Below are 114474 nucleotides of genomic sequence, written 5' to 3' on the forward strand. Positions count from 1 at the left end.
CGGCCGAGCCGGTGACGAGTGCCGAGCCCGTGAGCCGGCCGGCCACCGTGACGGACTGGGAGGCGCGCTCGACCGATGTCGCGACGCCCGCGGCCGCGGACGTCGCGCCGACGCTCAGCACGCACCAGATCAGCCAGATCCGGGTGCTGCGGTGGGAGCAGAACCTCAGCCTCGACGAGGTCGCGGAGCGGGTGGGGGTCTCCGTCAGCGCGGTGAACAAGTACGCCCCCAGCACCGACGTGCCGACCACCGAGACCGGTTCGGTGGCGAGGGTCGGGGCTGGTCGTTCCTGAGTGACGGTCGGCCGAGCGGCCGTCGTCGCTCGGGCCGGACCGCTGGTCGAGCCTGTCGAGACCTCGTGAGGGGTCTCGACAGGCTCGACCAGCGGGCGCGGCTCTACCAGCGGCCGGGGCTCGTCAGCCGAAGTTGACACCCTGCGCCAGCGGCAGGTCCGTCGAGTAGTTGACCGTGTTCGTGGCGCGGCGCATGTACTGCTTCCAGGCGTCCGACCCGGACTCGCGCCCGCCGCCGGTCGACTTCTCGCCACCGAACGCACCACCGATCTCCGCACCGGAGGTACCGATGTTGACGTTCACGATGCCGCAGTCCGAGCCGACCTCGGACATGAACGTCTCGGCCTCGCGCACGTCCAGCGTGAAGATCGCCGACGAGAGGCCCTGGGGCACGTCGTTGTGGACGGCGATCGCCTCGGCGAGCTCCGAGTAGGTCAGCACGTACAGGATCGGGGCGAACGTCTCGCGCTTGACGACGTCGGCCTGCACCGGCATCCGCACGATCGCCGGCTGCACGTATGCCGCGTCCTCGGCGCCGGCCACGGTCACCGCCGTGCCGCCCACCACGAGCTCGCCGCCCGCGGCCACCGCCTCGTCGATCGAGGCGAGCATGCGGTCGCGCGCGCCGGCGTCGACCAGGGGCCCGACCAGCGTGCCCTCGGTGCGCGGGTCACCGACCGGGAGCCCGGTGTAGACCTTCTCGAGCCGCGCGACGACGTCGTCCACGATCGACTCGTGCACGATCAAGCGCCGCAGCGACGTGCAGCGCTGCCCCGCCGTGCCCGCCGCGGCGAACACCGCGCCGCGCACCGCGAGGTCCAGGTCCGCCGACGGCGCCACGATCGCCGCGTTGTTGCCGCCCAGCTCCAGCAGGTACCGGCCGCCGCGGGCCGCGACGACAGGGGCGACCTGCTGGCCCATCCGCTCCGAGCCGGTCGCGGAGACGAGCGCCACGCGCGGGTCGGCCACGAGCGCCTCGCCCGCCTCGCGATCGCCGAGGAGAAGCTGCGAGACGCCGGCCGGGAACCCCGCCTCGGCGAGCGCCCGGTCGAGCAGCGCGGAGGCGCCCACAGCCGAGAGCAGCGTCTTCTCGCTGGGCTTCCACACCACGGTGTCGCCGCAGACGAGCGCGACCGCCGTGTTCCACGACCACACGGCCACCGGGAAGTTGAACGCGCTGATCACGCCGACCACGCCCATCGGGTGCCAGGTCTCCATGAGGCGGTGGCCCGGGCGCTCCGACGGCATGGTGCGGCCGCCCACCTGCCGCGACAGCCCGACGGCGAAGTCGCAGATGTCGATCATCTCCTGGACCTCGCCCAGGGCCTCGCTCGTGACCTTGCCCGCCTCGATCGTGACGAGCTCGGCCAGGTCGGCCTTGTGCTCGGTGAGCAGCTCGCCCAGACGCTTGATCACCTGGCCGCGCACGGGAGCGGGCACGGAGCGCCACGTGGTGAAGGCTTCGGCGGCCTCACCGACGGCGGTGGCCGCCTCGGCCGCGCCGTCGCGGCGCAGGCGCAGGAGCGGCTGGCCCGAGAGCGGCGAGACGACGGGGAGGGTCTCCTCGTCGACCGAGGGAGGCTCGACACCGGGGGCGGGCTCGACCACCGGCGTCGTGGCGCCCAGCCGCTCCAGGGCGGCGAGGGCGGCGTCGCGCAGCTCGGTCGTCAGCGGGGTATGGGTGGTGGTGCTGGTCATCGCGGTGCTCCCGTGGTGCGGTCGGTCGTGGTGAGGGTTGCCGGGTCGACGCCGAGGGTCTCGGCGGCGCGGGCGAGCGACCTGTCCACCTGGTCGGCGTACAGGTCGAAGGGGTCGTTGAGCTCGCGGCCAAGGGCGCCCGACATCCAGTCGGCGTCCCGGTCCGTGCCCTGCTGACTGGCGTCCTTCGCGCCGTCGGAGGTCAGGTTGGACTGGAAGATGCCGGCCGCGGAACGCGGCAGGAAGTCCTCGTAGACGACAGGTTCGCGGTGTACACCTGTCCCGTCCCTGTCTGCCTCGTAGGTGAACCAGCCCAGGCCCTGGGCGGCGAGCTCCGCCTCTGTCGTCGGGAAGGTCTTCTGCCAGACGGCGCGGGCGATCTCCTGGCGCTGCGCCTCGGTGAACCCAGGCTCCTCGGCGCGGGCCGCGGCGGCCTTCTCGTCGATCTCGAGCACCGCGGCGTCGTACGCGGCGCGGCCCTCACGGGTCAGCGCGATGCCGCGCGCCTCCACCTCGCCGAACCGCACGCGGAGCGAGTCGCTGATGATCTCGCCGGCGGCGGTGCGGAAGGTCCGCGGCTCCGCGAGCGCGCGGAACGAGGTCTGGCGCAGCAGCACGTCCGGGCCCTCCCAGCGGGGCGGCCCCTGGATCGCGTCGATCATCGTGATGCCGCGGGCCTCCATGCGGGCGTACAGGTCGTCGATGTCGAGCACACGGGGCGTGAGGTGGTTGATGTGCGTCGACGCGATGCCGCCGATGTCGGCGGCGACCGCGCTGACGGCCTCGAGCTCGCGGTACCAGGCCTGGTCGACGGGTTCGCGGGACAGCTCGAACGCCTCGGTCGCCAGGCGCAGGAACTCCGCCGCCTGGTCCTCGGGCAGGCCGCCCTCGGCCTCTGCCCGGTCCGCGAGGGCGAGCAGCTCCGGGCCGAACAGCGTGCGCGCGGCGAGGAAGTTCTCCAGGCGCCGCTCCAGGTCCGCGGTGAAGAACCGGCGGTCCGCGGTGACGAGCATCGAGGTGAAGACCCGGAACGGGTTGCGGGCCAGCTCCTCGCGCTCGATCGGGCGGAACGCCGTCGAGATGACGGGGACCGAGCTGGACGACGCGTCGCGCAGGTCGTAGAACCCGACCGGGTGCATGCCCATCGCGCCGAAGACGCGGGCGACCTGCGACATCTCGGTGGGCGTGCCCACCCGGATCGCGCCGTGCCGCTCCGCCGTGACGCGCGCGATCGAGCCCAGCCGCTCGGCGTCCGCCCCGTGCTTCGCCACGAAGTCGGCGCTGACCTCGTGCGACACGTCCAGCAGCGTGGTGTAGGCAGGCACCTCCTTGCCGTACATGTCCGAGAGGCTGCGTGCGAACGCGGCCCTCAGCTGCCAGGGCTCGAGGAACGTCGCTGCCGACATAGATCTCTCCTGTCCGTCAGATGATGTTCGACTCGGGGCCTCGTCGCCCCGGGCCGGTGGTGGTCGTGTCCGCGGCGCCGTCGGCGAACCGGTCGACGCTGAACCCGGACACATCGGTCGGGGGCGTGCGGCCCGCGTACAGGTCGCGCACCGCTTCGCCGACGGCGGGCGCCTGCAGGAACCCGTGGCCCGAGAAGCCGGCGGCGTACAGCACACGCCCCGGTACGCCGGTGGCCTCGCCGATCAGGGCGTTGTGGTCCGGCGTCATCTCGTAGAGACCCGCCCAGCCACGTGCGACGGGTACGTCGACCAGCTCGGGGGCGCAGGCACCCACCGCACCACGGAGCAGCGGCAGCCAGGCCGGGTCATAGGTGCGCTCGAAGGCGATGGGCGTGGCCGGGTCGGCGATGCCGAGCAGCAGGCCGTCGGGCGCGGCGTTGTGGAAGTAGAAGGTGGTGCCGTAGTCGATGGTGAACGGGATCCGTACCGGCGCCGGGTCCAGCGCGGGGGTGAAGCCGATCTGCCGCCGGTACGGGTCGACGGGCAGGTCGAGCCCCGCCTTCGCGGCCACGTCCCGGGTCCACGCCCCCGCGCACAGCACGACGGCGCCGGTCCGCACCCGGCCCTGGCTGGTCCAGACCGCGACGACCTCGTCGCCCCTCGTCTCGACGTCGGTGGCGGTCACGTGCGTACGGACCGTGCCGCCGTGGCGCTCGACCCCCGCGGCGTACCCCTCGACGACGGCCCGTGGGTAGGCGAACCCGTCGCGCGCGGCGTACGCGGCCCCCTGGTACCGGTCGACGTCGACGTACGGGTTGAGCCGGTGCACGGCGTCGGCGCTGAGCATGCGGCTCGCCACCCCGCGCTCGTTCTGCATCCCCACCGACTCCTCGAACAGCGCGACGTCGTCGGCGTCCGGCAGGAGGAACAGGTAGCCCGGCTGTTGCAGCCCGATGTCCGCGCCGGGGCGGTTCGCGAAGTCCTCGTACAGCTCGAGGCTGCGGTTGCCGAGGTCGACGTTCGCCGGGTCGGAGAACTGCGCCCGCACTCCCCCGATGGGCTTGCCCGAGCTGCCCGAGGCGAGCTCATCAGCCTCCAGGAGCAGCACGTCGACACCGTCCTCGGCGAGGTGGAACGCCACCGACGCGCCGATCGCGCCGCCGCCGACCACCACCACCTCGGCCCGCGCGGGGAGCCTGCCCCGGCGGTCCGCGGCGTGCCGTGCTGAGGTCATGCACGCATCCTGCCACGCCGTCCTGCGAATGCGGACCCCCGCCGGAACTCTTCCTGTCAGAACTCCCCTGCTCCGGGGAAACAGTTAGTCGGCAGGGCATGTTGCGCGACGTAGACATGGTCTACCCACAGCAACACACCCCACCGACGTGGTACTTCTCCGGGCGTCCCGTCGCGCGGGCGCCGAGGTCAGCTCACGGACGCCGCGCGGCAGTCCGCGCAGGTGCCCCAGAGCTCGATCGTGTGCTCGATGTCGTCGAAGCCCTGGGCGGCCGCCACCTTCGAGGCCCAGGCCTCGACGGTGGGGCCGTCGATCTCGACGGTACTGCCGCAGTGCCGGCACACCAGGTGGTGGTGGTGTTCGCGACGGGCGCACCGGCGGTAGAGACTCTCGCCGTCCTCGGCGCGCAGGACGTCGACCTCGCTCGCGTCCGCGAGCGCCTGCAGCGCCCGGTACACGGTCGCGAGGCCCACGGACTCGCCGCGGGCGCGCAGGGTCTCGTGCAGCTGCTGAGCCGAGCGGAAGTCCGCGAGCTCGTCGAGCGCCTCGACGACAGCCGTCCGCTGGCGGGTCATACGTGCGGCCATCAGCGGCACTCCTTCGCGGCGGCGGCCGCACGTTCCGTTGCGGCAGCCGGCAGGTCGACGTCGTCGGGCAGGTCAGGATGTGGGTCGTGCGCGGGACGTCCCCGGGTCAGGAACGGCGCCACCAGCGACACCACCGCGTACACCGCGATGGCGAGGACCACGATAGTCGCGCCGGGCGAGACGTTGTACCAGTAGGTGATGGTGAGACCGGACACGCAGACCACCACGCCGACGACGCACGCGGTGAGCATGGTGCGCCCGAAGGCGTGCGTGACCTGCTGGGCCACGGCGACGGGCACGATCATGAGCGCGCTCACGAGCAGCAGGCCGACGACGCGCATGGCGACCGTCACGGTGAGGGCCGACACGACGGCGACGATCACGTTCAGCGCCCAGACCGGCAGGCCGGACGCGATGGCGAACTCCTCGTCGTGGCTGACCGAGAACAGCGCGTGCCGCAGGCCCACGCCGATGGCGAGCACCACGAGGGAGAGCACCACGGTGAGCCAGAGGTCGGCGTCGGACACCGTCGAGATGGAGCCGAACAGGTACTGCATGAGGTTCCCGGAGGAGCCGCCGGCGATCCCGATGAGCAGGACACCGCCGGCGATGCCGCCGTAGAACATGATCGCGAGCGCGAGGTCGCCGGAGGTGCGGCCGCGGCGTCGGACCACCTCGATGAGGACGGAGCCGATCACCGCGGCGATCACCGCCCCGGGGACGGCGAGGGTGTCGTTGGGGCTGAGCCCCATGCCCGCGCCGACGAGCCAGCCCAGCGCGACGCCGGTGAGGGCGACGTGCCCGATCCCGTCGCCGAGCAGGGACAGCTTGCGCTGCACCAGGTAGGTACCGACGACGGGCGCGGTCACGCCCACGAGGAGCGCGGCGATGAGGGCGCGCTGCATGAACGGGTCGGTCAGCATCATCATCATCATGGGCGCACCTCCAGGTCGAGAGCCCTGGCTTCGGCGGTGTCCCGCGGAATCCGGCTGCCGTTGTCGTCGGCGTGCGGGTGCTGGTGCCGGTGTCCGACGCGGTCGTGGTCGTGCCGGGCCCGCGGCGGGGCGCCGTCGTGCACCACCTTGCCGTGTCGCAGCACGACGGCGCGGGAGACGAGCGGTTCGAGCTCGCCGAGCTCGTGGAGCACGACGAGCACCGTGAGGCCGCCGTCGACCAGCCGCTCCATGGTGGCGGCGAACGCCTCCTGGCTGGCGACGTCCACGCCCGCGACGGGCTCGTCCAGGACGAGGAGGTCGGGCTCACGCACCAGGGCACGCGCGATGAGGATGCGCTGCTGCTGGCCGCCCGACAGGAGGTGCACCGGGTCGCGCACCCGGTCGGCGAGGCCCACCTGGTCGAGGGCTGCGTCGACCTGGTCGCGCCAGCCGCGCGGCAGCCGCAGCCGGCGGCCGTGCAGCAGCCCGGACGCGACGACCTCCTGCGCGGTGGACGGGATGCCGCCGCCGGCGCCGGCGCGCTGCGGGACGTAGCCGATACGGCCCCAGTCGACCGCAGCACTGCGCCGGCCCGCGCCGAGGGGCTCGCCCAGCAGCCGGACGGTGCCCTCCGACGGCGTGTTGATGCCGACCAGCGCCCGCACGAGGGTCGACTTGCCGGAGCCGTTGGCGCCGAGGACCGCGACGACCTCGCCGCGGTCCACCGTCAGGTCGATGCCGCGCAGGATGTGGCTCGCGCCCGCACGAAAGTGCAGGCCGCGGGCCTCGATGACGGGTTCGCTCGTCTCGGTCACCTGCCTAGTGTCCGTCATTCGCAGACCAGGCCCTCCTCCAGCTCGGCCAGGTTGGCCCGCATCACGGAGACATAGTCGTCGCCGGCAGCCGTGGCCTCGTCGGACAGGCCCTCCAGCGGGTCGAGCACCGCCGTCTCGACGCCCAGGTCGGAGGCCAGCGTCTCGGTGACCTTGGGGCTCACCAGGGTCTCCGAGTAGAGCGTCTTGACGCCCCGCTCCTCGACGACGTCGCCGATCTCGCGGAGGCGGGCCGGGGAGGGCTCGACCTCGGGGTCGAGCTCGGAGATGCCCACCTGCTCCAGGGCGTACCGGTCGGCGAGGTAGCCGAACGCCGCGTGGCTCGTCACCAGCGTGGCTCCCTGGCAGGCGGCCAGGCCGTCCGCGAACTCCTGGTCCAGCTCGTCGAGCTGCTGGCCCAGTCGCTGGGCACCGGCGGCGTACTCGTCGGCGTGCTCCGGGTCCATGGCGGCCAGCTCGTCGGCGACGGCCTGCCCGACGGCGGCGAGCCGGCTCGGGTCCAGCCAGAAGTGGGGGTCGGTGGCGCCGTGGTCGTGCTCGTCGGCGTGCTCGGCGTGCTCCTCCTCGGTCTCCCCCGCGTGCTCTTCCTCGTGCTGCTCCTCGGCGTGCTCCACGAGACCGGCCGCGTCGGCGGCGTCGATCACGTGCTCGGGCGCGCGCGCCTCGACACCCTCGTCGACGGCGTTCTGGAAGCCGGACAGGTAGACCACGAGGTCCGCGGTGCCGATCTCGCGAACCTGCGCCGGGGAGAGCTCGAGGTCGTGCGGCTCGGCGGCCGGGGGCGTGAGATTGTCGACGGTGACCAGGTCGCCGCCGATCTGCTGCACCACGTACTGGAGCGGGTAGAACGACGCGAGCACGGTGACGCCGTCGGACTCGTCAGCGGAGCCGCTTGCCCCCGAGGTCGAGCAGCCTGCGAGGGTCGCGGAGGCGACGAGAGCGAGGCCGGCCAGGGCAGCGCCGGAGGTGCGAGTCGATGTCATGAGAACGATTCTCACGCTTGTTGAGAACGGTTGTCAAAGATCGGGGCGGAGAGTTCGGTCACGCCCGTTCGCCGCACCCCACACCACTGGTCGAGCTTGTCGCGACCCGGTCGACCGTGGCGCCCGACACCACGTCTCGACAGGCCTGACCTTCTGGAGCGAACGGTAGGCTGGGCGGACATTGTTTCCCGCCTGTTCCCCTGGAGAGAGCCCTCGTGTCCGACAAGTCAGTGCGCTCTGCGCAGACCGCCAAGCTCGACGCCGTCGTCTCGCTCGCCAAGCGACGAGGTTTCGTCTTCCCGTCGGGTGAGATCTACGGCGGAACGCGCTCGGCGTGGGACTACGGCCCCCTGGGTGTGGAGCTCAAGGAGAACATCAAGCGCCAGTGGTGGCGTGCGACGGTCACGAGCCGCGACGACATCGTCGGCCTCGACTCGTCGGTCATCCTGCCCCGGCAGGTGTGGGTCGCCTCCGGCCACGTCGGCGTGTTCACGGACCCGCTCACCGAGTGCCTCTCGTGCCACAAGCGCTACCGCGTGGACCAGATGCAGGAGGCGCACGCTGAGAAGAAGGGCATCGACGACCCGGACTCCGTGCCGCTGACCGACCTCGTGTGCGTCAACTGCGGCACCCGCGGTCAGTGGACCGAGCCGCGCGACTTCAACATGATGCTGAAGACGCACCTCGGTCCGGTCGAGGACGAGTCCGGGCTGCACTACCTGCGCCCCGAGACCGCGCAGGGCATCTTCGTGAACTTCGCCAACGTCGCCGCCGCCGCGCGCAAGAAGCCGCCGTTCGGCATCGGCCAGATCGGCAAGTCGTTCCGCAACGAGATCACGCCCGGCAACTTCATCTTCCGCACGCGCGAGTTCGAGCAGATGGAGATGGAGTTCTTCGTCAAGCCCGGCGAGGACGAGGAGTGGCACCAGTACTGGATCGACCAGCGCACCGCCTGGTACACGGATCTCGGTATCTCGGCCGACAACCTGCGCCACTACGAGCACCCCAAGGACAAGCTGTCGCACTACTCGACCCGCACGGTGGACATCGAGTACCGCTTCGGCTTCCAGGGCAGCGAGTGGGGCGAGCTCGAGGGCATCGCGAACCGTACGGACTTCGACCTGAAGACCCACACGGAGAGCTCGGGCAAGGACCTGGCGTACCGCGACCCGGTGACGAACGAGAAGTACTACCCCTACGTCATCGAGCCGGCCGCGGGCCTGACCCGGTCCCTCATGGCCTTCCTGGTCGAGGCCTACGCCGAGGACGAGGCGCCGAACACCAAGGGCGGCGTCGACAAGCGCACGGTCCTGCGCCTCGACCCGCGTCTGGCCCCCGTCAAGGCCGCGGTGCTCCCGCTGTCCAAGACGGCGGACCTGCTCCCGGCGTCGGAGGCCCTGGCCACCGAGCTGCGCAAGCACTGGAACGTCGACTACGACGTGACGCAGGCCATCGGCAAGCGCTACCGCCGACAGGACGAGATCGGCACGCCGTTCTGCATCACCGTCGACTTCGACACCCTCGACGACCAGGCGGTCACCATCCGGCACCGCGACTCCATGCAGCAGGAGCGCGTGGCGCTGGACAAGGTGGTCAGCTACCTGGCCGGTCACCTCGTCGGGGCCTGAGGGTCTCGACAGGCTCGACCAACGGCAGCGGCTGGTTCAGGCGCGCGCGTCCTGTGCCTGCTCTCGTAGCAGGCGCAGGACGCGCGCGGCGTCTCTGTCGGTCGTCTCGATCTCGTGCAAGGGCTGGGCGCGGAGCGTCGCGTGCTCGCCGGCGACGAGGACCGCACGCCTCGTGTCCTCCGCCGGCACGAAGCGCACAGCAAACGTACGGAGCCAGATCTCGAGCGAGAACCGTCCGCCCTCGCCGAGCTCGATGAGCCGAGCTACGCCCTCGGCGGTCGTGACACCCTCCAGCGGGTACTTCCTGCCCAGCGGAGTCACCGCCGCCGCGCCCGTCCGCACGAGGCCGGTGAGCCACGCGACGGCCTCGGGGCCGTCGGGCAGCGCGAGCTCGATCGGGTCGGCGACGGCGATCGGCGCACCGAGCAGCGCCGCGGCGGCGATCCCCTCGAACCGGTACTCCAGGTCTGCCAGCCCTTCCATCAGCGTGACGGTCATGCTCAGATCGTCCGCGGCACCCGTGTCACCCGCGTGCGCGGCGACGGTGCGCCGGACGTCGTCGTCGAGCGGCTCCAGCTCGATCCTCATCTGCTTGCCGGCGGCGGCCAGGAGCGACGACAGCATCTCCCAGGACGGCGACCGGGCACCCGTCTCGATCGCCGCGACCGTGCCGCGCGAGACACCGGCCCGCACGGCCAGACCGGCCTGCGTCTGCTTCGCGTCGTACCGAGCGCTCCTCACGAGCCGGGCCACGTTCACCTGCGCGCCTTCGTTCTCCACGCAACTCATCGTGCCCTGTACGGCGCTGCAGTGCCGAGGAGGATGACCGCGCCTGTGGACAACCCGCCCTCGGAGTGACACCACTTCTGGGCGGTGTGTTGCGCTGGGTGGACATTGTCAACGCAGCGCAACGCACTCCCCAGGCGTAGGCACTCCCCGAGGCGCCTCGGGGAGCCGTGCCGGTGCCGGCGACCCGCAACGATCACCCGGGTGAGATCCGCCCGAACCGGGCGAATCCAGCCACCGTCGCCGGTGCCCTGAAGCACAAGAGGACCGGGCAGTGGCGCCCGTTCTCCGCCCGGATCCTCACCATCCATTTCGACCCCGCGGGCCGGGCCGGATCACGCCAGGTCGCTACGGTCCGCACCAACAGGACCTGCAGCTACAGCCGTCAGTTCACCGCGACCCGCTCGGGCACGTGGACGGTGAAGTTCGGGGGCAACAGCGCCTACCAGCCGACCGGGCCGCCGACGCCGGCTGGGGCTGCGACTCCTACTCCTGACGGCCGTATCGGGGCGTACTGACCATCCCGCGCCTTGTGGAACACTTAGGCAATGCTTACCTCACCTGCGGCTGCGCCCGCGGGACGCCGTGAGGGTGCGGAAGCCGTAGCCCACCGTGCCCGACGCAGGACGCTCGCGCTGGCGACGGCGCTCATCGCCCTGCTGCTCGTCGTCCTCGCGAGCCTCGCGCTCGGCGTCCGCGACATCAACCCCGCAGAGGTCTGGCGCGCCCTGACCGCTCCGGTCGCCGGATTCGTGGACCACGACGTGGTGCTGGACCAGCGACTGCCACGCACCATCGTGGGTCTGGCGGCCGGGGTCGCGCTCGGCACGGCGGGCACCCTGATCCAGGGAGTCACGCGTAACCCGATCGCCGACCCCGGCCTGCTGGGGCTGAACTCGGGCGCGTCGCTCGCCGTGGTCTGCGCGGTCTGGCTGTTCGGCATCACCTCGCCGATCGGCTACGTCTGGTTCGCCTTCCTCGGCGCCGCCGGCGCGGCCGCGATCGTCTTCTCCGTGGGGCGCGGGCAGCCCGTGCGCCTGGCCCTGGTCGGCGCCGCCGTGACGGCGCTCATCACGCCGCTCATCACGCTCGTCCTGCTGCAGGACCAGCAGGCGTTCAACCTGTACCGGTTCTGGTCGGTCGGCTCCCTGACGGGCCGTGGCCTGGACACCGTCGCCTGGCTGTGGCCGTTCATCGTGGTCGGTGTCGTCCTCGCGGCAGTGCTCTCGCACCGGCTCAACATGCTGGCCCTCGGCGAGGACGTCGCGACGGCGCTCGGCCAACGCGTGGGCACCACCCGGACCCTGTCCGCGATCGCCATCGTGCTGCTCGCCGGAACGGCGACGTCGCTCGCCGGCCCGATCGCGCTGGTCGGGCTCGTGGTGCCGCACGCGGCACGCCGTCTGATCGGCACGGACTACCGCTGGGTCATGGGGATCGCTGCCCTGCTGGGCCCCGTGATGCTGCTGGCCGCCGACGTCCTCGGCCGGCTCGTCCTGCCCCAGTCGGAGCTCGAGGCCGGCGTGGTCGCCGCGCTCCTCGGCGCGCCGGTGCTGATCGCCGTCGCCCGCAGCAGGAACGTGGTGGGGGCGTGATGACCACCGACGCCGTCGAGACCGCCGTCGCCCGCCTGCGCGCCGCCCGGCGCCGCCGCCATGTCCTCGTCGTGGCCGGCATGATTCTCATCGTGCTCGTGGCCGGGACCGGCGCCCTCCTGGTCGGCGCCGCCGGGCTGACCCCCGGCCAGGCGATCGCGGGCGCCGTCGGCCTCGGCGACAAGGGCGACGTCTTCATCATCCAGAAGCTGCGTCTGCCCCGCATCGAGGCGGCCGTCGTGGTCGGCGGCGCGTTCGGCCTGGCCGGCGCCCTGTTCCAGTCGACCCTGCGCAACCCGCTCGCCTCGCCCGACATCCTCGGCATCTCCAGCGGCGCGAGCCTCGGGGCCGTGACCGGCCTGCTCGCCCTGGGCCTGAGCGGAGTCGTGCTGTCCGCCATGGCTTTCGCGGGCGCCGGTCTCGTCGCGATCGCGATCTGGCTGCTGGCCTGGCGCAAGGGCTTGCACTCGATCCGGTTCGTGCTGGTCGGCGTCGGGTTCGCCTACCTGTGCTCGTCCCTGGTCGCCTGGTCCATGGCCCGGGCGGAGGAGAACGAGGCGGCGGGGGTCCTGATCTGGACCGTCGGCTCCGTGTCCGACATCCGCGGTGACCAGCTCGCGCTCGTCGCCGCCGGCACGCTCGTGCTGTCCGCCGCCGTCACCGTCGTCTCGCGGACCCAGGGTCCGCTCTCGCTCGGGGACGACAACGCGCGTTCCCTGGGTGTGCGCGTAGACGCCGCCCGCATCGGCACGCTGCTGCTCGCCGTGGCGCTCGTCGCGCTCGCGACCAGCGCGGCCGGCCCCATCGCCTTCGTCGCCCTGGTCGCCCCCGCCATCGCCCGCCGCCTGGTGAACGACGGCGGCGCGGCTCTCGCTGCGTCCGCCGCCACCGGTGCCGCCCTGACCCTGGTGGCGGACGTCGTCGGACAGCACGCGCTGCTCGGAGTCGCCGCCCCCGTGGGCATCGTCACGGGGCTCGTGGGCGCCCCCTACCTGCTGTGGCTGCTCGCCACCACCGAGAAGAGGAGCCGATGACCAACCTGCGCGCCGAAGGCGTCAGCCTGGGCTACGACGGACTGCGTGTCATCGAGGGCCTCGACCTGACGCTGCCCGACGGCAAGATCACCGCCGTCGTCGGACCGAACGCCTGCGGCAAGTCCACCCTCCTGCGGGGCCTGGCCCGCCTGCACCCGCTGGACGGCGGCCGGATCACGCTCGACGGCACCGACATCACCGCCATGCCCCGCAAGGAGCTGGCCCGCAAGGTCGGCATGCTGCCGCAGTCGTCCATCGCGCCCGACGGCGTCCGGGTCGCCGAGCTCGTCAGCCGCGGCCGGTACCCGCACCAGGGCTGGTTCGGCAGGCACTCCTCCGACGACGACGCGGTGGTCACCACCGCGCTGAGGTCCACGGGCGTCGAGGAGCTCGCGGACCGTCCGGTCGCCGAGCTGTCGGGCGGCCAGCGGCAGCGCGTCTGGATCGCCATGGTCCTGGCGCAGCAGACGGACATCGTGCTGCTCGACGAGCCGACGACGTTCCTCGACGTGCGCCACCAGCTCGATCTGCTGGACCTGCTCACCGAGCTGAACCGGGACCGCGGCACCACCGTCGCGATGGTGTTGCACGAGCTCAACCTCGCCGCGCGCTATGCCGACCACCTCGTGGTGATGTCGAAGGGGCGGATCGTCGCCGAGGGGGCGCCGTCGGACGTGCTGACCCGAGAGGTGGTGAGCGAGGCGTTCGACCTGCGCGCCCAGGTGGTGCCCGACCCGGTGGCCGGATCGCCGCTCGTGGTGCCGATGGGCCGGTTCCACTCCGGCGCGTAACGCACCTCACCCGGGGCTCCTCAATTCCGCAACATCGTCGTTACCTAATGTGGTTAGGCTTACCTCATATCGACCGGCGCCCGCCGGTCGTTCGACTGAACCCAGGAGTAACCGTGCGCCCTCGCCGTTCCCTCGCGGCGGCCGTCGGCCTTGTCGCCGCGTCCGCCCTCGCCCTGTCGGGCTGTGCGTCCGAGACCCCGGCCGCGGACGGTGCGACGCCGTCGGCCAACGGCTCCGGCGCGACCGACGAGTTCCCCCTGACGATCGAGCACGCCCTCGGCGAGACCACCATCGAGGAAGCGCCCGAGCGCGTCGCCACGTGGGGCTGGGGATCCACCGAGGCCGCGATCGCGGCGGGCGTCCACCCCGTGGCCATCGCCGAGCAGACCTGGACCGTCGGTGCGGGCAACCTCCTGCCGTGGGTCGAGGAGGCCTACGACGAGGCGGGTGTCGACCACCCCACCGTGCTGACCGACGCCGAGGCCGGCGCCTCCGTGCCCTACGAGGAGTTCGCGGCCGCCGAGCCCGACGTCATCGTCGCCACCTACTCCGGCATCACGCAGGAGCAGTACGACCTGCTCAGCGAGATCGCCCCGGTCGTCGCCTACCCGGATGGTCCGTGGCAGACGTCGTGGGAGGACACCATCACGCTGACCGCCGAGGCGCTCGGCCGTAGTGCTGCGGGTGAGCAGGTGCTGGCCGACATCGACGGATACCTCGCCGGACTCGCGGAGGAGCACCCCGAGTTCGAGGGCCAGACCATCGCGGCGATCTGGGACTCGCCGGACCTCGACGCGGTGTACGTGTACAACTCGTCCGACGCACGCGCGGGCTTCCTGGAGCGTCTCGGCTTCACGACCGCCCCGGCCGTCGACGAGCTCGACACCAGCAACGGCAAGGAGTTCACCTACACCCTGTCCTACGAGGAGCTGGACAAGCTCGAGTCGGACGTCGTGGTCAACTACTCGCAGACCGAGGAGCTCGCGGCGGAGGTTCCGGACAAGCCCGAGCTGCAGGCGATCCCGGCCGTCAAGGCGGGCAAGCTCGCCCAGCTCGCCGGCACGATCCCCGTCTCGTCGGTCGGCCCGCCGACCGCGCTGTCGTACGACTACCCGGACGGTGTGCCCGCCCTGGTCGACGCGCTCGCCGACGTCCTGGGTGAATGACCAGCCAACGGACCTCGGTCTGATCGACTCGCTGGCTGCGACGCTCGGCGAGTAACAGCTCCCGGGGTACGCCTACGAATTCGGGGTCGGTTGCCCTGAGTAGACATCATCTACTCAGGGCAACCGACCCCGAATTCGTACGGTCACCCCGGGGCGCTCCCGCCGGCCGAGCCACCCGCTGGTCGAGCTTGTCGAGACCCACCCCTACAACGCGGCGACGCCCGGCTTGTCCAGCGCACCGCCGTAGCGGCGGTCGCGGCGCGCGTACTCCTCGACGGCGCGCCAGAGGTGGCGGCGGTCGACGTCCGGCCACGGCTCGTCGAGGAACACCATCTCGGCGTAGGCCGCCTGCCACAGCATGAAGTTCGACGTGCGCTGCTCTCCGGACGAGCGCAGGAACAGGTCCACGTCGGGCAGGTCGGCCAGGTACAGATACTTCTGCACGGTCTTCTCGTTGACCCGCTTCGGGTCGAGCCTGCCGGAGGCGGCGTCCCGTGCCATGGCGGCGGCGGCGTCGGCCAGCTCGGCCCGGCCGCCGTAGTTGACGCACATCGTCAGGGTGCAGAGGTCGTTGTCCTTGGTGCGTTCCTCGGCCTCTTGGAGCACGTTGATCACGGACTTCCACAGCTTCGGACGGCGACCGGCCCAGCGGATCCGCACGCCCCACGACGCCATGACGTCGCACTGGCGCTGCATGACCTCGTGCGTGAAGTTCATCAGGAAGCGCACCTCCTCGGGCGAACGCTTCCAGTTCTCGGTGCTGAAGGCGTACGCCGAGACGTACTCGACGCCGACGTCGACCGCTCCCGCGACGACGTCGAGCAGCGACTTCTCGCCCGCGCGGTGCCCCTCGATGCGGGGCAGGCCGCGCGCGTTGGCCCACCGCCCGTTGCCGTCCATGACGACGGCGACATGGCGCGGCACGAACTCCTTCGGGATCTGCGGGGCGCGCGCGCCGGACGGGTGCGGAAAGGGCGCCACCAGCTTGCGGCTCGCGGTGCGGGCCATCAGCGCTCCACCATCTTCAACGATCGCAACGTTCTCTCCAGGTAGTACTGGCCATAGGCGGCGACGAGGCCGCTCGCCTCCTTACGGTGCCGCGCGTCGGACGCGTCGGCGGTCACCCAGTCACCCGCGAGCAGCGAGGACAGCAGGGCGAAGGTCTCGGGGGCAGGGGCGGTGGAGCCCGGCGGCCGGCAGCGCGGGCAGACGGCGCCGCCCTGCGCCACGTTGAACGAGTGGTGCGGCCCGGGCTCGCCGCAACGTGCGCAGTCCTCGAACGACGGCGCCCAGCCGGCCACCGCGAGCGCACGCAGCAGGTACGAGTCGAGCACCAGGTTGGCGTCGTGGTGCCGCTCCGAGAGAGCCCGCAGCCCGCCCGCGAGCAGCCAGTACTGCTGCACCGCCGGCTCATGCTCCTGGGAGACCAGCCGGTCGGCGGCCTCCAGCATCACGGTGCCGGCCGTGTACAGGCCGTAGTCCTGGCTGATGGCCCGCGCGTACGCGCCGATGGTCTCGACCTGCGTCACGGTGTCGAGCCCCATGCCGGGCCGGGGGCTGCGGCCGGTGTGGAGCTGCACGTCGACGGCCATGAACGGCTCCAGCCGCGCACCGAACTTGGACGACGTGCGCCGCACACCCTTGCCCACGCCGCGCACCTTGCCGTGCTCGCGCGTCAGGAACGTCACGATCCGGTCCGCCTCACCCAGCTTGTGGGTGCGCAGGACTATCGCATCGTCTCGGTACAGGGGCACGGCACCATCATCCCAGGTACGTCTGACACTCCGCGCCCAGCCCCCAACGTCCGCTGCGCTCCGCGTCAGCGCTCTCCATCTTCTGGTCGCGCTGACGCTGCACTCCGCTACGGCCGGGTGCCTCGTTCCTCGGCCCCCAACCTCCGCTGCGCTCCGCGTCAGCGCTCGACGAACCGCGTACCGTCCGGCGTCAGCTCCGGCTCCCACACGAACCGGTGGATCACGTGCTTCTCGAGCACGCCCCGGACGATGAGCGCGACGGTGCCCCAGATCGCGAAGAGCAGGACCGTCTGCAGGAAGTTGTTGGAGATCTTGTCGAACCCGGTGAGGGCGAGCGTGGGGATCAGGAACATCAGGCCGAGGAACGCGGGCAGCAGATGCACGCCGATCCACTGCACCACCGAGAGCAGCTCGATCCGGCGTTCGGCGATGACACCGTGGTAGTCCATCACGTTGACCACGTGGTCCGCCCGCCACTTGGCGACGTGCCTCGCGACGGTCCACTGCGCGTCCCGGGCGTCGAGGGAGGAGCTGCCGGCCGGCAGCCAGATCCCGAGGATCTTGTGGATCTCGGCGGGCGTGAGGTAGCCCTTGTCGAGGATCGTGAGGCTGTGCACCGGCGGCTGGCGCGTGTTCGTCGGCAGCGCGAGCGCAGCGAGGAACAGCAGCACACCGCTGCTCCCGAGCAGTCCCACGAGCGCGTCCGGGAGCCATGGCAGGAGCAGGGTCGCGGAGGCGAACGCGAGCGCGCCGAGCAGCGCGCAGACGATGCGGTTCTTCATGGTCATGGTGAGCAGGACTTTACCGGCATCTCACCCTGGCAGGCCGCAAAGGTCCGGCTGCCGATCAGAAGAACAGCGTGTCCCGCCTGCCCAGCGGGCGTGCGACGAGCCACCACGCGAGGACCTGGAGCGCGAGGACCGCGGGCAGCACCACGATCGCCACGATCCCGAGCGATGCCATGGCCTCCGGGGATATCCCGCCCTCGACCAGGCGTGGCCAGGCGGCGACGGCGGTGCCGACGACGGGGGCCACGATCATCACCGAGGTGACGATCACCGGCAGCGGCCCGGTGCGGCGCAGCCGCCACGCGACCACGGCGTCGCCGTGCAGGCGCGTCACCACAACCGCCACGATGCCGAGGGCCAGCGCGGCAACGCCGCTCCCCCAGGCCGCTCCGAGGAGCGCGCCCCAGCTCCCCGCGAGGACGATGCTCGCGACCACGAGCACGACGTCCCACACGTCCCGCCAGACGTGACCGGGCCGCCTGCTGCGCAGCCAGATCCCGGCGTCGCGCAGCGCCCACGACGCGAGCAGCGCGATCGCGACGGGATAGCCCGCGTTCAACAGCACCGCCACGGCGTGCGGGAAGACGCCGACCAGCACCCCGAGCGCGGCCACGAGCCACACCTCTCCGGGCAGGAGCAGCGGCCCGACGGCGCCCAGCACCACGCGCCTCTCCGCCGGTTCGCGCCGCCGCGAGCCGCCGTCGTGGTCGCGCTCCTGCAGCAGGGTCGCGCCCGCGCCCTGGACGGCGCCGTCGAGCACCACCCACCCGGTCACCAGGACGGTCAGGAGAACGGCCCAGGCCGCCGCGTTCATCGCGCCACCGCCGGCTCGAGCCTGTCGTCCGCCGGGCCGACCACATCGTCGTCGGACACCCGCGGGCTCGCCGCGCCGAAGCGGAGCAGGACGTCCGGTCCGGCGCCGTCGTCCTTCGCGCGCACCGGGCGAGTGTTGAACAGGGGCAGCACGAACAGGAAATGAACAGCAGCGAGCAGCGCGAACTGCAGACGAGCGAGCTCCGTGGCCTCCACGGTCCCGAGACTACGTAGCCGGACCGGTCACGGCGACAGGATTCGGGCGGAACTGGGGAAAGGTCAGGGATGACCCCGAACACGTGGTGGGGCAGGCCCTACATTCTGCCTGCGGGGCCTGCGGAACCGGCCCGGTCGACGTCGTCCCCGCCGCCCAGGTCCGTGCAGTCGACGGCGACGGCGTCGTGGGCGCGCAGATAAGGACCCGCGCCCGTGTCACCTTGCACCGCGGCGGCCAGTGGCCGCCAGTGCTCGCGGCCCACCAGCACGGGGTGCCCGGGCCGGCCGTCGTAGACGGCACGGCGGAGCAGGTGTCGGGCGGCCTCCGGCTCCTGGAACGCGTCGCGCTCGCCGGACGCACCGAGCACCCGGCGCACGGCGTCGGCCCGCAGGCCGGGCAGATCGACGAGCGAGACGACGGCGGCGTCGGCCTCCGTCTCCCCCGCGGCGGCGAGGCCCGCGCGCAGGGACGCCGCGATCCCGCTCGCCCAGCCGGCCGCGACCACGACCCCGGCGCCGGCAGGCACCAGCGCTCGAGCCTCGTCGGCGCGCGCGCCGAGCACTGCGACGACGTCCGCGCAGCCGCCGTCGCGCAGCGCCCGGCAGGCCAGGTCGAGCCACGGGGTGCCGTCGTCGGCCCGGGCCAGCGCCTTGGGCATCCCGAACCGGGTCCCGGCCCCACCGGCCAGCACCACCCCGACCGCTCTCATCGTCCCGCCCCGGTGGGGTAGCGGGCAGGACAGGAAGGCGTCATGCGTGGTTCTCCTGGTTGTGCCGGCGGATCAGGTCAGTACGGGGTGCGCTGGGTGTGCGCCTGCCACGCCGCGAACGGCTCGCCCGCCCGCGCGATCCGCTGCTCGACGACGGGTTGGGGCCAGGTCGACCGGTCCCGCGCGAGGAGCTCGTAGAACTCGCGGTCGTCGAAACCGGCCCGTTCCGCGTCGTGCCGGTCCGCGGCGAAGACGACGCGGTCCACCCGGGCCCACAACGCGGCCGACAAGCACAACGGGCAGGGCTCGCACGACGCGTAGAGCGTAGCCCCGGCCAGCGAGAACGTGCTCAGGGCCTGGCACGCGGCCCGGATCGCCACCACCTCGGCGTGCGCCGTGGGATCGAGGTCGCGGGTCACCCGGTTCCCGGCTGCCGCCACCTCGACACCGGCGCGCACGACGACGGCCCCGAAGGGGCCACCGCCGTCGGCCACGTTCTGGGTGGCGACCTCGACGGCGCGGACGAGCCACGCCTCGTCATCGCTCGCGGCTGCCCGGGACGGATTGCCGGACGTCTCCATAGGACTGATCACCCTTCGATGCTCGCACCGTGGCGTTTCAACCACATACCCAGCAGGTCACAGTAGCTCCACGTCGAACGTAGGTCTGGTCGCTCCCAGACCGCCCATGGAGCGACCAGACCTACGTTCAGCACCCGAGGTGGAGTCGGTACCGTGACGGGCATGGGTACCGCCGCCGACTTCGCCGGGTTCGCCGAGAGCCAGGCGCTCAACGGCGGCTCCCCCACCTATCAGGACTGGGCGCGCGGGGTCGCCGCCGACCCGGAGCTGTGCGCCCTGCTCGACACGCTGCCCGCGCCCAGGCGGCAGCCCAACCTGCTGTTCGCGGCGGCGCGGCTGGCGGGGGCGCCCACCGGCAGCTGGGCCGAGGTGCGGCCCTGGTTGCTCGCCGCGTGGCCCGAGGTCGAACTGGTGATGCGCACCCACACCACGCAGACCAACGAGCCGCGGCGCTGCGCCACGCTCCTGCCGATCCTCGCGGCGATCGACGGGCCGGTCGCACTGATCGAGGTCGGAGCGTCGGCGGGGCTGTGCCTCTACCCGGACCGGTACTCCTACCTGTACACCTCGCCCGATGGCGGCCGCACCCGCCTCGACCCGCCCGACGGGCCGAGCGAGGTGGTGCTGCCCTGCGCCATCGAGGGTCCGGTCCCCACGCGGGTGCCCGACGTCGTCTGGCGCGCCGGCATCGACCTCAGCCCCCTGGACGTGCGTGCCCCGGCCGACCTCGCCTGGCTGGAGGCGCTGGTCTGGCCGGAGCACACCGACCGGATCGGGACGCTGCGCGCCGCCGCGCACCTCGTGGCCCAGGACCCGCCGCAGCTGGTCACCGGCGATCTGCTGGACGGCCTGCCGGACCTGGTCGCCGCCGCACCCGCCGACGCCACCGTCGTGGTGCAGAACTCCGCGGCGCTCTACTACCTCACGGCCGCCGGCAAGGCGGCATTCGCCGACACGATGGCCGGCCTACGGCGCACACGCGGTGCCGTCTGGCTGAGCAACGAGGGCTGGACGGTGCTGCCCGACGTCGCGGCCCGGCTCCCCGAGGGCCTCGCACCCCAGTTCATCCTGGCCCGCGACGGCGATCCGGTGGCGCTCACCGACCCGCACGGCCGGTCGGTGCGGCTGCTGTGACCGGACCGGTACGCGCGGTCATCTGTCTGACGTCGCTCCCAGCAGCTCCCACAGGCGGTCCCGCTGGATCGGCAGGTCGCGGGGACGCACCCCCGTGGCGTCCGCTATCGCGTTCGCCAGCGCCGGGGCCACCGGGTTGTACGGGGCCTCGCTCATCGACTTCGCGCCACGTGGGCCCAGCCGGTCGACGGTGTCGGCGAACAGCACCTCGGTGACCGGGACGTCGGACAGCTGCGGCATCCGGTAGTGCCGCAGGGTGCGCGTCACGACGACGCCGTCGCGCACCACCATCCGCTCGGTCATCGCCGAGCCGAGCGCCTGCCCCACCCCGCCGTCGATCTGCCCTCGCAGCTGCTCCGGGTTGATCACGACTCCGGCGTCCGCGGCGTGCACCGACCGCAGGATCCGCACCTCACCGGTCCCACGATGCACGGCGACCCGAAACCCGTGCACGTTGAACGCCACAGACCGAGGCGACCCGTCATGAGTGGCCTCGGCCCACACCCCAGCCAGCTGAGTGCTGGCTATTTGCGCGATCGCATCGGTTCGACCCGACAAATGCCCAGCACTCAACGAATCCAGTGTGGTCTTGAGGGACTGTGCCGCTCGTTGGACCGCCAGGCCTGCTACTACCGAGCCCGCCGAGCCGAACGCGCCGGTGTCGTAGCCGGCGGTCGCCGTGTCCGACGAGCGCACCCGCACCCGGTCGACCGGCACCCCGAGCTCCGTGGCCGCGATCTGCGCATGCACCGTGGTGGTGCCGTTGCCGAACTCGGCGGTCCCGACGTCGACCACGAAGTCGCCGTCGGCTCCCACCGTGACCCGGGCATGCGTGAAGTGCCCGCGGGGCGGGATGGTCGCGATCATCGCGAGCGCCACTCCCGTGCCGACCGACCACTCCCCGTGCAGCCAGGTCTCGACAGGCTCGACCGCCGGGGGCGGCTCGACCGGGGACGGCTCCCGGGCCAGGGCCTCCTCGACCAGGTCGAGGCACTGGTCCAGTCCGTAGGACCCGTACTCCAGGTCCCCGTCCACGGGACGTCCGACGACGAACGGGTCGCCCGGCCGGATGACGTTCCGCCGCCGCATCTCCACGGGGTCGATGCCGAGTCGCGCGGCGAGCTCGTCGATGGCGCCCTCGATGGCGAACTGCACCTGCCCCAGCCCGTACCCGCGGAACGCCCCGGACGGCACGTTGTTCGTGTAGACCGACTCTGCGTCGACGCGCTTGTTCGGGGCGCGGTAGACGGCCATGGACTCGTGCACGCCGTGGAACAGGACGCCCGGCGCGTGGTTGCCGTAGGCGCCGGTGTCGGCGAGGACGTCGATGGCGAGCGCCGTCAGGTGTCCGTCGGCGTCGGCGCCCGCGCGGACACCGATCCGCATCGGATGCCGGCACGGCACCATGGTGAACTGCTGCTCGCGGCTGAGCTCCCACTGCACCGGCCGGCCGGTGCGCAGGGCCGCGAGCGCCACGACGTCCTCGACGAGCAGCTCCTGCTTGCCGCCGAACCCGCCGCCGACGCGCCCGGCCACCACCCGCACCCGCTCCTCGGGAAGGTCCAGGAGCCGGGCCAGCTCGTCCCGCACGAGGAACGGCACCTGCGTGGAGGTGCGCACGTGCAGGACGGGCTGCTCCGCACCCGCCGAAGGACCGGGCGAGAGCCAGGCGCGGGCACCGTGCGTCTCCAGGGCCACGTGGTTCACGCGGTCGGTGGTCCAGGTGCCCTCCACGGTGGCGGCCGATGCCGCGAGGGCCGCGTCGACGCCGCCGTGGCCCGGCTCCGCGTACTCCTCGTGCAGCTGCGCGACGACGTTCCGGCTCGCGTCCGCGACGCGGTGCTCGTCCGGCGTCCTGCCGGGGTGGATCAAGGGTGCGCCCGGCTGCCGGGCGGCCTCCGGGTCGAAGACGGCGGGCAGCGTCTCGTACTCGACGTCCACGAGGGCGAGGGCCGCGCGGGCCTGCCGTGGCGTCTCGGCGACGGCGACGGCCACCCGCTGGCCCACGAACCGCAGGACGGGGTCGAGCATGCGGGTGTCGTCAGGGTCGTCGAGTCGGTTCTCGTGCCGGGCCGTCGAGTAGAGGGTGTCGGGGACGTCGTGATGGGTGAGCACGAGGTGCACGCCGGGCGCGCGGCGAGCCGCCGTCGCGTCGATGCGGATGATCCGGGCGTGCGGGTGCGGGCTGCCGAGCACCGCGACGTGCAGCAGGCCGGGCGGGGCGGGCTCGTCCAGCGTGTACGCCTCGCGGCCGCTCACCACCCGGGCGGCGGCCGGCGCGACGACGGCGCGGCCGAACGCCTGGCCGGGCTCCGCCACCTCGGTGTTCACGCGCCCGGCGAGGGCGTCCCGGATCGAGCGGTACCCCGTGCACCGGCAGAGGTTGCCCTTGAGCTCGCCCACTGGTGGGGGCGTGCCGGCGACGGTGCAGACCAGGCCCGCCGTGCAGAAGCCGCACTGGAACGCGGCGGCCTCGACGAACGCACGCTGGACGGGGTGCAGGGCTTCCGGGTCGGCGTCGGGGTCGCCACCCGGGCCGAACCGGCCCAGCCCCGCTGCCGTGACCACCTCGGCGTCGGCCGCGCGGTGCGCGGGAACCAGGCACGACTGCACGGGTGCGCCGTCGAGCAGCACCGTGCACGCGCCGCAGTCGCCCGCATCGCAGCCCTTCTTCACCGCCGTGGCGCCCTGCTCGCGCAGGTAGGTGCGCAGGCATTGTCCGGGGCGCGGCTCTGCCGTGGCCTCGGTACCGTCGATCCTCATACGTCACCCAGCTCGTCGAGCGCCTCGTGCGCGAGCCGTCGTGTCATCGCGGCGCGCCACTCGCGGCTCCCGTGCGTGTCCTCGTACCAGGCTCCGTCGCCAAGACCGGTGATCCACCCGAGACGCCGGTCGAGCCCATCGTGATCGTTCGCCCTGACCAGGAGCACATGCGGCACCGGCACCGATGCTGTCAGCACCAGCGCCACGCCGTCACCCGCACGACACCCGGTCACCATCGCCGCTGTACGGCCGGCCGTGGTCAGCGACACCCGCCGGAACGCGGTGCGCTGCCGGAGCACGGTGGCGGTCACTCGTATCTCGCGGATCACCTCCCCCCGCGCCAGCTCGACGACGCCCGCGCGGGTGACCAGGTCGGACACCGCGACCTCGCGCGAGCCGCCGTCAGGCGTCCAGACGACAGCCCGGGCAGAGAGCGCTGCGAACAGCCCCACCATGGACCCGGCAGGCAGTCCGAGCGCCAGGTTCCCGCCCACGGTCGCGGTCCGGGCGACCTTCGCCGACAGCGTCAGCGCCGCCACGCACTGCCCGACGATGCCGAGCGCGCGATACGGCCCACCGGTGTCCGTACCCAGCGCGCCCGGCCCGGACACCAGCTCCTCCAGCGTGCACGTCCCGGCGACCCGCAGCCCCGACCCGTCCACCGACCACGGCTCCCAGCCCATCCCGGTGAGATCCACCAGACCGGTCACCCCGGCGGGCACCGGCTCGGAGTACAGGAAGGTCCCTCCGCCCAGGAAGACCTCGCCGGGGCGTAGCACGCAGTCGGCCCGGGTTCGCGCGGTCCGCACGGTGTCGATGTCCAGGTCCATGGCCCGGCTACCTCTCGTCGATCTCGCGCAGCAGCGCGTACCGGGCGTCGATCGCCTCGACGCGGTCGGCCGCGCCGTCGAGCACCTCGTGCACCCGGTCGGACAGGACCGCCACGACGCTGACGGGCGCCACCATCGAGTCGAAGGCGCCCTCCGTGGTGATCGGGCACTCGATCCACCAGGTCACGCTCCCGGCGAGGTGGCGGAGGCTGGAGTCGGCGAGCAGGAGCACGCGAACGCCGTCAGCCACCAGGGACTCCACCATCGCGGCCACCTTGAACGCGTGCCGCCGGATCGAGACGACCACCACGACGTCGTCGGCCCCGAGGCCCACGAGGTCGTCGGCGAGCGACTGGCCGGGGCCGGGCGCGAGGTGCACGCGGCCACGTACCTGGATCAGGTTGCGCCGCAGCTGGGTGGCCGGCCCGAGGGAGCCACGGCGTCCGACGACCACGACGTCGCGCGCCGTGGCGAGCGCCTCGGCGACCTCGTCGAGCATGGTCTCGTCGAGTGCCGAGTAGACCTTCTCCAGGTTCCTGACCTCCTGCTCCAGCCGCTCGCGCAGGCCGGGCGACGGGTCGACCGCGATCGGCAGCCCGCGCCCGCGCTGCACCCGCAGGTGCTCACGCAGCCCCTCGAAGTCCTCGTAGCCGAGCTTGCGGAACAGCCGGCTCATCGTCGCCTTCGAGACACCGGCGAGCGCGGCGAGCTCGGTGGCGCGGTACGTCCCGAGGTCGCCGAGGTGGTCCAGCAGGGCGTCTGCGGCGCGCCGCTCCTGCGGCGACAGGTCGCGGTAGCCGGCGGCGATCCGGTCCTCGAGCGGGGTGGCCCGCATCTTCACCGTGCCTCCTCTGCCAGCGCCAGCACCGCCGCGGTGAAGGCGTCGAGCGCGACGGCCACGTCCTCGGGGTCCACGTGCTCGTCGGGGTGATGGCTGATCCCGTCGCGGCAGCGCACGAACAGCATGCCGACGTCGGTCACGGCGTCCATCGCCATCCCGTCGTGCCCGGCGGGGCTCCACAGCCCGAGCACGGCTCCCGAGGGCACCCGCGTCGCCTTCTCGATGCCCGTCACCACCGCGGCCCGCATCCGCCCGGCACAAGCGGTCGACGGCGCCCGGTGGGTCTCGGCGACCTCGAACGTCACGCCCCGCTCCCGCGCGATGTCGTGTCCGGCCGCGGCGATCTGCTCCCACAGCGCATCGCGCCCGGTGTCGGTCCGGCCCCGGAGGTCGAGCGTGAGCTCGGCGCGACCGGGGATCACGTTCACGGCGCCGGGCTCCACGCGGAGGTCGCCGACGGTGGCGAGACAGTCGGTGGCCCTGGCCAGCTCCTCGATCCGGGTGACGAGGTGCGCGGCGGCGACCAGCGCGTCCCGCCGTCGGCTGAAGGGGGTGCCGCCCGCGTGCCGGGCCTCGCCCGTGACGGTGAGCACGAACCGGCGGGCTCCCGCGATGGTCGTGACGTAGCCGAGCGGCAGGTCCGCCGACTCCAGCACCGGTCCCTGCTCGATGTGCGCCTCCAGGTAGCCGACGAGGTCCTCGGGGCGGCGGGCGGCGTCGCTCACCCGCTCCGGGGCCAGGCCGAACCGGGCGAACGCCTCGCGCAGGGTGACGCCCTCGGCGTCGGTCTGTTCCCACCAGCCGGGGTCCCACTGGCCCGACGCCGCGCAGCTGCCCAGCAGCGCCTTGCCGAACCGGGTGCCCTCCTCGTCGGAGAACCCCACGACCTCCAGGGCGAACGGCAGCGGCACGTCCCGCAGCCGGTGCGCGACGGCGATCGCGAGCATCACGCCGAGCATGCCGTCGTACCGCCCGGCGTCGGGCACGGTGTCGAGGTGCGACCCGAGCACGAGCGCCGGCTCGCCCGGTGTGCCGGGCCGCTGGGGCGTGCCGTCGGCGGCGCGACGGCCCCAGATGTTGCCGGCGGCGTCGGTCTCGGTGTCGAGGCCCGCGTCGAGCATCCAGGCCCGGACCGCCGTGTTGGCCTGCGCGTGCTCGGGCGACAGGTAGACGCGTTCCAGCGCGTCGGGCCGTGCCGAGTGGCGCGTCAGGTCGTCGCACCGGGCCATCACCCACTCGGCGGTCCCGATCGTGGTCCCGATCGTGGTCACGGTCCGACTACCGGGTTCGCCTCGTACGACGTGAGGGCCGCGGTCACGCCGCTGCCCGGCGCGGCGTCGAAGCCCGCCCGGCGCAGCTCGTGCTCCAGGGCGGCCAGCGTGGTGAGCACGGCGTCCCGGCGGGCGTTGAAGCCCATGGTCCCGATACGCCAGACGACACCGTGCAGCGGCCCGAAGGACGTGCCGATCTCGATGCCGAAGTCGTCCAGGAGCGCGCCGCGGACGGCGTCCCCGTCGACACGGTCGGGGATGCGTACCGCGACCACGTTGTGCATCTTGTGGCCGACGTCGCCGAAGACCTCCAGGCCGAGGCCGCGCACCCCCGCCAGCATGGCTCCGCCGTGGCGTGCGTGCCGGTCCACGGCCGCACCGATGCCCTCGACCGTCAGCAGCCGGGCGCACTCGCGGGCCGCGTAGAGCATGGACGTGGCCTCGGTGTGGTGGTTGAGGCGGCGTGGGCCCCAGTACTCCATGATCTGCGCCAGGTCGAGGTAGTTGGAGACGATCGGTGCGCCCCGCGGCGCGACGTCGTCCGCCGTGCGGAGGCCGGCCTCGACCTGCTTGCGGCGGTCGATCGCCGCCACGGCCGCGGGCGAGAGCGTCACGGGCGCACTGCCCGACGGTCCGCCCAGGCACTTCTGCAGCCCGGCCGTCGCCGCGTCGATGCCCCACTCGTCGGTGTGGAACGGGTTGCCGCCGAGGGTGGCGGTGGCGTCGACGTACAGCAGGGCGTCGTGCTCGTGCGCGATCCGGCCCAGCTCCGCGAGCGGCTGGGCCATGGTCGTGGAGGTGTCCCCGTGCACGACGGCGACGACGCGCGCCCGGACGCGGCGGACGGCGTCCTCGATCTGGCCCGGGTCGAAGACCGTGCCCCACTCCGTCTCGATCGTGTGCACCTCGGCACCCGCACGGGCGCAGATCTCCGCGAGCAGGTGCCCGAACCTGCCGAACACCGGGACCAGCACCCGGTCACCGGGCTCCAGCAGGGACACGAGGGCTGCCTCGATGCCGGCGCGCGCGGTGCCGTCCACGAGGAAGGTCTGCTCGTTGGCCGTGTCCCAGACCGGGCGCCACAGGCCCATGACCTCGGTCATCGTGTCGGTCATGAACGGGTCGAACTGGCCCACGAGCGGTGCGGCCATGGCGCGCAGGACGCGTGGGTCGGCGTCGATCGGGCCGGGGCCCATGAGCAGGCGGGCGGGGGGATGGATCTGGGTCATGCGGGCCTCCTGTCCTGCTCGGCGGCAGCGCTGCCGGGGCGGGCGATCAGGCGTCCGTCGCCGCGGATGTGCTCGACGTCGTTGGCGGGTCGCCAGGCGCCACCGTCGATGTCGCCGTGCGCCACCGCTTCGCCGAACCACCACATCGCGATCCGCCCGCCCAGGACGGTGTCGGTCACCGCGCCCGTGACCGTCAGGCCGTGATAGGCGCTGACCGGGTTCCGGTGCGCGAGCTGCGCGGCGTCGATGACGGCTATCGCGTCGGGGTCGTAGATCACCAGGTCCGCGGCCGCGCCCTCGGCGATGACGCCCTTCGGGCGGTCGCCCCGGTCCAGGCCTACCAGGGCGGCGGTGTTCGTCGACGTCCAGCGGGACACCTCGGCCAGGGGCACGCCCCGCCAGCGCGCGGCGTCGGCCAGCGCGACGAAGCCCGTCTGGAGGCCCGAGATGCCACCCCAGGCGGCCTGCAGATCGGTCTCGCCGACGCGTCCCCCGCGCACCTTCTCCGCGACCGACGACGGTGAGTGGTCGCTGACCACGCAGTCCAGGATCCCCTCCCGCAGGCCGTCCCACAGGGCGTTCTGGTTGCCGCGGTCACGGATCGGCGGGCAGCACTTGTAGGCGGCGTCCCCGTCGGGCACGTCCTCGGCGGCGAGCACCAGGTAGTGGTGGCACGTCTCGGCGGTGACGGGCAGGCCCTCCGCCTTCGCCTCCGCGAGCAGGTCGAGCACCTTGGCCGAGGACACGTGCAGCACGTGCGTGCGCGCGCCGGTCTCGCGGACGGCGTCGAGCACGGTGCGCACCGCCGCCGTCTCGGCCTCGTCGGGGCGGGACAGCAGGAAGTCCGCGTACGCGCGCGACGGCGTGCGCGGGGCCGCGGCGAGGACCGCCGGGTCCTCGGCGTGCACTGCCAGCAGCCCGTCGAACCGGACGAGGCGGTCCATCACCACCACCAGCTCGTCCGGGTCGAGCGGCGGGAACTCGGGGACACCGGAGTCGGCAAGGAAGCACTTGAAGCCGAGCACGCCCGCGTCCCAGAGCGGCTCCAGCTCGTCGGCGTTGCCGGGCACGGCGCCACCCCAGAAGGCGACGTCGACCGGCAGCCGGCCCCCTTCCCAGTCAGCATCCTCGGGCAGCCGGGCCGACGCCGCCCGCGCCGCCGCCTGCTTGATCCGCAACGCCTCGACGCTGGTCGTAGGCGGGATCGAGTTGAGCGGCATGTCCACGATGGTGGTCACGCCGCCGTACGCCGCAGCACGCGCCGCCGACGTGAACCCCTCCCAGTGCGTGCGGCCCGGCTCGTTGACGTGCACGTGGGTGTCGACGCCTCCGGGCAGGACGATGCGGTCGCCGAGATTCCAGACCGCCGCGGACCGCGCGGGCGGGGCGCCGAGCATCCCGTCGTCGTGCGTCGTGACCTTGTCGGGGTCGGAGGTGCCCCACCAGACCTGGGCGATCCGGTCGTCCTCGGTGCGCACGACCGCCGGACGCAGCTCCCCCTCGACCAGCACCCGCTCGGACCCGATCAGCCGGTCGGTCATACGAATCCTCCGATGGTCGCCCACACGGGATGCTCTCCGGCACGCTCGGACCGCTGGACCGCGGCCTCGATCAGCCCGTAGGGCCGGTCGGCGGCGAAGAACACCTCGCCGGGGTTGTCCAGGCCGAACGGCTCCAGGTCGACGAGGAAGTGGTGGTTGTTCGGGCACGACAGCCGGATCTCGGCGATGTCCGGATACGCCTCCAGCACCGCCCGGCCCATCGCGAACACCGTCTGCTGCAGCGCGAGGGAATGGAGCTCGGCGAAGGTCTCCAGCAGGATCGAGCGGACGGCGGAGAACCGCTCGTCGTACTCGGCGGGGCCGGCCGCCTCGGAGAACGACGGCTCGTACCGCCACCAGGCGCTGACGTCGGTCGCGAGGACCCGGTCGTCGGTCTCGGGCAGCGTCGTGTACCGGTCGCGCAGGAACCCGGAGAACTCCGAGCCGGTCGACTTCAGCACCGTGACGTCGCGCAGCCCAGCGAGCACGGTCAGGCCGGTGTCGTCGGCATGCACCAGCGCGGTGCGCCGTTCGGCGGCGCCCCGCACGAACGCGTGGTCGTGGCCGACGTCGCCGCGCGCCCCCGGGCCCGCGTGCGGGCCGACCGCTATGCGCTCCCAGCCGTACTGCTCCGCCAGCCAGCGTCCGCCGGTGAGCTGCGGCGCGGCCAGGAAGTGTCGCGCCAGCCGCAGCAGGAACGTCTCCGGCGAGCCGACGCCGTCCCGCGCGAACGCGTACATCGTGTTCTTCTGCGTGTCCGTGGCGATGACGCCCGTGTTGTCCCCGGACTCGTGCGTGGCCGTGAAGTCTCCGCGGAGGTGCGAGGTGACGCTGAGGTCGGTGATGCGGTGCCGTGCGGTGTCGCGGTCGATGCGGACCAGCCGCACCTCGGCCTTGCCGTACTGGTTGGGTCCCAGGACTATCGACATTCAGCTCCCCCGGTAGGTCGTGTAGGCGAACGGGCTCAGCAGCAGGGCGACATGCGTGTGGTCGGGCCCGAGCACGACATCGAGCACCACCTGGCCGAAGAACGTCTCCCGGTCCTGCGCGGCGAACCAGTCGCCTGCGGCGAAGGTCAGGACGTGCCGGCCGGGCGTGACCTCGCCCCAGCTGATGCGCCCGTCGGCGTCGGTCATGGCGTGCCGGTCACCGAGCGTGACCGCCAGCCCCGCGGCCGGCAGGCCGCGCGCGGCGTCGAGCACGTGGGTCGACGCGGTGCTCAAGACGTCACGTCCGCGGGCGCCGCCGACTCCTCGACGACCGTCTCCAGGCGCAGGAGCGCGATCTGACGCAGCTGCTCGGCGGTCACCAGAGCCTCGGTGGCCGGGTCGTTGACGAGGCGTTCGGTCAGGTTGGCGAGGATGTCCTCCGCCGTCCGCCCGGCGGCCCGGACCAGGAAGATCCGCCCGAACTTCGCCTCGTAAGCGGCGTTGCCATCGGCGATCCGGGCAGCGGTCGCCTCGGCCGCCGTCGGCTGCTCGGTACGGGACAGCCGCGCCTCGGCGCTGTCACCGGACGCGCGCTCGCCGATGCGGGGATGGTGGGCGAGCGCGGCGTCGACGTCGGCGGCCGTCCAGTCGGCGGCGGCCCGCATGGCCCGCAGCAGGAGCGAGTCGCGGCACCGGTAGGGGCGGCCCGCCACCACGTCGTCGACCCAGTGGCCGATGTCGGCGCACGGGCGGACAGCCGCAGCGGCGGCGGCCGGGGGCAGGGCGTTGAAGGTCGCGAGGTCCACGGAGACAAACCTAGTTTCAAACTCTCGCTCGCGGTGAGACACGCGTTTCAAGCGGGTAAAACTTCGAGGCGTTGTGTTGCCGAGCCACCCTTCGGGCCCTCGGGTGCTGAAATGGCGGCTGCCGCACCGGGGTGCCGCGCGGGTCGACGGCACCGGAGACGATGTCGCCCAGGTTCAGCACGAGGCCGACCTTCTCGGCGCCGATCGCCGCCAGGACCGCCGCGAGCGCCGGGGTGTTGCCCCGGACGTCGGAGAGGACAGCGATGCGCGTCATCCGCGCAGGCTAGCGGCCGGACGGGCGTCGGTGCTGGTGCGCCGGTGCCCGCCCGACCAGGTGTCGCGCGCTCACCGCACGTCGCGCGGCAGGGTCTCGGTGGTGCCGGGCTGCTCCACCACGTGCCTGCGGTAGGGCCATACCGCGATCAGCAGGCCGACCACGGCGCTGCCCAGGTGGAGCCAGTTGTCGGCCTCGTTGATGTTCAGGTAGTTGATGTCCGGGTTGTCGACGGCGAACAGCCCGTAGACGAAGGCGGCACCGTAGCCGAGCAGCAGGAGCCAGCCGAAGGTGCGCGCGCCGCCGGACGTGGGCCAGAGGCAGATACCCAGGATTCCGATCACCAGGTGCACGATGTTGTGCAGCGGGTTGATGGCGAAGCCCACGAGGGTCTGGGTGTGGTCGTGCTCCATGAAGCCGCTGAAGCCGGTGACCGCGAAACCGACCGCACCGACCAAGAGGTAGACGACCCCGACGATGAGGGCGAGCCACTGATGGGGGCCGCGGGCGATCCGAGGTGCTGTGGTGTGGGCCATGATGGTTCTCCCGTCCATCTCATGCCGTGTTTTCCACGGTCACGCCGTTCGGGACCACTCGCACGCTGGTCGCGCAGCCAGGTCCAGCAGCGCCCGGTCCGAACCGGCCGGCCCGACGAGGCACGCGCCCGCCGGTAGCCCCGACGAGGTGGTGACCGGGACCGAGACGGCGGGCAGCCCGCCGATCCCCGCGATGCACGTCAGCAGCATGGTCGCCTCGCGCGCCGCTTCGGCCTCCTCGGGCCGGGGCGCGACGGTCGCCGTCGACGGCAGCACGAGCACCCGCTCCCCCAGCCGCCCTCGGATCTGCTCCCTGGCCTGGCCGACGGCGGCCCGCGCCGCCTCCGCGTCCGCCGCACCGACGGCGCGCGCCCGCTCGAACCGCCCGCGCACCGCCGGTCCGAGCGTGTCCATCCGGCCGGCGAGCCACGCCCCGTGCACCGCCCAGGCCTCGGCGGCCTGGAGCGTCTGGAAGGCCGCGAGCCACGCCGGCTCGGGCGCCCAGTCGACCGGCTGGGCACCGGCATCCCGGCCGAGTCGTCCGACGGCGTCGCGCACGTCGGGCGCGGCCAGGGCGAGCAGGGCGTCGCTCAGCACGAGGGGTGCCGGGGCCGGCAGTGCGGCGGCGTCGGCGGGGAGGAGCACGTCACCCACCCGCGCCAGCGTCGCGGCGTCGCGGGTGAGCCAGCCGACCGTGTCGAACGAGGGCGCGAGCGGCAGCAACCCGCCGGCCGGCACCGCGCCGTGTGTCGGGCGGATGCCCCACAGCCCCTGGTAGGCGGCGGGCACCCGGACCGATCCGCCGGTGTCGGTCCCGAGCGCGATGCCGGCCTGGCCGGCGGCCACCGCCGTCGCCGGGCCCGACGTCGATCCGCCGCTGATGCGCCCGGGGGCCCGCGGGTTGGGCGGCGTGCCGTAGTGGGCGTTCGCCCCGGTCAGTGAGTACGCGAACTCCTCGGTCTGCGCGATCCCGGCGAGCGCGGCTCCGGCGTCGAGCAGCCGTGCGACCGCGGGCGCGTGGATCGCCTCGACGGGGGCCACCGCGAGCCACGCCGGGTTGCCCGCGCCGACCCGCTGTCCGGCGACGGCGAACAGGTCCTTGACGGCCACGGTCTCGCCGTCGAGCACGCCGGAGCCTGTCGGCGCCGTCAGCGGGCCGGGCTCGGGCCGGACACGCCAGACGCTGGGGTCGGAAGTCATCCGCACATGCTGCCAGCCTGCCCGTCCCGGTGCGGCGGACAGGTACGGCTGACCGGTGCGGCAGCCCCGTGCAGCAGCCCCGTGCTGCAGCCCCGTGCTGCAGCCCCGTGCCGCAGCCCAGCGATTGGGCCCGGAAAGCGCCGAGATCTGGACCCAATCGCTGGGCTGCACGTGGGCGGGGCGGGGCCGGACGGGCCGGGCTAGCCGCTCGCGAAGTCCGCCTTGCGGATCCTCGCGTGCACGCCCTTGACCACGTCCACCACCTGCGAGATGTCGAAGTCCGTCGCCGCCGACAGGTACGCGTAGGCGTGCGCCGGCGACATCCCGTACCGGACCCCCAGCAGCGCGATCGCGACCCGCACGCAGTTCTGCACCGCCACGTCGAGATCGCGGTCCAGACCGGTCGGGACCAGGAACTCGGCGGTCTCGGCGAGCGGCCCGACCAGACTCCCGAACGTCGCGACGGCGTCCGACGCCGGGATGACGTCGAACCGCAGCCGCGTCCGGAGCGACGCCTCGAAGGCGGTGAGCGCCACCTCGCCGTCGCCCTGGGCGAAGTGCGGGTCACCGACGTACGCCAGCGCCCCCGCGACCTGCACCGGGAGGTAGAGCGTGGACCCCGCGCCCAGGAGATTGATGTCGATGTTGCCGCCGAACGGCCCGGGCGGCACCGAGTGCGGGCGCTCGTCCCCCGCGGCGGCGACGCCCATGATGCCGAGGAACGGGTGCAGGTCGAAGCCCACCCTCCGGTCCGCGCCCTCGAAGAGCGGCAGGCTGCCGCGCCCTGCGCCGTCGGCCCAGGAGTCCACCTCCGCGAAGACACTGACAGCGCCCGCGCCCCGGGCCGGGTACTCGTCCGGCAGGGCGCCGCGGCCGTGCCGGTTGGAGATCACCCCGTACGGGACGCGGGGTTCGGTCGCCAGCACCCGGATCGCCAGAAGGTCGCCCGGCCGGACGCCGCGGACCTCGATCGGCCCGGTCACGACGTGCCCGCCGTGCGCGCCGATCACACCCGGCAGCCCAGGGATGCGGTCGCCCAGGAGGGAGCGGCGGGCGGTGGCCAGCTCGACGGCGTCGGCCAGGACGGCGTCCTCGGCGACGCCGCTCCGCGCGAAGTACGCGAGCGGGTCGCCGCCCTGGTCCTCGAGGATGCCCTCGTGGGACAGGGTGTCGATCACCACCTCCTGCCCGGGGTCCACCGACAGCACCGCACGGTCCGCCCCGCAGGGCAGACGACCCCAGTAGGCGGTCTCGACGGAGGTCGGCAGGTAGACGGCTCCCTCAGGGAGGCTGCTGCCGGGCTGGAGGATGGTCTGCTGATGCACGGGGTGACTGTATCCACCCGGTCATCCACCCGGTCGTCCACCCGGTCATCCACCCAGTTATCCACCCAGTCACTGCCGCGGGATCATCCCTGCCTGCCCGTAGACCGTGCGCAGGTACTCCAGCAGCTCGTCGGTGTCGGGCGGCTCGGGGCGCAGCAGCCGGTAGACGACCGCCCCGACCGTCATGTCGATGAGGGCCTCGATGTCCGTCTCGGGCGGCAGCACCCCTTCCTCGACGGCGCGCGACAGCGCCAGGTGCGCGGTGCGGCGCCGCGGCAGGATGTGGTTCTGCCAGAAGGCCGCCATGAGTCCCGGGTGCGTGACGCTGGAACCGAAGACCTGGGCCAGCATCGCGCGGTAGCCGGGCTCGGCGAGGGTCCGCGCGCTGACCGGCAGCGCATCGACGATCACCTGCGAGATCTCGGCGTACGACATGCCGTCCAGGTCCGCGGTGCCGGGGCTCGGGATCTGGCCCCTGGCCGACTCGACGGCCGCCGCGATGAGCTCGTCCTTGCTCTCCCAGCGCCGGTAGACGGTGAGCTTGCCGACGCCGGCGCGCCGCGCGATCGCCTCGATGCTGGTCCCCGCGTGCCCGTGCTCGGTGAACAGCTCCAGCGCGGCCCGCAGGATCGCCTCGTCGGTGCGGGGGTCGCGGGGCCGACCCCTGCCGCGGGAGGCCTCCGCCGCGGTCACCGGGCCCGCCCCGTGCGCAGCAGCCCGGCGAGCCACGGTGCGGCCGACGCCGCGTCCGTCCCGCGCCAGGCCAGGTGTCCGTCCGGGCGCACGAGCCAGGCCTCGGCGACGCCGTCGGCCCTGGTGAGCCGTGTCGGCTCGACGGCGACCCCGGCGCCCGCCCCGGCCGGCACCTCGCCTACCGGCCCGGACGGCTCAGCACCCGGCTCGTCGCCCGGCCCGGCCCCCGCAGCGCCGTCCGACGGCGGGACCAGCAGCGCCCAGCGCCCCCCGAGCTCGGAGTGCAGGCAGGTCGGCGTCCCGTCCGTGCGGGTGCAGTCGAGGTTCGGCACCCGGTCGCCGACACAGGTCCGCCGTCCGATCCGGGCGGCCACCCGCTCGGCCGCCCCGACACCCAGCGGCCCGGACCAGTAGCTCACCCAGAGCTGGGAGGTGGTGAACGTGGCCCAGCGCTGGATCCACGGCCGGTTGAACAGCCGGATCAGCACCTGGTCGCGCAGGAACCGGCCGACGGGGCTGGTCGCCACGTTGATCCGCGTCACGTTGGCGGTGCCGCGCAGCACGTCGGTGGCGAGCGGACGCCGCTCGGCCTCGTAGGTGTCCAGCAGCGAGTCGGCGGCGCGCCCGCGCGTCACGAGGGCCAGCTTCCAGGCCAGGTTCTCGGCGTCCCCGAGGCCGGTCAGCATGCCCTGCCCGCCGAACGGGGCGTGCGCGTGTGCGGCGTCGCCGGCGATGAGGACCCGGCCGTGCCGGTACCGGTCGGCCAGCCGGCGATGGATGGTGAACTCGGACAGCCACTCGGTACCCAGGACCCGCACGTCGCGGCCGGTGCGCTCGGGCAGGATCGTGCGGAAGCGATCGAGGATCTGCACCTCGGTCAGGCGGCTGCGCCGGCCGTAGGCGTCCGCGGCGCGCGGCGCCTCGGCGGCCTCCGGGCCGTCCGCGGGCTCCTCCAGCTCAGCGCTCCCGGGGTCGTACGCGATCAGCCGCCACAGGTCGCCCCGGCCCTCGTCGTCGGGCATCGGCATGGCGCCGAGCATCCCCGTCGGGTGCACCCAGCCGGAGGTCCCGGTTCGGTCCAGGTCCCAGTCGAGGCGCAGGTCGGCAAGCAGGAACCGTTCGCTCAGGCGCACTCCGGGGGCGTTGATGCCCACCGCCTTCCGCACGGCACTGCCCGTCCCGTCACAGCCGACGAGCCACCGGGCGCGCACGGTCCGCCCGTCGCCGAGCTCCGCGGTCACGCCGCCGTCGTCCTGCACGAGGCCCGTGAGCGGAGCACCCCACTCGGGCACGACGCCCAGCTCCGCCAGGCGTCGCCGCAGCTCGGCCTCCACGAGGGCCTGCGACACCACCATCGGGGGCGCGGCGGTCCGCAGGCCGGGGTCGCCGAACCGGATGCGCATCATCGGCCGGTCGCCCAGGTAGGTGGTGATCCGCATCGCCCGCACGGAACGCTCCGGCAGGTCGCCGAGCGCGCCGAGCCGGTCGAGCACCTCCGAACCGCGCACGTGCACGAAGTTGGCCCGCGACGTCGTGGCGGGTGCCCGCATGCGGTCGATGACGCGCACCCCGACACCCTGCAGCCGTAGCCCGCACGCCAGAGCCAGCCCCGTAGGACCTGCTCCGACCACGAGCACGTCGGTGACCTCGTCGCCTGCCATGGCTACTCCTTTTATTAACGGATCGGTACCGTTAACAAAATACCCCGGCCGAGCCGCGGCCGGAAGGCCTGATCGCTCAGGCGGGCGGCGCGAGCAGGGCCCGCGCCGCCGCCCGCGCCGTGGCGAACGCACCCGGCTGGGCCCCGGTCGTGTGCGCGACGATCGCACCCTCGTAGAGCAGGTGGAGCTGGGCACCGACCTGCTCCGCGGCAGCGTGCCCGGCGTCGCGCAGCAGGCCGGTGAACACGCCGAGCATGTACAGCTTGTCGGCCAGGATCACGGCGTTGCCGGGGTGCGCGGTCCCGCCGATCTCGGCGTGGGCGTTCACGAACGCACAGCCGCGCTCGTTCTGCGCCGCCCACTCCTCCGCGAGCTCCAGCGCGGCCAGCACCCGGTCGAGACCCGGTCCGGCCCCTGCGGCGCCGCGCGCCGCGAGCCGCTCGCCGAACCACGCCTCCCAGCGCTCGTGCCGGCGCGTCAGGTAGGCAGCGACCAGCGCGTCCTTGGACCCGAACCGGTCGTAGAGCGTCTTCTTGGTGACCCCCGCCTCGTCGGCGATCAGGTCGACGCCGACCCCGCGGATCCCGCGCTCGTAGAACAGCTCGGCCGCCGTGGCGAGGATCTTCTCGCCCGCAGGTGTGTGGGGGTTGGGGCTACGTCGCGGCATGGGGTCCTTCCCGTCCGGCCGTGGACTCGGGTGCACTGCGTCTCAGGTGCACTGCGAGTATACCGACCTGTGTGGTTACCTCACAGACATGCGCACGAACCTTCTCCGCAACCTCGCCCCCGCACTCCTCGTGGTGATGTGGAGCTCGGGCTTCGTCGGCGCCACCTTCGCGGCGCCGGTCGCCCCGGCCGTCACCACACTCCTGTGGCGCTATGTCGTCGCTGCGCCGCTGATGCTCCTGATCGTGCTGGCGCTCCGCCGCCGCTACGGACCGCGCTACCTGCGGCGCGAGGCGGTCCTCGGCGCCCTCGGCCAGGCCGGCTACCTCTACGGCGTGTTCCGCGCGGTCGAGGCGGGCCTGCCGGCCGGGACCGCCGCCCTGCTGGCCTCGCTGCAGCCCGCCCTGGTCGCCGTCGTCCTGTCCGGGTTCGGGCAGCGAGGCGGACGCCGCCAAGCGGTGGGCCTGGCCGTCGGGTTCGCGGGGGTGGCACTCGCCGTCGGTCCCGACGCCGTCGCCGGGACGGGCACCGAGGGGGCGCTCTGGGCGCTGGCGGGCATGCTCTCGCTCTCGGCGGCCGCCGTGCTCGGCGACCTGTGGCCGGCACCCGACGAGGAGCACGACGTGCTGGACTCCCTGACGGTACAGGGCGTGGTCGCGCTGGCGTTCTTCACGGTGGTGGCGTTCGCGGGCGGGCAGGCTGCGCCACCGGCCGACCGGTCGTTCTGGCTGGCGGTCGCGTGGCTGGTGGGGCTGGCGTTCCTGGGTGGCTACGGCATGTACCTGTACGTGCAGCGCACGCGGGGCCCGGTGGCGGTGAGCACGTGGCTGTACCTGACCCCGGCGGTCTCCGCGGCATGGGCCTGGGCGATGTTCGGAGAACAGCTGCCTCTGCTCACCGTGGCCGGGTTCGCGATCAGCCTGGCGGGAGTGCTCGTCGTCCGGCCGGCGCCTGCACGCCCCCGCACCGGTCGCCCCCGCACCGGTCGCCCCCGGCCCGGTCGACGCCACCCGTTGGCGCCCACCCGCTCTTGACACCGCCCTTGACAGATTGGTAACCCGCGGGTTACCAATTGACTCATGGATGCCTTCGCCGCCCTCGCCGACCCGGTACGCCGCGAGCTGCTCCGGCACCTCGCGTCCGGTCCGGCGAGGGTGGTCGACATGGCATCCGCCCACCCCATCAGCCGTCCCGCCATCAGCAAGCACCTGCGCGCCCTGGGCTCGGCGGGACTCGTCGTCGCTGACGACGTCGGCCGGGAGCGGCACTACCGGCTCGACCGGGCGGGCCTCGCCCCGGTGTCCGCGCTCCTCGCCGAGCTCGCGCCCGCGCCGCCGTTCTCCGAGCGGGCGCTCGACGGGTTGGACCTGGAGGTCCGGCGCGCGGTCCGGGACCGGCAGGCGGCCACGAGCACACAGGACATCACCGAGGAGACAGCATGAGCACCGAACTGACAGCGACCGGCCACAAGGAAGAGCGCGCGGACGGCACCTACGTGGTCCTCACCCGCACGTTCCGCGCCCCGATCGAGGACGTGTGGGCGGCGATCACCGAGCCGGACCGACTGGCCCGCTGGATCGGCCGCTGGATCGGTGACCCCGCGCAGGGCAGCGTGCGGTTCGAGATGCTCTTCGAGGGTGAGGACGTGGAGTCCGAGGAGTACGAGATCAACGTGTGCGACGCACCGAACCGCCTCGAGCTCACGTCCCACATGGCCTACGACGAGCACACACCCGCGACCTGGCACCTGAAGCTCGACCTGGCCGAGGCGGACGGCGTCACCACGCTCACCTTCGCCCAGTCAATGGACGACCCTGCCATGGCCGAGAACGTCGGACCCGGCTGGGAGTACTACCTGGACCGCCTGGTGGCCGCCGAGACGGGCGGCGACCCGGCCACCGTCGACTTCGGCGACTACTACCCGGCGCTGTCCGGGTACTACCGCACGCTATAGGCCCGGTCGGCGACCCTGGCCCGGGCACCTCCCCTGTGGACGCCACGGCGCCCCGTCCGTCACCAGGCGTAGCCCCAGCGCGCCACGTGGTGCCAGACCTTCTTCAGGTCCTGTGGGTCGTGCTCACCGGTGAGCACGGCCTCCCCGAGCACCCGCGCGTCCAGCCACCCGTCCTCCGTGTGCCCGACGGCGACCGCGCGCGCCACCTCCACGATCCCCGGCCCGCGGAACTCCGGCCGTGTCGCCAGCTCGTCCACGTGCAGCCGGAACCCGTGGTGCCACTCGACGGCCACAGGTGGGCTCGACGAGGGTCTCGCTCCCGTCGGCGACCAGCCGGTCGGGGTGGAAGTTGATGGTGACCAGCCAGCTCATGACCGGAGGCCGACCCGTGGGCCCTCCACGGCAGACACCCAGGTCACCGGAGTGACCTGGGCGTCTGCCATGCGGGACGTGCTTCGGGTCAGCCCTGGACCTCGAGCATGCGGCGCCGCGCGCGGATCATCGCCGCGCCGGCCGCCGTGAGCGCGAGACCAGCGGCAGCCGCGCCGACGACCTGGCCACCGGTCTGCGCCAGCGCGCCGGGCGCCTGCGCCTCACCGGCGGACTGGATCGGTGCGGTGGAGTCGACGCCGGCACCCGAACCGTCGCCCGGGTAGGCGATCGGGACCGTGCCGCCGTCGCCGGAGCCGTCACCCGAACCGCCGTCACCCCAGCCGCCGTCGGAACCGCCGTCGTCACCCGAGCCACCGTCGCCGGGGCCACCGTCGCCCGGTCCACCGTCACCGGGGTCGCCGGGGTTGCTGGTGTAGGCCGGGCTCTCCAGCAGGTCGTCCACCACGCCGTCCGGGCCGGCGACCGCGCCGATCGTGCCCGGCACATCGCCGCTGCCGACGTTCTCACCGATGGAGCCGATGTCCTCGATGATCTCGGAGGGCAGGTTGTCGAGCACACCCTGCTCGGGCGCGTCGGCGCCCAGGACGTCGTCCACGGCACCGTTCTCGCCGGCCACCGCGTTGACAGCGCCCGACACGCCGTTCAGCACGTCCTCGACGGGACCGCCGGAGTTGGCCGAGGCCGGGGCCGCCTTCGTGGCCACGACCTGCTCGGCCGGGGCCTTGCCGGTCGACGCCGCGGCGCCGCCCGTCACACCCTTCACCACGTCGTCGACGGCACCGTCCTTGCCGGCCACCGAGTCGACGACGCCCGTGACGCCCTTCACGGTGTCGTCGACGGCGCCGTCCTCCTTGGTGACCTGACCGACGGTCTCGGTCACCTGCTTCAGCGTGCTGTCGACCGCGCCGCCCTTGCCGGCGACCGCGTCGACGGTGCCCGTGAGAAGGCCGCCGAGCCCACCCGTGGACTGCTCGGCGTTCGACGCGCCCGCGTCGGCCGCCGTCGCGGATGTCGCACCCGCGATGATCAGGCCACCCGCGACGAGCGCGGACGGGAGCGCGCGGCTCACGAACTTCCTCTTCATGTGTCCCCCTGGAACTGGTAACTCTGGTCTGATAAGTCTGGGTATTGGCGCTCTGTGAACAGACGCGCAATCACCCTACTGATATGTCGGGTGAATTCAAGGACATCGGGTATGTTTCCCCCATGATCGTGCCAGGCTCAGGGGCAGCCCCGCAGATCCACCCGCTTGAGGCGTCCGACCCGCAGGAGCTGGGTGGTTATCAGCTTCTCGGAAGAATCGGCGCGGGCGGCATGGGAGTGGTGTACCTCGCAGAAACCCGCACCGGACGGAAGCTGGCCCTCAAGGCCATCCTGAAGGAGTTCGTCCAGGACCCGGAGTTCCGCACCCGGTTCCGCCGAGAGGCCGCCGCAGCCATGAAGGTCCGCGGCAGATATCTCGCCACCCTGATCGACGCCGACCCGGACGGCGCCCAGCCGTGGCTGGCCGTCGAGTACGTCGAGGGGCCGGCTCTCACCGCCGTCGTGCAGTCCCGGGGCCCGCTGCCGGAGCCGGACGTGCGCCGCGTGCTGGCCGGCGTGGCGGAGGCGCTGCGGGCCGTGCACCAGGTCGGCATCGTGCACCGCGACCTCAAGCCGTCCAACATCCTGATCGGCCAGGACGGGCCGTTCGTCATCGACTTCGGCATCGCGCAGGCCTCCGACTCGACGTCGCTGACCCGCACCGGGCTCAAGGTCGGCACGCCGTCCTTCATGGCGCCGGAGCAGATCCGCGGCAGCGTCGCGACACCCGCCGCCGACATCTGGGCCCTGGGCGCCGTGGCGCTCTACGCGGCGACCGGCCAGCGCGCGTTCGGCGAGGGCGACACCACCGTCGTCTACTACCGCGTGGTCCACGAGGAGCCGGACCTCAGTGCCTGCCCCGCGTGGCTGCTCCCGCTCGTCAGGGCCTGCCTCGACAAGGACCCCGAGGCGCGGCCGGACCTGCAGGAGGTGCTCGACTTCCTGAACGAGGTCCCGGCGGGTCTCCGGACCGCGACCACCAGGATCACACCGGGGCCCGCCGCCGGCGCCCTGGACGACGACCAGACCGCACTGCGGGACGACGACGCCACCGTGCTCAAGGTGGAGCGCGCCGCGTCCCCGGCCGAGCCGGAGGCCGAGCCCGCCGCGGAGCCGGCGAAGCGCCGGAGCGCCCTGTCCCGGCCGATCACCTGGATCGTCGCCGCCGCGAGCGTGCTGGTCATCGGTGCGGTCATCACCGCGGTCACGCTCGGTATGCCGTCCGGCAGCCCCGATGCCGGCGCCGACACCTCGGCGTCACCGTCCGGGGAACCGTCCGCGGAACCGTCGGCGGCGGCCATCGACGAGTGCCTCGTGGGCGAGTGGCGCCTGGACAGCATGACCACCCAGATGCGCATCAACGCGCTCGACGAGACGGTCGAGGCCACCGGCTTCGACGGTCGCGTGACGGAGTTCCTCGCGGACGGGACCCAGCTCGTCCACTACGACGATGCCCAGCCGGCCCGCGCGGAGACCTCGATCGGGGAGCTCACGGAGACCTGGACCGGAACCGCGCGGTACATCGTCTCGACCGAGGAGGAAGGCACCCTCACGACGTCCGGATCGGATTTCCGGGACGTGCAGGTCACCATCGCGCTCGCCGGGGAGAGCGCTGAGCGTCAGCCCAACGCTCCGACCCAGCAGCTGACGTACACCTGCGACGAGACGACCTACACGGAGCAGGGCGACGGTTTCGAGGCGAGCTACACCAAGGTCAGCTGATCACGAGCCCGCGCTGATCAGGTTCGCCCGCGGGTCGAGCTCGTCGAGGGCTGGTCCCGACGAGCTCGACCCGCGAGGGCTGGCTCGGCCCGTCAGGCGGTCGTGCGCTCCGCGCGGTTGACCGCCGAGACGATCGCCTTGAGCGAGGACAGCGTGATCGACGGGTCGATGCCGACACCCCACAGGACGTCGTCACCCACCGCGCACTCCACGTAGGCGGCCGCGCTGGCGTCGCCGCCCTCGGACAGTGCGTGCTCGGTGTAGTCCAGCACGCGTACCTCGACGCCCACCTGCGCGATCGCGTTGACGAACGCGTCGATGGGGCCGTTGCCGGTACCGGTCAGGGTCAGCTCCTGGCCACGGTCCAGCACATCCACCTCGAGGGTGTCCTGCTCGCCCTCCGCCGACACGGCACGGGTGCCGCGCAGGGTGAGCCGCCCCCAGTGCTCCAGGCCCGACGGCGCGCCCTCCTCGACCGGCAGGTACTCGTCGGTGAAGATGCGCCAGATGTCGGCGCCGGTCACCTCGGTGCCCTGGGCGTCGGTCACCTTCTGCACCGCGTGGGAGAACTCGATCTGCAGGCGGCGCGGCAGGTCCAGGTTGTGCTCGCTCTTGAGCAGGTAGGACACGCCACCCTTGCCGGACTGCGAGTTGACCCGGATCACGGCCTCGTACGAGCGGCCGACGTCGCGCGGGTCGATCGGCAGGTAGGGCACGCCCCAGTCGAGGTCGTCGACGGTGACCCCGGCGGCCTCCGCGCGCCCGGCCATGTGCTCGAAGCCCTTCTTGATGGCGTCCTGGTGCGATCCGGAGAACGCCGTGAACACCAGGTCGCCCACGTACGGGTGCCGCTCGTGGACGGGCATCTGGTTGCAGTGCTCCACGGTCCGACGGATCTCGTCGATGTCGTGGAAGTCGATCTGCGGGTCGATTCCCTGGGAGAACAGGTTCAGGCCCAGGGTGACCAGGTCGACGTTGCCGGTGCGCTCACCGTTGCCGAACAGGCAGCCCTCGATGCGGTCGGCTCCGGCCAGGTAGCCCAGCTCGGCGGCGGCGACGGCGGTGCCCCGGTCGTTGTGCGGGTGCAGCGACAGGATGACGTTCTCACGGTGGTTGAGGTGCCGGCTCATCCACTCGATCGAGTCGGCGTAGACGTTGGGCGTGGCCATCTCGACGGTCGCGGGCAGGTTGATGATGACCTTCCGCTCCGGCGTCGGCTCGAAGACCTCGATGACCTCGTTGCAGATGCGCGCGGCGAACTCGAGCTCGGTGCCCGTGTACGACTCGGGCGAGTACTCGTAGTAGATCCGCGTCTCCGGGATGGTCTCCTCGAGCTTGCGGCACAGCTTGGCGCCGTCCAGCGCGATGCCGACGATGCCGTCCTGGTCGGACCGGAACACGACCTCGCGCTGCAGCACCGACGTCGAGTTGTACAGGTGCACGATCGCCTGCTTGGCGCCCGTGATCGCCTCGTACGTGCGCTCGATCAGGTGGGCCCGCGCCTGGGTCAGGACCTGGATCACGACGTCGTCCGGGATCCGGTTCTCGTCGATGAGCTTGCGGACGAAGTCGTAGTCGGTCTGGCTCGCGGAGGGGAACCCGACCTCGATCTCCTTGTAGCCCATCGAGACCAGCAGCTCGAACATGCGGAGCTTGCGCTCCGGGTTCATCGGCTCGATGAGGGCCTGGTTGCCGTCGCGCAGGTCGACCGCGCACCAGCGCGGAGCCTTCTCGATGCGCTTGGTGGGCCAGGTGCGGTCGGGGATGTCCACGGTGATCTGCTCGTGGAACGGGCGGTACTTCTGGATCGGCATGCCCGACGTCTGCTGCGGGTTGTCGTCGATGATCCCGCCTGCTGCGCCGTGCACTGCCACGTCTACGTCGTGAACTCCGCCGGGGGTGGTGGCGGTGATGCTGTTCTCCATCATGTGTCCTTCGCTCGGTGAGGTTGGCCGGCACACCAAGCCTCCGCGACGAGGGACCGACCTGTCTAGGCCTCGTCGCGGCAGGGAAGGAGAAGGATCACCGTCATGCGCACGCTGTCACTGTACCGCGACGGTCGCTCTTGTCGAGCCGCGTCTCGATACCCGGCGACCGACGCGAAGACCGCTGGCCGAGCGCGTCGAGGAGTCTCGACGGGCTCGGCCAGCGGTCGGTTCGACAGCGTGTCCGGTCAGCGGCGGCTGCGCAGCGCCGCGTCGACCTGCGGGTCGCCGAGGGCGCCCAGCCAGTCCAGCAGTGCGGGATAGGTCGACGGGTTGGCGGCGACCTGCGGACGCAGGTGCGGTGCCTCCTGCACGATCTTCGCGAGGTCCGCGAGCGGGGTGGCCGGGTCGAGCGCCACCGCGGGGGTCCACCTGCTGCCCACGGGCGGCATCACAGCGGTGTGGCCCGACTCGGAGCCGTGGTCCGACGACGCGGCAGCGGCGTCGGCCTGGACGGCCTGCTGACCGGTCACCGGCTGGATGCGCGCCGTCTGCTGGCCGGAGGCCACCCGCTGGACGTGAGCCGCCGGCTGAGGCGACACGGGCTGGGGCGAGACAGGCTGGGGCGAGACGGGCTGGGCGGACGCCACCGGCGTCGCGCCCGAACGCACCGGGGGCATCGTGGCCGTCTCGGTCGTGGAGCCGGCGGGCGGGCCCGCCGCCGGCATGTCCTCGACGGTACGCATCGAGCTGAGCGGGACCTCGCCCGACTCCGGCTCGACGGCCTGCACGGGAACCACCCCGCGCTGGGCCGCGGCAGCGCCCGCGACGGTGCGCACGGCACCCGTCGAGCTGACCCGGCGGGGCTCGGCGGGCCGGCGCAGCTCGGGCGCGGAACGCACGGGCTGCTCGGGGAGCGCGGCCGGCGGGGCCTTGTCGCCCTTGGGCCGCGGCGGGGCCCACAGGTAGGCCTGGCTGCGGTCGACGTCGGTGTCGCCACCGATGCCGACGGTCTGGAAGTGCTCGCGCACGGCCTTGGGGACCATCAGCGCGGACGCCGCGACCACCGGCAGGCCCAGGGCCATCAGGAGGTCGCCGAGGTTCACGCCGAGGCTCGCGCCGGACGTCGCGATGACCACGACGATCCCGAGCACGCCCGCGATGCACGCGGCGCCGACCGCGGGCACGTGCCCCGTGCCGGGGTCACGCTTCAGGGAGCGGCGAGCGAACCAGGCGATACCCGCGACGACGACGCCGAGCACGAGGCGCACGACCAGCGTCACGCCGGCGCCGGACCCGATGAAGCCGGGGTCGATGAGCTGCACGAGGGCGGCGAGCGCGCTGCACGCCGCGAGCAGCACGATGACGTCGAACGCGCGCATGGCGACCCGTACCCACACCCCCGCGGCCCGCTCGGTGCTGACGTCCTCCTCGGCCTGCGGGTCGCGGCGTACCGCGGGCGCGCCGGCGATGGCCGCCGCGAGCGGCAGCAGCACCAGGCCGAACCGGCTCGGATCCGTGACGCCGGGGCGCATGGACTCCAGGCCGGTCAGCGAGTCACCGGACGTGAAGATGAAGAGCAGGGCGAGCACGATCCCGGCAGCGACCAGCACGAGCCGCGAGGGGCGGTCGTGCCGCACGGTGCCGCCGACCAGGAGCCATACCAGACCCACGACGAGCGCGAGCCACACGGGCGCCAGCAGGCGGTCGCCGAGCGTCGCGTCGGCGGAGAACACCGCGAGCGCCGTGGAGGTGACGGCGCCGGCCACGATCAGCACGCCGACGCCGGCGAGCCCGAGGCGCCAGCCGCGCACGACGGCGCCGTCCTCGTCGATGGGGCCGAGCTCGCTGTCGCGCGGGGTGGCGGCGAGTGCCGCGCCGGCCAGCGCGAGGCCCAGGCCGGTGCCGACGCCCGCACCGCTGCGGACGTCGAAGATGAGGTGCAGCAGCGCGATCACGGCCAGCGGCAGCCCGGCGAGCAGGCGTGCCCGGCGGGTGGAGTGCACGGTCCACGTCGCGGGCAGCACGCTGAAGCGCGCGAGGTAGGGAAGGCTCAGCGAGGCGAGGGAGAGGGCGACGGCCAGGACGACCTCCACCCGTTCCGACCCACGGTCGGCCAGGTTCCACGGCAGGGCGAGCGACACGAGCAGGGCGAGCGCGGCGATGGCGTCCCGCACGTAGTCGGCTACCGCGATGTTCGCGAAGGGGCTGACGTCGTCGGAGCTCTCGGGCGTGTGCCCGGACCCGATCTCGGCCGGGATCGTGGCGACGTACTCGTGGTCGAGACGTTCGGTCGGCGCGCCGTTGGCGTCCTGCGCGCGGTCGGCCGACTCTCTCTCGTCACGCTCGGAAGCGTGCTGGTCCATCATCCGTTCACTCCTCGATAACGCCGCTGGTCGAGACTGGGGAAGTGTGGCTGGCGGCGCGGTGTCCCCGACGTTTGTACCCGCTGGGGACGGAGCCTGTCAGGCCGAACCACGGCGAGTCCGGTCACACCTGCATTTCTGCGCACGTCCATCACATTCGACGTGGGTAGAACACCACCGTCGGCGGCAGCCGACAGCACGCCGAGGTCACAGGAGAACGCAGTGGACTTAGCTGCCGCACCGGCACCCCGCACCTGCGACGTCTGGCTCGTTCCGGTCCGACGCCGGGAAGCCTGGACGCGCCTGCTGACCGTACCGGATCGTGAGCATCTCGTGGGACTCGACCAGGTGGCCACGGAGGTGCACCTGACGTCACGCGCCGCTCAGCGGCTGATCCTGTCGCGCTACCTCGGCGTCGCTCCCGACGAGATCACCGTGGACCGGACGTGCGAGCGCTGCGGCGACCCACAGCACGGGCGTCCGCAGGTGCCCGGTGCGTCCCTCGACTACTCCGTCTCGCACACGCGGGCCTGGGTGCTGGTCGCCGTGGTCGGTGACGGCCGGGTCGGCGCGGATCTCGACGCGCGCCCGGAGGAGGGCGACCTGGACGACCTGGCCGCCGCGGCGCTCACTCCCGCGGAGCGGCGTTCCTGGCGCCGCCTGCCGGCCCGGGACCGCGCCGACGCGCTGCTGGCGTACTGGACGCGCAAGGAGGCGACGACCAAGCTGACCGGGCACGGCCTGACGATCCCGCTGCGCGACCTCGACGTCACCGGGCCGCGGCCGACGCTCCTGACCCAGGACCCCTCGGTCCGGCTCCCCTACCCCCGGCCCTACCTGACGCACGTGCCGGCGCCGGCGAACCACAGCGCGGCGCTGGCGACGACCACGCACGTGGACCAGGTGCGGCACCTCGTCCTTCCGGACGCGGTGCCCGACGTCGTCCTCCCGCTCCCGGGCGCACGCGGTGCGTTGGAGCTGTCCGGTCAGATCCCGAGCTGGTAGGCGCCCCAGTACGCCAGGGTCACCAGCAGCGCCATGGCCCCGAGCACCGTGAGCCAGAAGCCGGTGGAGACGACGGCGGTCGCGGCGCGGGGGTTCTCGAGGATGGTGATCCGGGAGGACGCGCCGGTTGCGACGGTGACCACCACGCCGCCCCGCAGGTCCCGGACCCGGTTGAGGAGGATCGCCGCCGCGACGACGGTCGCGATGCCCAGCAGCCGGACGCCGATCCAGCCGCCCTGCACCACCAGCGCGTCCTTCTCGTAGTCCAGGGCGAGCCGCGCGACGACCGCGAGATACGCGACCAGCGCGACCGTCGTGACCGCGGCGCCGACGCCCAGCCCGGTCAGCGGCGCACGCAGGCCCAGCCCGAGGCGCGCGCCCGGGCGGCCGGAGCGACGTCCGGCGAGGTGGCCCGCCAGCACCGCACCACCGATGAGCAGCGGGCCCACGACCAGCAGCGCGCCCGCGGCGATCACGACCCCGACCAACCAGTCGCCGTCGCCGTACCAGTGCGGCTGCGGCACCGGTGCGGTGAGGTAGAGCTGCTCGGGCTGGGCGCCCGCGAGCTGGGGCTGGGCGGAGGCTGTCGCGGGGAGCCCGAGCACCCAGTCGGCGACGTCCGTCGCGAAGTCGGGGTGCAGCACCAGCCCCTCGGGCGTCTCGACGTTGATGCCGTGGTTCGCGCGGTCGTAGAACCGCACGGTGACGTCGTCGGCGTCGTCGAGGAGCTCCCGCGTGCCCTGCTCGAGCGGCATCGACGCGTCGTTGGTGCCGTACACCGCGAGGATCGGGTCCTCCTGACGCTCGAGCCACGGGCGGACGTCGAAGTCCGCGTACTCGAACCCGCCGCCCGGCAGCTTCATCCCCACGGCGCGCGGGATCGCGCGGAAGACGCCGGCCGGCACGTCGGTGTTCCGCAGGTAGTTGTCGACGGCGTACGCGGCCTGCTGCCGTGGCGGCACCACGGGGGCGGAGACCAGGATCTGGAACGCGAGCCGAGCGTCGTCGACCATCATCACCGGTGACACCCACGCGCCCTCCGACTCCGCGTACAGCCCGACGTCGTCCGGGTCGACGCCCGGGACGTCGCGGAGGTAGCGCACCGACCAGGAGTAGTCGCGCGCCATCTCCTCGTAGTCCCGGTGCCGCGTGGAGTAGTTGTCCAGCCGCTTGTCCGGCACCAGCGTCGTGATCCCCGCGCTCGCCAGCGCGGTGGCAGCCAGCGTGAACGCGTCCGCGGCCTTGCCGGTGCCCGCGCCGTGCACGAACACGATCCCGGGGCGGTCCTCGCCGGCGTCGGCCGGCTCACGGAGCAGCCCGCCCACCTCGATCCCGCCGGCGAGCGGGATCGTCACCTCGGTCTCGCGCACCTCGTGGTCGCCGGGCGCTCCGCCGTCCGGCAGGGCGCCGCCGATCGCCGTCGACTCCGTGGCGAGGTGCAGGTGCGTGGTCACGGGTTCCGGTTCCCAGACCGGGCCGGCGACTGCGCCGGTCAGGGCCAGGGCGACGAGGATCGCGGCAGACGTGGCGACGGTTCGGAAGAACACCATCGGATGCTACGCCCGGTCAGGGACGTTCCGACGTATCAGCGGTGAGCGATGTGGGCCATGTTCTCCAGGGCCCAGCGGCCGAGCTCCTGCAGCACCGGCTGCAGCTCCTCACCGGAGGCCGTGAGCGCGTAGGCCACAGCGACGGGCGGTCCGGGATCGACGCTCCGGGTGACGAGGCCGGCATCGGCCAGCTCTGAGAGCCGGTCCGACAGCACTGCGTCACTGATACCGGTGACGGCGCGTCGCAGGGCCACGAACGACAGCGGTCCGGAGCCGAGGACGGCCACGATCATGCCGTTCCAGCGCTTGCCGAGGATCGAGAAGGCGAGCGTGATCGCCGCATCGCACTGGTGCACCTGGAGGTCGTCCGCTGCCATCGCGCCAGTCTACTCGTGCTACGGTCGCATTAGTCGCTCTGTTTTTCTTAGCGGCTCTGAAAACATGAACGGAGCTGTCGTGACCCTTTTCCGTCTGGACGCAAGCATCCTCCCCGCTTCCTCCGCCAGTCGCTCCCTCGGCGACCTCGTCGAGGCGGAGTGGACCGCTGCCCACCCCACGTCGACCGTGGTGCGGCGCGACCTCGCCGCCGACCCGGTGCCGACCACCGCATGGCAGGAAGCCGTGCAGGGCGGGTTCACCCCGGAGGAGGAGCGGACCGAGGCACAGCGCGAGGCGACCGCCCTGGCCCGCACCTTCGCCGACGAGCTCATCGACGCCGACGCCCTCCTCTTCACCGTGCCGCTGTACAACTACGGCGTCTCGCAGCACTTCAAGACGTGGTTCGACCTCGCCTACACCGAACCGCGCATCGACCCGCAGGGCACAGCACTGCGCGGCAAGCCCGCCACTCTGGTCACGGTGCTCGGCGGCAACTACGCCGAGGGCTCGCCCAGGGAGGGCTGGGACCACTCCACGGCGTGGCTGCGTCGCGTGCTGGAGGACGTCTGGGGCCTCGACCTGCGCATCGTGCACCGCGCGTTCACCCTCGTCGGCGTCAACCCGGCGCTGGACGCCTTCGCCGAACCTGCGGCCGAGCTCAAGCGCAACGCCGAGACCGCCGCCGTCCGCTACGGGCGCGAACTGGCGGAGGCGCGCAACGCCTAGAAGGCCCGGCCCCTCGGATGCCCGATACGGCGCCTGAGGGGCCGGTCTAAGGTCGGAGCCTGGCCGAGAGTCCGGGCAGGACGGGACCCGTCAGAAGCCCAGCTTGCGCAGCTGCTTCGGGTCGCGCTGCCAGTCCTTGGCCACCTTGACGTGCAGGTCGAGGTAGATCCGCTGGCCGAGCAGCTTCTCGATCCCCTGGCGCGCCTCGGTGCCCACGGCCCGCAGCCGGGAGCCTCCGCGCCCGATGATGATCGCCTTCTGGGAGTCGCGCTCCACGAACAGGTTGACCCGCACGTCGAGGAGCGGCGGCCTGCCCTTCTCGGGATCACCGGTTCCCTCGCGCGGAACCATCTCGTCCACGACGACCGCCAGCGAGTGCGGCAGCTCGTCCCGCACGCCCTCCAGCGCCGCCTCGCGCACGAGCTCGGCCACCATGACGGCCTCCGGCTCGTCGGTCAGCTCGCCGTCCGGGTACAGGTCGGGGCCCTCGGGCAGGTGCGAGATGAGCACCGCCTCGAGCTCCTCGACCTGATACCCGTCCTTCGCGGAGACGGGGACGATGTCGTCCCACTCCCGGTCCACCGCCCGCGCGAGCTGGTCCACGGAGACGAGGTGCTGCATGAGGGCGTCGCGCGAGACGAGGTCGGCCTTCGTCACGACGGCGACGACGGGCACCTTCCGGCGCCCCGCCATCAGCTCGGCCAGCTGCGCCGCGATGTAGCGGTCGCCGGGGCCCACCTTCTGGTCGGCCGGCAGGCAGAACGCGATGACATCCACCTCGGACAGCGTGTCCCGCACCAGGTCGTTGAGGCGCTCCCCCAGCAGGGTCCGCGGCCGGTGCAGGCCGGGCGTGTCCACCAGCACGAGCTGGGCGTCCTCGCGGTGCACGATGCCGCGGATCGTGTGCCGCGTGGTCTGCGGCCGTGCCGACATGATCGCGACCTTCTGCCCGACCAGCGCGTTCGTCAGGGTGGACTTGCCGGCATTGGGTCGGCCCACCAGGCAGGCGAAGCCGCTCCGGTGTTCGGCGGTCTGATGCACTGCGGGCTGGTCGCTCACGAGGTCACTTCCTTCTGGTCACGCTTCTGATCACGGTGGTCGTGCTGTTCGGGACCACCGTTGCTGTCGTCCGGCTCGGCGGCCGGCTCCGTGCGGTGCACGAGTATCGTCGAGATCTGCTTGCGGCGGCCCTCCACGCGCTCCGCCTCGAGGTGGACGCCGCCCACCTCGACGGACGAGCCCGCGAGCGGCACCTTGCCCAGCGCCTTGGCGAGCAGGCCGCCGGCGGTGTCCACGTCGTCATCGTCCAGGCGCAGGTCGAACAGGTCGCCGAGCTCGTCCACCGGGAGGCGGGCCGGGACGCGGAGCACGCCGCCACCGAGATCCTCCACCTCCTGGACGGGCACGGTGTCGTGCTCGTCCGTGAGCTCACCGACCACCTCCTCGAGGAGGTCCTCGATGGTCACCAGCCCGGCGACGCCACCGTACTCGTCGACGACGAGCGCGATGTGGCTGGCCGACGCCTGCATCTCGCGCAGCAGGTCGTCGATCGGCTTCGACTCGGGCACGAACACGGCGTCGCGCGCCACGTCCGAGGCCGGGCGCTGCGACGGTTCCCGCACGCCGCTGTCGGCGTCGTCCACGGGCCAGTGCACCGCGGCCACGACGTCCTTGAGGTAGGCGACGCCGACGACGTCGTCCACCGACTCGCCGACCACGGGCACCCGCGAGAACCCGGAGCGCAGGAACAACCGCAGCACCCGGTCGAGGGAGGTGTCGGCGGTGACGGTCACCATGTCGGTGCGGGGCACCATGACCTCACGGGTGATGGTGCCGCCCAGCTCGATCACCGAGCGGATGAGCTCGCGGTCGGACTCCTCGAACGCACTGCTCTCCGACAGGCTCTCCCCGACCCGGTCGGCGATGTCGCGCAGCTCGGCCTCCGTGGGCGGCGACGGGTCGTAGCGCGGCACCGAGAACCTGGTCAGCCACGCGACCGCGCGGGAGACCGCCGTCAGCGGGCCCACCAGCGCGAGCAGCACGGACACCGGCTTGCGGAAGCCGAGCGCGCGCGGCGACACCCGCACGAAGAGCACGCCAATGACGACGCCCACGACGAGCGCGACGAGCATCACGGGGAGCTCGTCGGGCACGCCCTCGCCCGGGATCGTCTGCTGCACGAGCAGGGTCCCGGCCGCGATGGCGACGACCTCCGACATGACCCGCACGAGCGCGAAGGAGGCGACGATCGCCGTCGGGTCCACGACGAGCGCCTGGGCCCGCCGGATGCGGGAGGCACGGTCCGGGTCGGGCGACTGCCCGAGCTCGGCCTCCGCGAGCGCCTCCGTGAGGGAGGCACGGGTGACCCGCAGGAGGGCGGCCTCGCCGGCCGAGAGCATGCCTGCCAGCGAGAGGCCGACGAGCATGACCAGGGTGAGGAGCAGAGCGATCACGCCGGTCACCGAGTCGCGAGGAAGGTCAGGAGAAGCTTGCGCTGGAGCGTGAACATCTCCTTCTCCTCCTCGGGTTCGGCGTGGTCGTACCCGAGCAGGTGCAGGATGCCGTGCGTCGTCAGGAGCAGGAGCTCCTCGGTGGTGGAGTGGCCGGCGGCCTTGGCCTGGGTGACGGCCACCTCCGGGCACAGCACGATGTCACCGAGCGTCCCGGGCGGGGTGACGTCGCCGTCACGCCCGGGGCGCAGCTCGTCCATCGGGAAGGAGAGGACGTCGGTGGGGCCGGGTTCGTCCATCCACTGCACGTGCAGGTCCGTCATGACGCCTGTGTCGACGAAGATGATCGACAGCTCCGACTGCGGGTGCACCCGCATGGCGTCCAGGACGAAGCGGCCGAGCGCGGCGAACTCCGCCTCGTCGACCTCGAACCCGGACTCGTTGTTGACCTCGATGCTCACCGGCGCTGCCTCTTGCTCCCCTGGTTTCCGCCCTGACGGAAGTCCTGCGGCTGACGGCCCGGACGGCGGTCGTCGGTGAGGACGTCCCACCGTGCGTACGCGTCGATGATGTCGCTCACGAGCCGGTGCCGCACGACGTCGGACGACGTCAGGCGGCAGAACTCGACGTCGTCCACGCCCAGCAGGATGTCCTCGACCACGCGCAGGCCCGACGTCGTGCCGCCGGGCAGGTCGACCTGCGTCGCGTCGCCGGTGATCACCATCTTGGAGCCGAAGCCGAGACGCGTCAGGAACATCTTCATCTGCTCGGTCGAGGTGTTCTGCGCCTCGTCCAGGACGATGAAGGAGTCGTTCAGCGAGCGGCCGCGCATGTACGCGAGGGGCGCGACCTCGATGGTGCCCGCCTCGATCAGCTTGGGCACCTGCTCGGGGTCGACCATGTCGTGCAGCGCGTCGTACAGCGGACGCAGGTACGGGTCGATCTTCTCGGACAGCGTGCCGGGCAGGAACCCGAGCCGCTCCCCCGCCTCGACGGCGGGGCGGGTGAGGATGATGCGGTTGACCTGCTTGGCCTGCAGCGCCTGGACGGCCTTGGCCATGGCGAGGTAGGTCTTGCCGGTGCCGGCCGGTCCGATGCCGAACGTGATCGTGTTGGTGTCGATCGCGTCCACGTAGGCCTTCTGCCCGACAGTCTTGGGCCGGATGGTGCGGCCCCGGCTGGACAGGATGTTGAAGGTGAGGACCTCGGCCGGACGTGACGCCGACGCGGCGCTCAGCATCGCCACCGAGCGCTTCACGACCTCGGGGGTGAGCTGGGTGCCCGCCTCGACGACCTCGATCAGCTCGTCGAGCAGCTGTGTGACCAGGGCCACGTCGCCCGCCGGTCCGTTCACGGCGATCTCGTTGCCACGGGCATGGACGTCGACGCCGGGGAAGCCCTCTTCGACGGCCCGCAGCACCGAGTCCCGGCTCCCGAGGAGCGCGACCGTCGGGATGTGGGCCGGAACGACGATCTTGTGCTCGATCCGGGTCTGGGACTGTGTGCTGGGCGAAGTTGTCATGAGCCGGCCCGCGGGGCCGATCCGCTCCTTTGTGCGGTAGGGATGACGATGGTCCCCATCCTATCGACCGGCGGGGGCGACGCCACGGCCTTTCCCGCGCTTCCTGCGCGCACGTGTCCGACTCGTCAGGCGAAGCCCGGGAGCTCGCCGCCCGCGAGCAGGTGCGCGTGCACGTGGAAGACCGTCTGTCCGGCCTTGGGCCCGGTGTTGAAGATGAGGCGGTACTGGCCGTCGGCGAGCTCGCTCGCGACGCCGTCGGCGAGCCCGATGACGCCCGCCAGGCCCTCGGCGTCCGTCGCCGCGAACGCCGACACGTCCGGGTAGTGCTCCTTCGGCACGACGAGCACGTGCACGGGCGCCTTGGGTGCGATGTCCCGGAACGCGATCGCCGTGTCCGACGACGCCACGACGTCGGCGGGGATGTCCCCCGCCACGATCTTGCAGAAGAGGCAGTCAGGGCTGTCGGTGCTCGTCATGCTCTGCAGGCTACCGGCGGGGGTCGGCCGACGACTCCCGGGGGCCGCGGACGGCGGAGGGAGCGGGACGTCGCGATGATTTTCCGTACCGTTACACGGATGGAAATGCCCAGGTGAAGGGGATGTGGGAGAGTTTGCGGCATTCGATGGAGATTGGCGTGCTGCGACACCTTTTTGTCGCCGCCCTCCTCGCAGGTCCCGTCGTCACCCTCACACCACACACAGCAGTAGTCACCTGGAGGTTCGCGTGGGTTGGTTCATCACCCAATCGCTCGCATTCATCATCATCGCGGCCCTGATCGGCCTCGCGATCGGCATCTGGATCGGCTGGCTCGTCTGGGGCCGCCGCGCCACGGACAAGCTCTCGGCGGAGGCTGCGAGCACGGCTGAGGTCGCCGTTACGGCGACGAGCACCGAGGCCGTGGCCGCGGGCACCGAGGCCACCACCGAGGAGGACAGGGCCGACGCCGAGCCCGTTCCCGCCCTCGCGGTCGCCTCCACCGACGCCGAGGCGACGGCCGGCACCGCGACGCCGGACACCTCGGCGTCCGCCGCCGCCACGGTCCCGTCCGTCGCGGACGGTGCGCCGGATGCCGGCCCGGACGACGAGGCCGGTACCGGAGACGCCGAGGCGGCCACGCCCGACGTCGTCACCACGCCCGACGTCGTGACCGAGGCCGACGTCGTCGCCGAGGCCGAGGCCGTCGCGCGCAAGGCCGCCGAGGGTGCGACCACGCAGCCCGACGACCTGCAGCGGATCGAGGGCATCGGCCCGAAGATCGCCACCGCGCTGGTGGCCGCCGGCTACCCGACGTACGCCTCCATCGCCGCCGCGAGCGAGGACGAGCTGCGTCAGGCCGTCGCGAGCCAGGGCATCAAGTTCGCGCCGGCCGCGGCCAGCTGGGCCGACCAGGCGCAGTACCTGGTGGACAGCGACACGAAGGGCCTGGACGAGTATCAGGACTACCTGGTCGGCGGGCAGGAGCGGCGCGCCAAGTTCAACGACAAGGTGGACTACGCCGACGTCGACGAGATCGCCGACGCCGACGCCCGGGCCGCCGCCATCGCCCAGGACGAGGCGGAGGCCGCAGCCGTGGCCGCCGCTGAGCCGGAACCCGAGCCCGAGCCCGAGCCCGAGCCGCAGGACCTGCAGCGCATCGAGGGCATCGGCCCCAAGATCGAGACCGCGCTCCAGGCCGCCGGGTACACGACGTACGCCAAGGTCGCGGGCGCGTCCGAGGACGAGCTGCGCACGGCGCTGGCCTCGGCGGGCATCAAGTTCGCGCCTGCCGCCAAGAACTGGGCCGACCAGGCCCAGTACCTGGTGGACGGCGACGAGGACGGCCTGCGCGAGTACCAGGACTACCTCGTGGGCGGCCAGGAACGGCGCGCCAAGTTCAGCGAGAAGGTCGACTACGCCGACGTCGACGAGATCGCCGACGCGGACGCCAAGGCCGAGGCGATCGCCCAGGACGAGGCGGAGACCGCGGCGGCCGGAGCCGCTGAGCCTGCTGCCGACCCGGAGCCGGAGCCTGAGCCGGAGCCCGAGCCGCAGGACCTGCGCCGCATCGAGGGCATCGGCCCCAAGATCGAGGCAGCGCTCCAGGCCGCCGGGTACACGACGTACGCCAAGATCGCGGCGGCGACCGAGTCCGAGCTGCGTGCGGCACTCACCACCGGCGGCATCAAGTTCGCGCCCGCCGCCGCCAACTGGGCCCACCAGGCGCAGTACCTCGCGGACGGCGACGAGACAGGCCTTCAGGAGTTCCAGGACTACCTGGTCGGCGGCCAGGACCGCGCGGCGAAGTTCAAGAAGGACGTCGACTACACCGACGTCGACGAGATCGAGGGCACCGACGCCAAGGCCGCGGCCATCGCCGCGGACGAGGCGAGGGCGGCGGCCGGTGGTGACACCGAGGCCACCGGCTCCGAGGCGAAGGCATGAACCTGAGGTCGGTTCTCCCCCCGGTGATCGTCGCGGTCCTCGGTCTGGGCGCGCTGTCGGGCGTCCAGGACACGGGCTTCCGCGAGCGGATCGAGGCGGACCTGACCGTGCGCGCGGAGAGCGCGCTCGCCACGGCCGGCCTCGACGGCGTGACCGTCGAGGTCACCGGCCGGGACGCCGACGTGACCGCACCGACCGACGCGGAGGCCCTGACGGCGTCCGACGTCGTGAGCGGTGTGGAGGGCGTCCGTACCGCGGCGGCGTTCGGGCCGGACGGCCCGGCGTCGGCGGACGCGGGCGGAACGGGGACCGACACCGCCGAGGACGCTGGCTCCGGCGGGGACGACGTCGCGGCGAGCGCCTCGCCGTCGCCATCTCCGTCACCGTCTCCGTCGCCCTCGCCGTCGGATGACGAGGACGCGGACGCGGACGGCCAGGAGGCCGAGGGCGACGGGCCGGTGCGCAACCCGACGCGCGAGGAGCGGGAGAAGGCCCAGGACGACCTGGTCGAGATCCCGAACATCACGTTCGTCACGGACAGCGCGCGCCTGACCAAGGACGGCCGCAAGGTCGTGCGGGAGGCCGCCGAGGTGCTCGGGGAGCACCCGGAGGTCGAGGTCCGCATCGAGGGGCACACCGACTCGCGCGGGACCCGGTCGGACAACCGGCGGCTCAGCGAGCGCCGGGCCGACGTGGTGCTCGACCGGCTGGTGGAGCTCGGCGTCGAGAAGGACCGGCTGACGGCGAAGGGTTACGGCGAGTCGGACCCGCTGGTCGTGCCGAGGACCTTCGCGGACCTGGAGAAGAACCGCCGCGTGGAGTTCATCGTCGAGAACTGACGCCCCCGCGGGTCGACCTCGACCCCGGCTGGTCGAGCTTGTCGAGGCCTCCCGCCGACACCTGTCGGTGCGGGGGTCTCGACAAGCTCTCGGCCGGCGAAGGACTCGGCCAGCGAGAGTCGCGTCAGGTCCAGCGGCCCAGGCGCTCGCTCAGGTGGGCTATCGCGACCGGGCCCGCCGTGGACGTCCGCAGCACGTGCGGCCCGAGCCGGGCGGTGACCGCGCCGGCCTCGGCCAGCAGGGCGACCTCGGCCTCGGAGATCCCGCCCTCCGGTCCGACGACGACGAGCACCTCGCCGGCGTCGGGCAGCGGCACCGTCGCGATCCCTGCCGTCGCCTCCTCGTGGAGCACGGCGACCGTCCCGCCCGCGGCGACCACGTCGCGGGTCCGGGCGGCGAGCTGCTTGGTGCTCAGCGGCACCTCGACGTCGGGCAGGCGGCAGCGGCGGGCCTGCTTCGTCGCTGCCCGCACGGTGCTGACCCAGCGCGCCCGCGACTTCGCGGCCCGGTCCCCGCGCCAGACGACGACGGATCGTTCCGCCTGCCAGGGGATGATCGCGTCCGCGCCGACCTCGGTCGCGGCCTCGATGGCCATCTCGTCGCGGTCGCCCTTGGCGAGGGCCTGGACGAGCGTCACGACGACGGCGGGCACCGGCTCGACGACCACTTCCTCGACCCGGAGGTGCACCTCCGCGCCGTCCACGGACTCGACGACCGTCCGCAGACGCACCCCGGCGCCGTCGACCACGTCCAGGCGTTCGCCCGGACCGCGCCGCTGGACCACGCCGGCGTGCCGGCCCTCCGCGCCGTCGAGCACGTAGACCGAGCCCGTGGCGTACTCCGACAGCGGATGGGCGGTTGACGCCTCCGCGAGAAAGACCGGCGCGCTCATGGGTGGGCGGTCAACGCCCGCTGAGCTTGTCGCGCAAGCGCGAGAACACGCCGCCGTGCACCGAGGCGAGCCGCGACTCGGGGCGCTCCTCGCCGCGCAGGACCGCGAGCTGCTGCAGGAGGGCCGTCTGCTCCTCGTCCAGCGCCGTCGGCACCTGGACCTCGATGTGCACGTTGAGGTCACCGCGCCCGGTCGAGTGCAGGTGCCCCACGCCCAGGCCCTTGAGGGTCATGACCTGGCCGGGCTGCGTGCCGGGGCGCAGGTCGATCTCCTGGAGACCGTCCAGCGTGTCGAGCTCGAGGACGGTGCCGAGGGCGGCCGCCGTCATCGGCACCTGGAGGGTGCAGTGCAGCTCGTCACCGCGCCGCACGAACGTGTCGTGGGCGCGCTCCCGGATCTCGACGTACAGGTCGCCGGCGGGACCACCACCGGGGCCCACCTCGCCCTGTGCGGACAGCTTGATGCGCGTGCCGGTGTCGACACCCGCGGGCACGTTCACCGAGACGGTGCGACGCGAGCGCACGCGGCCCTCGCCGGAGCAGTCGGTGCAGGGCTCGGGGATCACGGTGCCGAAGCCGCCGCAGGCGGAGCACGGCTGGTTCGTCATGACCTGGCCGAGGAACGACCGGGCCACGCGCTGCACGGAGCCGCGCCCGTGGCAGACGTCGCAGGTACGCGCGTGGGTACCCGGCCGCGCGCCGTCGCCACCACAGGTGTTGCAGACCACCGCCGTGTCGACCTGGATCTCACGCTTGGCGCCGAAGACCGCCTCGGCGAGCTCGAGGTCGAGCCGCACGAGCGCGTCGTTGCCGCGCCGGGCGCGAGGCACCGGGCCGGCCGGCTGTCCGCCACCGAAGAAGGTCTCGAAGATGTCCTGGAAGCCGAACCCGGCCCCGAACCCGCCGCCCGCGCCGCCACCCGGCGCGGTCGGGTCCACGCCCATGTCGTACTGCTGGCGCTTGTCCGGGTTGGACAGCACCTCATAGGCGCGCGCGACGTCCTTGAACCGGTCCTCGCCCACGTCGCCGGCCACGTCGGGGTGCAGCTCACGGGCCAGCTTGCGGTATGCCTTCTTGATCTGCTCGGGCGAGGCGTCGCGCGGAACACCGAGAATCTCGTAGTAGTCGGTCACAGGTCTCTCTTTGTGAGGAGGTTTGTGGAAAGTGGGTTGTCAGCTGGGCAGGACTCGCGACAGGTAGCGCGCGACCGCGCGCACCGCGGCGATGGTGCCCGGATAGTCCATACGGGTGGGGCCGATCGAGCTCAGGATCGCGACGGTGTCACCGTCGGACGAGCCGTAGCCGGACGTCACGACGGAGGTCTCCGAGAGGCCTGCCAGCCGGTTCTCGTGGCCGATGCTCACGGCCACCCCGGCGTCGTCGGTCATGTCGGTGAGGAGACCGAGCAGGACCACCTGCTCCTCGAGCGCCTCGAGCACGGGGCGCAGGCCCTGTTCGAACCGCATGCTCGACCGCGCCAGGTTGGCCTGGCCGGTCAGCACGATGCGTTCCTCGCTCTCCTCGGCGAGCGCTGCCGTCACGACCTCGGCGACTGCCGTGGCCAGGGCCCGGTGCTCGTCCGGCATCGCCTCGGTGACCCGCGCGAAGGCGTTGCCGATCTCGGTGAGCCGGTGACCCGCGGCCGCGGCGTTGAAACGGGCGCGCAGCTCGCCCAGCGTCCCGTCGTCCATCCCGACGGGTACGTCGAGGAAGCGCTGCTCCACCCGCCCCGTGTCGGTGATGACGACGACGAGCAGCCGCCCCTCGGCGGTGGGCACGAGCTCCAGGTGCCGCAGCCCGGAACGGCGCAGCGACGGATACTGCACGACGGCGACCTGGCCCGTCAGCTGGGCGATGAGCCGCCCGGCACGGGCGACGACGTCGTCCAGGTCGACCGCCTCGGACAGGAAGGTCTCGATGGCGCGCTTCTGGGGCACGGTCAGTGGCCGCACCTCGGCGAGCTGGTCCACGAACAGGCGGTAACCCTTGTCCGTGGGGATACGTCCGGCGGAGGTGTGCGGCTGGGCGATGAGCCCGGCCTCCTCGAGGGCCGCCATGTCGTTGCGCACCGTCGCCGGTGACACTCCGAGCTTGTGCCTCTCGGTGAGTATGCGGGACCCCACGGGCTCCCGCGTCCGGACATAGTCCTCCACGATCGCTCGCAAGACATCCAGCCTGCGTTCCTCACTCACCGCGCTCACCTCCGTCCCAGGTAGAACGTCCGGGACCTGCACCCGGGTTCCGGCCCGCTCTCCAGCACTCTCGCCATCCGAGTGCCAATCCTACGCGGCACACGCCAGGGACCAAGTCCCCGACCCGCCGCCGGTCCCCACCGAAGGGTCCCTGACCCGTCAGATGCGCAGGTCACGCGGGTGACGGAGGCGTACGCCACGTTCGCGAGCGGCTGACTACGGCAATGCCTTAGGGACCGCCGGGCACCCCAGGAAACCCGGCCCGAAAGATGCGGCGACCGCCCGATCCGCCGGGAACACCTCACGGACGAACCTTGAGTCATCGCAGGCGAGGGGCCGGCGACGACCAGGAGGCAACAACATGTTCGGTTTCACCGACTACGCCGAGTACCGCAGGAACGAGCAGGAGATCGACCGCCGCGCGGAGCAGTCCCGGGTGGCCCGTGAGCAGAAGGACACCGCACGTCGGCAGGCGGCCGAGCGTCGAGGCACCGACCGCGGCACCGAGCGCGCCGGCCGGACCAGGAGCGCCGGCACAGCCCGCCACCGCGTCGCCTGACGCACGGCGCGCACCGGAGCCGGACACCCATGAACAGTGATGATGACCAGCGGATCCGCGACAGAACCGGCATGGGACGATGTGCCCATGCCGGTTCCCCGCGCCCGCCTGGTGGGTCGAGCCTCCGAGCTCGGTGAGCTCAGGACCGCCCTCGACGGCGTCCGCACGGGCGGCAACCGCACCATCGTGATCGCCGGCGAGGCCGGGATCGGCAAGACCCGCCTCCTCGACGAGCTCGTCGCACGCGCCGAGGACACGACGGTCGTCGTCGGGCAGTGTGCCGACTCCGGGTCCGGCCCCGTCCCCCACGCCGCCCTCACCGGCCTGCTGCACGGCATCGTCCAGGCGGTCGGCCGCGACGCCGCCGTCGACGCGGCCGGGCCCGCCGCCGGCGCCCTGTCCGCGGTGGCGCCCCACCTCTTCGCGCCGGAGTCCGACGTCGACGCCGACCGCATCCCCGAGGTCCTCACCGACCTGATCGCCGGGCTCGCGAGCCGGCACCCCCTCGTCGTGGTCATCGAGGACCTGCACTGGTCCGACGACGTCACCCGCGCCGTCGCCCTCCGGCTGGCCCGCACCGCACCCGCCGGCCTGCTCCTCCTGCTCACCTACCGCAGCGACGACGTCGGACGCGCGCACCCCCTCCGCACCGTCATGGCCGAGCTCGACCGGCCCCGGCTCACCACGCGCCTCCACCCGGCCCGCCTCGGCGCCGACGAGGTCCGGCAGATGGCCCAGGACCTGCTCGGCTCGCCCTCCGGCGTCGTCGACGACCACGACCCCGCCGTCGACCCCGGCGCGCTCGCCGACCTGGCGGACCGCAGCGAGGGCGTCCCCTTCTACATCGAGGAGCTCGTCGGCTTCCTCGGCACCGACCTGCCCGACTCCCTGCGCGACATCCTCCTGCTGCGCTACTGGAACCTGAGCCGGCAGGCGCAGGCACTGTGCCGGGTGGTCGCCGCGGCGGGACCGCGCGTCTGGCACGACGTGCTCGACGACGTCCTGGCCGACCCTTCGACAAGCTCAGGACGGCGTGGCACCACCGGCGTCGGCCCCGACCCCGAGGAGACCGCGCGCGAGGCGGTCGAGGCCCAGGTCCTGGTCGCTACCGACGTCGGCTACACGTTCCGGCACGCCCTGGTCCAGGAGGCCGTGTACGCCGAGCTGCTGCCCGGCGAACGCCGCCGCCTGCACGCCGCGCACGCCCGGGCGCTGGAGCAGGCGCTCGTCCGGCGCGGCCGCTCGGTCGCGAAGCTCTCCCGCATCGCCGACCACTGGTGGCGTGCCGGCATGCTCGACGCGGCGCTCGCGGCGGCGGTCGAGGGGCACCAGGCAGCCGTGGAGGGTGCGGCGTCGTCCACCGCGGTCACCCTGGGCGAGCGCGCCCTGGAGCTCTGGGAACAGGTGCCCGACGCCGAGGCCGTCGCCGGCGTGACGCATCACGAGCTGCTCCGCACCGTCGCGGAGTCCCTGCGCGGATCCACCCGGACCACCCGCGCCCTCGCCGTGGCCCACGAGGCGATCGCCGAGTGGCCCGACGACGACCCGGCGGGGCTCGCCGGCATGCTCTCCGACACCGCGCTCACCGCGGGCAAGGCCGGCTCGGCGGAGGGGCCGGAGCTCATCGACCGCGCTCTCGCGCTCGTCGAACCCGGCAGGGACGACGCCGTGCGCGGCCAGCTGCTGATGCTGCGGGCGCGCCACGCCATGCTCGACGGCCGGCCACATGAGGCGATCGGCGCCGCGACGGCCGCCCACGACGTCGGGACCGCGATCGGTGATGCCGAGGTCGTGTCCGTCGCCCTGAACCTGCGGGGCGTGTCCCGCGTCCAGCTCGGCGACGCCGGTGGCTACGCGGAGATCGACACCGCGAGGGAGGCAGCAGGCGAGTCCTGGCAGGGGCTGAGCCGCTACTACATCAACGGGTCGGACGTCCGGCTCCTCGTGGGCGACTGGGCCGGGGCGGCGCAGATTGCCGAGGAGGGGATGGTCGCGGCACGCCGGTACGGCTCGTCCGAGGGGTCTCGGATCATGGTCGAGGGAAACCTTGCGGACGCGTGGGTCGGCCGCGGCGACTGGGCCGAGGCCGCCGCCTGGTACGAGCGGACGGTCCCGCCCATCCACGCCAGCGTGTACTCCGTCTACCTGAGCGAGCGCCGGACGTGGCTCATGCTGTGGCAGGGCAAGGTGGAGCAGGCGCAGGCCGAGGCGCGCCGCAGGGCCGCGGCCTGGGAGCGGTTCGGGCGCCTGGAGGAACAGATCAGGTCACGCACGAGCGTGACCCAGGCGGAGCTCGCGCTGCAGCGCGACGAGCCGGCCGAGGCGCTGGAGCGGATGGCTCCGGTGATCGCCCCCGACCGCCGGCGCCTCCCGGCGTACGACCTGCCGCAGCTCGCCGTGGCCGCCCAGGCGATCGCCCGGCTGCGCGCCGCCGGACAGGACGTCGACGACGCCGCCTACCGCGCGGCGCTGGCCGAGTGCTCCCACTGGCCGACGTTCCCCGTGTGGTCGGCCCTGTTCGAGGCGGAGCTGGGCACGGGCCCGTGGACGGCGGTCGCCGACCAGCCCGGCCCCGGCCCTACTTACCTGCGGCCCTACGCGCTGTACCGCGAGGGCGGGCGGCTGCTGGAGGCGGGTGACCGGGCCGGGGCGAGGTCGACGCTCGGGGCGGCGGTCGCGGAGGCGGAGAAGATCGGGGCAGGGCTGGTGGTGCAGCGGGCTCAGGGGCTCATCGACCGGGCGGGACTGGCCGACGCGCCGGCGCCGTCGGGCAGCGGGCCGGACGCCCTGACCCCGCGCGAGCGGCAGGTGCTCGCGCTCGTCGCCGAGGGCCTGACCAACGGGCAGATCGCCGAGCGGCTGTTCATCTCGGCCAAGACCGCGTCCGTGCACGTCTCGGCGATCCTGCGCAAGCTGGGTGTCTCGACCCGTACGGAGGCGGCCCTGCGCGCCTCCCGCTGACCCCTCCACCGCCTACCGCCCCGTTGAGTGCTGGGTATCTGCGCGTTCAGACACTCCGAAAGCACAGATACCCAGCACTCAACGGGATGGCGGAATAGGCTCACGGCGTGTTCGACGAACGGTATGGACCTGACGTGCTGTCCCCCGCGTTCCCTGGCGCGCAGCGAGGGCGGAGCCGGCCGACGTCGCAACCCATGCCCGCCGAGCCAGGGCTGGTGGTCGAGGAGGTCGAGACCGGCTGGGTCGGTGCCGTCGTGCGGGTCGAGAAGTCGGGCGGCATGCACGTCGTCGTCCTGGAGGACCGCCGCGGTCGCACCCGCACCTTCCCCCTCGGCCCGGGCTTCTGGGTGGAGGGCAAGCCCGTGGTGCTCACCGCGCCCGTCCTGAGCCGCGCGCCCGCCCAGCCGACGCGGACCGCCTCCGGGTCGGTGGCCGTGCACGGTGCCAGGGCCCGCGTGGCGCGGGGCAGCCGCATCTGGGTGGAGGGCAAGCACGACGCCGAGCTCGTCGAGAAGGTCTGGGGCGACGACCTGCGCATCGAGGGTGTGGTGGTCGAGATGCTCGACGGTGTCGATCACCTCGCCGAACGCCTCGCCGAGTTCGGGCCCGACGCCGACCGCCGCGTCGGGGTGCTGGTGGACCACCTGGTCCCCGGCTCGAAGGAGCAGCGGCTGACCGACGAGGCCCTGCGTCACGTCCCGAAGGGCACCGTGCTGGTGCTCGGCCACCCCTACGTCGACGTGTGGCAGGCGGTGCGTGCCGAACGGCTCGGGCTGGACCGCTGGCCGGTCATCGACCGGGGTACCGAGTGGAAGCTCGGCATCCTGCGTTCCCTGGGCTGGCCTGCCGAGACGCAGGCCGACGTCGCCCGTGGCTGGCAGCGGATCCTCCGCTCCGTGCGCGATTTCCGCGACCTTGACCCCACGCTGCTGGGCCGGGTGGAAGAACTTATCGATTTCGTGACCACGTCGTAAGGTCCAGCCTCTACGGTGGGGGCCATGTCCGAGAACCCGCAGCAGCCGCAGTCGCCCCAGCAGCCCGGCCCACCGCCGCAGCAGCCGGAGCAGCCCCCCGTCTACGGCTCGCCCCAGCCTGGCCAGTCGCCCTACCAGGGCCAGCCGGAGCGGCCGCACCCCGGCCAGCCCGGCCAGCCCCAGCCGGGCACCGCGTACGGCGCGCCTTACGGCCCCGGCGCGCCCTACCAGCCCCAGCCGCTCAACCCGTCGGACGAGCGCATGTGGTCGGTCTTCGCCCAGATCGGCCCGGTCCTGCTGTCGTTCATCGCGCCGCTGGCGATCTGGCTGGCGTTCAGGGAACGGAGCCGGTTCGTGGAGCAGGAGGGCAAGGAGGCGCTGAACTTCCAGATCACGCTGATCTTCGTGCACATCGCCTGCGCGATCATCTCCGTCGTCACCTTCGGGCTCGGCACGATCGTGTACGTGGTGTTCATCGCCGCGGTGGTGTTCATGATCCTGGCCGCCGTGGAGAACAGCAAGGGTGCGCCGTACCGCTACCCGGTGAACATCCGCCTCATCAAGTAGTCCGTCCGGCAGGTATTCCGGCTCCTTGTCCCGGCCCCGCCGTCAGGACGACGGCCCAGCAGACACGAAGGGCACCCCGCGCAGGCGGGGTGCCCTTCGTGTCAGCCCGTCGGCCGGCCGGTCCGGATCAGGCCGCGGGCGGTCCGTACACGGACGGGCCGGCGGCGGCCGGTCCGGCGTTCACCGGGCCGCCGGTGATCCGGCGGAACGCGAAGGCGAGCGCGAGCACCGACAGCGGGATCGTGATGAACAGGCCGAGCCCGCACAGCAGCGCACCCACGATGTTGATGCCGAAGAGCGCGAGCTCCAGCAGGAACACCGCACCGAAGTTCTTGCCCACGAGGGAGAACGACGAGGTGAAGGCGGCCCAGGCGTTCAGGCCCTTGTCGACCACGTTGTGGTAGGTGAAGACGCCGAAGATCGCCACGGCGATGAGGCCGATGCCGCACAGCAGCGCGCCCACGAAGCTCGCCACCATGAGCAGGAGGGCGGCCAGGATGACCATCCCGAAGCTGTTCACCTTGAACAGGTTGCCCCAGGTCGCCTTCTCGCCGGACACCTCACGCAGCGCCGCGTTGATCCCGAGCGCCTGGAGCACCGAGACGAGCAAGGAACCGATCAGCTGGAGCAGGCTGCTGCCGGCGGACATCCCCGTCGCGCCCAGGGTGCTCAGCTCGCCGCCTTCCTGGGCGGCGTTGATCTGCTCCTGGACATCGTTGAACGAGTCCGCGTTGAAGATGGCGCCCACGACGAACGTCAGCAGCACGAACAGCACCCAGAACAGCCAGTTCCCCTTGAACCGGTCCCACCCGAAGCTCAGCGCCTCACCGACCCGGAACGGCTTCGACGGCTGCGTGCCGTACGGCACGGCCGGTCCGCCGTAGGCCGGGGGCTGGCTCGCGCCACCGTAGGCGGGCGGCTGCGTCGGGCCCCCGGACGACGGCGGTGTGGCCCCTGCCGGGTACGGAGGCGTCGGCTCGACGGGGTTCGGCGGCGTCGGCCCACCCGGCGGCGGCGTCGCGCCGCCCTGGTTCGGCTCGTACGGGTTCTGCGGCGTGTTCTCGCTCATGTGTTCCCCTTGGCTGGTCAGTGATCCAGCCCTACCTTCACCTCTTCTCCGCATCTACGCATGCGCAATTGCCGAGTTGTGACCAGCCGGTCAGCCCTGCACGGATTCTCCGGTCCAGCGCTGGACGAGATAGGCCCCCACCAGCAACATCGCGGGTGCCACGACGACGAGGCCGATACCGCACGTGAAGAGTGAGGCGAGCGCCAGCGCGGCGAAGATGCCGAAGACAGCGAGGGCGGTCCCGACGTGCGAGAGCACCAGGCCGATGCCGCCGCCCAACGCCTTGCCGAAGCCCACACCCTTGAGCAGCAGGAAGGGCACGGGGAGCAGGAGGAGCGTGAACACCACCTGCACCAGCCAGCCGACCATGGGCACCACGGTGCCGGCGAAGCCGAGCGCCCCGGTGATCACCGCGTACCCCACGAGCCCGGCGAAGCCACGGAGCACGAAGAAGTCGCGGAAGCGCACCTTGCGGGTCCGCGTGGCCGCGATCGCGCCGGCGTACAGGAGGGCCTGCAGCAGGAAGCACACCGCCGTGCCGGCGGCGGCCAGACCGCGGGCCTCGAGCGTCTGCCCGGCGGCCTGGGCGGCGTCGACCGCCGCCGGGTCGGCCGCGTTCACGATGCCGTCCACGATGGACGGGGTGAACAGGAGGACGACGGCGAGCTGGGCCAGGCCGAGCAGCAGGCTCATCAGCACCCAGACGCCCCAGCTGGCGCCGAACGCGCTCCAGCCCCAGCGCCATGCGCTGCCGATCGTCGGGGGCTCGTCCGTGCCTGAGCGGTGTTCCGCCCCGGAGACCGGCGAGTACTGCGGGAGGCCCTGGGCCGGCGGCTCCTGGAATCGCTGAGGAGTGCCGGGCGGGGCCTGCTGCGGCTGCGGGGCCTGCGAGTGGCCCGGGAGCTGGCCCCACACGCCCGGCTGCCCGTCACGCTGTTCCGGCCGCTGCTGGGGCTGGTAGTCCGGCCGGCCGTACGGGTTGGCGGGGCGCCCGTAGGGGTCGCGCGGGCCGTACGGGTCGAACGGCTGGGGCTGCGTGGGCCGGGCCCGGCCCGGCTGCGGGTCCTGCGGCTGCGGGTCCTGACCGTAGGGATCCCTGGCGGCCTGGGCCTGTTGTGCGTGCGGGTTCGCGCCCTGCCCACGCCGGGACTCGGGGTTCTGCCCACGGTAGGGATCCTGTGGGTTCCAGCCGCCGTAGGTGTTGCTCATGCGCGTACCCCTCGTCAGGCGTGCCTGTGCCGCCTTGTCACGGTGTGAATCGGCACAAGGTATCCGCGATTTCGCCCACCACGCAAACAAACCAAGGTGGTTCTCCGGTGCGTCCTGCCGGCCGCCCGACTCAGGACGTGAGCTCGCGCACCACGGTGTCGGCCAGCAGGCGTCCGCGGCGGGTCAGCACCGCCCGCGGCGGCACTCCCCCGGCGCCGACGGCCGCCCGACCGTCGAGCAGTTCGCGCGCCACGAGCCCTGCCACCGCGGTGCGACCCGTGGCCGACAGCACTCCCAGGTCGAGGCCTTCCCGCAGCCGCACCCCGAGCATGACGCGCTCCAGGTGGGCCTCCTGGTGCGTGAGCAGCTCGCGCCCCGCGCCGGGGCTCTGCCCCGCCTCGAGCCGCGTGGCGTAGGCGCGGGGATGCTTCACGTTCCACCAGCGCACCCCGGCCGGGGTCTCGACAGTCGGATCCTGAGCCTGTCGAAGGGCGACCGCCGATGTGGGCGCCGACACGTAGCTGTGGGCACCCGGACCGATGCCCCACCAGTCGTCACCACGCCAGTACCCGATGTTGTGCCGGCACTCGTGCCCGGCGCGTGCCCAGTTCGACACCTCGTACCAACGCAGACCCGCCGCCGTGAGCAGGTCGTCGACCAGCTCGTACTTGGCGGCCTGGTCGTCCTCGTCGGGCAACCGCACCTCGCCGCGGCGCACCTGGGCTGCCATCTTCGTACCCGGCTCCACCACCAGCGCGTACGCGGAGACATGGTCGACGCCGGTGGCCAGCGCCGTCTCCACGCTGACGCGCCAGTCGTCCAGCGACTCACCCGGGGTGCCGTAGATGAGGTCGAGGGACACGTCGAGCCCGGCGTCGCGCGCCCAGCGGACGACGTCGGGGATGCGCAGCGGGTCGTGGGTGCGCTCCAGCGTCGCGAGCACGTGCGGCACCGCCGACTGCATCCCGAAGGAGACGCGCGTGAACCCGGCGTCGGCGAGGACCCGCAGCGACTCGGGCGTCACGGAGTCCGGGTTGGCCTCGGTGGTGACCTCGGCGGCCTGTCCCGAGCCCGTCGAGGAACCGGCCAGGCCCCACACGTCGTTGATCCCGCCGAGCACCCGGGCGAGGTCCCCGGCCGGGAGCATCGTGGGGGTGCCGCCGCCGAAGAAGACCGTGGAGACCGCGGCGGGCGAGCGCCCGGCGTCGGCCAGCACCTTGGCCGCGAGCTCGACCTCCAGCAGCGCCGTGCCGGCGTACTGCGCCTGGTTGGCGCCGCCGCCCAGCTCCGCAGCGGTGTAGGTGTTGAAGTCGCAGTAGCCGCAGCGCACCGTGCAGAACGGGACGTGCACGTAGACGCCGAAGGGACCGGCCGACGAGGAATCGGCCGGCCGTACCCAGTCGGGCAGCCCGCCGTCGTCGGGCACGGGGATACCGGAGGGAAGAGCGGGCACCTACTTCTTCTTGTCCTTCGGCGCATCGGAGTCGGAGGAGAGCGCGGCGATGAACGCCTCCTTCGGCACCTCGACGGAACCGATGTTCTTCATGCGCTTCTTGCCCTCCTTCTGCTTCTCCAGCAGCTTGCGCTTACGGCTGATGTCGCCGCCGTAGCACTTGGCGAGCACGTCCTTGCGCATGGCGCGGATGGTCTCGCGGGCGATCACGCGCGCGCCGATGGCGGCCTGGATCGGCACCTCGAACTGCTGGCGCGGGATGAGCTCCTTGAGCTTGGCGGTCATCATGACGCCGTACGAGTACGCCTTGTCACGGTGCGCGATCGAGCTGAACGCGTCGACGTGCTCACCCTGGAGCAGGATGTCGACCTTCACGAGGTCGGCCACCTGGTCGCCGGTCGTGTCGTAGTCGAGGGACGCGTAACCGCGGGTCTTGGACTTGAGCTGGTCGAAGAAGTCGAAGACGATCTCGCCGAGCGGCAGGTGGTAACGCAGCTCCACGCGCTCCTCGGACAGGTAGTCCATGCCCTGCAGGTCGCCGCGCTTGGACTGCGCGAGCTCCATGACCGCGCCCACGAACTCGCTCGGGGTGAGGATGGTGGCCTTGACGACGGGCTCACGGACCTCCTTGATCTTGCCCCCGGGGAACTCCGACGGGTTGGTCACCTCGACCTTCGTGCCGTCCTCCATCGTCACCTGGTAGATGACGTTCGGGGCGGTCGAGATCAGCTCGAGGTTGAACTCGCGCTCGAGGCGCTCGCGCACGATCTCGAGGTGCAGCAGGCCGAGGAAGCCCACGCGGAAGCCGAAGCCGAGGGCCACCGACGTCTCGGGCTCGTAGTTGAGCGCGGCGTCGCTGAGCTTGAGCTTGTCCAGGGCGTCGCGCAGCACCGGGTAGTCGGAGCCGTCGATCGGGTACAGGCCCGAGAAGACCATGGGCTTGGGGTCGCTGTAGCCGGCGAGCGCGGTGGTGGCGGGCTTGGCCGCGTTGGTCACGGTGTCGCCGACCTTGGACTGGCGCACGTCCTTCACGCCCGTGATCAGGTAGCCCACCTCGCCGACGCCGAGACCCTTGGTCGCGTGCGGCTCGGGCGAGCTGACCCCGATCTCGAGGAGCTCGTGCGTGGCACGCGTCGACATCATCGCGATCTTCTCGCGCGGGTTCAGGTCACCGTCGATCACGCGCACATAGGTCACGACGCCGCGGTAGGTGTCGTAGACGGAGTCGAAGATCATGGCCCGGGCCGGGCCGTTCGGGTCGCCGGTCGGGGCCGGCACCCGCTGGACGATGCGGTCGAGCAGCGGCTCGACGCCGACACCGGTCTTGCCACTGACCTTCAGCACGTCCTCGGGCTCGCAGCCCACCAGCTTCGCGAGCTCCTCGCCGTACTTCTCCGGCTGCGCCGCCGGCAGGTCGATCTTGTTCAGGACCGGGATGATCTCGAGGTCGTTCTCCATGGCCAGGTACAGGTTGGCCAGGGTCTGCGCCTCGATGCCCTGGGCGGCGTCGACCAGGAGCACGGCGCCCTCGCACGCGGCCAGCGAGCGGGAGACCTCGTACGTGAAGTCGACGTGCCCCGGGGTGTCGATCATGTTCAGCGCGTGCGGGGTGAGCACACCCGCCTCGTCGGCGAGCGCCCACGGCATCCGCACGGCCTGCGACTTGATGGTGATTCCGCGCTCGCGCTCGATGTCCATGCGGTCGAGGTACTGGGCGCGCATGTCGCGCGACTCGACCACGCCGGTCAGCTGCAGCATGCGGTCGGCCAACGTCGACTTGCCGTGGTCGATGTGCGCGATGATGCAGAAGTTGCGGATCAGCTCGGGCGCTGTGGCGTTCGGCTGGATGCGCGCGGTGAGCGCAGGACCGGGGATGGGCAAAGCGTTCTCGCTCCGTCGTCAGGGTGGGTGATAGGACCAGCCCCCATTCTCCCACGTCCCGTGCGAGCGGGGCGCGGTCGTGCCTACGGTCGTGGAACAGGGATCCCGATCGGAGGAGGACAACCATGCCGCACCTGACCAGCAAGCAAGTGCTGGCCGTCGTGACCAACTACGGCGTCGAGCAGGACGAGCTCCTCGTGCCCATGCGCCACCTGCGCGACCGCGGCGCGGTGGTCACCTTGGCCGCGGTGTCCAGGGACGACGTACGCACCCTGGTGGGCGACGAGAAGCCGGGCGAGGCCGTGGCACCCGACACCACCATCGACGAGGTGGACCCGGCAGGCTTCGACCTGCTGCTCGTGCCCGGCGGCACGATCAACGCCGACACGCTGCGCCTGCAGGACAAGGCGGTCTCGGTGGTCGAGGCGTTCGCGTCCTCCGGCCGCCCGGTGGCCGCGATCTGCCACGGCCCGTGGGCCCTCGTGGAGGCGGGCAAGGTCACGGGCGCGAGGCTGACCAGCTATCCCTCCCTGGCCACCGACATCCGCAACGCGGGCGGCACGTGGGTGGACGAGCCGGTGGTCCGGGACACCGGCGCGGGCTTCCCGCTGATCACGTCACGCAACCCCAAGGACCTCCCGGACTTCCTCGGCGAGATCGACGCCGTCCTGGACGCCGTCTGAGACAGGATCCTCGCCCGGCCGGCCGGCCGGGCGAGGATCCCGCACGGGCGGGGTCGGTCAGCCGACCCGGCCCGCCGTGGTGCGCGGCAGGAGCTTGCGCAGCACGTCGGCGAGCGTGACCACGCCGTAGTCGGCGGCCCCGCCGTCCGGCCGGGCCACGATCGCGAGCAGGTTGCCCGTCTCCCGCATGCTCGTCAGGGCGCTGTGCAGCGGCACGTCCGGGGCCAGCTCGAAGACCGGCCGGGTGACACCCGCGACGGACGCCTGGTCGGCCAGCAGGAGCGTGTCACGCACGTGCACCACGCCGTCCGGCAGACGGTCGTCCGCCCCCACGAGGATCCGGAGGTGGCCGGACGCCCGGGACGCCTCCTGCACCTCGGCGGCCGTCGCGCCGTGGCTGACGGCGGCAGGCACCGTGCGCTCCCCCAGCAGGTCCCCCACCGTGAGCCGGCGGAGGTCCAGCGCGCCGGAGAGCTGGTCGGAGTAGGCGACGTCGAGCGCACCGACGCTGGCGGAGTGCTCGACCAGGTGCCTCAGGTCGTCCGGCCCCTGCCCGGACGCCACCTGGTCCACCGGCTCGACGCCGACGCGCCGCAGGCACCAGTTCGCCGCGCCGTTCAGCGCCATGAGCAGCGGCCGGGTCACCGCCATGAACGCGCGCATCGGGAGCGCCAGCATGGTCGCGCTGGTCTCGGGGTGGGCGATGGCCCACGACTTGGGCGCCATCTCACCCACGACCAGGTGCAGGAACGTCACGATGATGAGCGCCAGCACGAAACCCGCGACGTCGGCGGCCCAGTACGGCGCCCCCCACGTCTCGAAGAGCGGCGTCAGCCAGTGGTGCACCGCCGGCTTGGTGATCGCACCGAGGGCCAGGGTGCAGATGGTGATGCCGAGCTGTGCGCCCGCCAGCAGCACCGTCAGCTCGCTCGCGCTGCGCAGGGCCGCGCGTGCGGAGCGGCTGGTGGCTGCCGCGTCCTCGAGCCGGTGTCGCTTGGCGGCGAGCAGCGCGAACTCCACCGCCACGAAGAACGCGCTCAGCGCGATGATGATGACGGTGGCCGCGACCACTACCCCGGGGTTGCTCATCGGGCCTCCTCGCGCTCGTTCTCGGTATGCGCCGGTGCGTCGACGACGGTGACCCGGACGCGGGACGGCACGTGCCGCTCCACCTCGAGCACCTCGATCCGCAGCACCTCGTCCGGGTGCGGCTGCGTCGCGACCAGGTCGGCCGGGTCGGCGGGCAGGGGCACGTCGACCACGTCACCCGCCGCGGGCAGCGAGCCGTGGACGGCGATCGCCAGTCCTGCGATCGTCTCGTGGTCGCCCTCGGGCAGGTCACGCTCGACGGACCGCTCGACCTCGTCGAGGTGGACGTCACCGGCCATGACCCAGACGCCGTCCGACGCGGCGGTCACGGGGTCGATCTCGTCGTCGTGCTCGTCGGTGATCTCGCCGACGAGCTCTTCCGCGAGGTCCTCGACGGTGAGCACACCGGCGAACCCGCCGTACTCGTCGACGACGCAGGCCATCTGGTTCCGCGTGGCCGACAGCTCCCGCAGGGCGTCCGGGAGCGCCATCGACGTGGGCAGCACGAGCGCCGGACGCAGCAGGTCCGCGACGGTGGTCGCCGCGGGACCCGCGGACAGCAGGTCAGCCAGGTGCACGACGCCGACCACCTCGCCGTCGTCGTCGAGCACCGGGTACCGGGAGTGCCCGCGAGCCATCAGCTCGCGCACCTGTGCGAGCGTGTCCTTCGCGCTCACCACGCCGACCCGCGCCCGCGGGATCATCGCGTGCTCCACGTCCTGTCGCGGGAAGTCGAGGATCCGGTCGAGCAGAACCGACAGGTCGTCCGGGAGATCACCGCTGGCGCGCGAGTCCGCGACGATGTGCTCGAGGTCCCGGACCGTCGCCGAGTGCTCGACGTCGTGCACGGGCTCGATGCGCAGCATCCGCAGGAGCGCGTTGGACGCGGCGTCGAACACCTTGATCAACCAGCCGAAGACCGCGAGGTAGATGGTCGTGGAGCGGGCCAGCCACAGCGCCACGGGCTCAGGCCGCGTGATCGCCAGGTTCTTCGGCACGAGCTCGCCGAACAGCATCTGGACGAGCGTCGAGAACACGAGCGCGAGGACGGTGCCTACCGCGACGCCCACACCGATCGGCACCCCGACCCCGCCGAGCGCGACGCCCAGCGACTCACCGACCAAGGGCTCCGCGACGTAGCCGACGAGCAGACCGGTGACCGTGATGCCGAGCTGCGCCCCGGAGAGCATGAAGCTCGTGCGCCGGGTCACGCCGAGCGCGCGCCGCGCGCCTGCGCTGCCGGCCTCCGCGCGGGCCGCGAGGCGGGCGCGGTCGACCGCCATGTACGCGAACTCCTGCGCGACGAAATAGCCCGTCACCGCTGTGATCACCAGGATCACCAGCACCCCCAGGAGGAGGGTGAGCAACCAGCTCAATGCCCCCACCCCCAGCCGGTGCGACGACGACGTACCTGAGGGTGGGGTCTATGACTGTCTGCGTCCATGATCCTTCGCTGAAGGTGGTGCGGTTCGGTAGCGGCCCGAGGGTCTCTGGCCGCATGTCCGGTCAGGACATCGCGTGGAGAACGACGAACGCGGTTCTACAGTTCCACGACGTGAGGCAGTCGTCATCCGGAGCACGGGAACCGGGTGTGGGTGGCGAGCGGTACCTTTCGGCTCATGACCCTCGACCACCTCTCGTTGCTTGCCCGCTTCCAGGGCGAGTTCCTTGCCGCGGTGCCCGACGCCGACCCCGGCTCACGAGTGCCCGCCTGCGGCGACTGGACCGTCCGTGGGCTGGTGGAGCACCTCGCGGAGGTCCATCACTGGGCGGCGGGCAACGTCCGCGGTGCCAAGGGCGAACCGCTCGGCGACGGGCCGTTCGACCTGGCGCCCCACTATGCGGCGCAGGCCGCGACCCTGCGACAGGCGCTGGCCGAGATCGATCCTGACAGCGAGGGCCGGGTGCTGGCCCATCCCCAGCCCATGGGCCCCGGCCCCGTGCGGTTCTGGCACCGCCGGCAGACCCACGAGACGCTCGTACACCTGCACGACCTGCTGGCGGCCACCGCCGGAGCCGGATCGGTCGGGCTGGCCGGGGCCGCGCCCGACGTGTGGGCGGACACGGTCGACGAGGTCGTGACGGTGCTCCAGCCGCGGCAGGTGGGGCTGGGCCGCATGGCACCGCTGCGCCATCCGGTCGCGCTCGTGGCGACCGACGTCTCCGGCACGCCCGTATGGGTGCTCGGCGCCCCGGGGCAGCGCGCGGACGAGGTGGCGCCCGACGTCGTCGTCTCCGGGCCGGCCGAGGCGCTCGCGCTGACGCTGTGGCGTCGGCTCACGCCCGCCGAGGCAGAGCTGACCGTCGAGGGCGACCGCGCCGATCTCGAGGCGGCGCTGGCAGAGCCGATCGTGCCGTAACGGTCAGTCCGCCAGCACCGCGGCCACCCGTTCCTGGCACGCGAGCGCGAACTCGGGCCAGCGGTCCCAGTAGTACGGCAGTGCGATCACCGCCTGGACGAGCATCCGGCCGCGTCCGCGCGCCCAGGCGTCGTCGGGATCGGTGAGCCCGTCGGTCGCCGCGGCGCGGAAGACGTCACGCTGCTCGCCCCGGAACTGGGTCCAGGCCGCGATGAGGTCGGCGGCCGGGTCGCCCACGCCGACGGCACCCCAGTCGATGACGGCGGTGAGCCTGCCGCCATCGGCCAGCAGGTTGCCGGGCGCCAGGTCGCCGTGGATCCAGGCGGCCTCGGCTGCTGGACGGGCATCGAGCGCCAGCTCCCAGACCTTCGTCGCGGCGGGGCCGTCCATCCGGTTCCCTGCCTCCGTGATCGCGGTGCGGACGGCGCCATCGAGTCGGACGAGCGGGACGCCGCGGGAGGTGCCGCTGACGACGGGCCCGCCCTCCGTGCTCACCGACCGGAGCGCCACGACGAACTCGCCCAGCTGCCGGGCGGCGCCCGTCCCCAGCTCGCCGACGGCGGGCGAGGCGCCCGCGAGCCACGGCGTCACCGACCAGCGGAACGGGAAACCCTGGCCGGGCTCCCCCACGGCCTCGGGCGTCGGGAGCCTGATCGGTAGCTGCGGCGCGAGCCGCGGCAGCCAGCGCGCGTCGCTGACCGCCTGTTCCTGCGCCCAGCTGATCTTCGGCATTCGGACCAGCCGGTCGTCCCCGAGGCGGAACAGGTGGTGGTCGGTGCCGCCCGCAGGCCCCGGCGTCACCGGCAGGTCGGCCCAGTGCGGGAACTGGTCCGCGACCAGGCGCTGAACCAGCTCGGGGGTGGAGACGACCTCGTCGTCATGCAGGCTCATCCGCACACCGTGACACCGTCACGACCGCCCGGGCGAGCGCTTTTCGCCCACTGCGCTCGGGGCCCGGTGGGCTCGGGGCGGGCGAACGTAGGGCTGGTCGTTCTGTGGGCACTCATGGAGCGACCAGCCCTACGTTCGCGTTCGAAGAGCGACCAGGCCCACGTTCGGCACCGGGTTGTCGGGATCAGCGATGAGTTGCCGGAGGCTGCGTCGTCAGACCCGTATGACTGAATACGCAACGACCAGCCGGGGCGACCGCGTCGCCTACGACCTGCGCGGCTCCGGACCGGCGGTCGTCTTCGTGACCGGCGCCGGACCGGACCGGGCCGACGACCCGATCACCGCGGAGACCGCCCAGCGGGTCGCCGACGCCGGCCTGACCGCCGTCACGTTCGACCGGCTCGGACGCGGGGAGAGCCCGGCCGAGGGCCGCCTCGACCTCGACCGCGAGCTTGCCGCCGTCGCGTCGATGATCGAGGTGGCGGGCGGTTCCGCGGTACTGGTCGGGCACTCGTCGGGGTGCTCGGTCAGTCTCCGGGCCGCCGAGGCGGGTCTGCCCGTCACCGGCCTCGCCCTCTGGGAGGCACCACTGGGCGACCCCGCCCCGACGACGCAGGCGTGGGCGGACGAGATCGAGCGACTCCTCGACGCCGACGACCACGAGAACGCGATGCGGCACTACATGAAGGACATGCCGCCCGAGTGGCTCGCCGGGATGGAATCGTCCCCGGCCTGGCCGATGATCGCCCGGACCGTCGCCGCATACCGCGCCGACGCGCAGTCGCTGGCGTGGGCCCAGCACGCGCTGGAGGACGGCACGCTCGACGTCACGGTTCCGGTGCTCGCCATGTACGGCGTGGAGACGTTCCCGGAGATGCCGGTAGCTGCGGCGAGCATCGTGGCGGCGGTGCCGAAGGGCACGGAGAAGGAGATGCCGGGAGCGATGCACAGCTGGGAGCCGGAGCCGATGGCTGCGGAGCTGGCCGAGTTCGCACGGGGGTGTGCCGGCTAATTCCTGCCGTTAGGTCTCCGATGCGCGGTTAACCCGTTCCGGTACGGTTTCGGCGTGACCTTCGCATCAGACAACAGCTATCCCGGCGACTTCGAGGGTGAGGTCCACCCGATCTACAACCCCGAGCTGGACGGTGAGCCGGATCCGGGCGAGGTCGTCTGGACCTGGGTCCCGTACGAGGAGGACCACAGCCAGGGCAAGGACCGTCCGGTGCTGCTCGTGGGCAAGGACGGTCCCTGGCTGCTCGGACTGCAGCTCACCAGCCAGGACCACGACCGCGACATGCTCCAGGAAGTACGCGCCGGCCGCATCTGGATGGACGTCGGCACCGGCGCGTGGGACGGCTCGGGCCGCGACTCGGAGGTCCGCATCAACCGCGTCATCCGCATCGACCCCGACGACGTGCGCCGTGAGGGCGACATCCTCGCCGAGGACGTCTTCAACGACGTCGTGAAGTACATGGACCGGGCGCTCGACCTCACCTGAGCGGAGGACGAGGCCGACGTCGGGGCACGGTCACCGGCGTCGGCCGCCCTGCTCGCCGACCAGTGCCGGGCTACCCTGCCCTGCGTGAACCAGAACCCGTGGATCAAGCTGCTCGGCGACGTCGTCGAGGCCGTGGCGCGCGCCGCCTTCGACCAGAGCGACCGCCCGAACGAGCGCCAGACCGGAGGCGACCGGTCGGCACCAGGGCCGGCGCCCCGGGACCGCCGCCCCGCGTCGGGCCGGAGCCTGCCCGACACCGATGGCTACCCCGGCGACTTCGAGGGGCGGGTCAAGCCCGTCTACCGGCCCGAGCTGGACGGCGAACCCGACCCCGGCGAGATCGTCTGGTCGTGGGTCCCTTATGAAGAAGATCACAGCCAGGGCAAGGACCGCCCGGTACTGATCGTGGGCAACGACGGCCCCTGGCTGCTCGCGCTGCAGCTCACCAGCCAGGACCACGACCGCGACGCCGAGCAGGAGGCGCGAGCCGGCCGGATCTGGATGGACATCGGCACCGGTGCCTGGGACAGGTCCGGGCGCCCCTCCGAGGTGCGTCTGAACCGCGTCATCCGCATCCACCCGGACGCCGTCCGCCGTGAGGGCGCGATCCTGGACAAGGCGGTCTTCGACGAGGTGGCGGCCGCGCTCTGACCCGCCCGGCGGGCTATGGCTGGATCGACACCACGAGGAACGCCGCGAGCAGCACCAGGTGGACCACGCCCTGCAGCGTCTTCGCGCGACCCGGCGCGATACTCAGCATCGCCACCGCGACCGAGACCACCAGCAGCACCATCTGGACCGGCTCGAGGCCGAGGGTGAGCGGCCCTTCCATCCAGATCATCGCGATGGCGATGGTCGGGATGGTCAGGCCGATCGACGCCATCGCGGAGCCGTAGGCCAGGTTGAGGCTGGTCTGCACACGGTTGCGGAGGGCGTTGCGGACCGCGGCTATCGACTCGGGCGCGAGCACGAGGAGCGCGATCACGACGCCGACCACGCCGTACGGCAGGCCGGCCGCCGCCACCCCGTGCTCGATGGTGGGTGAGAGCATCTTGGCCAGGAACACCACCGAGACGAGCGCGACGACCAGCAGGGCGAGACTGAACCACGCCTCCTTCGCGGCCGGCGGGTCGGCGTGGTCGTCGCCGTCCTCGTCCCGGATGACGCCGGTGACGTGGCCGTACTTGTCGCTCGAGACGGGCAGGAAGAAGTCGCGGTGCCGCACGGTCTGCGTGAAGACGAACGCCCCGTACAGGACCAGCGACGCCACCGCCGCGAAGGCCAGCTGGAAGGGGGTGTAGGCGCCACCGTCAGCCGACGTCGTGAAGCGGGGCAGGACCAGCGTGACCCCGGCCAGCGCGACGACCGTGGCGAGCGCGGACCCGGTGCCCGACGCGTTGAAGCTGACCAGGTGATGCTTGCTGGCGCCCACGAGCAGGGACAGCCCGACGATTCCGTTGAACGTGATCATGACGGCGGCGAACACCGTGTCGCGGGCGTACGTGCTGGCCGCGTCGCCGCCGCTGGTCATCAGCATGACGATCAGCCCGACCTCGATGACGGTGACCGCCACCGCGAGGATGAGGGAGCCGAACGGCTCGCCGACCTTGTGCGCCACCACCTCGGCGTGGTGCACCGCCGCGAGCACCGACCCGACCAGCGCCGCGCCGATCGCGGCCAGGATCACCGGGTGCCCATGGTTGCTCCACGTCGCGACGAGCAGCACCGCGGCAAGAACTGGAACCACCACGGTCCACTGGAAACGGCCTCGCAGTGTCGCGGTAGTCATGGGTCGGATTCTAAGGTGCCGCGTGAGCCGTACTTCTGACCGACGGCGTACGTAGCCGGCGTCACACGGGACGCCCCGCCCGAGGTGGCCGAGCCTCTGGTAACCTTGGAGGTCGCGTGTCCGCCCAGGTCGGCGGGCACAGTCTCAGTTCCTCTCCACGGGTCCCCACCCCAGTCCCGGAACTGTGACCGCCCTCTACGACCTATCCGCTCGCCGTCAGGCGAACACACCAGGAAGTCCCATCGTGGCAAACATCAAGTCCCAGATGAAGCGCATCAAGACGAACGAGAAGGCTCGTCTGCGCAACAAGTCCGTCAAGTCGGAGCTGAAGACCCACGTGCGCAAGGTGCGCGAGGCCATCGCAGCCGGCGACAAGGAGACCGCGACGGTCAACCTTGCCACCGCGTCGCGCAAGCTCGACAAGGCTGTCGCCAAGGGCGTCATCCACGCGAACCAGGCTGCGAACCGCAAGTCGGCTCTCGCGAAGTCGGTCGCGGCTCTCTGAGCACACTTCGTCGGACGCCGTCCGCCCTTCGGGGTGGACGGCGTCTTTCGTGTGCCTGGACGCGCCGCTGCGTGTGGCGGGGAGCGCTCAGCGGCGGGAACGCGCGATCGTCATGACCGCGCGTTCCACGGCGAACACCGGGTCGCGGGCCTCGCCCTTCACGTCCGCGTCGGCCTGCGCGACGGCGGAGATCGCCGCCGCCAGGCCCTCCGGCGTCCAGCTCCGCAGGTCCTTGCGGGCCCGGTCGATCTGCCAGGGCGCCATGCCGAGGTCGCGCGCGGAGAGCCCGCCGCCACGCATCGACGCCACCTTCGCGAGGTTGCGGAGGCGCAGCGCCAGGGCGGCGACGATGGGCACCGGGTCCAGCCCGGTGTCGAGCGCATGCCGCAGGAGCGCAACGGCACCGCCCGCGTCACCGGCCACCGCGGCGTCCGCGACGCGGAAGCCCGTGGCCTCGACCCGCCCGCCGTAGTACCTGTCCACGGTGGCCGCCGTGACCGTGCCGGTCGTGTCGGAGATCAGCTGCGAGCAGGCCGACGCGAGCTCGCGCAGGTCGCTGCCCAGCGCGTCCACGAGCGCGCGCACCGCCTCGGCGTCGACCCTGCGCCGGGCAGCCTTGAACTCCCCCACCACGAACGACGCCTTCTCGGCGTCCTTGGTCACCGGTTCGCACACCATGACCGGCGCACCCGACTTCGTGAGGGTGTCGAGCATCTTCTTGCCGCGCTGCCCGCCGCCGTGCACCACCACGACGGTCGTCTCCTCGTCCGGCGAGCCGACGTAGGTGATGAGGTCGGCCATGAGCTCCTCGGTGCCCGATTCCGCCGACCGGACCACCACGACCTTGGCCTCACCGAACAGCGAGGGGCTCGCGGCGACCAGCAGCTGACCCGACCCGTACGTGCTGCCCTCCAGCTCCACCTTCTCGACCTCGGGATCGCGCGCACGCGCCAGCCCGACCACGCCGTCCACCGCACGCTCGGTCAGGAGCGGTTCGGCCCCACGCACGAGCACGACCGGGGCGAGCGTCGGCTCGTCCCAGTTGCGGCCGGCAAGAGGTGTCGCGGTACGGCGCTTGGTCGCTGGAGGCACGGACACAGCCTGCCACGCGCCACCGACAATCACTCCCAGAGCAGGTCGGCCACTGCCATCCGGCCGCCGTCGGTCCATGCGTTGGCGACCACGCACGCACCGGCCACCGCACAGTCGGCCACCCCACCGCCGACCAGCTCGATCTCGCGCTCGACGGCCAGCCGGGCGAGCACGGTGCCGGAGCGGTCGGCGACCACGCGCTCGCCGTCGTCGTACAGGCAGCTGTCGCCGTCCACACCGCCGTCCTGCGTGGTGGCGCACTGGACGATCCGGACGGCCGCGCCCGACGCGTAGCCCTCACCCGACACCGTGACGCGGCCCTTGTCGGCGCCGAGCTCGCGCTCGGACAGGACCAGGGTGGGTGCGTCGGGCGGCTCGGCGTCGTCGGGCAGTGGGGCGGTGGCCGCCGCGAGCACCACGTCGGACAGGTCGGCGACGGCGAGCACGCACGGGTCCGCCGCGCAGTCCACCTCGGACACCGACCCGACATTGACGAACGCCCTGGCCTGCCGCGTCGCTGAGATGCGGCCGCGCTCGTCCGCCACCACCTGCTCACTGGTCGACATGTCGCAGTCGTCGAGCGCGCTCGCGCCCGCCGTCGTGCCACCGGCGCACTGGACCAGGTACTGGTTGCCACCCTCGAAGCCCGTGCCGCGCACGACCCATGCGCCGTCGGCGACGCCGACCGTCATGGTCGGCTCGTCGCCCGAGGCGTCCGGGCTGCCCGACGCCGTCGGGCCGGCTCCCGGCGTGCTCGTCGAGCCAGGCCGGCCGTCCGCGCCGGACGGACCGGCCGGGCCAGGACCCGACGGCGCCGCCGTGCAGGCGGCCAGCACGAGCCCGACGGCCGCGAGCGTCGCGACCCGGCGCGCGCGCATCACGGGTAGCCCAGGTAGGCGTCGATGCTGCTGGCGATACGCCAGCTCCAGGCGTTGCGGTCGCGCATCCAGTTCACTCCCCGGTTCCAGACGTGGTACTCCTGCTCGAGGTAGCAGGCCACGGCGTTGGTCTGGTTGAGCTCACCCAGGTCGGTGCGGTACAGGCGGGCGTCGTTGGTCCCGGGGCTGACCGAACCCACCCGCGACGTCATGATCTCCGCGCACTTCTTCCCGGCCGACGACACGTACATCACGTGGGTGCCGTACCGGTCCGCCGAGAACTTGGTCTCGCACGACCGGTTGATCGCGTTGGAATGGATCGGCACGTGCACGTCCGCCCCGACCCGGTTGGAGTTCGCGATGTTCGACCTGGTCAGGCCGTTGCCGCGCACGACCTTGTAACCGCGCTCCAGCAGGTTCAGCTGTTTGGAGCCCTGTTGGGTCGCCGCGGATATCGCGACCATCCGGGAGTTGATGTTCTCGCTGAACCCGTCGCAGCCGGTGTTCGTGTGACACACGGTGTCGCCCCGGTCGTGACACGCCTGGGACAGGTAGATGACCTTGCCGTTCCAGCTCTCCGGCACGTAGGTGACGTCAGCGGCCGCGGCCGGGGCCAGCGCCAGCAGCCCGCTGGAGACCAGCGCAAGGGCCGCGAGACCGGACAGGAGCCGGCGAAGTGTCGCGCGCATCGTGTTTCTCCTCAGCCCAGGTCGATCGGAAGGTCGGTCGAGGCGCACATGTCGCCGCCCGTCGCGTACGCGAAGGCGAGGCAGTCCCCGGCGAGCGTGAACCTCACAGAGCCGATGGTGCCGTTGCTGTGCGCCGTGAACAGGAGCGCCTGCCAGACCTCGCCGGGATACACCCCCGAGTCGGCCAGCGCCTGCTCGAACCCCGCGGCCACGTCGACAGTGGCCTCACCCTTGTCGATCTGCACCGTGGTGGGCGCCAGCTCCGCGCCGGGCAGGTAGGACGCGAGGACCTCGTCGACCGCTGCGGCCAGCGTGGTGGTGGCAGGCCCCTTCTCGACCGACCGCGCTGTCGCCTGGACGCCGCCCTTCGGCTCACAGCCCAGGTAGGGAGTGGTGGCGCCGTCGGCGGAGCGGGGACCCGTGGGAGTCTCCGGGCACGGCTCGTCCGACGGCGGCGGGTCGTCCGCGACCGCCTCGGCGTCGAGTTGAGCGCGCTCCTCACCGGAAGTCGTGTCCATGCCCGCCACGACGACGGTCCAGCCGTCGAGCACCTCCGCGGACTCCTCGAGCCAGGCGTCCGCCGCCGCCGGATCCTGAGCGACGTCCACCCGCACCGTCTGCTCGGCCTCCGATACGTCGGTGACCACCGACTCGGCCAGGAGCTCCTGCCGCAGCTGGAGCTGCGCGGTCGCCTGGTCGCGCCCCGTGGCGCTCAGCGCCGCGAGCGGGACGAGCAGGGCCGCCGCGGCGGTCACCGCGATGGTCCGGCGATATCGCCGGGCGGTCAGCCTGAGATCAACCACGAAGCCCCCTTCGTACGTGCTGACGGAAACTCTCCGACCTCACCCACGTTAGAGCGGCCCACAGGATCCGCAACGTTTCGCGAAGTGTGGCGCGCCTGCGGCCAGGTAGCGGTGTGACCTGGTACAAGAGATCCGTAGGATCGGGCGACGCCCGCGGGGCGGACCGAGATCAGCAGCCGGCCAGCGACACCTCCGGACCGCGCAGCACGAGCGCCACCGTGCCGCACTCGTCGGTCCGGACGACGGCGGCGCCGACTCCCGCGTACAGGTCGAGCGCCTCGTCGGTCGGATGGCCGTAGTCGTTGCCCCGGCCCGCCGACACGAGCGCCACGGCCGGGCGCAGCCGCTCCGCCAGGGCACGCGACTGCACGGCCGAACCGTGGTGCGCGACCTTGACGACGTCGGTCGGCCCGGCCAGCGGCACGAGCTCCGCCTGGCCGACGTCCTCCAGGTCGCCGAGCGCGAGCACGTCCAGACCGCCGGTCCGGGCGGCGAGCACGACGCTCGAGTCGTTCGCCCCCTCTCCCGCACCCGCCAGCAGCACCTGCCACGTGAGGGTCCCTGCCGTGCCCTGGTCCCCGGACCGCGCGACCCGTACCGGCACACCGGCGGCGGCGAGCATCGCCTCCGTCGCCGCGGCGTTGGCGACGGGCTCCGGCACCGGGGACACGAGTGCCGCGGTCACCTCGCGCCCCGCCAGGACGGGTCCGAGCCCGCCCACGTGGTCCGCGTGGAAGTGGCTGAGCACGAGGAGGTCCACCCGGGCCACACCGAGCCGGTCGAGGCAGTGGCCCGCCGCGGGGCCATCCGGTCCCACGTCCACCACCACCGCCGACGTCGGCCCCGTGCGCAGTACCAGCGCGTCACCCTGCCCCACGTCGCACGCCGCCACCAACCAGTCCTGCGGTGCACCGGAGCGGGCGACGAGGCGCGGCACGGCGAGCGCGACGACCAGCGCGGCCACCGAGCCCGCCGCCAGGATCGCCACGAAGCGTGTCCGCGTGAGCCGTCCGCGGCGCGCGGCGAGCGCCTCCCGCAGGCTCGACCGGGTCGCCGTACGCCAGGTCTCGGGCCAGCCCGGACGCGGTGCACTCCGCAGCACCACCCACAGGACGACGCCGGTGAGCACCGCCAGCAGGAGCGCCCCCGGCGGCCCGCCCAGCCACGGTACGACGGCGCCCGGGAGTGCGGCGCACCAGTGCGCGACCGCCGCGATCCACCACGTCGCGCCGCTCGCCGCCCAGGCCACGAGCCCGGCGAGGGCCGGCAGCCCCGGTGCGAGGACGGTGGCGACCAGGCCCAGCACCGTGGCCGGGACCAGCGCCGGCGCGGCCAAGAGGTTCGCGAGGACCGACACGGTGGACACGGCTGGGTCGAGCAGCACCAGCACCGGCCCGCATGCCGCCTGCGCGGCGAGCGGGACCGCCAGGGCGAACGCGGCGGCGTCGCCCGTCCAGGGCGCGAGCCGTGCCGCCAGCGGCGCGGCGAGCAGCACCAGGCCTCCGGTCGCCGCGGCGGAGAGCGCGAACCCGAACGAGCGGGCCAGCCATGGGTCCACCACAAGCAGCCCCACCACCGATCCCGCGAGCGCCGGGACCGACTGCGACGGCCGTCCCATCGCGATCCCCGTCAGGGCGAACGCCGCCATGACGGCCGCGCGGAGCACCGCCGGCTCGGGGCGGACGAGCGCCACGAAGGCGAGCGAGGCGAGTGCGACGAGGGCGACCCGGGCCGGTCTGGGTAGCCGGGCCAGCGAGCAGAGCAACGTCAGGACTGCGACGACCACGGCGAAGTGGCCGCCGGAAACTGCAGTGACATGAGACAGGCCGGCGCTGCGCATCTCCTCGGCGAGATCGTCCGGCAGCCGTGTGGTGTCGCCGATGGCGGCGCCAGGGACCAGCCCGCGGCCCTGTGCGGACAGCGGGTCGGTCACGTCGAGGAGCGCCGTGCGGTGGGTGTCGAGCAATCGCAGGCCGGACGGTGGGGCACGGATCTCGCTCGCGCTGTCGGCGGTCAGGCGGGCGGTCTCCGCCCTGCCGGGCTCGGCGGGTCGCAGCGCGCCCGCCACGACGACCGTCGCCCCGTAGCGGGGCGCGGTGCTCGACAAGACCTGGACGTGTGCCCGTGCCGCCGAGCCGACGCCCCGAGCCTCGACCGTGCGGGCCGCGAGCACCCAGCGGTGCTGTCCCGCACCCGGCGCGGACAGTCCGGGTGCGAACGAGAACGGCTCCGGCTGGGAGGCGACGACACCGGTGAGTGTCGCGGTCACCCGTTGCTCCGCGAGGCTGGCGAGCGGAGCACGACCGGCCAGCTGGACGTGCGCGGAGACCGTGACCGCGAGAACACAGGCCGCTGCGAGGGCCGTGTGAGCGAGGGCCGTGTGAGCGACGGTCGCATGGCCGAGGGTCTGCGTGACGGCGGCTTGCGCGACGCCGGCGGGGGCCGTGGCCGGCCGGCCGCGGCGGGGTGCCAGGATCACCGTGCGCACCAGCTGGAGGCAGGCTGCCACGACGAGGGCCGCGACCACCCACGTCACCGTGCCGCTCCAGCCGGTCACCGGCCCGGTCAGCAGCCATGCCGCGACCCAGACCGCCAGGGCCGCCGGGACCATCCGCAGGTCGGTCACGGCCCGACCCGGGCGGTGTCGCGGATCTCGGCCAGCGTCGCCGGGCCGATACCCGGCACGTCCTCCAGCTCGTCCACGCTCGCGAACTGTCCGTTGGCTTCCCGCCACTCGACGATCGCCTGCGCGATCGACGGCCCGACGCCGGGGAGCGCCTCCAGCGCGGTCGCGTCCGCCGTGTTGATGTCGACGGTGGCGCCCGCTCCCGACCCACCGCTCGAAGCGCTCTGCCCGCCCACGCCGGAGGCGGCACCGCCGGCGCCGGGTGCCGCAGCCCCGGGCACCGGCTCCCCGGGCCTGGGCACGTACAGCTGCTCGCCGTCGACGACCGTGCGCGCCAGGTTCACGGCGGCCAGATCGGCCCTGCGGGTCGTGCCGCCGGCCGCCGTCAGGGCGTCGGCCACGCGAGCGCCGTCCGGCACGGTGACCAGGCCCGGCTCGGCCACCTCGCCGACGACGTGCACGAGCAGGCCGTCGCCCGGCGGTGCGCCGGTCGCGGTCGTCCCGCCCGCCGCCGCACCCGCTCCTGCGGCGGCACCGGAGCCAGGCTGCGCCGCGGGCGCCGCCGCGCCGCTCGTGGCCGGTGTGCTCCCCGGTCCCTCGTCCTGCATGCCTGCGACCTCCCCGTGGACCTCCACCTGGGTCAGCGGCTCGACACCGTCACCACGGAGGGACAGCGCCGCGACGCCCACGCCGAGCAGGAGCACCGCCACGACGGCGACCACCGCCGTCGTCCCGGTCAGCGCCCACCTGCGGGCGCCCTGCTCGGGCCGTGGATCGGTCGGGTGACCGTGCGCGGCCGCATAGGCCGCGGCCACCCCGGACGCCGACCGTCGGGCGCGCAGCCGGGCCACCAGCTCGTCGGCGTCGGCCCGGTCCTCGTCCCGCGTGCTCTGTTCGGTGCGGATCGTCGTCGACGTCGCCGCTGACGCGGAGGACCACGGATCCATGGCGGGCGGAGCCGTGCCGGCCATGGACGTGAGCGGCGATCTCGTGACCGGCGATCTCGTGACCGGCGATGTCGCCACCGGCGGTGTCGTCACCGGCGGGATCGTCCTCACGGGTTCCGCCCGACCGCTCGACCCGTGGACAGGGCTGAACGGCCACGGATCGGGAAGTCGCTGTTGCGCGGTCTCTGGCTGCATGGCTCAGGACGCTAGGCGGGCAACGCAGCCTTCCGGAGGGGCCAACTGCCCGCCTGTGCACAGTCGTGCGAAAACGCCTCCTGTGGTCGGGCTCGCAACCGCACCGGACCGTCACCGGAGGCTGCGGGCGCGACCGACGAAGTTCCACCGCTCGTCACCGATGAGTTCTCCGCAACCTCGTCGTCGGACCTGGCAGAGACCACAGGACTGTGGCCAGCGCTGCGCGGACCCGGCCGCGCGCCACCGAACCAGGAGCAGACACGATGACCGACAAGAAGACCTTCACCCTTGAGGTACCGAGCGGTGTCCTCACCTATGACGTGCGCGAGCCCGCGGCACCGACCGACGAGCGTCCCCTAGTGCTGATCGGTCTCCCCATGGGGGCGGAAGGCTTCACCACCCTGGCGAGCCACTTCACGGACCGGACGGTGGTGACGTACGACCCCCGTGGGGTCGAGCGCAGCACCAGGGACCTGGACACCGAGACAGAGCTGCCCGGTGTCGCGACCCACGCCGAGGACGTGCACCGCGTCATCGAGACCGTCGGCGGCGGACCGGTCGACCTGTTCGCGTCCAGCGGCGGAGCCATGGTCGCACTCGAGCTCGCGGCGGCCTACCCGGAGGACGTACGGACCGTCGTCGCGCACGAGCCGCCCCTGGCCAGCGTGCTCCCTGACCGCGAGGCGATGGCCGCCGCCATGACGGACATGCACGACACCTACCAGGCGAAGGGCTTCGGCGCCGCCATGGCGAAGTTCATCACGGTGCTCATGGCCGAGGGCGAGCTCACCGCCGACCATGCGGACCAGCCTGACCCGGACCCGGCGGCGTTCGGCCTGCCGACCGAGGACGACGGCTCGCGCGACGACCTGATGTTCGGCGTCAACATGCTGGTGCTGCCGCCGTACGAGCCTCGGTACGAGGCGCTCGCGTCCGGCGCACCCCGTGTCGTGATCGCCGTCGGCGCGGACACGGGCGAGCAGATGACGGGCCGGGCCGCCCGCGGGGCAGCCGAGCGGCTCGGCACCGCACCCGTCGTCTTCCCGGGCGGCCACGGCGGTTTCAGCGGCGGCGAGTACGGCCAGCCGGCAGACAAGCCGGTCGAGTTCGCGACCACGCTGCGCGAGGTCCTGGCCGGCTGAGCACAGCACACCGGCCCCTCAGTGCGTGTGGGCGCCCAGGTCCGCGACGACGACCGCCAGCGTGCCCGGACCGACATGCACGCCCAGCACGGCGCTCAACGCCGTGACCTCGACTTCCACCCGGGTGCGCGTGTGCAGGCGGCCCGCGAGCGCGAGTGCCCGGTCGTGCGCCCCGAAGTGGTGCACGGCGACCACCGGCCGTTCCGCCTCGGCGACGAAGCCCGCGGCCTGCTCCAGGAGCCGCTCGGCGCCAACCGCACGGGTGCGCACCCGCTGGGAGAGCTCCACGGCGCCGTCGGACAGCTTCAGGATGGGCTTGACCCCCAGGACCGTACCGAGCGCCGCTGCCGTCCCGGACAAGCGGCCGCCGCGGCGCAGGTGCTCGAGGGTGTCGACCACGAAGAGGGCGTGCGCCGTCCCGGCGACCTCGATGGCTCGGGCGGCGACGTGGGCGGCATCGGCCCCTGCCGCAGCACACTCGGCCGCGGCCCGCGCGGCGAAGCCAAGGCCCGCGGCACCGGTCCGCGAGTCCACCGTACGCACCTGCAGGGGTGACCGCGCGGCCGCCGTACCCGCGGAGCCGACGGTGCCGGACAACGCCCCCGACAGGTGCACGGAGACGATCGACCGGGCGCCCTCGTCGCCGAGCGAGCGGTAGACGGCAGCGAACGCCTCGGGCGGTGGCTGGGACGTCGACATCTGCGCGCCCTCGGCGACCAGCTCGGCCAGCCGCTCGGGGGTGATGTCCTCACCCTCCGCGTAGACCTCGTCGCCCACGAGGACACGCAGGGGCACCACGACCGGGCCGCCCGGCAGACCGGCGGGCAGGCAGGCGGTCGAGTCGGTGACGACCCGCACCTCCTGGGGTGCCGGGCGGGATGGACGACGTCGGGTGCGCATGACCGCGCCACTCTATCCGCGCGGGGAACCGGACGACGAAACCGCGCGGCCCTCCTCGCGCGCCGTGCCGAAGCCCGATCTAGCATCCGAGACATGCCCGACGCATCGACGCCCGACCTCGCCGCCCTGCGGGAGGCCGCCGCGGCAGCCCAGAAGGCCCTCGAGGAAGCGGAGCACGCGGCCGTACAGTCTCCGGAGAACACCGCCGATCCGGCGGAGACCACCGAACCGGAAACCACCGAACCAGCGGCTACCGAACCAGCGGCTACCGGACGTGCCGGTGTCGAGCCGGCCGAGGCTGCCCCGCAGGGGTACGCCGCCGAGGTCGCCGCGGGCTACGCGGCCGAGGCCACGCTGCCGCTCGGCGCTCTTCTCGAGGGCGAACCGGGCGGGGAAGCTGTACCGAACCCGCAGGTACAGGTCGGTTTCGCGCTCTCGATGCTGAACCGGCACGGTCTCGTGGCGGGTGCCACGGGCACCGGCAAGACCAAGACGCTGCAGGGTATGGCCGAGGGGCTCTCCCTGGCCGGCGTGCCCGTCTTCCTCGCGGACGTCAAGGGCGACCTGTCGGGGCTCGCGCTCCCCGGCCCGGACGACCCGAAGGTCGCGGAGCGCGCCGCGAGCATCGGGCAGGACTGGACACCCACCGAGTACCCGGTCGAGTTCTACTCGCTGGGCGGGATCGGCAAGGGCGTTCCGATCCGCACGACCGTCACCGACTTCGGGCCGCTGCTGCTGTCCAAGGTGCTGGGCCTCAACGCGACGCAGGAGTCGAGCCTCACGCTGATCTTCCACTGGGCCGACAAGAAGGGTCTGGCGCTGCTGGACCTCAAGGACCTGCAGTCGGTGATCGCCCATCTGACCTCGGACGAGGGCAAGGCCGAGCTCAAGGGTATCGGCGGCATCTCCGCGGCCACGGCCGGCGTCATCCTGCGCGAGATCGTCGGTCTGGAGGGACAGGGCGCCGACGTCTTCTTCGGTGAGCCGGCGTTCTCGACGTCGGACCTGATCGCCACCCGGGGCGACCTCGGCGTGCTGAGCGTGCTGGAGCTGCCGGCCGTCCAGGACCGGCCGCAGCTGTTCTCGACGTTCCTGATGTGGCTGCTCGCGGACCTGTTCCAGGAGCTGCCCGAGGTGGGCGACGTCGACAAGCCCAAGCTTGTGTTCTTCTTCGACGAGGCCCACCTGCTGTTCGCGGACGCCTCGAAGGACTTTCTCCAGCAGGTCGTGCGGACGGTCCGGCTGATCCGGTCCAAGGGTGTCGGCGTCTTCTTCGTGACGCAGTCGCCCAAGGACGTGCCGTCCGACGTCCTGGCCCAGCTCGGCAACCGGGTGCAGCACGCGCTGCGCGCCTTCACGCCCGACGACGCCACAGCGCTCCGCGCAGCCGCCCGCACGTTCCCCAAGTCGCCGTACGACCTGGAGCGGCTGCTGCAGGAGCTCGGTACCGGCGAGGCCGTCGTGACCGTGCTCACCGAGAAGGGCGCGCCGTCACCCGTCGCGTGGACCCGGGTACGGGCGCCGCAGGCAGCGATGGAACCGGCCGGTGACGCCGTGATCGACCAGGTGGTCGCCGCGTCGCCCGGTCAGGCGAAGTACGGCACGGCCGTCGACGCGGAGTCGGCGTTCGAGCTGCTCCAGGCGAGGGCTCAGGAGCAGGCTGCCGGGCAGGCCGCCGCCGAGGGCGAGGCAGCTGCCGCCGGTGATCAGAAGGAGCTGGCCAAGGAACGCGCCCGGCTGGAGAAGGAGGTCGCCGCCCGGGAGAAGGCGGAGGCCCGCGAGAAGGAGAAGGCCGCACGCGACCGGAACCGTGTGGTGGGCTCGCTGGCGCGGACCGCGGGCACGGTCATCGTCCGCGAGCTCACCCGCTCCCTCTTCGGCACCCGTCGCCGCTGACCCTCCCGCCCCACCCACCAATTCCTCGTTGAGTGCTGGGTATTTGTGGGTTCCAGCGGCCCAATGCCACAAATACCCAGCACTCAACGAGGACGCGGGACGAGGGCTGTGGATAGCAAGCAAGGGTTACTGGCGCGTTCGACCATGAAGGTGTGGCATCGAACATCTTTACGGTTTCCGAAGCGCCCGCTCATGGCGTCAGCCGACACGCTCTGCGGCACAGCCGGTTCCTGGCCCCGACGTCCGGCGTGCGGATCTGCGACGCCGACCCGTCGCTCATCGATCGTTGCCGGGCGATCGCTCGGGTTGTGCACCCGAATGCGGCATTCGCTCGTACGACGGCGCTACGTCTCCTCGGCGTCGACGTCCCGTGGCAGCTCGAGGACGATCACGCGATTCATATCGTCACGCCACGCCGTGGTGAGCGGGCCCAAAGATATGCGGTCACGGCACACTTCTGCGGGCAGAAGCGCCTCGACGTCATCGAACGGTTCGGCCTGCGGATCACGTCGGCGCCGCAGACCTGGCTCCAGGTGTCGCACAGGCTGACTCGGGACAGCGTCGTCGGGCTCGGGGACGCCATGACACGCCGCAAGAATCCTGCGACAACCTTGGATGCGCTGCGATTCCTGATGCACGAGACCTTCAAGATGAGAGGGCTCAGCATGTGCCGGGAAGCGGCCGACCTGATCCGGCCAGGAACCGACTCATGGATGGAGACGCAGCTCCGGCTGCTCGTGATCCATGCCGGGCTCCCCGAGCCGGTGGTGAATGTTCCGGCGTTCGACGACGCGGGCCGGTTCCTGGCCCTCCCCGATCTGTCGTATCCGCGTCTTCAGACCGCCATCGAGTACGACGGTGATCATCACCGGACAGATCAGGCGACCTGGCGCCGTGACGTGGAGCGCCGGCAACTCCTTGAGGACGCCGGATGGCTGATCATCACGGCAACCGCGGACGACGTGATCCGCTACCCCGAACGTCTGATCGCCCGGATCCGCGCCGCCCTCCGCAAGCGTCGCGCCCTACTCGAACGTTGAGTGCTGGGTATTTGTGGGTTCTAGCCGTTAGAACCCACAAATATCCAGCACTCAACGGGGGTGGGTCAGGCCGGGACTATGTTGACCAGCTTCGGGGCGCGGACGATCACCTTGCGGACGCCGCGACCGTCCAGGAACTTGACCACGTTCGGCTCGCTGAGCGCGGCCGCTTCCAGGTCCTCCGCGGAGATGTCCGGGGCGACCTCGAACCGGGCACGCACCTTGCCCTGGACCTGGACGACGCAGGTCACGGTGTCCTGCACCAGGTACGCAGGGTCGGCCGTCGGGAACGGCGCGTGCGCCAGCGACTCCTCGTGCCCGAGCCGGGACCACAGCTCCTCCGCGATGTGCGGCGCGATGGGCGCCGTCATCAGGACGAGTGGCTCAACGGCCGAGCGCGGCACGGAGGGCAGCCCCGTGAGGTGGTTGTTCAGCGTGATGAGCTTCGCGATCGCCGTGTTGGGTCGCATGTTCTCCATCTCGACCTTGACGTCGGCGATGGTGCGGTGCACGGCCCGCAGGGTTGCGGTGTCGGGCTCGTCCTCGGTCACCGTGAGCTCGCCGGTCTCCTCCGAGACGACGTTGCGCCACAGGCGCTGCAGGAAGCGCTGCGAGCCGACGACGTCGCGGGTGTTCCACGGGCGTGACTGGTCGAGCGGTCCCATCGACATCTCGTAGACCCGGAACGTGTCGGCACCGTACGCCTCGTACATCTCGTCCGGCGAGACGACGTTCTTCAGCGACTTGCCGATCTTGCCGTACTCGCGGTTGACGGGCTCGCCGCGCCAGGTGAAGCCGGTCTGCTCGTCACCCTCGACCTCGGCGGCCGGGACGTACACGCCGCGCGCGTCGGTGTACGCGTACGCCTGGATGTAGCCCTGGTTGAAGAGCTTGCCGAACGGCTCGAGGCTCGTCACGTAGCCCAGGTCGAACAGGACCTTGTGCCAGAACCGCGCGTACAGCAGGTGCAGCACCGCGTGCTCCACGCCGCCGACGTAGAGGTCGACGCCGCCGGCCGGACCGGAGGTCGCGTTGTGCCGCGGCCCCATCCAGTACTTCTCCAGCTCCGGGTCGACGGCGTGCTCGGTGTCGGTCGGGTCGAGGTAGCGCAGGTAGTACCAGCACGAACCGGCCCAGTTGGGCATGGTGTTGGTGTCGCGCCGATAGGTCTTGGCGCCGTCGCCGAAGTCGAGCTCGACGTTGACCCAGTCCTGGTTGCGGCCGAGCGGCGCCTCCGGCTCGGAGGCCGCGTCGTCGGGCTCGAACGTGCGCGGCGAGAAGTCGGGCACCTCGGGCAGCTCGACGGGCAGCATCGCGTCCGGCAGGGCCACCGGGCGGTCCTGCTCGTCCCACACCACCGGGAAGGGCTCGCCCCAGTAGCGCTGACGCGAGAACAACCAGTCGTTCAGGCGGTAGGTGGTGGTGCCCTCGCCGATGCCCTTGGCCTCGAGCCACTCGATGATCCGCGCCTTGGCCTCGGTCACGCCGAGCCCGTCCAGGGAGACCTCGTCGTTCGAGGAACGGACCGCGACGCCGTCCTCCGTGTAGGCGCCGACGTGCCCCTCGGGCAGGCCGCCCTCCGGCTCCACGGTGTGGATCACCGGCAGGTCGTAGGCCTCGGCGAACGCGAAGTCGCGCTCGTCGCCGCCCGGCACGGCCATGATCGCGCCGGTGCCGTAGCCCATGAGCACGTAGTCGGCGGTGAACACCGGTATGGAGGTGCCCGTCACGGGGTTCACGGCGAGGTGGCCCGTGAACACGCCGGTCTTCTTGCCCGCGTCGGCCTGCCGTTCCACGGCCGTCTTCGCCGCGGACTCGCGCCGGTAGGCGGCGACCGCCTCGCCCGGCGACTCGTAGCCGCCGGTCCATGCCGAACGCGTGCCCTCGGGCCATGCCACCGGCACCTCGTCGAGCAGCGGGTGCTCGGGAGCCACGACCATGAACGTGGCGCCGAACAGCGTGTCAGGACGCGTCGTGAATACCTCGAGGCTGCCGCCCGCGCCTGCCGGGTCGTACTCCGCGGTACCGACGACGTCGAAGCGCACGGCGGCGCCGGTGGAGCGGCCGATCCAGTTGCGCTGCATCGACTTGACCTTCTCCGGCCAGTCGATGAGCTCCAGGTCATCGGTCAGGCGGTCCGCGTACGCGGTGATGCGCATCTTCCACTGGCGCAGGTTCTTGGTGAACACCGGGAAGTTGCCGCGCTCGGACCGGCCGTCGCTCGTGACCTCCTCGTTCGCCAGGACGGTGCCGAGGCCGGGCGCCCAGTTCACCGGCGAGGAGTCCACGTAGGCCAGCCGCTGCGTGTCCAGGACGTCGCGCTGCTGCCCCTCGTCGAGCGCGGCCCACACGGCTCCACCCGTGTTGTCGCCCTCGTGGCCGGGCACGGGCCGTGCGCCCGAGGCCAGCTCGTCGCGCAGCTCGCTGATCCGCCGGGCGCGGCCGCGCCCGCCGTCGGGCCGCTGCGCGTCCTCGTCGTACCAGGAGTCGAAGATCTGCAGGAAGATCCACTGGGTCCAGCGGACGTACTCGGGGTCGATCGTGGCGAACGAGCGGCGCGGGTCGTGCGCCAGGCCCGCCCGGCGGAGCTGCCGCTTGTACGTGACGATGTTGCGCTCGGTGACCAGGCGGGGGTGCTCGCCCGTCTGCACGGCGTACTGCTCGGCCGGCAGGCCGAACGCGTCGAAGCCCATGGTGTGCAGCACGTTGTCGCCGCACATGCGACGGAACCGGCCGACGACGTCCGTGGCGATGAAGCCCAGCGGGTGGCCCACGTGCAGGCCCGCACCCGAGGGGTACGGGAACATGTCCATGATGAAGTACGGGTCGCCGCTCGCCGGGTTCCCGCCCGGCCCCGTAAGTCGCCCCTGCGGGTTCGCCGCGTGGAAGGTTCCGCGCTCTTCCCAGATGTCCTGCCAGCGCAGCTCGATCTGCTGCGCGAGGGTCGGGGTGTAGCGGAAACGGGGCTCGTCCGTGGACGTGGTGCGCTCGGGTGCGTCGGGCATGGTCACCCGGCCGAGTCTACCGACCGAGCAGGTGCCTGGCCCTCGGTCGTCCACAGGGCGAAGGTTCATCCGACATTCGCCCGCGCCTCCCCCGAAGTTCTCTGCCCGAGTGCTCGAATTGCCCGCATGATGCCCTCGTTGCGAAAGCTCCTCGCCGCCAGCATCGCCGCCACCGTCGTGTGGACGGCCTCGACCGCCGCCGCCGCGCCATTTCCCGCCGACGACGCCGACTCCACCTCCTCCGCCACCACCTCCGGGGCCACCTCCGGGGCCGCCGGGTCCGCCGGGAGAGGCCCTGCGGACCACGTGGTCTTCGTGGCTCTCGACGGGTTCGACGTCGAGTACCTCGACCTGGTCCGTGACGGCACGAGCTCGATGCCGAACCTGCAGCGCCTCCTGCGCCGGGGCAGCGTCACCACCTCGACCGGCGTGATGACCTCGATCACGAACCCGTCGTGGTCGTCGGTGGCGACCGGCGCCTGGCCGGAGACCCACCGCAACACCGCCTACTGGTTCAACACCGAGACCAACACGGCGCGCGGCCAGCAGCGCGACCTCGCCGTGCCGACCATCGCCCAGTCGGTCCGTGAGCAGGGCGGCTCCGTGTTCTCCGCGCAGTGGTTCATCCTGCAGAACTACGGCGTCACCTTCGGCGACCCCGACGGCCTCTACACCCAGCCGGGCGGTGACTGCGCCCGCCGTACCGACGACGCCGTGGCCGTGCTGCGCGGCGAGCCCGTCAGCTCGGGCGGGCAGATGGTGAGCCCGAACGGCATCCCCGAGCTCATGACCGTCTACTGCGACACGCTGGACGCGATCGGGCACGAGGGCGGCGACGCCGACCCGCGCATCCCCGGCGCCCTGACGGAGATCGACCGGCAGATCGGGCGCATCGTGGAGGCCACGAAGGACGCCGGCATCTACGGCCGCACAGCGTTCGTCATCACGGGCGACCACGGCATGACCACCTTCGACAAGGGCTTCGGCGCCGAGGGGCTCGCCGCGATCGAGGCCGCCGGGTTCACCCCGCAGATTCTCACCAGCGGCCAGTCCCCTGCTCCCGGCACGGACGTCGTGATCGTCGTCGGCGGCGTCGCGGACGTGCGGATCATCGGCGACCGGGCGGGCGACCCGGCCGCCGTCCGGCAGCTGGGGGCTGCGCTGGAGGCGCTGCCGCAGGTGCGGAATGTCTTCGACAAGGCGGACCAGGCCCGCATGCACATGAGCCCGAACTACGGCGACCTGGTCGTCGAGCCGAGGCCGGGCTGGTCGTTCGGCACGACGCCGGCGGGCCCGTCCGGGCGGCACGGTGCTACCACCGAGCTGCGCGTGCCGCTGGTCCTGGCCGGCGCGGGCGTACGACCGGGAGCGCGTCCGCACGCGCCGCGCCACATCGACATCGCGCCGACGATCTCCGCGCTGCTCGGCTACGCACCGCCGTCGGGCAGCGAGGGCAGGACGCTCCGCGAGGCGCTGCGCCGCTGAGCGGCACCTGCGTCACGACGCCGCGGACGAGCTGCGCCGCACCCGGGCCGCGAGGCGTCGAAGGGCGGTCGCGGATCGGTCGCAAGGCCGTCGCGAGGTGACCGTACCAATGCGGGGTGTGTTGCTGCGGGTAGACCCTGTCTACGCACAGCAACACACCCCGCGGAGTACCTGTCTCCCCCGGTGTCCGGGACTGCCGGGAACGCAGACACCGCTCGCAGCGCGTGGTACTCGTCGGCGGGACGGTCACGCGCGGCATGCGGAAGGTGCAGGCGTCAGAACGAGTCGATCAGGTGTCCGCCGACCGCGAGCATCAGCCACGCGACGGCCGCCACGTAACCGATGATCAGGATGATGCCGCGGTTGCCGACCATCGCGTCGCGCAGGCCGACACCCACCGGCAGATCGCCGGACTGCACGCCCCGCACCAGCTGGAACCACAGCAGCGGCCACATGATCGTCCAGACGATCATGCAGGCCGGGCACAGCGCGACGATGACGTAGAAGCTGGTCGCCATCAGGAAGAAGATGAGCGCCTGGCCCAGCACGGTGCCGATGAGCAGCGACGTCCAGTACCAGCGGGGCAGCCGTGCGCCGACCAGCACCACGACGCCCGTGGTGATGACCACGGGGAACGCCGCCAGGCCGAGGTAGGGGTTCGGGAACCCGAGCAGGGCGCCCTGCCACGAGTCCATGGCGGCGCTGCAGGTGACGAACAGGTTGATGGTGCACGACGCCGTCCGCTCGGGGTCGACGAACGCCAGGTACTTCTCGATCGCCAGCCACATCGAGGCCGCGAACCCGATGCCGCCCAGCACCACCAGGAGCAGCCCCATGGTGCGCCCACCGAGCGGCCTGGGGCCCGGCACGGCGACGTCGTTCTCGTCGTTCATCGAGCTGTCCGACGACATCGTGGTCGCCCCGGTATCGGTCACCTGACCAACGCTACCGGCGAAGTCTGGGACATTGCTGGAATCTGGGTCACAGAGTTGTCTCCGCGGGCTGATGCACGACTCGCTGCCGCCCGAACGCCAGGATCATGGCGAGCCCCAGCACGGTGACCACCACACCGGCCCAGGCGGGCGCGAGGTAGCCCCAGCCGGCGTCGATGACGACACCGCCCAGGAACGCCCCGGCACCGTTGGCCACGTTGAGCCCCGCGTGGCACAACGCCGCCCCGAGCGAGGCCGCGCCCGGCGCCAGGTCCATGAGCCGGGTCTGGAAAGCGAGGCCGAGCATCTGCGATGTGACGCCGAGCAGGAACAGCGAGGCCAGTGCGGGAACCACCCAGGCCCCGGTCAGGGCGAACATCACGAGGGAGGCTGCGGTCGCCACGAAGCCGATCACGACGGCGCGCAGCACCCCGCGGTCGGCGAGGCGTCCGCCGATCTGCGTGCCCACGGTCATGCCGACGCCGAACAGCGCGAGCACCCAGGGGACCGCACCACCGGGGAGGCCGGTCACGCCCGTCATGGTGGGGGCCACATAGGTGTAGACCGCAAACATGCCACCGAAACCGATCGCACCCGCCACGAACGCGAACCAGAGGGGCGCGTTCCGCAGGGTCGCCAGCTCGGTCCGCACGGAACGCCCGGGGCCGCCGGCGGCGTCCGGCACGAGCCGCCACAGGCCGAGCAGGGTGACGATCCCGAGCGCCCCGATCAGCACGTAGGACGTGCGCCACCCGAAGACCTGCCCCACCCACGTGGACAGCGGCACGCCCACGACGTTCGCGATGGTCAGGCCGGTCATCATCATCGCGACGGCCCGACCGCGCTGGGCCGGCCCCGCGACCGCGGCACCCACCGCCGCCCCGACGCCGAAGAACGCTCCGTGCGGCAGGCCCGCGAAGAACCGGCCGACGACGAGCCAGCCGATGTCCGGCGCCGCCGCCGACAGGACGTTCGCGAGCGTGTAGGCACCCATCAGCAGGAGCAGCAGCCGCTTGCGCGACATCCGCGCGGCGGCGACGGTCAGCAGCGGCGCCCCGACGACGACACCGAGCGCGTACGCCGTGATGGTGTGCCCCACCTGCGGGTCCGTCGCACCGAGGTCGGCGCCGACGTCGGGCAGCAGGCCCATCGCGGCGAACTCTGTGGTACCGATGGTGAAGCCGCCGACGGCCAGCGCGACGAGCGCGGGGGCCGCGCGGCGCATCGAGCTCTGGCCGGCCGCCGCGTCGGGGGCATGCTGCGGGGAGCTGGTCGCCATGAGGGTCTCCAGAAGTGTCGTATCGATTCGGGGGGACCGTCGGCGACACCGGCGACGAGCACGAGGGAACGGGGAGGAGACTACCCCTGCGCCACCCACACGCGGGAGGCCGCCAGCAGACCGAGATCGGCGACCCGCTCGGACGAGCCCGACCGCTCGTCGGTGGTCGCGGTCCCCACCGCTCCGTCCTGGGGCCCCCAGGGTTCGGGGCAGGTCCAGGACACCGCCACCGTGCCGGCGAACTCGCGCCGCGTCGTCACCTCGACCCGCATGTCCAGGTCGAGGCCGAGCTCGGCGAGATAGCGCAGCGCCTCGGGGTCCGCGTCGGAGATACGGACCACCGTGCCGGCGTCGCCCGCGTGCATGGACGACAGGGGAACCGCGTCGGGCCGCACCACCGTGCCGTCCGCGGCGGGGATCGGGTCACCGTGCGGATCGCGCGTCGGGTTGCCGAGCCGCTCGGCCATCCGCTCCACGAAGACGTCCGACACCGCGTGCTCCAGCACCTCGGCCTCGTCGTGCACCTCGTCCCAGCCGTACCCGAGCTGGTCCACGAGGAACGTCTCCAGGAGCCGGTGCCTGCGCACCATGGCCAGCGCCAGACGGCGCCCGTCGTCGGTCAGCCGGATCGCGCCGTACCGCTCGTGCTCCAGCAGCCCTTGACCCGACAGGCGACGCACCGTCTCCGACACCGTGGAGGCGCCCACACCCAGCCGGTCGGCAAGATGTTTCGTGGTGACCTTCTCGTCCGACCACTCCTGAGCGGACCACACCGCCTTCAGGTAGTCCTGGGCGACGGGCGTCAGCTCGGCCGGGTCGGTTGCGATCTCCACGCCCCGAGCCTAGTTGCCGGAGGGCGACGGTGACGGCGCGGACCCGTTGCCGGACATCACACCGTCGGCATCGTCACCCGGCACCTCGTCGGGCAGCGGGACGGGCGGCGGGATCGGCTGCCGTTCGCTCACCGACGCCTCCCCCTCCGGCGTGACCTCGACGAGCTGCCAGTCCACGAATCGGCGCCGCTCCGGGTCGAACCGCAGCACGGTCATCTCCGAGGAGTCCCGCAGCGGCCCCACCGACGTGTTGCCCTTCGTCGCACCACCGGTGCTCGCGTTCACGTAACGGACGCCGTACCCCACGATGTCCGGCCCGATCCGCGTGTGCATGTGGCCGGAGATCTGGAACGGCACGCAGCCCGACTCCAGCGCGGGGTCGCCGACGGCGGGCTGGTGGATCAGCAGCAGGTCGACCCGGTCCTCCCCGGTGTACCCGCCGAGGCCCGGCTCCCCCGCGGCCTCGCACGCCACGTCCCGCAGCCGCTCGCCCGCCTCCTCCGGCGTCTCCTCGCGGGACAGCATGGTGCCGCCGCCGATCCGCGTCTCCAGCGGGTCGCGGTCACCGAGGATCCGCACACCCTCCACCTCGACCACGTCACCGTCCAGCACGATCTGCCGGTTCGCCTGCTCCGTCGCCGTCGTCAGGCGGGAGTCGTGGTTGCCGTCCGAGACCACGAACGGGACCCCGTCGGGCACGGCGGACGCGAACGAGTCCACGCAGACCGACTCGACGCTCGTGCCGTTGATCGTCGTGTCCCCCGCGTTGAGCATGGCGTCGGGTCCCAGCCGGTCGGCCAGGTCCCGGATCAGGGGCGTCATCCCCGTGTTGCAGTGCAGGTCCGAGACCAGCAGGAACGTCACGTAGTCGGTCTCCTCCGGATCCTCCGACGCCGGCGGCCCCTGCTCCGCCTCCGCCGCCTGCTGTTCCGCGACCCGCGCGTCCCACGCCTCGTTCAGCCGCTCCCGTGCCCCGGCGTAGAACACCTCGTTGGCCTGATAGGTCTCCACCAGCTGGCCGCTGTACGTGTCGATCACGCCCGCCAGACGGCCGGTGATCCGCGCCCCCTCCAGCGCCGTGCCCTCGAACACGGGCGAAGCAGGCAGAGCGGCGCGCTCCTCGGGACCGGCGCTCGACGTGACGGTTCCTGCCACCAGCACGGTGACGAGCACGGCACCGGTGATCTCCCACGTGCGGGGCACGAGCGTGCGGGCGAGATCCCGCCGTCGGGCAGGCCCCAGGAGGGCCCGCAGCCCGAAGCCGGCCGCGACCAGCACCACCGCCGCGACCCCGGCGCCGCGGACGGCGTCCCAGATCAGTGCCCACGCCACGGTGCGCACCGTCTGCTGCGGGGTGTCGAAGAACTGGAGATACCCGTCGAGGTCACCGGCGAGGGCGTCGAAGCTGGCGGTGTCCACGGCCGCGAGATCGGCGGGGATCTCGTGGACGGTGATCCGGACGCCGAGCGCGAACGGCAGCGGGGAGTCCGTGACGACGGTGCCCAGCGGACCGAGGTCCGCGAGCAGCCGGTCGTCCGCCGTGACGGAGTAGGTGGCCTCGTGCGGGCCGAGGCTCAGGTCTGCCTTCGCCGTCGTGATCCCGAAAGTCAGGCACACCAGGGCTGCGGTCACGCCGGCCAGGGTCCAGCGCAGCCAGCGGGGTGGGTTGGTACGACTCATCGCCTCTACCTTGTCATGCGATGTGTCCGACATGCGCGGTGTCCGACATGCGGTGCACCGGGACGGCGACTGTCGGCTCGGCGAACGGGACGGCACGATGGCCTGATGTTCACGCTTCGATCCGTCTGGCGCCCGGCCGCACCCGTCGCGCAGGTCTGGTCGGTGCTCGCCGACCCCCGGTTCACCTGGCCCGACTGGTGGCCAGGTCTCACCGCGGCGGAGACCGGTCCCGTCGTCGGCCCGGACGGGCTGGCCGCGCCCGGGACCTGGGCCCGGCTGCGGGTCCGCAGCCCGCTCGGGTACGCGCTGCGGTTCCGGCTGGAGCTGCGGCAGACGACGGCGCCGTCGGACGGCATGCCCGGCCGTGCGCTGCTCGACGTGGCCGGCGACCTGGAGGGCAGCGCCGAGGTGGCGGTGTCCAGCCCGACCGGCGACAGCCCGACCGGCGACGGCCCGACCGGCGACAGTTCGACCGAGGTCCAGCTCCTCTGGCAGGTGTCCCCGGTCCCCGCCTGGTTCCGCGCCGCGGCCCGGATCGGTCCCGGGCCCCTCGCCTGGGCGCACGCCCACGTGATGCGGGCAGGCGAGCGAGGCCTCGCGGAGCGGCTGCGCGGTTGACCCGGGTCAGCCCGCCTTCTGCGACTTCGACGGGGACTTGGACTTCGTCCTGGGCTTCGCCTTCGAGGTCGACCCCGACTTCGACGACGAGCCGGACGAGGACCTGGACGACGACCCGGACGACGACTTCGACTTGGACTTCGACTCGGCGACGCTGCGCTTGAGGGCCTCCATGAGGTCGACCACCTCGGCGCCCTCGCTCTCCCCCTCGGCGGTCTCGCCGAACGTCGCCGCCGTGTCCACGGTGTCGCCCGCCTCGAGCTTCGCCTCGACGAGCTTGCGCAGCTGCACCTGGTACTCGTCCTCGTAGTCCTCGGGAGTGAAGTCCGCCTCGAAGCTGCTGACGAGCTGGGCCGACATCGTGAGCTCCTTGTCGGAGACCTTCGCCGGCTCGTCGAGGGACGGGAACGCGGCCTCGCGGACCTCGTCGGCCCACAGGAGGGTCTGCAGCACGAGCACCTCGTCCCGCACGCGCAGCGCGGCGAGCCGGGTGCGCTGCCGCAGCGCGAACTTCACGACGGCGGTGCGGTCGGTCTCCTCCAGCGTGCGGCGCAGCAGCACGTACGCCTTCGTGGACTTGGAGTCGGGCTCGAGGTAGTACGTCCTGTCGAGCATGATCGGGTCGATCTGCTCGCTGGGGACGAACTCCACCACCGAGATCTCGCGGTCCCGTTCGGCCGGGAGATCGGCGAGGTCCTTCTTCGTGAGCACCACCGTGCGCTCACCGTCGTCGTAAGCGCGGTCGATGTGCTCGTACGGCACCACTTCGCCGTCGATCTCGCACACGCGCTTGTACCGGATACGTCCACCGTCGGCGTCGTGTACCTGGTGCAGCGGGACGTCATGGTCCTCGGTCGCGCTGTACAGCTTGACCGGAACGTTGACGAGGCCGAAGGTCACGGCACCCTTCCAGATAGCCCTCATCTATCTATAGTGCGCCCCAAGCGCACCACATGCCCAGGTTTCGGTCTGGGCCGACGCCGGCGTCGGCGGTGGAAGGCGTCAGAGGCCGGCGCGGTCCAGCTTCGCGCAGAGCTCGGCGTTGGTGGGCTCCACGAGGTGCTCGCCGTCGGGAAACACCAGGACGGGGATGGTCTTCCGACCGGTCAGCGCCTCCGCCTCGTCCGCCCGGGTGGGGTGGGCAGCGAGGTCCACGTAGACGTAGTCCACGCGGCGGACGTCGAGCACCGCCTTGCTGCGGCGGCAGTCACGGCACCACTCGGCGCCGTAGACGGTGAGCTGCTGAGGTCGGGCGATCGAAGAGGTGTCACGTGCAGTCGCCCTGGACGCTGCGAACACGTCGATCGCGAGGTCATCCGAAATCACTCGCCGGAGCCTAGCGGAGTTCTCACCGCGGTCACGACCCTCCGGCACGTGATCTCGCCGACCCTGGGCGAGACGCCCCGACCGGCGGCACGATGGGGTGATGGCGTCCACACAGCAGACGGTCTCGGTCGAGGGACACCGCCTGCGCCTGAGCAATCTCGACAAGGTGATGTTCCCGGCGTCGGGGACCACCAAGGGCGAGGTGCTGCACTACCTGACGCAGGTGGCACCGGTGCTGCTGCCGCACGCCGCCAACCGTCCCGCCACGCGCAAGCGGTGGCCCGACGGCACGGGCGGGCAGATGTTCTTCCAGAAGAACCTCGACGCCTCGACCCCCGACTGGGTCAAGCGACGGTCGATCCAGCACAAGACCTCGGCGAACGACTACGTGCTGGTCAACGACCTCGCGACCCTGACCTGGCTGGGCCAGACGGCGACCCTCGAGCTGCACACCCCGCAGTGGCAGTTCGGCCGCACCGGCGCCCGCCTCGACCCCGACCGCCTGGTGCTCGACCTCGACCCCGGTCCTGGCGCAGGACTGGCCGAGTGCGCGCAGGTCGCCCGGTGGGCCCGCGAGATCCTGCAGGGCATGGGCTTGGAGCCGTACCCGGTGACGTCCGGCTCCAAGGGCATCCACCTCTACGCGGCCCTGGGCAAGGCCCAGGACAGCCGCCTCGACTCCGACGCCGTCTCCGCCGTCGCGCACGAGCTGGCGCGCTACCTCGAAGCTGAGCACCCCGACCTCGTCGTCAGCGACATGAGCAAGAGCCTGCGCCACGGCAAGGTGCTGGTCGACTGGTCGCAGAACAACGGCAGCAAGACCACCATCGCGCCCTACTCCCTGCGGGGCCTCGACCGGCCGTGGGTCGCCGCGCCCCGCACGTGGGAGGAGCTCGACGACCCCGACCTCACCCAGCTCACACCCGAGGAGGTCGTGGCGCGCGTCGAGGCCGACGGCGACCTCCTCGCCCCGCTCCTGGAAGGTCACCTCTCCGCCCTGGAGCCGACGCCGGAGCGCCTGGCCACCTTCCAGAAGCTGGAGACCTACCGGACCAAGCGCGACCCGGCCAAGACCCCCGAGCCGTTCGGGCCGGAGACGCAGGTCTCGACAGGCGCGACCTCCGAGGCGGGCTCGACCACCGGTACACCCACCTTCGTCATCCAGGAGCACCACGCCCGCCGTCTGCACTGGGACTTCCGGCTCGAGCACGACGGCGTGCTCGTGAGCTGGGCCCTCCCCCGCGGCGAACCGACGGACCCTGCCAAGAACCACCTGGCCGTGCAGACCGAGGACCACCCGCTGGAGTACGGCTCCTTCGAGGGCACCATCCCGAGCGGCGAGTACGGGGCCGGCGAGGTCACCATCTGGGACTCCGGCACCTACGAGCTCGAGAAGTGGCGCGACGACGAGGTGATCGTCACCCTCCATTCCGCCGAGCGGGGCTCCCGCCGACTCGCCCTGATCCGCACGGGCGGCCGGGACGGTGACGCCGAGAACAACTGGCTCATCCACCTCACCAAGGCCCAGCCGGGCTCACCGAAGGCGTCCGGTGCCGAGTCCTCGCCCGCGCCGAAGGCCCGGACCACGACCCAGCAGGGATCCGGCGCTCCACGAGAGGCTCAGCGGCAGAAGGCACAGCGGCCCATGCTCGCCACCAACGCCGCGCCCGGCGAGCTGACCGAGCCGGACGACTGGATGTTCGAGATGAAGTGGGACGGGTTCCGCGCCCTCGCCCACGTCCCGGACCCCGAGACCGTGCGCCTCGTCAGCCGCTCCGGCCAGGACCTCACCGTCACCTTCCCCGAGCTGGCGGCGCTCGCGGGCCAGGTCGACCCCGCCCGGCTCCCGGTCGTGCTCGACGGCGAGATCGTCGCGCTCGACCGCGACGGCCGCCCCGACTTCCGCCGCCTCCAGCTCCGTGCCAACCTCCGCAAGGAACGTGACGTCGCACGCGCCCGGGCCCGCGTCCAGGTGGACCTCATGCTCTTCGACGTCCTGCAGGCCGACGGCGACGACGTCACGCACCGCCCCTGGACCGAACGGCGCGAGCTGCTGGAGTCCCTCGTCACGCCGCACGCCCCCATCCACCTCCCGCCCGTGTTCGACGGCGACCTCGACGCCGCCCTGCGGACCTCGCGCACACTGCGGCTGGAGGGCGTCGTCGCCAAGCGCCGCACCTCCACCTACGCGCAACGTCGGTCGCGCGAGTGGCTCAAGCTCAAGCACAGCGCCATGCAGGAGGTCGTCATCGTGGGCTGGCGGCCAGGCCGCGCGAACTCCTCGGTGATGGGCTCCCTCCTCATGGCGGTACCCGACGACAGCGCCGACGGCGCCGGCCTGCGCTACGTGGGACGGGTCGGTACGGGCTTCACCGAGCGCGAGCGCCGCGAGATCACCGCCCAGCTGCGGGGTATGGAGCGCAAGACACCTGGTGCGTCGGGCGTGCCGACCGACGACGCGTCGGATGCCCGCTGGGTGACACCCGAGCTGGTGGGCGAGGTCACGTACGCCGACTGGGCCGAGGGCAGTGACGGCGCGTCCGGCGAACGGCGGATGCGGCACTCCGTGTGGCGCGGCTGGCGTCCGGACAAGTCGCCGGACGACGTGGTGGTCGAGGTGCCCGGGCAGGAGTGACTGTCCAGGGTATGACCGGGGTATGGCCGGGCATGCCCCGGGCCGGCCGGCCGGGTCCGGACACCGCCCGCTTGGCACACTTTTACGACGTTTCCCTCCTCTTTCGCGAGGTACCGACGTACGGTGTTGCCCGACGGACGGAGGACATGGATGTTCAGCTACCCCAAGCGTCTGGCCGCCCCTACGGCCATCCTTGCCGCGATCACGCTCGCGGCCGTCCCGGCGACAGCAGTCGCCGCACCCGGAGCCACCCCCAGCAGCTCCCCCGCGCAGCAGCTCGCCCACGGCCTGCGCGACCCCTTTCCCCAGATCGACCTCCCGGACCGCATCGACCTGCCCGATGCCTTCCAACCCGAGGGCATCACGACGGCTGGCCCGTACGCGTGGTTCGGCTCGCTCGCCGACGGCGACATCTATCGCGCCGATCTCGTGACCGGCGAGGGCGAGGTGATCAGCCACGGTCCCGGCACGCCGTCGGTGGGGCTCACCATCGACGCTCGTGGCCGCTTGTTCGTCGCGGGCGGCACCGCCGGCGACGCGCGCGTCGTCGACGGGCGCTCGGGCGAGGTCCTCGCGACGTACGACCTGGGCGGCGGCTTCGTGAACGACGTCGTCGTGACCGACGACTACGCCTACTTCACCGACTCCCAGCGCGCGGTCGTCCACCGGCTGCACCTGGGGCCGCGCGGCGAGCCCACCGACACGGTCGACGAGCTGGCCCTGCACGGCGACTGGGAGCAGGTCGACGGGTTCAACGCCAACGGCATCACGACGTCGCCCGGCGGAAAGGCGCTCCTCGTCGTGAACTCGACGACCGGCGACCTCTTCCGGGTGCACCCGGACAACGGGCACGCCGACCGGGTGGATCTCGGCGACACGAAGCTCACCAACGGTGACGGGATGCTCCGGACCGGCCGCACGCTCCACGTCGCGCAGAACACCCGGAACCAGGTGTCGACCGTGCGGCTCGACCGGACGGCGTCCTCCGGGCGCGTGGTGCAGACCCGCACCAGCGACGACTTCGACACCCCCACCACCATCGCCCGCTTCGCCGGTGCCCTGTACCTGCCGAACGCCCGGTTCACGACGACGCCCGAGGACGACACCGCGTACTGGGTCACGCGCCTGCCCCTGCACTGAGCGGCCGGCCTGTGCGACAACCCGCCCGGCGGTCGCGGAATACCCGCGTCCGCCGGGTGGGTTACCGCTGACATGCGAGCCATCACGTATTCGAAGTTCGGCAGCGCCGACGTCCTCGAGCTCACCGACCAGCCCGACCCGCACATCGGGCCCGACACCCTGCTGGTCCGGGTCAAGGCCGCCTCGGTGAACCCGGTCGACTGGAAGATCCGCCAGGGCTACCTGGAGGGCCTGATCGACACGACGTTCCCCGCGATCCCGGGCTGGGACGTCGCGGGCGTCGTCGAGCAGGTAGGCCTGGACACCCCCGAGTTCCAAGTGGGTGACGAGGTCTACGGCTACGTGCGCAAGGACACCGTGCAGGGCGGCACGTTCGCGGAGCTCGTCGCAGCCCCCGTGCGCACCCTGGCCCGCAAGCCCGCGTCGCTGAGCTTCGAGGAGGCCGCGGCGGTGCCGCTCGCGGGCCTCACCGCCTACCAGGCGATCCAGCGCGCCGGGGTCACGGAGGGGCAGACCGTGCTGGTGCACGCGGCTGCCGGCGGCGTCGGCGCGTTCGCCGTCCAGATCGCCAAGGCCCTGGGCGCCCGCGTCATCGGCACCGCGAGCGAGGGCAACCACGAGTTCCTGCGCGCGCTCGGCGCCGAACCGGTCACCTACGGCGACGGCCTCGTCGACCGGGTCCGCTCCGTCGCGCCCGACGGCGTCGACGTCGCCCTCGACTTCGCCGGCGGCGAGGCCGTCGCCATCAGCGCCGAGGTGCTGGCCGCCGGCGGCACCATCGCATCGATCACCGACGCCAGCGCCCGCACCGAGCACGGTGGGCACTACCTCTGGGTGCGCCCGTCCACGGCGGACCTCGACGCCCTCACCGCGCTCTTCGACGCGGGCAAGCTGTCGGTGGAGGTCGCTCAGGTCTTCGACCTGGCTGACGCCGCCGACGCACACCGGGCGAACGAGACGGGCCACACGCGCGGCAAGGTGGTCGTGCGGGTCTAACTGCGCGGGTGCACAGCGCGGGGTGCGGGATGTGGTCGGTAGAAGGTCAGCTGATCGGTAGAAGGTCAGGTGGTCGGCAGTTCGAACTGCCGACCACCTGACCTTCTGCCGACCACGCCTGCTTCAGCCCTCGCGGCGGAGTGGTCCGGGGGCTCGGGCCGGATCGCCCGGGCCGTCATGCGTCGGGCGCCACTGGCGGCGCCGGGAGTTCCGCGACCTCGGCCTCCGAGCGCAGGACGCAGAACTCGTTGCCCTCCGGGTCGGCCAGCGTCACCCAGCCGGTGCCCGGCCCGTACTGGCCACGGTGGTCGCCCACCACGGTGGCGCCGTGCGCGATCAGCCGTTCGATCTCCGTGTCCCGCAGGTCGGCCCGCGGGCGGAGGTCGAGGTGCAGCCGGTTCTTGACCGACTTTCCCTCCGGTACCTCGATGAACAACACGGTCACGCCCTTGCCCGCCGGGTCCACGATCATGCACTCGTCGTGGCCGGGCAGGTTCGGGTCGTCGGGTACGTCCTCGTACCCGAGCACCGGCTTCCACCACTGGGCGAGCGAGTAGGCGTCGGCACAGTCCACGGTCACGTGCGAGATAAAGGAGGCCACGCTCGGACCCTGACACACCGCACCCGACCCTCCAACACCTTTCCGCCGCCCACACCGCACGCGCCGCGCCCAGCCGCGCCCAGCCGCGCCCTGACCCGGCTGGTCGGCAGAACGTCAGGTGTTCGGTACCTCGGAATGCCGACTACCTGACCTTCTACCGATCATTCGTGCGGCCGGCGCGGGTACCGCGGTCGGGCGCGGCGGGGGCACCTGCGGCGGGGGCTCTGCGTGCGGGAGTACCTGCGGCGGTGCCGCGGGCGCGGGCGGTAGGAGTGGCGCGAGCAGGAGTGGCGCGAGCGGGAGCAGGTGCCGGGGGCGGGGGCGGGGGCGGGGGCGGGAGGAGACGGAGCGGGCGGAGGTTTGTGCGGATCTCGTCCGGGACGTGGCGCAGGATCCGCGCAACGGCCGGGCCCGCGCCGTCCGACGACGTCACGCGCACCACGCCCCAGCGCTCCTCCCGGAGATGGTCCTCGCGGCGCTTCTCGTCGAACAGCGCGCCTTCGGCGTCGTGCCCGGCGCCGAGCGCTCCGGGGACGTACTTGACGCGCCCGTCGAACTCGGCCAGCAGCCGGAACGCCGTCCAGCCGAGGTCGGCACGGAACTCACCGTGGGGAGTGCTGACCCGGAGCTGTGTCACCGGCCGGGGCAGGCCGGCCCGCAGCACCAGGTACCGCAGCCAGGTCTCCCACGCCGATTCCGCGCCCCTGTCCACCAGTTCGAGCACCAGGAGCGCCCGGCGTCGGCCGCGCACGTCACGCATGCTCACCACCGACTCGCGGGCCGCCTGCAGGTCCATCCCGAGTGCGAGGGCATGATCCGCGACGACGAGCGCGAGCAAGGGGTGCAGCGAGACGCAGCAGTCCGCGACGGTGCGCTCCAGGCTGGTCACCGCCAAGCCGTCGACGGTGGTCCGCTCATGCGCGCCGAGCGTCAGGCGATGCCGCGCGATGTCGCGGGCCGACGCCGAGGACGCCCGGTAGCCCTGGATGACATGGACGCGCTCGGGCAGCTGCCACAGGCGCAGCCCGTGCAGGAGGGCGGCCGACTCGTGGCTCACCCACGCGCGACGGATCTGCGTGCCGACCGCGACGACACGAGCGACAGCGCGGTCCGTGGCGTCGCGATACCGGTCGCCGGTCGTGGCCGGCCTGTCGCGATAGGCACCCCGGCGAACCTGCTCGATCTTCTTGCCCCGGAGTGCTCTGCGTAGCGCCTCGCGGTCGTGCTCTCGTGCAATGACTATCTCGGACCGGTCCATGCGGAGACCGTCGCTCAGATTCGGGCTCACGTGGAGCTCCTGGCACGCCATCTGTGCATGAACCTCGAACTGTCACGGCTGTGGTCGCACTCACTCCGGTCGGACCAGGCGAAGGGTGCCACGCAACCGGCCCTCCAACGTCCCGCCGCCCCGCCCGCCGCCACTCGATTCCGGCACCGCCCAGCCCGGGCGCTACCCACAACTACCCGGAGGGCAGGTCAGCCCGGAGACGAGCGGCCGTGGCGCCAGTAGCCCACGAAGTCCACGTGCGACTTGGGCACGCCGCGCTCGTTCACCAGGTGCCGGCGCGCGCCGGTGGCCAGGGACGACTCGCCGACCGCAAACGCGTACACCTCGGTGCCGTACCGGGCCAGGTCGAGCACTTGCAGCTCCGCGAGCGCAGCCTGCCCCGGGACGGTGTGCGCGTTGCCGTCCGACCGCACCACCCAGCGCACCTCGACACCCGACGGCGTCCGGAACTCCTGCTTGTCCCCGGCCGTGGGGACCTCGATGACGGCTATGCCGCGAGCGTCGTCCGGGAGTGACTCGCAGATGCCGGCGACGGCGGGCAGCCCCGACTCGTCGGTCACCAGGAGCGTCCAGTCGTGCGGGTGTCGCGGGTTGTAGGTGACACCCTGGTCGAGGATGCCGACGCGCATGCCGTGCTCGGCGGCCTGGGCGAAGCCCGCTCCCGGCCCGGACACGTGCTCAACCACGTGCTCGACCGAGTGCTCGACCGCGCCTTCCGACATGTCGCCGTCTCCGGCGTGCAGCACGAAGTCGACGTCGATCTCGTTCAGGTCGGGCCGCGCGGCACGCACCGTGTAGTTGCGCACCCAGGGGCGCCGGGCCTTCGGTGTGGTGAGGTACTCCGCGTACCAGAGCCCCGACGTACGCGTCGGCAGGCGCAGCATGTCCTGGCCCGCACGGGGCAGGAAGAGGCGGAACCACTGGTCGTAGCCGGCGGGTGTGAGCTGGGCGAGCCCGTCGCCGCCGAGCGTCACCCGCATCATGTTCGGCGTGACCCGCTTGGTGTTGACGACCTCAGCCAGCACGACGTGCGGGTCGACCGCTTTGCGCCCCTTGAATGCCATGGACTGAGGTTAGGCATTCCTAAGTCGGTTTGACCAGGGTCTCGCTCGGATCTACCCCGCGCGCGTTCCGGATACCCACCAGGGACAGCAGCCCACCGACCACCAGCAGGGCCGCGGTCACCAGCAGCGCCCGGTGGAATGTCGCGACGTCCAGCACCCCTCCGGTGATGACGCCCGCGAACGCCACGGTCACCAGCCCGGCCACCCGCGCGACGGCGTTGTTCACCGCGGAGCCGATGCCGGCGTCGTGCGTCGGGACGGCGCCCAGGATGGCCGCCGTCAGCGGCGCCACCGTGATCGAGAGGCCGAGCCCGAACACGAGCTGGCCGGGCAGCACCTGGGTGGGGTAGAACGCGGTCTCGTCCATCGACAGCATGAGCAGGAACCCCACCGCCGCGACGAGGGGGCCCAGCGTCATGAACAGCCGCGGCCCGTACCGGCCGGCGAGCGTGCCGAACCACGCCGACAGCAAGATCATCGCGAACGTGGTCGGCAGCTGCGCCACGCCGGACCACGTCGCGGAGTACCCGGCGACCTGCTGCAGGAACAGCGTGAGCACAAAACCGCCCAGCGAGAGCGCCCCGTAGATCGCGAAGGTCGCGAGGTTGCCCCACGCGAAGTTGCGCGCCCCGAACAGCCGCAGCGGCAGCATCGGGTCCGCGGCCCGCCGCTGGTAGAGCACGAACGCCACCAGCATCGCCGTGCCCACCAGGACGGATCCGACGATGGCCGGAGACGTCCACCCGAGGCGCTCCCCCTCGATGAGCCCGAACACCACGCCCGCGAGGCCGAACGCGGCAAGCGCCGCACCCGGGATGTCGACCCGACGGCCGGGATCGCCCTCCGCCGCGGGTACCCCGCGCAGCAGCCAGAGCGTCAGGGCGATGACGGGCACATTGATCCAGAACACCCAGCGCCAGGACACGAAGTCGACGAGCATGCCGCCGACGAACGGGCCGACGATCATCGCGGCGGTCGTCCACGACGTCCACCGGCCGATCGCGCGAGCCTGCTTCTCGCCGTCGAACGTCGCGACGATCAGGGCCAGCGAGCTCGGCACCAGCAGGGCGCCCGCCACGCCCTGCAACGCACGGGCGAGAACGAGGACAGGGCCGGTGGGCGCGAGCGCGCACAGCACCGAGGCGACGGCGAAACCCACGAGCCCCGCGGTCAGCACCCGGCGTCGCCCGTAGACGTCGGAGACCGAACCCGCGACGAGCATCAACGCCCCGAGGGTCACGAGATAGGCGTCGACCACCCACTGCTGCAGGGCCAGCGCCTCCACGCCCTCACCACCGAGCTCCCGCGCGATCGCGGGCAGCGCGACGCTCACGACCGTGCCGTCGAGGAACGACACGAACGAACCGAGGATGGCGACGAGGAGCACCCGTCTCTGGAGCGTGGTCACGGCCACACGTTATGCCGAGCCACCGACACACGTCGCCCACGGTCGGGCCAACCCGAACTACCTCCTCGCCCCGCCGTCGTCAAGCCCGCGCTGCGATCATCGCGTTCGGCCCGTTCGCGGCAAGATCCGTCCATGGACAGCATCGTCCGCGTCGCGACACCAGACGACGCCGCAGCCTGCGCCGCCATCTACGCCCCCTTCGTCGCCGACTCGGCGGCGACCTTCGAGACCAGCCCGCCGGACTCCCGCGAGATGACGCGCCGCATCGAGCGGTTCTTCGGCCGGGAGACCTGGCTGGTGCTCGAGACGGAGGGTGTCGTGGCCGGCTTCGCCTACGCCAAGCCGTTCGCGGACCGCCCGACGTTCCGCTGGACGCTCGAGACCAACGTGTACGTCGCCGCCGACCACCAGCGACAGGGCGGCGGCCGCGCCCTGTACGACACGCTCCTGGCGCGACTCGCCCGCCGCGGGTACCACCGTGCCGTCGCCAGCATCGTGCTGCCGAACGACCCCGCCATCGCGCTGCACGAGGCCGTGGGCTTCCACCGCGCGGGCTCGTTCGAGAAGATCGGCTGGAAGCTGGGCCAGTGGCACGACGCCGTGCTCTTCCAGCGCGACCTGGTACCCGCCGACGGCTCAGCCCCCGGCAACCGCACCGCCGACGCGGAGCTGCCCGGCCTGCTCACGCCCGAACCGCTCGAGGTCACGCGCACCCCGCTGCTCCGCCCCCACCCCGCCGAGGAGCTGGTCGCCTACTTCGGCGACTGACCAGGACCGCCCACGCCCCGACATCGGGTTCCGATTCCGATTCCGGAGTGCCCCGCCACGTTCTAGGGTCGCCTGCATGAGTCTCACCGTGCGACCCGTCGAGTACGCCGACCAGCCCGACTTCAACCGCCTCGGCGGCGAGGCGTTCGGCACGCCGAGCGGGGGTCGCCCGGTCCCGACGCGCGAGGAGTGGGCGGCCGCCGGTTTCCGCGAGTGGGGCGCGTTCGACGACGACGGCCTGGCCGCCCGCCTGCGGGTGTACGGGTTCACGTCGTGGTTCCACGGCGCACGGGTGCCGACGGCAGGCGTGGCCGGGGTCACCGTCGAGCCGGAGCGGCGCGGTTCCGGCCATCTCGGCCGGCTCTTCGGCGCAGCCCTGGAGGAAGCGCGGGAGCGCGGCGAGGTGATCTCCACGCTCTTCCCCACGGCACCGGGCATCTATCGCGGGCTCGGCTACGACGTGGTCGGCTCGTTCGACGACGTCGACGTGCCCCTGCTGAACCTGAACCGCGTGCCGGCGCCTCACGGCGTCGTCACGCGCCGGGCAGGTGTGGCGGACTTCGACACCATCGTCGCCGTCCACCACCGGTGGGCCGCCGCGCAGAACGGACCGGTGTCGCGGGCGGAGAAGCCCTTCTGGACCCCGCCCGAGAAGTTCTTCGCCGACTACACGGGCGTCACGCTCGCGATCGACGCGACGGAGGGCGGCGCCGGAGAGGTGCTCGGCTTCGCGAGCTGGATCCGCGGCGAGGGCTACACGCCCACCACGGCTG

General features: G+C 72.3%; 107 protein-coding genes (2 of these 107 running past the window's edge). 36 read left to right on the forward strand and 71 right to left on the reverse strand.

The window, feature by feature from the left end:
- Window positions 1–293, forward strand: the end of a protein-coding gene (locus LUU90_RS07870; protein WP_275002814.1) for a helix-turn-helix domain-containing protein. 847 nt of this gene lie to the left of the window's left edge; 293 of the gene's 1140 nt are visible here — the last part of the coding sequence; the start codon falls outside the window, past its left edge; the stop codon is at window positions 291–293.
- Between the two features lie 123 nt (window positions 294–416).
- On the opposite strand, the gene amaB is transcribed toward LUU90_RS07870, so the two are convergent.
- The 7 genes from amaB to LUU90_RS07905 all read right to left on the reverse strand — a co-directional run bounded on the left by amaB (window position 417) and on the right by LUU90_RS07905 (window position 7969).
- Window positions 417–1991 carry an L-piperidine-6-carboxylate dehydrogenase gene (amaB, locus tag LUU90_RS07875; RefSeq protein WP_275002815.1) on the reverse strand — a complete coding sequence of 525 codons (1575 nt, stop codon included), beginning with the start codon at window positions 1989–1991 and terminating at the stop codon, window positions 417–419.
- Window positions 1988–3397 (reverse strand): 2-oxoadipate dioxygenase/decarboxylase, encoded by a 1410-nt coding sequence (gene hglS / locus LUU90_RS07880; protein WP_275002816.1) that lies wholly within the window; start codon window positions 3395–3397, stop codon window positions 1988–1990. Before hglS ends, amaB begins: the two co-directional genes overlap by 4 nt.
- 16 nt (window positions 3398–3413) lie before the next feature.
- Entirely contained in the window at window positions 3414–4631 is a 1218-nt protein-coding gene (locus LUU90_RS07885; protein ID WP_275002817.1) for an NAD(P)/FAD-dependent oxidoreductase, read from the reverse strand.
- A 188-nt stretch (window positions 4632–4819) separates the two neighbouring features.
- Window positions 4820–5218, reverse strand: coding sequence for a Fur family transcriptional regulator (locus LUU90_RS07890; RefSeq protein WP_275002818.1), 399 nt, complete (start codon window positions 5216–5218; stop codon window positions 4820–4822).
- Complete coding sequence (locus LUU90_RS07895; protein ID WP_275002819.1) at window positions 5218–6153, reverse strand: metal ABC transporter permease; 936 nt, start codon at window positions 6151–6153, stop codon at window positions 5218–5220. Before LUU90_RS07895 ends, LUU90_RS07890 begins: the two co-directional genes overlap by 1 nt.
- Window positions 6150–6986 carry a metal ABC transporter ATP-binding protein gene (locus LUU90_RS07900; RefSeq protein ID WP_425596212.1) on the reverse strand — a complete coding sequence of 279 codons (837 nt, stop codon included), beginning with the start codon at window positions 6984–6986 and terminating at the stop codon, window positions 6150–6152. The genes LUU90_RS07895 and LUU90_RS07900 overlap by 4 nt, the downstream gene beginning before the upstream one ends.
- Window positions 6983–7969: a metal ABC transporter substrate-binding protein gene (locus tag LUU90_RS07905; protein WP_275002821.1), complete on the reverse strand. Its 987-nt coding sequence runs from the start codon at window positions 7967–7969 to the stop codon at window positions 6983–6985. The genes LUU90_RS07900 and LUU90_RS07905 overlap by 4 nt, the downstream gene beginning before the upstream one ends.
- A gap of 215 nt (window positions 7970–8184) precedes the next feature.
- On the opposite strand from LUU90_RS07905, the gene LUU90_RS07910 reads away from it, so the two are divergent.
- A complete protein-coding gene (locus tag LUU90_RS07910) occupies window positions 8185–9597 on the forward strand; it encodes a glycine--tRNA ligase (RefSeq protein ID WP_275002822.1) in 1413 nt (470 codons plus the stop codon).
- Window positions 9598–9633: 36 nt separating this feature from the next.
- Here the strand turns inward: LUU90_RS07910 and LUU90_RS07915 are convergent, their stop codons facing one another.
- Entirely contained in the window at window positions 9634–10377 is a 744-nt protein-coding gene (locus tag LUU90_RS07915) for a helix-turn-helix transcriptional regulator (RefSeq protein WP_275002823.1), read from the reverse strand.
- Between the two features lie 182 nt (window positions 10378–10559).
- On the opposite strand from LUU90_RS07915, the gene LUU90_RS07920 reads away from it, so the two are divergent.
- The 5 genes from LUU90_RS07920 to LUU90_RS07940 all read left to right on the forward strand — a co-directional run bounded on the left by LUU90_RS07920 (window position 10560) and on the right by LUU90_RS07940 (window position 14969).
- The gene (locus tag LUU90_RS07920; protein WP_275002824.1) at window positions 10560–10901 is read left to right on the forward strand and encodes a hypothetical protein; all 342 of its coding nucleotides are present in this window, start codon (window positions 10560–10562) and stop codon (window positions 10899–10901) included.
- Window positions 10902–10931: 30 nt separating this feature from the next.
- Entirely contained in the window at window positions 10932–11978 is a 1047-nt protein-coding gene (locus LUU90_RS07925; RefSeq protein WP_275002825.1) for a FecCD family ABC transporter permease, read from the forward strand.
- Window positions 11978–13012 (forward strand): FecCD family ABC transporter permease, encoded by a 1035-nt coding sequence (locus tag LUU90_RS07930; RefSeq protein ID WP_275003210.1) that lies wholly within the window; start codon window positions 11978–11980, stop codon window positions 13010–13012. Before LUU90_RS07925 ends, LUU90_RS07930 begins: the two co-directional genes overlap by 1 nt.
- The gene (locus LUU90_RS07935; protein ID WP_275002826.1) at window positions 13009–13803 is read left to right on the forward strand and encodes an ABC transporter ATP-binding protein; all 795 of its coding nucleotides are present in this window, start codon (window positions 13009–13011) and stop codon (window positions 13801–13803) included. Before LUU90_RS07930 ends, LUU90_RS07935 begins: the two co-directional genes overlap by 4 nt.
- Window positions 13804–13916: 113 nt before the next feature.
- On the forward strand, window positions 13917–14969 hold the full coding sequence (locus LUU90_RS07940; protein ID WP_275002827.1) for an iron-siderophore ABC transporter substrate-binding protein: 1053 nt from the start codon (window positions 13917–13919) through the stop codon (window positions 14967–14969).
- Between the two features lie 204 nt (window positions 14970–15173).
- Here the strand turns inward: LUU90_RS07940 and LUU90_RS07945 are convergent, their stop codons facing one another.
- The 7 genes from LUU90_RS07945 to LUU90_RS07975 all read right to left on the reverse strand — a co-directional run bounded on the left by LUU90_RS07945 (window position 15174) and on the right by LUU90_RS07975 (window position 19831).
- Window positions 15174–15977, reverse strand: coding sequence for an isoprenyl transferase (locus tag LUU90_RS07945; RefSeq protein WP_275002828.1), 804 nt, complete (start codon window positions 15975–15977; stop codon window positions 15174–15176).
- A complete protein-coding gene (gene recO, locus LUU90_RS07950) occupies window positions 15977–16723 on the reverse strand; it encodes a DNA repair protein RecO (RefSeq protein WP_275002829.1) in 747 nt (248 codons plus the stop codon). The genes LUU90_RS07945 and recO overlap by 1 nt, the downstream gene beginning before the upstream one ends.
- 158 nt (window positions 16724–16881) lie before the next feature.
- Entirely contained in the window at window positions 16882–17511 is a 630-nt protein-coding gene (locus LUU90_RS07955) for a hypothetical protein (protein ID WP_275002830.1), read from the reverse strand.
- 58 nt (window positions 17512–17569) lie between these two features.
- Window positions 17570–18325, reverse strand: coding sequence for a cytochrome d ubiquinol oxidase subunit II (locus tag LUU90_RS07960; RefSeq protein ID WP_275002831.1), 756 nt, complete (start codon window positions 18323–18325; stop codon window positions 17570–17572).
- Complete coding sequence (locus LUU90_RS07965; protein WP_275002832.1) at window positions 18322–18540, reverse strand: hypothetical protein; 219 nt, start codon at window positions 18538–18540, stop codon at window positions 18322–18324. Before LUU90_RS07965 ends, LUU90_RS07960 begins: the two co-directional genes overlap by 4 nt.
- Window positions 18541–18638: 98 nt before the next feature.
- Window positions 18639–19250, reverse strand: coding sequence for a nucleotidyltransferase family protein (locus LUU90_RS07970; protein WP_275002833.1), 612 nt, complete (start codon window positions 19248–19250; stop codon window positions 18639–18641).
- A gap of 77 nt (window positions 19251–19327) precedes the next feature.
- Window positions 19328–19831: a nucleoside deaminase gene (locus LUU90_RS07975; protein ID WP_275003213.1), complete on the reverse strand. Its 504-nt coding sequence runs from the start codon at window positions 19829–19831 to the stop codon at window positions 19328–19330.
- A gap of 162 nt (window positions 19832–19993) precedes the next feature.
- Between LUU90_RS07975 and LUU90_RS07980 the strand changes: the two genes are divergently transcribed.
- The gene (locus tag LUU90_RS07980; protein ID WP_275002834.1) at window positions 19994–20965 is read left to right on the forward strand and encodes a DUF2332 domain-containing protein; all 972 of its coding nucleotides are present in this window, start codon (window positions 19994–19996) and stop codon (window positions 20963–20965) included.
- Between the two features lie 18 nt (window positions 20966–20983).
- On the opposite strand, the gene LUU90_RS07985 is transcribed toward LUU90_RS07980, so the two are convergent.
- The 16 genes from LUU90_RS07985 to LUU90_RS08060 all read right to left on the reverse strand — a co-directional run bounded on the left by LUU90_RS07985 (window position 20984) and on the right by LUU90_RS08060 (window position 37531).
- Window positions 20984–23728 carry a molybdopterin-dependent oxidoreductase gene (locus LUU90_RS07985; RefSeq protein WP_275002835.1) on the reverse strand — a complete coding sequence of 915 codons (2745 nt, stop codon included), beginning with the start codon at window positions 23726–23728 and terminating at the stop codon, window positions 20984–20986.
- Entirely contained in the window at window positions 23725–24558 is an 834-nt protein-coding gene (locus tag LUU90_RS07990) for an FAD binding domain-containing protein (protein ID WP_275002836.1), read from the reverse strand. Before LUU90_RS07990 ends, LUU90_RS07985 begins: the two co-directional genes overlap by 4 nt.
- A gap of 7 nt (window positions 24559–24565) precedes the next feature.
- On the reverse strand, window positions 24566–25393 hold the full coding sequence (locus LUU90_RS07995; protein WP_275003214.1) for a MurR/RpiR family transcriptional regulator: 828 nt from the start codon (window positions 25391–25393) through the stop codon (window positions 24566–24568).
- Window positions 25394–25395: 2 nt separating this feature from the next.
- On the reverse strand, window positions 25396–26670 hold the full coding sequence (locus LUU90_RS08000) for an allantoate amidohydrolase (protein ID WP_275002837.1): 1275 nt from the start codon (window positions 26668–26670) through the stop codon (window positions 25396–25398).
- Window positions 26667–27899 (reverse strand): pyridoxal-phosphate-dependent aminotransferase family protein, encoded by a 1233-nt coding sequence (locus LUU90_RS08005; RefSeq protein WP_275002838.1) that lies wholly within the window; start codon window positions 27897–27899, stop codon window positions 26667–26669. Before LUU90_RS08005 ends, LUU90_RS08000 begins: the two co-directional genes overlap by 4 nt.
- Window positions 27896–29440: an allantoinase AllB gene (allB, locus tag LUU90_RS08010; protein WP_275002839.1), complete on the reverse strand. Its 1545-nt coding sequence runs from the start codon at window positions 29438–29440 to the stop codon at window positions 27896–27898. The genes LUU90_RS08005 and allB overlap by 4 nt, the downstream gene beginning before the upstream one ends.
- Window positions 29437–30369 carry a factor-independent urate hydroxylase gene (gene pucL, locus LUU90_RS08015; protein WP_275002840.1) on the reverse strand — a complete coding sequence of 311 codons (933 nt, stop codon included), beginning with the start codon at window positions 30367–30369 and terminating at the stop codon, window positions 29437–29439. The genes allB and pucL overlap by 4 nt, the downstream gene beginning before the upstream one ends.
- A complete protein-coding gene (locus LUU90_RS08020; RefSeq protein ID WP_275002841.1) occupies window positions 30370–30663 on the reverse strand; it encodes a hydroxyisourate hydrolase in 294 nt (97 codons plus the stop codon).
- Entirely contained in the window at window positions 30660–31175 is a 516-nt protein-coding gene (uraD, locus tag LUU90_RS08025) for a 2-oxo-4-hydroxy-4-carboxy-5-ureidoimidazoline decarboxylase (RefSeq protein ID WP_275002842.1), read from the reverse strand. The genes LUU90_RS08020 and uraD overlap by 4 nt, the downstream gene beginning before the upstream one ends.
- 16 nt (window positions 31176–31191) lie before the next feature.
- A complete protein-coding gene (locus LUU90_RS08030; protein WP_275002843.1) occupies window positions 31192–31449 on the reverse strand; it encodes a metallophosphoesterase family protein in 258 nt (85 codons plus the stop codon).
- Window positions 31450–31520: 71 nt separating this feature from the next.
- The gene (locus tag LUU90_RS08035; RefSeq protein WP_275002844.1) at window positions 31521–31985 is read right to left on the reverse strand and encodes a DUF4383 domain-containing protein; all 465 of its coding nucleotides are present in this window, start codon (window positions 31983–31985) and stop codon (window positions 31521–31523) included.
- Window positions 31986–32024: 39 nt separating this feature from the next.
- Window positions 32025–33185 carry an amidase family protein gene (locus LUU90_RS08040; protein ID WP_275002845.1) on the reverse strand — a complete coding sequence of 387 codons (1161 nt, stop codon included), beginning with the start codon at window positions 33183–33185 and terminating at the stop codon, window positions 32025–32027.
- Window positions 33186–33385: 200 nt separating this feature from the next.
- Window positions 33386–34510 (reverse strand): acetamidase/formamidase family protein, encoded by a 1125-nt coding sequence (locus LUU90_RS08045; RefSeq protein ID WP_275002846.1) that lies wholly within the window; start codon window positions 34508–34510, stop codon window positions 33386–33388.
- A gap of 69 nt (window positions 34511–34579) precedes the next feature.
- Window positions 34580–35203: a TetR/AcrR family transcriptional regulator gene (locus tag LUU90_RS08050; RefSeq protein ID WP_275002847.1), complete on the reverse strand. Its 624-nt coding sequence runs from the start codon at window positions 35201–35203 to the stop codon at window positions 34580–34582.
- A complete protein-coding gene (locus LUU90_RS08055) occupies window positions 35200–36864 on the reverse strand; it encodes an FAD-dependent monooxygenase (protein WP_275002848.1) in 1665 nt (554 codons plus the stop codon). The genes LUU90_RS08050 and LUU90_RS08055 overlap by 4 nt, the downstream gene beginning before the upstream one ends.
- Before the next feature lie 76 nt (window positions 36865–36940).
- On the reverse strand, window positions 36941–37531 hold the full coding sequence (locus LUU90_RS08060; protein ID WP_275002849.1) for a TetR/AcrR family transcriptional regulator: 591 nt from the start codon (window positions 37529–37531) through the stop codon (window positions 36941–36943).
- 88 nt (window positions 37532–37619) lie between these two features.
- Here LUU90_RS08060 and LUU90_RS08065 point away from each other — a divergent pair, with 88 nt between their 5' ends.
- The 3 genes from LUU90_RS08065 to LUU90_RS08075 are packed head-to-tail and all read left to right on the forward strand — an operon-like array spanning window position 37620 to window position 39484.
- Window positions 37620–38564: a DMT family transporter gene (locus LUU90_RS08065; RefSeq protein WP_275002850.1), complete on the forward strand. Its 945-nt coding sequence runs from the start codon at window positions 37620–37622 to the stop codon at window positions 38562–38564.
- 45 nt (window positions 38565–38609) lie between these two features.
- Window positions 38610–38972 carry an ArsR/SmtB family transcription factor gene (locus LUU90_RS08070; protein ID WP_275002851.1) on the forward strand — a complete coding sequence of 121 codons (363 nt, stop codon included), beginning with the start codon at window positions 38610–38612 and terminating at the stop codon, window positions 38970–38972.
- Window positions 38969–39484: an SRPBCC family protein gene (locus tag LUU90_RS08075; protein WP_275002852.1), complete on the forward strand. Its 516-nt coding sequence runs from the start codon at window positions 38969–38971 to the stop codon at window positions 39482–39484. Before LUU90_RS08070 ends, LUU90_RS08075 begins: the two co-directional genes overlap by 4 nt.
- A gap of 59 nt (window positions 39485–39543) precedes the next feature.
- Here LUU90_RS08075 and LUU90_RS08080 read toward each other — a convergent pair whose 3' ends face one another.
- Window positions 39544–39777 (reverse strand): DUF3626 domain-containing protein, encoded by a 234-nt coding sequence (locus LUU90_RS08080; protein WP_275002853.1) that lies wholly within the window; start codon window positions 39775–39777, stop codon window positions 39544–39546.
- A gap of 167 nt (window positions 39778–39944) precedes the next feature.
- Window positions 39945–40961 (reverse strand): hypothetical protein, encoded by a 1017-nt coding sequence (locus tag LUU90_RS08085; RefSeq protein WP_275002854.1) that lies wholly within the window; start codon window positions 40959–40961, stop codon window positions 39945–39947.
- 122 nt (window positions 40962–41083) lie between these two features.
- Between LUU90_RS08085 and LUU90_RS08090 the strand changes: the two genes are divergently transcribed.
- Window positions 41084–42682, forward strand: coding sequence for a serine/threonine-protein kinase (locus LUU90_RS08090; protein WP_275002855.1), 1599 nt, complete (start codon window positions 41084–41086; stop codon window positions 42680–42682).
- A 92-nt stretch (window positions 42683–42774) separates the two neighbouring features.
- Here the strand turns inward: LUU90_RS08090 and leuA are convergent, their stop codons facing one another.
- Together leuA and LUU90_RS08100 are read right to left on the reverse strand one after the other, a co-directional pair.
- The gene (gene leuA, locus LUU90_RS08095; protein WP_275003215.1) at window positions 42775–44496 is read right to left on the reverse strand and encodes a 2-isopropylmalate synthase; all 1722 of its coding nucleotides are present in this window, start codon (window positions 44494–44496) and stop codon (window positions 42775–42777) included.
- 359 nt (window positions 44497–44855) lie between these two features.
- The gene (locus LUU90_RS08100) at window positions 44856–46976 is read right to left on the reverse strand and encodes a hypothetical protein (RefSeq protein ID WP_275002856.1); all 2121 of its coding nucleotides are present in this window, start codon (window positions 46974–46976) and stop codon (window positions 44856–44858) included.
- 219 nt (window positions 46977–47195) lie between these two features.
- Here LUU90_RS08100 and LUU90_RS08105 point away from each other — a divergent pair, with 219 nt between their 5' ends.
- On the forward strand, window positions 47196–47978 hold the full coding sequence (locus LUU90_RS08105; RefSeq protein WP_275002858.1) for a 4'-phosphopantetheinyl transferase family protein: 783 nt from the start codon (window positions 47196–47198) through the stop codon (window positions 47976–47978).
- On the opposite strand, the gene LUU90_RS08110 is transcribed toward LUU90_RS08105, so the two are convergent.
- Both LUU90_RS08110 and LUU90_RS08115 read right to left on the reverse strand, forming a co-directional pair.
- On the reverse strand, window positions 47960–49525 hold the full coding sequence (locus LUU90_RS08110) for an alpha/beta hydrolase family protein (RefSeq protein WP_275002859.1): 1566 nt from the start codon (window positions 49523–49525) through the stop codon (window positions 47960–47962). The genes LUU90_RS08105 and LUU90_RS08110 overlap by 19 nt on opposite strands.
- Window positions 49526–49563: 38 nt before the next feature.
- The gene (locus LUU90_RS08115; protein WP_275002860.1) at window positions 49564–49905 is read right to left on the reverse strand and encodes a winged helix-turn-helix transcriptional regulator; all 342 of its coding nucleotides are present in this window, start codon (window positions 49903–49905) and stop codon (window positions 49564–49566) included.
- A gap of 79 nt (window positions 49906–49984) precedes the next feature.
- Here LUU90_RS08115 and LUU90_RS08120 point away from each other — a divergent pair, with 79 nt between their 5' ends.
- Window positions 49985–50632: an FMN-dependent NADH-azoreductase gene (locus LUU90_RS08120; protein WP_275002861.1), complete on the forward strand. Its 648-nt coding sequence runs from the start codon at window positions 49985–49987 to the stop codon at window positions 50630–50632.
- A 90-nt stretch (window positions 50633–50722) separates the two neighbouring features.
- Here the strand turns inward: LUU90_RS08120 and era are convergent, their stop codons facing one another.
- The 5 genes from era to LUU90_RS08145 form a co-directional block, all read right to left on the reverse strand.
- The gene (gene era, locus LUU90_RS08125; RefSeq protein WP_275002862.1) at window positions 50723–51691 is read right to left on the reverse strand and encodes a GTPase Era; all 969 of its coding nucleotides are present in this window, start codon (window positions 51689–51691) and stop codon (window positions 50723–50725) included.
- Window positions 51688–53085 (reverse strand): hemolysin family protein, encoded by a 1398-nt coding sequence (locus tag LUU90_RS08130; protein WP_275002863.1) that lies wholly within the window; start codon window positions 53083–53085, stop codon window positions 51688–51690. The genes era and LUU90_RS08130 overlap by 4 nt, the downstream gene beginning before the upstream one ends.
- A 5-nt stretch (window positions 53086–53090) precedes the next feature.
- Window positions 53091–53543, reverse strand: a complete 453-nt coding sequence (ybeY, locus tag LUU90_RS08135; protein ID WP_275002864.1) for an rRNA maturation RNase YbeY — start codon at window positions 53541–53543, stop codon at window positions 53091–53093.
- Window positions 53540–54604: a PhoH family protein gene (locus LUU90_RS08140; protein ID WP_275002865.1), complete on the reverse strand. Its 1065-nt coding sequence runs from the start codon at window positions 54602–54604 to the stop codon at window positions 53540–53542. Before LUU90_RS08140 ends, ybeY begins: the two co-directional genes overlap by 4 nt.
- A gap of 125 nt (window positions 54605–54729) precedes the next feature.
- Window positions 54730–55080, reverse strand: a complete 351-nt coding sequence (locus LUU90_RS08145; protein ID WP_275002866.1) for a histidine triad nucleotide-binding protein — start codon at window positions 55078–55080, stop codon at window positions 54730–54732.
- Window positions 55081–55327: 247 nt separating this feature from the next.
- On the opposite strand from LUU90_RS08145, the gene LUU90_RS08150 reads away from it, so the two are divergent.
- Together LUU90_RS08150 and LUU90_RS08155 are read left to right on the forward strand one after the other, a co-directional pair.
- Window positions 55328–57025 carry a helix-hairpin-helix domain-containing protein gene (locus tag LUU90_RS08150; protein ID WP_275002867.1) on the forward strand — a complete coding sequence of 566 codons (1698 nt, stop codon included), beginning with the start codon at window positions 55328–55330 and terminating at the stop codon, window positions 57023–57025.
- Complete coding sequence (locus LUU90_RS08155; protein ID WP_275002868.1) at window positions 57022–57864, forward strand: OmpA family protein; 843 nt, start codon at window positions 57022–57024, stop codon at window positions 57862–57864. The genes LUU90_RS08150 and LUU90_RS08155 overlap by 4 nt, the downstream gene beginning before the upstream one ends.
- A 124-nt stretch (window positions 57865–57988) precedes the next feature.
- Here the strand turns inward: LUU90_RS08155 and LUU90_RS08160 are convergent, their stop codons facing one another.
- The 3 genes from LUU90_RS08160 to hrcA are packed head-to-tail and all read right to left on the reverse strand — an operon-like array spanning window position 57989 to window position 60947.
- Window positions 57989–58756: a 16S rRNA (uracil(1498)-N(3))-methyltransferase gene (locus LUU90_RS08160; RefSeq protein WP_275002869.1), complete on the reverse strand. Its 768-nt coding sequence runs from the start codon at window positions 58754–58756 to the stop codon at window positions 57989–57991.
- A gap of 10 nt (window positions 58757–58766) precedes the next feature.
- Window positions 58767–59888 carry a molecular chaperone DnaJ gene (dnaJ, locus tag LUU90_RS08165; protein ID WP_275002870.1) on the reverse strand — a complete coding sequence of 374 codons (1122 nt, stop codon included), beginning with the start codon at window positions 59886–59888 and terminating at the stop codon, window positions 58767–58769.
- Window positions 59889–59927: 39 nt separating this feature from the next.
- Entirely contained in the window at window positions 59928–60947 is a 1020-nt protein-coding gene (hrcA, locus tag LUU90_RS08170) for a heat-inducible transcriptional repressor HrcA (protein WP_275002871.1), read from the reverse strand.
- A gap of 361 nt (window positions 60948–61308) precedes the next feature.
- Between hrcA and LUU90_RS08175 the strand changes: the two genes are divergently transcribed.
- The 4 genes from LUU90_RS08175 (at window position 61309) to LUU90_RS08190 (ending at window position 66008) form a co-directional block, all read left to right on the forward strand.
- Complete coding sequence (locus LUU90_RS08175; protein WP_275002872.1) at window positions 61309–61506, forward strand: hypothetical protein; 198 nt, start codon at window positions 61309–61311, stop codon at window positions 61504–61506.
- 87 nt (window positions 61507–61593) lie between these two features.
- The gene (locus LUU90_RS08180) at window positions 61594–64467 is read left to right on the forward strand and encodes a helix-turn-helix transcriptional regulator (protein WP_275002873.1); all 2874 of its coding nucleotides are present in this window, start codon (window positions 61594–61596) and stop codon (window positions 64465–64467) included.
- Window positions 64468–64574: 107 nt separating this feature from the next.
- Entirely contained in the window at window positions 64575–65441 is an 867-nt protein-coding gene (locus LUU90_RS08185; RefSeq protein ID WP_275002874.1) for a DUF3097 domain-containing protein, read from the forward strand.
- 24 nt (window positions 65442–65465) lie between these two features.
- Complete coding sequence (locus tag LUU90_RS08190; protein ID WP_275002875.1) at window positions 65466–66008, forward strand: DUF4870 domain-containing protein; 543 nt, start codon at window positions 65466–65468, stop codon at window positions 66006–66008.
- Between the two features lie 127 nt (window positions 66009–66135).
- Here LUU90_RS08190 and LUU90_RS08195 read toward each other — a convergent pair whose 3' ends face one another.
- From LUU90_RS08195 to lepA, 4 genes are all read right to left on the reverse strand, one after another.
- Window positions 66136–67077: a hypothetical protein gene (locus tag LUU90_RS08195; protein WP_275002877.1), complete on the reverse strand. Its 942-nt coding sequence runs from the start codon at window positions 67075–67077 to the stop codon at window positions 66136–66138.
- A gap of 90 nt (window positions 67078–67167) precedes the next feature.
- Entirely contained in the window at window positions 67168–68286 is a 1119-nt protein-coding gene (locus LUU90_RS08200) for a hypothetical protein (protein ID WP_275002878.1), read from the reverse strand.
- Between the two features lie 130 nt (window positions 68287–68416).
- Window positions 68417–69739: a radical SAM family heme chaperone HemW gene (gene hemW, locus LUU90_RS08205; protein WP_275002879.1), complete on the reverse strand. Its 1323-nt coding sequence runs from the start codon at window positions 69737–69739 to the stop codon at window positions 68417–68419.
- Window positions 69740–71620 carry a translation elongation factor 4 gene (gene lepA / locus LUU90_RS08210; RefSeq protein WP_275002880.1) on the reverse strand — a complete coding sequence of 627 codons (1881 nt, stop codon included), beginning with the start codon at window positions 71618–71620 and terminating at the stop codon, window positions 69740–69742.
- A gap of 125 nt (window positions 71621–71745) precedes the next feature.
- Here lepA and LUU90_RS08215 point away from each other — a divergent pair, with 125 nt between their 5' ends.
- Window positions 71746–72303, forward strand: coding sequence for a type 1 glutamine amidotransferase domain-containing protein (locus LUU90_RS08215; protein ID WP_275002881.1), 558 nt, complete (start codon window positions 71746–71748; stop codon window positions 72301–72303).
- A gap of 57 nt (window positions 72304–72360) precedes the next feature.
- Here the strand turns inward: LUU90_RS08215 and LUU90_RS08220 are convergent, their stop codons facing one another.
- The gene (locus LUU90_RS08220) at window positions 72361–73392 is read right to left on the reverse strand and encodes a CNNM domain-containing protein (RefSeq protein ID WP_275002882.1); all 1032 of its coding nucleotides are present in this window, start codon (window positions 73390–73392) and stop codon (window positions 72361–72363) included.
- A complete protein-coding gene (locus LUU90_RS08225; RefSeq protein WP_275002883.1) occupies window positions 73389–74768 on the reverse strand; it encodes a hemolysin family protein in 1380 nt (459 codons plus the stop codon). The genes LUU90_RS08220 and LUU90_RS08225 overlap by 4 nt, the downstream gene beginning before the upstream one ends.
- A 243-nt stretch (window positions 74769–75011) precedes the next feature.
- On the opposite strand from LUU90_RS08225, the gene LUU90_RS08230 reads away from it, so the two are divergent.
- The gene (locus LUU90_RS08230; RefSeq protein WP_275002884.1) at window positions 75012–75752 is read left to right on the forward strand and encodes a maleylpyruvate isomerase N-terminal domain-containing protein; all 741 of its coding nucleotides are present in this window, start codon (window positions 75012–75014) and stop codon (window positions 75750–75752) included.
- Window positions 75753–75755: 3 nt separating this feature from the next.
- On the opposite strand, the gene LUU90_RS08235 is transcribed toward LUU90_RS08230, so the two are convergent.
- Window positions 75756–76643, reverse strand: a complete 888-nt coding sequence (locus tag LUU90_RS08235) for an aminoglycoside phosphotransferase family protein (RefSeq protein WP_275002885.1) — start codon at window positions 76641–76643, stop codon at window positions 75756–75758.
- A 223-nt stretch (window positions 76644–76866) separates the two neighbouring features.
- On the opposite strand from LUU90_RS08235, the gene LUU90_RS08240 reads away from it, so the two are divergent.
- From LUU90_RS08240 to LUU90_RS08250, 3 genes are all read left to right on the forward strand, one after another.
- A complete protein-coding gene (locus LUU90_RS08240; RefSeq protein WP_275002886.1) occupies window positions 76867–77655 on the forward strand; it encodes an alpha/beta fold hydrolase in 789 nt (262 codons plus the stop codon).
- A gap of 54 nt (window positions 77656–77709) precedes the next feature.
- A complete protein-coding gene (locus tag LUU90_RS08245; RefSeq protein WP_275002887.1) occupies window positions 77710–78141 on the forward strand; it encodes a type II toxin-antitoxin system PemK/MazF family toxin in 432 nt (143 codons plus the stop codon).
- Window positions 78142–78225: 84 nt separating this feature from the next.
- Entirely contained in the window at window positions 78226–78792 is a 567-nt protein-coding gene (locus LUU90_RS08250) for a type II toxin-antitoxin system PemK/MazF family toxin (protein ID WP_275002888.1), read from the forward strand.
- Between the two features lie 13 nt (window positions 78793–78805).
- Here LUU90_RS08250 and LUU90_RS08255 read toward each other — a convergent pair whose 3' ends face one another.
- Complete coding sequence (locus tag LUU90_RS08255) at window positions 78806–79930, reverse strand: calcium:proton antiporter (RefSeq protein ID WP_275002889.1); 1125 nt, start codon at window positions 79928–79930, stop codon at window positions 78806–78808.
- Window positions 79931–80174: 244 nt separating this feature from the next.
- On the opposite strand from LUU90_RS08255, the gene rpsT reads away from it, so the two are divergent.
- Complete coding sequence (gene rpsT / locus LUU90_RS08260) at window positions 80175–80435, forward strand: 30S ribosomal protein S20 (RefSeq protein ID WP_275002890.1); 261 nt, start codon at window positions 80175–80177, stop codon at window positions 80433–80435.
- Window positions 80436–80522: 87 nt separating this feature from the next.
- Here rpsT and holA read toward each other — a convergent pair whose 3' ends face one another.
- From holA to LUU90_RS08290, 6 genes are all read right to left on the reverse strand, one after another.
- Window positions 80523–81527, reverse strand: coding sequence for a DNA polymerase III subunit delta (holA, locus tag LUU90_RS08265; protein WP_275002891.1), 1005 nt, complete (start codon window positions 81525–81527; stop codon window positions 80523–80525).
- A 29-nt stretch (window positions 81528–81556) separates the two neighbouring features.
- The gene (locus LUU90_RS08270) at window positions 81557–82405 is read right to left on the reverse strand and encodes a neocarzinostatin apoprotein domain-containing protein (protein ID WP_275002892.1); all 849 of its coding nucleotides are present in this window, start codon (window positions 82403–82405) and stop codon (window positions 81557–81559) included.
- The gene (locus LUU90_RS08275) at window positions 82405–83094 is read right to left on the reverse strand and encodes a hypothetical protein (RefSeq protein ID WP_275002893.1); all 690 of its coding nucleotides are present in this window, start codon (window positions 83092–83094) and stop codon (window positions 82405–82407) included. Before LUU90_RS08275 ends, LUU90_RS08270 begins: the two co-directional genes overlap by 1 nt.
- 11 nt (window positions 83095–83105) lie before the next feature.
- Window positions 83106–83897 (reverse strand): GerMN domain-containing protein, encoded by a 792-nt coding sequence (locus LUU90_RS08280; RefSeq protein ID WP_275002894.1) that lies wholly within the window; start codon window positions 83895–83897, stop codon window positions 83106–83108.
- A 169-nt stretch (window positions 83898–84066) separates the two neighbouring features.
- Window positions 84067–86523, reverse strand: coding sequence for a ComEC/Rec2 family competence protein (locus tag LUU90_RS08285; protein WP_275002896.1), 2457 nt, complete (start codon window positions 86521–86523; stop codon window positions 84067–84069).
- Window positions 86520–87494 carry a helix-hairpin-helix domain-containing protein gene (locus LUU90_RS08290; protein WP_275002897.1) on the reverse strand — a complete coding sequence of 325 codons (975 nt, stop codon included), beginning with the start codon at window positions 87492–87494 and terminating at the stop codon, window positions 86520–86522. Before LUU90_RS08290 ends, LUU90_RS08285 begins: the two co-directional genes overlap by 4 nt.
- Window positions 87495–87928: 434 nt before the next feature.
- On the opposite strand from LUU90_RS08290, the gene LUU90_RS08295 reads away from it, so the two are divergent.
- Window positions 87929–88807, forward strand: a complete 879-nt coding sequence (locus LUU90_RS08295; RefSeq protein WP_275002898.1) for an alpha/beta fold hydrolase — start codon at window positions 87929–87931, stop codon at window positions 88805–88807.
- Window positions 88808–88825: 18 nt separating this feature from the next.
- Here LUU90_RS08295 and LUU90_RS08300 read toward each other — a convergent pair whose 3' ends face one another.
- Complete coding sequence (locus tag LUU90_RS08300; protein ID WP_275002899.1) at window positions 88826–89707, reverse strand: DegV family protein; 882 nt, start codon at window positions 89705–89707, stop codon at window positions 88826–88828.
- A gap of 93 nt (window positions 89708–89800) precedes the next feature.
- On the opposite strand from LUU90_RS08300, the gene LUU90_RS08305 reads away from it, so the two are divergent.
- A complete protein-coding gene (locus LUU90_RS08305; RefSeq protein WP_275002900.1) occupies window positions 89801–91603 on the forward strand; it encodes a helicase HerA-like domain-containing protein in 1803 nt (600 codons plus the stop codon).
- Between the two features lie 152 nt (window positions 91604–91755).
- On the forward strand, window positions 91756–92643 hold the full coding sequence (locus LUU90_RS08310; protein WP_275002901.1) for a hypothetical protein: 888 nt from the start codon (window positions 91756–91758) through the stop codon (window positions 92641–92643).
- A gap of 65 nt (window positions 92644–92708) precedes the next feature.
- On the opposite strand, the gene leuS is transcribed toward LUU90_RS08310, so the two are convergent.
- A complete protein-coding gene (gene leuS, locus LUU90_RS08315; RefSeq protein WP_275003216.1) occupies window positions 92709–95648 on the reverse strand; it encodes a leucine--tRNA ligase in 2940 nt (979 codons plus the stop codon).
- Window positions 95649–95774: 126 nt separating this feature from the next.
- Here leuS and LUU90_RS08320 point away from each other — a divergent pair, with 126 nt between their 5' ends.
- A complete protein-coding gene (locus tag LUU90_RS08320) occupies window positions 95775–97133 on the forward strand; it encodes an alkaline phosphatase family protein (protein WP_275002902.1) in 1359 nt (452 codons plus the stop codon).
- A gap of 275 nt (window positions 97134–97408) precedes the next feature.
- On the opposite strand, the gene LUU90_RS08325 is transcribed toward LUU90_RS08320, so the two are convergent.
- The 4 genes from LUU90_RS08325 to LUU90_RS08340 form a co-directional block, all read right to left on the reverse strand.
- Window positions 97409–98068, reverse strand: a complete 660-nt coding sequence (locus LUU90_RS08325) for a vitamin K epoxide reductase family protein (RefSeq protein ID WP_275002903.1) — start codon at window positions 98066–98068, stop codon at window positions 97409–97411.
- Window positions 98069–98114: 46 nt separating this feature from the next.
- Entirely contained in the window at window positions 98115–99344 is a 1230-nt protein-coding gene (locus LUU90_RS08330; protein WP_275002904.1) for an MFS transporter, read from the reverse strand.
- Between the two features lie 80 nt (window positions 99345–99424).
- Window positions 99425–100177, reverse strand: coding sequence for a metal-dependent transcriptional regulator (locus LUU90_RS08335; RefSeq protein WP_275002905.1), 753 nt, complete (start codon window positions 100175–100177; stop codon window positions 99425–99427).
- A 9-nt stretch (window positions 100178–100186) separates the two neighbouring features.
- On the reverse strand, window positions 100187–101857 hold the full coding sequence (locus LUU90_RS08340) for a metallophosphoesterase family protein (RefSeq protein WP_275002906.1): 1671 nt from the start codon (window positions 101855–101857) through the stop codon (window positions 100187–100189).
- A 105-nt stretch (window positions 101858–101962) separates the two neighbouring features.
- Between LUU90_RS08340 and LUU90_RS08345 the strand changes: the two genes are divergently transcribed.
- Complete coding sequence (locus LUU90_RS08345) at window positions 101963–102475, forward strand: hypothetical protein (protein WP_275002908.1); 513 nt, start codon at window positions 101963–101965, stop codon at window positions 102473–102475.
- A gap of 6 nt (window positions 102476–102481) precedes the next feature.
- On the opposite strand, the gene LUU90_RS08350 is transcribed toward LUU90_RS08345, so the two are convergent.
- Both LUU90_RS08350 and LUU90_RS08355 read right to left on the reverse strand, forming a co-directional pair.
- Entirely contained in the window at window positions 102482–103399 is a 918-nt protein-coding gene (locus LUU90_RS08350; protein ID WP_275002910.1) for a Ku protein, read from the reverse strand.
- Between the two features lie 78 nt (window positions 103400–103477).
- The gene (locus LUU90_RS08355) at window positions 103478–103801 is read right to left on the reverse strand and encodes a glutaredoxin family protein (RefSeq protein ID WP_425596213.1); all 324 of its coding nucleotides are present in this window, start codon (window positions 103799–103801) and stop codon (window positions 103478–103480) included.
- Window positions 103802–103901: 100 nt separating this feature from the next.
- On the opposite strand from LUU90_RS08355, the gene LUU90_RS08360 reads away from it, so the two are divergent.
- The 3 genes from LUU90_RS08360 (at window position 103902) to LUU90_RS08370 (ending at window position 108572) form a co-directional block, all read left to right on the forward strand.
- Window positions 103902–106436, forward strand: a complete 2535-nt coding sequence (locus tag LUU90_RS08360; RefSeq protein ID WP_275002912.1) for an ATP-dependent DNA ligase — start codon at window positions 103902–103904, stop codon at window positions 106434–106436.
- A gap of 150 nt (window positions 106437–106586) precedes the next feature.
- Window positions 106587–107576 (forward strand): SMP-30/gluconolactonase/LRE family protein, encoded by a 990-nt coding sequence (locus LUU90_RS08365; RefSeq protein ID WP_275002914.1) that lies wholly within the window; start codon window positions 106587–106589, stop codon window positions 107574–107576.
- Between the two features lie 72 nt (window positions 107577–107648).
- Window positions 107649–108572 (forward strand): NADP-dependent oxidoreductase, encoded by a 924-nt coding sequence (locus tag LUU90_RS08370; RefSeq protein ID WP_275002918.1) that lies wholly within the window; start codon window positions 107649–107651, stop codon window positions 108570–108572.
- Window positions 108573–108747: 175 nt separating this feature from the next.
- Here LUU90_RS08370 and LUU90_RS08375 read toward each other — a convergent pair whose 3' ends face one another.
- The 4 genes from LUU90_RS08375 to LUU90_RS08390 form a co-directional block, all read right to left on the reverse strand.
- Window positions 108748–109173, reverse strand: a complete 426-nt coding sequence (locus tag LUU90_RS08375) for a VOC family protein (protein WP_275002919.1) — start codon at window positions 109171–109173, stop codon at window positions 108748–108750.
- Between the two features lie 154 nt (window positions 109174–109327).
- A complete protein-coding gene (locus LUU90_RS08380) occupies window positions 109328–110461 on the reverse strand; it encodes a hypothetical protein (RefSeq protein WP_275002921.1) in 1134 nt (377 codons plus the stop codon).
- Window positions 110462–110649: 188 nt separating this feature from the next.
- Window positions 110650–111525, reverse strand: coding sequence for a siderophore-interacting protein (locus tag LUU90_RS08385; protein WP_275002923.1), 876 nt, complete (start codon window positions 111523–111525; stop codon window positions 110650–110652).
- Between the two features lie 19 nt (window positions 111526–111544).
- Window positions 111545–112939, reverse strand: coding sequence for an MFS transporter (locus tag LUU90_RS08390; RefSeq protein ID WP_275002924.1), 1395 nt, complete (start codon window positions 112937–112939; stop codon window positions 111545–111547).
- Between the two features lie 126 nt (window positions 112940–113065).
- Here LUU90_RS08390 and LUU90_RS08395 point away from each other — a divergent pair, with 126 nt between their 5' ends.
- Both LUU90_RS08395 and LUU90_RS08400 read left to right on the forward strand, forming a co-directional pair.
- Entirely contained in the window at window positions 113066–113701 is a 636-nt protein-coding gene (locus tag LUU90_RS08395) for a GNAT family N-acetyltransferase (RefSeq protein WP_275002925.1), read from the forward strand.
- Between the two features lie 76 nt (window positions 113702–113777).
- Window positions 113778–114474: the 5' portion of a GNAT family N-acetyltransferase gene (locus tag LUU90_RS08400; protein ID WP_275002927.1), read on the forward strand. 521 nt of this gene lie beyond the right edge of the window; the window shows 697 of its 1218 coding nt (coding positions 1–697); it begins with the start codon at window positions 113778–113780; the stop codon falls past the right edge of the window.

This window comes from Promicromonospora iranensis, from assembly GCF_028994775.1.
Classification (GTDB): Bacteria; Actinomycetota; Actinomycetes; order Actinomycetales; family Cellulomonadaceae; genus Promicromonospora; species Promicromonospora iranensis_A.

Coding starts and splice junctions, on each gene's coding strand:
- LUU90_RS08155 (WP_275002868.1), top strand. CDS start 57,022: ATGAACCTGAGGTCGGTTCTCCCCCCGGTGATCGTCGCGGTCCTCGGT.
- LUU90_RS08100 (WP_275002856.1), bottom strand. CDS start 46,976: ATGATGGACCAGCACGCTTCCGAGCGTGACGAGAGAGAGTCGGCCGAC.
- LUU90_RS08370 (WP_275002918.1), top strand. CDS start 107,649: ATGCGAGCCATCACGTATTCGAAGTTCGGCAGCGCCGACGTCCTCGAG.
- LUU90_RS08070 (WP_275002851.1), top strand. CDS start 38,610: ATGGATGCCTTCGCCGCCCTCGCCGACCCGGTACGCCGCGAGCTGCTC.
- pucL (WP_275002840.1), bottom strand. CDS start 30,369: ATGTCGATAGTCCTGGGACCCAACCAGTACGGCAAGGCCGAGGTGCGG.
- LUU90_RS08085 (WP_275002854.1), bottom strand. CDS start 40,961: ATGAAGAGGAAGTTCGTGAGCCGCGCGCTCCCGTCCGCGCTCGTCGCG.
- LUU90_RS08270 (WP_275002892.1), bottom strand. CDS start 82,405: ATGCGCGCGCGCCGGGTCGCGACGCTCGCGGCCGTCGGGCTCGTGCTG.
- LUU90_RS07885 (WP_275002817.1), bottom strand. CDS start 4,631: ATGACCTCAGCACGGCACGCCGCGGACCGCCGGGGCAGGCTCCCCGCG.
- LUU90_RS08040 (WP_275002845.1), bottom strand. CDS start 33,185: ATGACTTCCGACCCCAGCGTCTGGCGTGTCCGGCCCGAGCCCGGCCCG.
- leuS (WP_275003216.1), bottom strand. CDS start 95,648: ATGCCCGACGCACCCGAGCGCACCACGTCCACGGACGAGCCCCGTTTC.
- LUU90_RS08005 (WP_275002838.1), bottom strand. CDS start 27,899: ATGACCCAGATCCATCCCCCCGCCCGCCTGCTCATGGGCCCCGGCCCG.
- LUU90_RS08190 (WP_275002875.1), top strand. CDS start 65,466: ATGTCCGAGAACCCGCAGCAGCCGCAGTCGCCCCAGCAGCCCGGCCCA.
- LUU90_RS07935 (WP_275002826.1), top strand. CDS start 13,009: ATGACCAACCTGCGCGCCGAAGGCGTCAGCCTGGGCTACGACGGACTG.
- LUU90_RS08115 (WP_275002860.1), bottom strand. CDS start 49,905: ATGGCAGCGGACGACCTCCAGGTGCACCAGTGCGATGCGGCGATCACG.
- LUU90_RS08060 (WP_275002849.1), bottom strand. CDS start 37,531: ATGCCGCGACGTAGCCCCAACCCCCACACACCTGCGGGCGAGAAGATC.
- LUU90_RS08275 (WP_275002893.1), bottom strand. CDS start 83,094: ATGCGCGCGACACTTCGCCGGCTCCTGTCCGGTCTCGCGGCCCTTGCG.
- LUU90_RS08215 (WP_275002881.1), top strand. CDS start 71,746: ATGCCGCACCTGACCAGCAAGCAAGTGCTGGCCGTCGTGACCAACTAC.
- LUU90_RS08300 (WP_275002899.1), bottom strand. CDS start 89,707: ATGCGCACCCGACGTCGTCCATCCCGCCCGGCACCCCAGGAGGTGCGG.
- LUU90_RS08365 (WP_275002914.1), top strand. CDS start 106,587: ATGTTCAGCTACCCCAAGCGTCTGGCCGCCCCTACGGCCATCCTTGCC.
- LUU90_RS08360 (WP_275002912.1), top strand. CDS start 103,902: ATGGCGTCCACACAGCAGACGGTCTCGGTCGAGGGACACCGCCTGCGC.
- LUU90_RS08075 (WP_275002852.1), top strand. CDS start 38,969: ATGAGCACCGAACTGACAGCGACCGGCCACAAGGAAGAGCGCGCGGAC.
- LUU90_RS08255 (WP_275002889.1), bottom strand. CDS start 79,930: ATGACTACCGCGACACTGCGAGGCCGTTTCCAGTGGACCGTGGTGGTT.
- LUU90_RS08345 (WP_275002908.1), top strand. CDS start 101,963: ATGTTCACGCTTCGATCCGTCTGGCGCCCGGCCGCACCCGTCGCGCAG.
- LUU90_RS08065 (WP_275002850.1), top strand. CDS start 37,620: ATGCGCACGAACCTTCTCCGCAACCTCGCCCCCGCACTCCTCGTGGTG.
- LUU90_RS08030 (WP_275002843.1), bottom strand. CDS start 31,449: ATGACGCGCATCGCTGTCCTCTCCGACGTCCGGGGCAACACCCCGGCG.
- LUU90_RS08180 (WP_275002873.1), top strand. CDS start 61,594: ATGCCGGTTCCCCGCGCCCGCCTGGTGGGTCGAGCCTCCGAGCTCGGT.
- LUU90_RS08295 (WP_275002898.1), top strand. CDS start 87,929: ATGACCGACAAGAAGACCTTCACCCTTGAGGTACCGAGCGGTGTCCTC.
- LUU90_RS07900 (WP_425596212.1), bottom strand. CDS start 6,986: ATGACGGACACTAGGCAGGTGACCGAGACGAGCGAACCCGTCATCGAG.
- LUU90_RS07925 (WP_275002825.1), top strand. CDS start 10,932: ATGCTTACCTCACCTGCGGCTGCGCCCGCGGGACGCCGTGAGGGTGCG.
- LUU90_RS08330 (WP_275002904.1), bottom strand. CDS start 99,344: ATGGCGACCAGCTCCCCGCAGCATGCCCCCGACGCGGCGGCCGGCCAG.
- LUU90_RS08340 (WP_275002906.1), bottom strand. CDS start 101,857: ATGAGTCGTACCAACCCACCCCGCTGGCTGCGCTGGACCCTGGCCGGC.
- LUU90_RS07980 (WP_275002834.1), top strand. CDS start 19,994: ATGGGTACCGCCGCCGACTTCGCCGGGTTCGCCGAGAGCCAGGCGCTC.
- LUU90_RS08055 (WP_275002848.1), bottom strand. CDS start 36,864: ATGGCAGGCGACGAGGTCACCGACGTGCTCGTGGTCGGAGCAGGTCCT.
- LUU90_RS07890 (WP_275002818.1), bottom strand. CDS start 5,218: ATGGCCGCACGTATGACCCGCCAGCGGACGGCTGTCGTCGAGGCGCTC.
- leuA (WP_275003215.1), bottom strand. CDS start 44,496: ATGCCGATCCAGAAGTACCGCCCGTTCCACGAGCAGATCACCGTGGAC.
- LUU90_RS08240 (WP_275002886.1), top strand. CDS start 76,867: ATGACTGAATACGCAACGACCAGCCGGGGCGACCGCGTCGCCTACGAC.
- LUU90_RS07990 (WP_275002836.1), bottom strand. CDS start 24,558: ATGGACCTGGACATCGACACCGTGCGGACCGCGCGAACCCGGGCCGAC.
- LUU90_RS08200 (WP_275002878.1), bottom strand. CDS start 68,286: ATGAGCAACACCTACGGCGGCTGGAACCCACAGGATCCCTACCGTGGG.
- LUU90_RS07945 (WP_275002828.1), bottom strand. CDS start 15,977: ATGGCCCGCACCGCGAGCCGCAAGCTGGTGGCGCCCTTTCCGCACCCG.
- LUU90_RS07955 (WP_275002830.1), bottom strand. CDS start 17,511: ATGACCATGAAGAACCGCATCGTCTGCGCGCTGCTCGGCGCGCTCGCG.
- LUU90_RS07960 (WP_275002831.1), bottom strand. CDS start 18,325: ATGAACGCGGCGGCCTGGGCCGTTCTCCTGACCGTCCTGGTGACCGGG.
- LUU90_RS08175 (WP_275002872.1), top strand. CDS start 61,309: ATGTTCGGTTTCACCGACTACGCCGAGTACCGCAGGAACGAGCAGGAG.
- LUU90_RS07970 (WP_275002833.1), bottom strand. CDS start 19,250: ATGAGAGCGGTCGGGGTGGTGCTGGCCGGTGGGGCCGGGACCCGGTTC.
- LUU90_RS08290 (WP_275002897.1), bottom strand. CDS start 87,494: ATGGCCGGCACGGCTCCGCCCGCCATGGATCCGTGGTCCTCCGCGTCA.
- allB (WP_275002839.1), bottom strand. CDS start 29,440: ATGACCGACCGGCTGATCGGGTCCGAGCGGGTGCTGGTCGAGGGGGAG.
- LUU90_RS08035 (WP_275002844.1), bottom strand. CDS start 31,985: ATGGCCCACACCACAGCACCTCGGATCGCCCGCGGCCCCCATCAGTGG.
- LUU90_RS07985 (WP_275002835.1), bottom strand. CDS start 23,728: ATGAGGATCGACGGTACCGAGGCCACGGCAGAGCCGCGCCCCGGACAA.
- LUU90_RS07975 (WP_275003213.1), bottom strand. CDS start 19,831: ATGGAGACGTCCGGCAATCCGTCCCGGGCAGCCGCGAGCGATGACGAG.
- amaB (WP_275002815.1), bottom strand. CDS start 1,991: ATGACCAGCACCACCACCCATACCCCGCTGACGACCGAGCTGCGCGAC.
- LUU90_RS07905 (WP_275002821.1), bottom strand. CDS start 7,969: ATGACATCGACTCGCACCTCCGGCGCTGCCCTGGCCGGCCTCGCTCTC.
- LUU90_RS08305 (WP_275002900.1), top strand. CDS start 89,801: ATGCCCGACGCATCGACGCCCGACCTCGCCGCCCTGCGGGAGGCCGCC.
- LUU90_RS08350 (WP_275002910.1), bottom strand. CDS start 103,399: ATGAGGGCTATCTGGAAGGGTGCCGTGACCTTCGGCCTCGTCAACGTT.
- hglS (WP_275002816.1), bottom strand. CDS start 3,397: ATGTCGGCAGCGACGTTCCTCGAGCCCTGGCAGCTGAGGGCCGCGTTC.
- LUU90_RS07995 (WP_275003214.1), bottom strand. CDS start 25,393: ATGCGGGCCACCCCGCTCGAGGACCGGATCGCCGCCGGCTACCGCGAC.
- LUU90_RS07895 (WP_275002819.1), bottom strand. CDS start 6,153: ATGATGATGATGATGCTGACCGACCCGTTCATGCAGCGCGCCCTCATC.
- LUU90_RS08195 (WP_275002877.1), bottom strand. CDS start 67,077: ATGAGCGAGAACACGCCGCAGAACCCGTACGAGCCGAACCAGGGCGGC.
- LUU90_RS08140 (WP_275002865.1), bottom strand. CDS start 54,604: ATGACAACTTCGCCCAGCACACAGTCCCAGACCCGGATCGAGCACAAG.
- LUU90_RS08160 (WP_275002869.1), bottom strand. CDS start 58,756: ATGAGCGCGCCGGTCTTTCTCGCGGAGGCGTCAACCGCCCATCCGCTG.
- LUU90_RS08320 (WP_275002902.1), top strand. CDS start 95,775: ATGATGCCCTCGTTGCGAAAGCTCCTCGCCGCCAGCATCGCCGCCACC.
- LUU90_RS08090 (WP_275002855.1), top strand. CDS start 41,084: ATGATCGTGCCAGGCTCAGGGGCAGCCCCGCAGATCCACCCGCTTGAG.
- LUU90_RS08385 (WP_275002923.1), bottom strand. CDS start 111,525: ATGGCATTCAAGGGGCGCAAAGCGGTCGACCCGCACGTCGTGCTGGCT.
- LUU90_RS08235 (WP_275002885.1), bottom strand. CDS start 76,643: ATGAGCCTGCATGACGACGAGGTCGTCTCCACCCCCGAGCTGGTTCAG.
- LUU90_RS08220 (WP_275002882.1), bottom strand. CDS start 73,392: ATGAGCAACCCCGGGGTAGTGGTCGCGGCCACCGTCATCATCATCGCG.
- LUU90_RS08230 (WP_275002884.1), top strand. CDS start 75,012: ATGACCCTCGACCACCTCTCGTTGCTTGCCCGCTTCCAGGGCGAGTTC.
- LUU90_RS08395 (WP_275002925.1), top strand. CDS start 113,066: ATGGACAGCATCGTCCGCGTCGCGACACCAGACGACGCCGCAGCCTGC.
- LUU90_RS08145 (WP_275002866.1), bottom strand. CDS start 55,080: ATGACGAGCACCGACAGCCCTGACTGCCTCTTCTGCAAGATCGTGGCG.
- LUU90_RS07930 (WP_275003210.1), top strand. CDS start 11,978: ATGACCACCGACGCCGTCGAGACCGCCGTCGCCCGCCTGCGCGCCGCC.